Annotated in this window: 85 protein-coding genes (1 of these 85 running past the window's edge); 51 read left to right on the top strand and 34 right to left on the bottom strand. The window is 42.9% G+C overall.

What is annotated here, in order from left to right; translation table 11 throughout:
• From Q0688_RS09825 to rluF, 8 genes are all read left to right on the top strand, one after another.
• A protein-coding gene (locus Q0688_RS09825; protein ID WP_299075361.1) for a glyceraldehyde-3-phosphate dehydrogenase crosses the window boundary here: on the top strand, nt 1–1,108 show its 3' portion. It extends 350 nt beyond the left edge of the window; 1,108 of the gene's 1,458 nt are visible here — the last part of the coding sequence; its start codon lies beyond the left edge, outside the window; the stop codon is at nt 1,106–1,108.
• 75 nt (nt 1,109–1,183) lie between these two features.
• Nucleotides 1,184–1,717: a redoxin family protein gene (locus Q0688_RS09820; RefSeq protein ID WP_299075358.1), complete on the top strand. Its 534-nt coding sequence runs from the start codon at nt 1,184–1,186 to the stop codon at nt 1,715–1,717.
• A gap of 72 nt (nt 1,718–1,789) precedes the next feature.
• Nucleotides 1,790–2,917 (top strand): M14-type cytosolic carboxypeptidase, encoded by a 1,128-nt coding sequence (locus Q0688_RS09815; protein ID WP_299075355.1) that lies wholly within the window; start codon nt 1,790–1,792, stop codon nt 2,915–2,917.
• Between the two features lie 62 nt (nt 2,918–2,979).
• Nucleotides 2,980–4,650, top strand: coding sequence for a sodium:alanine symporter family protein (locus Q0688_RS09810; RefSeq protein WP_299075352.1), 1,671 nt, complete (start codon nt 2,980–2,982; stop codon nt 4,648–4,650).
• A 71-nt stretch (nt 4,651–4,721) separates the two neighbouring features.
• The gene (locus Q0688_RS09805) at nt 4,722–5,048 is read left to right on the top strand and encodes a hypothetical protein (protein WP_299075349.1); all 327 of its coding nucleotides are present in this window, start codon (nt 4,722–4,724) and stop codon (nt 5,046–5,048) included.
• A gap of 2 nt (nt 5,049–5,050) precedes the next feature.
• Nucleotides 5,051–5,344 (top strand): DUF1315 family protein, encoded by a 294-nt coding sequence (locus tag Q0688_RS09800; RefSeq protein ID WP_299075345.1) that lies wholly within the window; start codon nt 5,051–5,053, stop codon nt 5,342–5,344.
• Entirely contained in the window at nt 5,334–8,144 is a 2,811-nt protein-coding gene (locus Q0688_RS09795; RefSeq protein ID WP_299075343.1) for a DUF349 domain-containing protein, read from the top strand. Before Q0688_RS09800 ends, Q0688_RS09795 begins: the two co-directional genes overlap by 11 nt.
• Before the next feature lie 3 nt (nt 8,145–8,147).
• Nucleotides 8,148–8,891: a 23S rRNA pseudouridine(2604) synthase RluF gene (rluF, locus tag Q0688_RS09790; RefSeq protein ID WP_299075340.1), complete on the top strand. Its 744-nt coding sequence runs from the start codon at nt 8,148–8,150 to the stop codon at nt 8,889–8,891.
• A 304-nt stretch (nt 8,892–9,195) separates the two neighbouring features.
• On the opposite strand, the gene Q0688_RS09785 is transcribed toward rluF, so the two are convergent.
• Genes Q0688_RS09785 through Q0688_RS09760 form a run of 6 tightly spaced genes read right to left on the bottom strand, consistent with a single transcriptional unit; the run spans nt 9,196 to nt 19,424 of the window.
• Complete coding sequence (locus Q0688_RS09785) at nt 9,196–11,430, bottom strand: GH92 family glycosyl hydrolase (RefSeq protein WP_299075337.1); 2,235 nt, start codon at nt 11,428–11,430, stop codon at nt 9,196–9,198.
• Nucleotides 11,427–13,655, bottom strand: a complete 2,229-nt coding sequence (locus Q0688_RS09780) for a GH92 family glycosyl hydrolase (protein ID WP_299075334.1) — start codon at nt 13,653–13,655, stop codon at nt 11,427–11,429. The genes Q0688_RS09785 and Q0688_RS09780 overlap by 4 nt, the downstream gene beginning before the upstream one ends.
• A gap of 4 nt (nt 13,656–13,659) precedes the next feature.
• Nucleotides 13,660–14,832, bottom strand: a complete 1,173-nt coding sequence (locus Q0688_RS09775) for an AGE family epimerase/isomerase (protein WP_299075331.1) — start codon at nt 14,830–14,832, stop codon at nt 13,660–13,662.
• A gap of 10 nt (nt 14,833–14,842) precedes the next feature.
• Nucleotides 14,843–15,826: a carbohydrate kinase gene (locus Q0688_RS09770; RefSeq protein ID WP_299075329.1), complete on the bottom strand. Its 984-nt coding sequence runs from the start codon at nt 15,824–15,826 to the stop codon at nt 14,843–14,845.
• Nucleotides 15,823–17,088, bottom strand: a complete 1,266-nt coding sequence (locus Q0688_RS09765) for a sugar MFS transporter (protein ID WP_299075326.1) — start codon at nt 17,086–17,088, stop codon at nt 15,823–15,825. Before Q0688_RS09765 ends, Q0688_RS09770 begins: the two co-directional genes overlap by 4 nt.
• Entirely contained in the window at nt 17,088–19,424 is a 2,337-nt protein-coding gene (locus Q0688_RS09760) for a GH92 family glycosyl hydrolase (RefSeq protein WP_299075324.1), read from the bottom strand. Before Q0688_RS09760 ends, Q0688_RS09765 begins: the two co-directional genes overlap by 1 nt.
• A 359-nt stretch (nt 19,425–19,783) precedes the next feature.
• Here Q0688_RS09760 and Q0688_RS09755 point away from each other — a divergent pair, with 359 nt between their 5' ends.
• The 15 genes from Q0688_RS09755 (at nt 19,784) to Q0688_RS09685 (ending at nt 46,058) form a co-directional block, all read left to right on the top strand.
• Nucleotides 19,784–20,797: a LacI family DNA-binding transcriptional regulator gene (locus Q0688_RS09755; RefSeq protein ID WP_299075322.1), complete on the top strand. Its 1,014-nt coding sequence runs from the start codon at nt 19,784–19,786 to the stop codon at nt 20,795–20,797.
• A 348-nt stretch (nt 20,798–21,145) separates the two neighbouring features.
• Complete coding sequence (locus tag Q0688_RS09750; RefSeq protein WP_299075320.1) at nt 21,146–24,067, top strand: TonB-dependent receptor; 2,922 nt, start codon at nt 21,146–21,148, stop codon at nt 24,065–24,067.
• Between the two features lie 66 nt (nt 24,068–24,133).
• The gene (locus Q0688_RS09745; RefSeq protein ID WP_299075317.1) at nt 24,134–27,040 is read left to right on the top strand and encodes a discoidin domain-containing protein; all 2,907 of its coding nucleotides are present in this window, start codon (nt 24,134–24,136) and stop codon (nt 27,038–27,040) included.
• A gap of 119 nt (nt 27,041–27,159) precedes the next feature.
• Nucleotides 27,160–28,902 carry an endo-beta-N-acetylglucosaminidase gene (locus Q0688_RS09740; RefSeq protein ID WP_299075315.1) on the top strand — a complete coding sequence of 581 codons (1,743 nt, stop codon included), beginning with the start codon at nt 27,160–27,162 and terminating at the stop codon, nt 28,900–28,902.
• Entirely contained in the window at nt 28,902–29,624 is a 723-nt protein-coding gene (locus tag Q0688_RS09735; protein ID WP_299075310.1) for a copper homeostasis protein CutC, read from the top strand. The genes Q0688_RS09740 and Q0688_RS09735 overlap by 1 nt, the downstream gene beginning before the upstream one ends.
• Entirely contained in the window at nt 29,614–32,172 is a 2,559-nt protein-coding gene (locus tag Q0688_RS09730) for a glycoside hydrolase family 2 protein (RefSeq protein WP_299075307.1), read from the top strand. Before Q0688_RS09735 ends, Q0688_RS09730 begins: the two co-directional genes overlap by 11 nt.
• Before the next feature lie 21 nt (nt 32,173–32,193).
• Nucleotides 32,194–33,984: a sodium:solute symporter family protein gene (locus tag Q0688_RS09725; protein WP_299075304.1), complete on the top strand. Its 1,791-nt coding sequence runs from the start codon at nt 32,194–32,196 to the stop codon at nt 33,982–33,984.
• A 42-nt stretch (nt 33,985–34,026) separates the two neighbouring features.
• Nucleotides 34,027–36,270: a GH92 family glycosyl hydrolase gene (locus Q0688_RS09720; RefSeq protein ID WP_299075301.1), complete on the top strand. Its 2,244-nt coding sequence runs from the start codon at nt 34,027–34,029 to the stop codon at nt 36,268–36,270.
• Nucleotides 36,271–36,343: 73 nt separating this feature from the next.
• On the top strand, nt 36,344–37,264 hold the full coding sequence (locus tag Q0688_RS09715; RefSeq protein ID WP_299075415.1) for an isoaspartyl peptidase/L-asparaginase family protein: 921 nt from the start codon (nt 36,344–36,346) through the stop codon (nt 37,262–37,264).
• Nucleotides 37,265–37,268: 4 nt separating this feature from the next.
• On the top strand, nt 37,269–39,833 hold the full coding sequence (locus tag Q0688_RS09710) for a glycoside hydrolase family 97 catalytic domain-containing protein (RefSeq protein ID WP_299075298.1): 2,565 nt from the start codon (nt 37,269–37,271) through the stop codon (nt 39,831–39,833).
• An 18-nt stretch (nt 39,834–39,851) separates the two neighbouring features.
• A complete protein-coding gene (locus Q0688_RS09705; protein WP_299075295.1) occupies nt 39,852–41,045 on the top strand; it encodes a PNGase F N-terminal domain-containing protein in 1,194 nt (397 codons plus the stop codon).
• 16 nt (nt 41,046–41,061) lie between these two features.
• A complete protein-coding gene (locus tag Q0688_RS09700) occupies nt 41,062–42,639 on the top strand; it encodes a CotH kinase family protein (RefSeq protein WP_299075292.1) in 1,578 nt (525 codons plus the stop codon).
• A 78-nt stretch (nt 42,640–42,717) separates the two neighbouring features.
• Nucleotides 42,718–43,608, top strand: coding sequence for a BadF/BadG/BcrA/BcrD ATPase family protein (locus Q0688_RS09695; protein ID WP_299075289.1), 891 nt, complete (start codon nt 42,718–42,720; stop codon nt 43,606–43,608).
• Between the two features lie 2 nt (nt 43,609–43,610).
• Entirely contained in the window at nt 43,611–45,686 is a 2,076-nt protein-coding gene (locus Q0688_RS09690; protein WP_299075286.1) for a hypothetical protein, read from the top strand.
• 123 nt (nt 45,687–45,809) lie between these two features.
• Nucleotides 45,810–46,058: a DUF3297 family protein gene (locus tag Q0688_RS09685; RefSeq protein WP_299075283.1), complete on the top strand. Its 249-nt coding sequence runs from the start codon at nt 45,810–45,812 to the stop codon at nt 46,056–46,058.
• A gap of 39 nt (nt 46,059–46,097) precedes the next feature.
• Here Q0688_RS09685 and Q0688_RS09680 read toward each other — a convergent pair whose 3' ends face one another.
• From Q0688_RS09680 to putP, 6 genes are all read right to left on the bottom strand, one after another.
• Entirely contained in the window at nt 46,098–47,825 is a 1,728-nt protein-coding gene (locus Q0688_RS09680; RefSeq protein WP_299075280.1) for an SLC13 family permease, read from the bottom strand.
• A 31-nt stretch (nt 47,826–47,856) separates the two neighbouring features.
• Entirely contained in the window at nt 47,857–49,263 is a 1,407-nt protein-coding gene (cysN, locus tag Q0688_RS09675) for a sulfate adenylyltransferase subunit CysN (protein WP_299075277.1), read from the bottom strand.
• A gap of 2 nt (nt 49,264–49,265) precedes the next feature.
• The gene (cysQ, locus tag Q0688_RS09670; protein ID WP_299075274.1) at nt 49,266–50,054 is read right to left on the bottom strand and encodes a 3'(2'),5'-bisphosphate nucleotidase CysQ; all 789 of its coding nucleotides are present in this window, start codon (nt 50,052–50,054) and stop codon (nt 49,266–49,268) included.
• Nucleotides 50,054–50,650, bottom strand: coding sequence for an adenylyl-sulfate kinase (gene cysC, locus Q0688_RS09665; protein ID WP_299075270.1), 597 nt, complete (start codon nt 50,648–50,650; stop codon nt 50,054–50,056). The genes cysQ and cysC overlap by 1 nt, the downstream gene beginning before the upstream one ends.
• Nucleotides 50,650–51,564, bottom strand: a complete 915-nt coding sequence (cysD, locus tag Q0688_RS09660; RefSeq protein ID WP_299075265.1) for a sulfate adenylyltransferase subunit CysD — start codon at nt 51,562–51,564, stop codon at nt 50,650–50,652. Before cysD ends, cysC begins: the two co-directional genes overlap by 1 nt.
• Nucleotides 51,565–51,714: 150 nt before the next feature.
• On the bottom strand, nt 51,715–53,229 hold the full coding sequence (gene putP / locus Q0688_RS09655; RefSeq protein ID WP_299075263.1) for a sodium/proline symporter PutP: 1,515 nt from the start codon (nt 53,227–53,229) through the stop codon (nt 51,715–51,717).
• Between the two features lie 65 nt (nt 53,230–53,294).
• Here putP and Q0688_RS09650 point away from each other — a divergent pair, with 65 nt between their 5' ends.
• Nucleotides 53,295–53,765 (top strand): GNAT family N-acetyltransferase, encoded by a 471-nt coding sequence (locus Q0688_RS09650; protein ID WP_299075261.1) that lies wholly within the window; start codon nt 53,295–53,297, stop codon nt 53,763–53,765.
• A gap of 46 nt (nt 53,766–53,811) precedes the next feature.
• On the opposite strand, the gene Q0688_RS09645 is transcribed toward Q0688_RS09650, so the two are convergent.
• From Q0688_RS09645 to Q0688_RS09610, 8 genes are all read right to left on the bottom strand, one after another.
• Nucleotides 53,812–54,519, bottom strand: coding sequence for a DUF3379 domain-containing protein (locus tag Q0688_RS09645; protein ID WP_299075259.1), 708 nt, complete (start codon nt 54,517–54,519; stop codon nt 53,812–53,814).
• Nucleotides 54,512–55,069 (bottom strand): sigma-70 family RNA polymerase sigma factor, encoded by a 558-nt coding sequence (locus tag Q0688_RS09640; protein WP_299075257.1) that lies wholly within the window; start codon nt 55,067–55,069, stop codon nt 54,512–54,514. The genes Q0688_RS09645 and Q0688_RS09640 overlap by 8 nt, the downstream gene beginning before the upstream one ends.
• 109 nt (nt 55,070–55,178) lie before the next feature.
• Nucleotides 55,179–56,885 carry a BatD family protein gene (locus Q0688_RS09635; protein WP_299075255.1) on the bottom strand — a complete coding sequence of 569 codons (1,707 nt, stop codon included), beginning with the start codon at nt 56,883–56,885 and terminating at the stop codon, nt 55,179–55,181.
• 8 nt (nt 56,886–56,893) lie between these two features.
• Entirely contained in the window at nt 56,894–58,759 is a 1,866-nt protein-coding gene (locus Q0688_RS09630; protein ID WP_299075254.1) for a VWA domain-containing protein, read from the bottom strand.
• Nucleotides 58,752–59,753 carry a VWA domain-containing protein gene (locus tag Q0688_RS09625; protein ID WP_299075253.1) on the bottom strand — a complete coding sequence of 334 codons (1,002 nt, stop codon included), beginning with the start codon at nt 59,751–59,753 and terminating at the stop codon, nt 58,752–58,754. The genes Q0688_RS09630 and Q0688_RS09625 overlap by 8 nt, the downstream gene beginning before the upstream one ends.
• The gene (locus tag Q0688_RS09620) at nt 59,746–60,249 is read right to left on the bottom strand and encodes a DUF4381 domain-containing protein (RefSeq protein WP_299075252.1); all 504 of its coding nucleotides are present in this window, start codon (nt 60,247–60,249) and stop codon (nt 59,746–59,748) included. The genes Q0688_RS09625 and Q0688_RS09620 overlap by 8 nt, the downstream gene beginning before the upstream one ends.
• Entirely contained in the window at nt 60,246–61,211 is a 966-nt protein-coding gene (locus Q0688_RS09615; protein WP_299075251.1) for a DUF58 domain-containing protein, read from the bottom strand. Before Q0688_RS09615 ends, Q0688_RS09620 begins: the two co-directional genes overlap by 4 nt.
• Before the next feature lie 23 nt (nt 61,212–61,234).
• On the bottom strand, nt 61,235–62,191 hold the full coding sequence (locus Q0688_RS09610) for a MoxR family ATPase (RefSeq protein WP_299075250.1): 957 nt from the start codon (nt 62,189–62,191) through the stop codon (nt 61,235–61,237).
• Nucleotides 62,192–62,582: 391 nt separating this feature from the next.
• Here Q0688_RS09610 and fadI point away from each other — a divergent pair, with 391 nt between their 5' ends.
• Entirely contained in the window at nt 62,583–63,893 is a 1,311-nt protein-coding gene (gene fadI, locus Q0688_RS09605) for an acetyl-CoA C-acyltransferase FadI (RefSeq protein WP_299075245.1), read from the top strand.
• A 10-nt stretch (nt 63,894–63,903) separates the two neighbouring features.
• Entirely contained in the window at nt 63,904–66,060 is a 2,157-nt protein-coding gene (gene fadJ, locus Q0688_RS09600) for a fatty acid oxidation complex subunit alpha FadJ (RefSeq protein ID WP_299075242.1), read from the top strand.
• 364 nt (nt 66,061–66,424) lie between these two features.
• Here fadJ and Q0688_RS09595 read toward each other — a convergent pair whose 3' ends face one another.
• The 3 genes from Q0688_RS09595 to Q0688_RS09585 form a co-directional block, all read right to left on the bottom strand.
• Entirely contained in the window at nt 66,425–66,583 is a 159-nt protein-coding gene (locus Q0688_RS09595; protein ID WP_299075239.1) for a hypothetical protein, read from the bottom strand.
• A 257-nt stretch (nt 66,584–66,840) separates the two neighbouring features.
• A complete protein-coding gene (locus tag Q0688_RS09590; protein ID WP_299075236.1) occupies nt 66,841–71,313 on the bottom strand; it encodes an EAL domain-containing protein in 4,473 nt (1,490 codons plus the stop codon).
• Between the two features lie 231 nt (nt 71,314–71,544).
• Nucleotides 71,545–74,307, bottom strand: a complete 2,763-nt coding sequence (locus tag Q0688_RS09585) for an insulinase family protein (protein ID WP_299075233.1) — start codon at nt 74,305–74,307, stop codon at nt 71,545–71,547.
• Between the two features lie 133 nt (nt 74,308–74,440).
• Here Q0688_RS09585 and sixA point away from each other — a divergent pair, with 133 nt between their 5' ends.
• The gene (gene sixA / locus Q0688_RS09580) at nt 74,441–74,917 is read left to right on the top strand and encodes a phosphohistidine phosphatase SixA (protein ID WP_299075230.1); all 477 of its coding nucleotides are present in this window, start codon (nt 74,441–74,443) and stop codon (nt 74,915–74,917) included.
• Between the two features lie 238 nt (nt 74,918–75,155).
• Here sixA and Q0688_RS09575 read toward each other — a convergent pair whose 3' ends face one another.
• Complete coding sequence (locus Q0688_RS09575; protein ID WP_299075228.1) at nt 75,156–76,445, bottom strand: HlyC/CorC family transporter; 1,290 nt, start codon at nt 76,443–76,445, stop codon at nt 75,156–75,158.
• A 57-nt stretch (nt 76,446–76,502) separates the two neighbouring features.
• Nucleotides 76,503–77,300, bottom strand: coding sequence for an inner membrane protein YpjD (locus Q0688_RS09570; RefSeq protein WP_299075224.1), 798 nt, complete (start codon nt 77,298–77,300; stop codon nt 76,503–76,505).
• A gap of 254 nt (nt 77,301–77,554) precedes the next feature.
• Between Q0688_RS09570 and ffh the strand changes: the two genes are divergently transcribed.
• Nucleotides 77,555–78,931, top strand: a complete 1,377-nt coding sequence (ffh, locus tag Q0688_RS09565; protein ID WP_299075221.1) for a signal recognition particle protein — start codon at nt 77,555–77,557, stop codon at nt 78,929–78,931.
• A gap of 84 nt (nt 78,932–79,015) precedes the next feature.
• On the opposite strand, the gene Q0688_RS09560 is transcribed toward ffh, so the two are convergent.
• A complete protein-coding gene (locus Q0688_RS09560; RefSeq protein ID WP_299075218.1) occupies nt 79,016–79,219 on the bottom strand; it encodes a hypothetical protein in 204 nt (67 codons plus the stop codon).
• Between the two features lie 23 nt (nt 79,220–79,242).
• Complete coding sequence (locus Q0688_RS09555; protein ID WP_299075215.1) at nt 79,243–80,403, bottom strand: iron-containing alcohol dehydrogenase; 1,161 nt, start codon at nt 80,401–80,403, stop codon at nt 79,243–79,245.
• Nucleotides 80,404–80,619: 216 nt separating this feature from the next.
• Between Q0688_RS09555 and Q0688_RS09550 the strand changes: the two genes are divergently transcribed.
• The 11 genes from Q0688_RS09550 (at nt 80,620) to Q0688_RS09500 (ending at nt 94,712) form a co-directional block, all read left to right on the top strand.
• Nucleotides 80,620–81,384: an ABC transporter ATP-binding protein gene (locus Q0688_RS09550; protein ID WP_299075212.1), complete on the top strand. Its 765-nt coding sequence runs from the start codon at nt 80,620–80,622 to the stop codon at nt 81,382–81,384.
• Nucleotides 81,377–82,090 (top strand): ABC transporter permease subunit, encoded by a 714-nt coding sequence (locus Q0688_RS09545; RefSeq protein WP_299075209.1) that lies wholly within the window; start codon nt 81,377–81,379, stop codon nt 82,088–82,090. Before Q0688_RS09550 ends, Q0688_RS09545 begins: the two co-directional genes overlap by 8 nt.
• A complete protein-coding gene (locus Q0688_RS09540) occupies nt 82,087–83,718 on the top strand; it encodes a GldG family protein (RefSeq protein WP_299075206.1) in 1,632 nt (543 codons plus the stop codon). The genes Q0688_RS09545 and Q0688_RS09540 overlap by 4 nt, the downstream gene beginning before the upstream one ends.
• 133 nt (nt 83,719–83,851) lie before the next feature.
• Nucleotides 83,852–84,787, top strand: coding sequence for a diguanylate cyclase (locus tag Q0688_RS09535; RefSeq protein ID WP_299075203.1), 936 nt, complete (start codon nt 83,852–83,854; stop codon nt 84,785–84,787).
• 67 nt (nt 84,788–84,854) lie between these two features.
• Nucleotides 84,855–88,412: an ATP-binding protein gene (locus Q0688_RS09530; protein WP_299075200.1), complete on the top strand. Its 3,558-nt coding sequence runs from the start codon at nt 84,855–84,857 to the stop codon at nt 88,410–88,412.
• A 60-nt stretch (nt 88,413–88,472) separates the two neighbouring features.
• Nucleotides 88,473–89,642, top strand: coding sequence for an iron-containing alcohol dehydrogenase (locus tag Q0688_RS09525; RefSeq protein ID WP_299075197.1), 1,170 nt, complete (start codon nt 88,473–88,475; stop codon nt 89,640–89,642).
• Nucleotides 89,643–90,074: a thioesterase family protein gene (locus Q0688_RS09520; protein WP_299075194.1), complete on the top strand. Its 432-nt coding sequence runs from the start codon at nt 89,643–89,645 to the stop codon at nt 90,072–90,074. It begins immediately after the preceding gene.
• A gap of 362 nt (nt 90,075–90,436) precedes the next feature.
• Nucleotides 90,437–91,237, top strand: coding sequence for a PEP-CTERM sorting domain-containing protein (locus Q0688_RS09515; protein ID WP_299075191.1), 801 nt, complete (start codon nt 90,437–90,439; stop codon nt 91,235–91,237).
• A 191-nt stretch (nt 91,238–91,428) separates the two neighbouring features.
• Nucleotides 91,429–92,259, top strand: coding sequence for a mechanosensitive ion channel family protein (locus tag Q0688_RS09510; protein ID WP_299075188.1), 831 nt, complete (start codon nt 91,429–91,431; stop codon nt 92,257–92,259).
• 28 nt (nt 92,260–92,287) lie between these two features.
• The gene (locus Q0688_RS09505; protein ID WP_299075185.1) at nt 92,288–93,037 is read left to right on the top strand and encodes a dienelactone hydrolase family protein; all 750 of its coding nucleotides are present in this window, start codon (nt 92,288–92,290) and stop codon (nt 93,035–93,037) included.
• Between the two features lie 139 nt (nt 93,038–93,176).
• A complete protein-coding gene (locus Q0688_RS09500; RefSeq protein WP_299075182.1) occupies nt 93,177–94,712 on the top strand; it encodes a cytochrome c peroxidase in 1,536 nt (511 codons plus the stop codon).
• 69 nt (nt 94,713–94,781) lie between these two features.
• Here Q0688_RS09500 and Q0688_RS09495 read toward each other — a convergent pair whose 3' ends face one another.
• Nucleotides 94,782–95,678, bottom strand: a complete 897-nt coding sequence (locus Q0688_RS09495; RefSeq protein ID WP_299075179.1) for a DapH/DapD/GlmU-related protein — start codon at nt 95,676–95,678, stop codon at nt 94,782–94,784.
• Nucleotides 95,679–95,870: 192 nt separating this feature from the next.
• Here Q0688_RS09495 and Q0688_RS09490 point away from each other — a divergent pair, with 192 nt between their 5' ends.
• Nucleotides 95,871–97,394 carry a VCBS repeat-containing protein gene (locus tag Q0688_RS09490; RefSeq protein WP_299075175.1) on the top strand — a complete coding sequence of 508 codons (1,524 nt, stop codon included), beginning with the start codon at nt 95,871–95,873 and terminating at the stop codon, nt 97,392–97,394.
• Between the two features lie 25 nt (nt 97,395–97,419).
• Here the strand turns inward: Q0688_RS09490 and Q0688_RS09485 are convergent, their stop codons facing one another.
• Entirely contained in the window at nt 97,420–98,736 is a 1,317-nt protein-coding gene (locus Q0688_RS09485) for a hypothetical protein (RefSeq protein ID WP_299075172.1), read from the bottom strand.
• A 233-nt stretch (nt 98,737–98,969) separates the two neighbouring features.
• Here Q0688_RS09485 and Q0688_RS09480 point away from each other — a divergent pair, with 233 nt between their 5' ends.
• Nucleotides 98,970–99,827: a PA4780 family RIO1-like protein kinase gene (locus tag Q0688_RS09480; protein ID WP_299075169.1), complete on the top strand. Its 858-nt coding sequence runs from the start codon at nt 98,970–98,972 to the stop codon at nt 99,825–99,827.
• Nucleotide 99,828: 1 nt separating this feature from the next.
• Here Q0688_RS09480 and Q0688_RS09475 read toward each other — a convergent pair whose 3' ends face one another.
• Genes Q0688_RS09475 through Q0688_RS09465 form a run of 3 tightly spaced genes read right to left on the bottom strand, consistent with a single transcriptional unit; the run spans nt 99,829 to nt 102,159 of the window.
• Nucleotides 99,829–100,980 carry a TIGR02281 family clan AA aspartic protease gene (locus tag Q0688_RS09475; RefSeq protein WP_299075166.1) on the bottom strand — a complete coding sequence of 384 codons (1,152 nt, stop codon included), beginning with the start codon at nt 100,978–100,980 and terminating at the stop codon, nt 99,829–99,831.
• Entirely contained in the window at nt 100,977–101,456 is a 480-nt protein-coding gene (locus tag Q0688_RS09470; RefSeq protein WP_299075163.1) for a thioesterase family protein, read from the bottom strand. The genes Q0688_RS09475 and Q0688_RS09470 overlap by 4 nt, the downstream gene beginning before the upstream one ends.
• Before the next feature lie 7 nt (nt 101,457–101,463).
• Nucleotides 101,464–102,159 carry a hypothetical protein gene (locus Q0688_RS09465; protein ID WP_299075160.1) on the bottom strand — a complete coding sequence of 232 codons (696 nt, stop codon included), beginning with the start codon at nt 102,157–102,159 and terminating at the stop codon, nt 101,464–101,466.
• 244 nt (nt 102,160–102,403) lie between these two features.
• On the opposite strand from Q0688_RS09465, the gene Q0688_RS09460 reads away from it, so the two are divergent.
• Genes Q0688_RS09460 through Q0688_RS09450 form a run of 3 tightly spaced genes read left to right on the top strand, consistent with a single transcriptional unit; the run spans nt 102,404 to nt 104,377 of the window.
• Nucleotides 102,404–102,934 (top strand): elongation factor P hydroxylase, encoded by a 531-nt coding sequence (locus Q0688_RS09460; protein ID WP_299075413.1) that lies wholly within the window; start codon nt 102,404–102,406, stop codon nt 102,932–102,934.
• A complete protein-coding gene (locus Q0688_RS09455; protein WP_299075158.1) occupies nt 102,921–104,072 on the top strand; it encodes an ATP-NAD kinase family protein in 1,152 nt (383 codons plus the stop codon). The genes Q0688_RS09460 and Q0688_RS09455 overlap by 14 nt, the downstream gene beginning before the upstream one ends.
• 11 nt (nt 104,073–104,083) lie before the next feature.
• On the top strand, nt 104,084–104,377 hold the full coding sequence (locus Q0688_RS09450) for a YfcL family protein (protein WP_299075155.1): 294 nt from the start codon (nt 104,084–104,086) through the stop codon (nt 104,375–104,377).
• Between the two features lie 138 nt (nt 104,378–104,515).
• Here the strand turns inward: Q0688_RS09450 and mnmC are convergent, their stop codons facing one another.
• Entirely contained in the window at nt 104,516–106,510 is a 1,995-nt protein-coding gene (gene mnmC / locus Q0688_RS09445; RefSeq protein ID WP_299075410.1) for a bifunctional tRNA (5-methylaminomethyl-2-thiouridine)(34)-methyltransferase MnmD/FAD-dependent 5-carboxymethylaminomethyl-2-thiouridine(34) oxidoreductase MnmC, read from the bottom strand.
• 202 nt (nt 106,511–106,712) lie between these two features.
• Here mnmC and fabB point away from each other — a divergent pair, with 202 nt between their 5' ends.
• Both fabB and Q0688_RS09435 read left to right on the top strand, forming a co-directional pair.
• Nucleotides 106,713–107,927 (top strand): beta-ketoacyl-ACP synthase I, encoded by a 1,215-nt coding sequence (fabB, locus tag Q0688_RS09440; RefSeq protein WP_299075152.1) that lies wholly within the window; start codon nt 106,713–106,715, stop codon nt 107,925–107,927.
• 88 nt (nt 107,928–108,015) lie between these two features.
• On the top strand, nt 108,016–108,207 hold the full coding sequence (locus Q0688_RS09435; RefSeq protein WP_299075149.1) for a DUF2970 domain-containing protein: 192 nt from the start codon (nt 108,016–108,018) through the stop codon (nt 108,205–108,207).
• Nucleotides 108,208–108,266: 59 nt separating this feature from the next.
• Here the strand turns inward: Q0688_RS09435 and Q0688_RS09430 are convergent, their stop codons facing one another.
• Entirely contained in the window at nt 108,267–108,953 is a 687-nt protein-coding gene (locus tag Q0688_RS09430; RefSeq protein ID WP_299075146.1) for a Crp/Fnr family transcriptional regulator, read from the bottom strand.
• Between the two features lie 91 nt (nt 108,954–109,044).
• Here Q0688_RS09430 and Q0688_RS09425 point away from each other — a divergent pair, with 91 nt between their 5' ends.
• The 5 genes from Q0688_RS09425 to Q0688_RS09405 form a co-directional block, all read left to right on the top strand.
• A complete protein-coding gene (locus tag Q0688_RS09425; protein ID WP_299075144.1) occupies nt 109,045–109,800 on the top strand; it encodes a class II aldolase/adducin family protein in 756 nt (251 codons plus the stop codon).
• 2 nt (nt 109,801–109,802) lie between these two features.
• Nucleotides 109,803–110,693: an alpha/beta hydrolase gene (locus tag Q0688_RS09420; protein WP_299075141.1), complete on the top strand. Its 891-nt coding sequence runs from the start codon at nt 109,803–109,805 to the stop codon at nt 110,691–110,693.
• Between the two features lie 91 nt (nt 110,694–110,784).
• Entirely contained in the window at nt 110,785–111,942 is a 1,158-nt protein-coding gene (locus tag Q0688_RS09415) for a 4-phosphoerythronate dehydrogenase (protein ID WP_299075139.1), read from the top strand.
• A gap of 57 nt (nt 111,943–111,999) precedes the next feature.
• On the top strand, nt 112,000–113,016 hold the full coding sequence (locus Q0688_RS09410) for an aspartate-semialdehyde dehydrogenase (protein WP_299075136.1): 1,017 nt from the start codon (nt 112,000–112,002) through the stop codon (nt 113,014–113,016).
• 363 nt (nt 113,017–113,379) lie between these two features.
• A partial coding sequence (locus Q0688_RS09405) for a FimV/HubP family polar landmark protein (protein WP_299075134.1) occupies nt 113,380–115,343 on the top strand: 1,964 nt, incomplete at its 3' end.

The following is a 115,343-nucleotide window of genomic DNA, read 5'->3' as shown; positions in this document are numbered from 1 at the left end:
ATTAAAAGACATAGTCAATGTGCGAGACCAGCAACAACCCCAAGATGTGGTGTTGTATGGATTTGGTCGAATAGGGCGATTGCTAGCCAGATTGTTAATTGAACGACAAGGCACCAACAACAAACTACGCCTAAAAGCCATAGTGGTGCGCGGTGGTAAAGAAGGCGACTTAGAAAAACGCGCCAGCCTGCTAAGACGTGATTCGGTACATGGGCCGTTTAATGGCAGTATCACCATAGATGAAGAGCGTAATGCCATTAAAGCCAATGGCTCTTATATTCAAGTGATTTATGCCAATGGCCCAACCGAAGTCGACTATACCCAATACGGGATTAAAGATGCGGTTGTGGTGGACAACACTGGCATGTGGCGTGACGAAGCTGGCTTAGGCCAACATTTACAATCTAAAGGCGTGAAAAAAGTATTATTAACGGCGCCCGGCAAAGGCAATATAAAAAATATTGTGTATGGCGTAAATGATCAAGATATCGCCTCAACCGATACCATTTTATCTGCCGCCAGCTGTACTACCAACGCCATTACACCCGTGCTGAAAGCATTGGATGAAAAATACGCGATTGAAAGTGGCCACGTTGAAACCGTGCATTCATACACTAATGATCAAAATCTCATTGATAATTTTCATAAAGGTGACCGCCGTGGTCGCAGTGCGCCACTGAATATGGTGATCACCGAAACCGGAGCTGCAACAGCTGTGGCCAAAGCCTATCCTATTTTGGAAGGTAAACTAACAGGTAGCTCTATTCGTGTACCTACCCCGAATGTATCTTTAGCGATCTTGAATTTACATCTAGGCGAGTCGACTGATAAAGCCGCGGTAAATGAATATTTGCGAGACATCGCGTTATTTTCGCCTTTGCAACAGCAAATTAATTTTACCGCATCGAAAGAGATAGTATCGACTGATTTAGTCGGCACCAGAGCGCCGTCGGTTGTAGACTCTCAGGCCACTATTGTGTCTGGTAGCCGAGCCACTTTGTATGTGTGGTACGACAATGAATTTGGTTACAGTTGCCAAGTCATGAAAGTATTGCAACATATGGCCGATTTGGTTTACCCAAGTTTGCCAATGGATATGCCTAAATAGGTGATAACATTGGGTCATTAACCAAAAAACTGATTTAAATTCCCGCTTAGGCGGGTTTTTATTGGAAGCAAACCAGTGAGTGAATTTCTATCTAGCATAGCTAACAAAATTAGGCCGCTTAAATGGCGTATTTTGCTTAGGGATGTGGTGCTAATCTGCGGCGTGTTTTTTGCCATTGATGCATGGCAATCTCGTAATTTACTTGCTTTGAACAGCCACGTTTTGGTGAAACAACAAAGACTGGTGGCACTAGATGGTGAAACTAAGCCATTATTAACACCAGGCAAACCTACGCTGATTTATTTTTTTGCCCCTTGGTGCACTGTCTGCTCCTTAAGTATCGGAAATTTAGAGTATTTAGATCCAGAAAAAGTCAATGTTGTGCGGGTGGCGCTGGATTATGCAGATGTACAAGCGGTACAAAGTTTTGCGGATAAACATAATATTACGAGCCAAGTTTTGTTAGGACATGCAGGATTAAAGCAGCAATTTAATATTCAAGGGTACCCCACTTATTACATTTTGGATGGTAATCATAAAGTGCTGGCCAAATCTTACGGTTATTCCACGGCCTTGGGTTTAAAACTAAGGCAGGTTTTTTCAGGATAAGTATTGCTACATAGTCCTTTTTTATTAGGACTATGGTAAATTACTCCGGTCAAATTTCCTTAGGAACAAAAAGTGAGAATCAGTAGCAATTTTGATAGCGGAAATATTCAAGTTATCCGTGCAGAAGATCCATTAAATATCCAACTTAGTATCCGTCATGACAACCAATCTGAGTTTTATCAGTGGTTTCATTTTAAGTTAGAAACTCAGTGTTTCATCTCCCATAAGATCACCATTGTCGATCTCAAAAAGTCCGCTTATCCAGCAGGGTGGGAGAATTATCAAGCGGTGGCCTCATATGACAGACAAGAGTGGTTTAGGGTCGATTGTGAGTTTGACGGTGATACCTTAACCATTGAGCATACGCCAGAATTCGAACATATTTATTACGCTTATTTTGCGCCTTATAGTTATGAGCGGCACTTAGACTTACTTAGTTGGGCACAAACCTCGGATGAATGCCGTCAAGAGTACTTGGGCAGCACCTTAGACGGCCGTGATATGTCTTTGTTGGTAATTGGGCAACCAGAAGTAGGTAAAAAGGCTATTTGGGTCACTGCCCGTCAGCATCCCGGCGAGACGATGGCCGAGTGGTTGATCGAAGGATTCCTAGAACGCTTGCTGGATGAAGACGATGGCCTATCTCGGTTGTTATTAAGCAAAGCGGTATTTTACGTGGTACCTAACATGAACCCTGATGGTTCGGTGCGTGGTCATTTACGTACCAATGCTAAAGGCGTGAATTTAAACCGCGAATGGCAATCTCCTAGCATGGAAAATAGCCCAGAAGTCTTTTTGGTTAAACAAAAAATGCAAGCTGTGGGTGTAGACATGTTGTTAGATGTACACGGTGATGAAGCCTTACCCTATAACTTTGTAGCCGGTTGTGAAGGCAACCCCAATTACGATGCCAGATTAAAAAATCTTGAAGATTCCTTTAAAACGGCATTACTAGCGGCCACACCAGAATTTCAAGACGAGTTTGGTTACGACAAAGATGAGCCCGGTAAAGGCAATCTAACAGTGGCGGCTAACGCCGTAGGCCATGAGTTTGATTGTTTGTCATATACGCTGGAAATGCCATTTAAAGATAATATCGAACTGCCAGACAGCGCTTATGGTTGGTCGCCGGCTCGATGTAAACAGCTTGGTGAAGATGTAATGATTGCGATGCGCGCCGTTGTTGATATGCTTCGTTAGAAAATTGACTATTAAAACAATAATAAACATTAAAAACACAATAATAATTAAGGGGAAAACCGTTGGAAGCTTTTCATAATTTACTAAAATCGATGGACGGCATGTTAGGGGGCGCTTGGTGGTTCCCTTATGTGTTGTTAGGGACAGGTTTGTTTTTCACTATTTACTTAAAATTTCCACAGGTACGTTATTTCAAACACGCCTGGAAAGTAGTAACAGGTAAGTACGATAAAGCCAATGCACCGGGCGATACCACACATTTTAGAGCCTTAACCACAGCACTATCAGGCACTGTGGGAACAGGTAATATTGGCGGTGTGGCATTTGCGCTATTTTTAGGTGGACCCGCAGCCTTGTTTTGGATGTGGGCTACGGCTTTCTTTGGCATGACCACAAAATTTGTGGAAGTCACACTGTCACACAAATATCGTGATAAAACCCCAGATGGCACTATGGCGGGGGGGCCCATGTATTACATGGACAAACGTTTAAATATGAAATGGTTAGCCGTAGCTTTTGCTGTGGCCACTGTTATTAGTTCTTTTGGTACAGGTAATTTGCCTCAAAGCAACAGTATCGCAACCAGTGTTGAAGCCACTTTTGGTTTCGACCCACTAGTAGTCGGAAGTGTACTGGGGGTGTTTTTAGCCTTGGTTATTTTAGGAGGCATTACACGTATTGCAGCAGTGACCTCGAAAGTGGTACCACTTATGGCATTAGTATACATAGTGGGTGCCTTTGCGGTTATTTTTGCGAATATTGAAAATGTTGGCCCTGCTTTTGTTTCTGTGTTGTCCGACGTATTTACCGGCTCAGCTGCCACAGGCGGATTTTTGGGTGCAACTATCGCCTATGCTTTTAACCGTGGTGTTAACCGTGGTTTATTCTCGAATGAAGCGGGGCAGGGGTCTGCTCCTATAGCTCACGCAGCGGCTAAAACGGATGAACCAGTATCTGAAGGTATGGTGTCTATTCTTGAGCCATTTATCGACACTATTATCATTTGTACTATTACTGGACTAGTGATCTTGTCTTCAGGAGTATGGAAAGAGAAACATTTAAATACCTTTGACCGCACCGATATGTATATTTTGGCAGGCGATTATGTCGAGACTAATGCTGCTGATAAACAAACTATGTATGCCTTCATCAATAATATTGAAGGCCATGGCGTCACAGAGTTTAGTGGTGAAATACAAGTAGTAGATGGCAAGGCCGTCAGTAAAGGTTTCACTATTTTTAACGCCCGTTCATTTGCTGAAAATGTGGTGTTCTCATTGGGCGACCCTGACGATAATTATACTGGTACCTTAAAAGTGGTTGATGGCAATTTAGTCAAAAACAATATTATCGTCAGAGGTGAGTCATTAATTCACTCTGCCAGCTTAACGGCCTTGGCGTTTACTAAAGGTTTCTTTGGTGAATCGGGTAAGTATATTGTTTCGGTTGGATTATTATTGTTTGCATTTTCAACTGCGATTGCATGGTCTTATTACGGCGACAGAGCCATGACCTATTTGTTTGGGCCACGTTCCGTTATGCCTTACCGAGTAGTATATGTAGCGGGGTTTGTTTGGGCAGCGGTATCTGATACCACACTAGTGTGGACTTTGTCTGCGGTGGCGATAGTGGTAATGACCTTACCCAACTTGTTTGGTATTTTTATGCTACGCAAGGAAATGAAAGACTCAGTGGCCGAGTACTGGGAAAAGTTTAATAAAGAACATAAATAAACTTTATGTAGGTTAAGTGTTTTAAGCGCGGCTTTTTGCCGCGCTTTTGTATGTCAGTTTGGAGTAAAAATATGGCGTTGATCGATTGTCCGTCTTGTAATAAAAAAATATCCGATAAGGCACAAAACTGCCAGCATTGTGGTTTTACCTTAGGGACAGCCAGTGCTGAGGATCTCGCCCGTAAGAAGAGCCTGAATTTGTATCTGAAAAATCAAAAGATTCAAACCCAATCCATGATTGCTATGTTGCTATTTGTGGCAGGTTTTGGCTTTATGTATTGGGGCGGCGCTTTGCCGGGTGATTTGCAACATAGCCTAGCGATAGGCGTAGCCATTATTGGGTTTGTTTGGTACATCATTAACCGCGTGCGCTTGATTATGTTAAAAAGGTCAAATTAACAATGGATAATACCGCGCTATTAAGTGCAATGACCGAGCCCGTCTATCAAAAATTACTGCAAGCCGTTGAAACCGGAAAGTGGCTTGATGGCTCACCCCTAAGCGAGCAGCAACGAGAAACCTCTATGCAAGCCGTGATGTATTATCAGGCAAAATTCCTGGACTCTGACCAGCATATGACTGTAGGTGCAGACGGTGAAATAGTGCATAGAAGTCGTCAATCATTGCAACAAGAGCTGAAGCAAGAATCTCATAACACTCAAACAATAGCGCGGTTTAAACAGGATGATATTTAAACATTTTTTTCGTTCTAAGCATCAAAACCCTGATCCTCAAGTTCGTCTTCAGGCAATCAAGAATCTAGATAAGCAAGATCCTCAGCACAAAACACTGTTGCATGAACTGGCTTTTAACGACGGCGATACCAATGTCAATTTAGCGGCTTTGCAAAGGCTGGATAGTTTTGCGCTGTGGTATAAAATGTCGCAGATTGGTAAAAACGAAAGAGTGCAAAAAAAGTCACTGCAGTTTGTTGAAAGCGCCTTATTGGATGCCAAAAACCAAGTGCTATCTGAACAACAAAAACGTGAGTTTATTTCAGAAACTGGTGATAAACCGCTTATTGAAAAATTACTGAGCCAAGCTTGGATCCAGCAAGATACTGAGCTGACCATGAGTTTGCTGCAAAAAGCAGACAAGCCACAACTGCAAGAAAAACTGCTACTAGACACTCAAAATGAGAGCTTACAAGTAGCCATAATCGCCACCTTAACCGACAGCGCACCTGCCCGTAAACTGTTGAATAAAATACTTAAAAAAACGTCATCAAGTACCTTAAAATCTTTGGCCGATAAAACCCTGCAAGCATGGTTGGTGGCGCAACAAGCGCCTATTGAAGTTGAGCAGCAAGTGACTATGGTGTTGTCTCGTATGCTAGCGTTGAAAGACCGCAGCGACTTTCCTCATATGCAACAACAGCAAATAGCCTTAAACGCTGAGTATGCCCAAATTACCGAACGTTTTTTATGCCTAACAGAGCAAAAACGTGCCGAAATAGAACAAAAATATACTGATATTTCTGCACGCATTGAGACATTAATCAAGTCTCTCAAACCCCAGTGGCAAGCACAGCAGGCTGAGCGGGCTTTAAGTCTCAGTATACAAACCTTAGTGGCAGACATTAAGCAAAGCTTAGCTCAGCAAGCTACACAACTTACCACCCAACTGAGTGACATCACCCCAGCCGAAGTACAACATTTTGCACAAGAGCTCACACAACACTTAGAAAAATTGCACAGTTTAACTAAACAGCTGCCCGCCACTGAACACACCGCCCATAAGACTTTAGAGCACGCTAACAATCAGTTGCAGACGCGCTTACATTCGCTCGAGCATATTCCAGAATTACAACAGGCTATTCAATTAGGGCAGGGGCTGGTGGAAAATTTTTCAAGCCTTGCACTGCCAAATGATGCCAGCCAAGTTGAGGCAGCAGAAGAATATTTTAAAGAGCAACAGCAAGAGTGGCGTAATATCACGGCTAGTCATCAAGCCCATATTCCTACTAGCCTAACCAAGCAGTGGGAGCAACAGGTAAAGGTGTGGCGTCAGGCCATTAAGTCTTTAAGAAGCCAAATAAACAGCGAAGTGTCTCGTTGTAGAAACAAAATAAAAGCGGTTGAAAGCCTGATCAGTCAAGGTAAATATAAAGCGGCCTTGCAGTTGTATCAGAAGGTGCAAAATTGGTTTAATGCCTTGCCAGAGAAACAACAAGGACAACTTGAGCGGCACTTTAATACAGCTAAAGAAAAAATAGAAAACCTAAAGGACTGGCAAGACTATATTGCCGCGCCTCGTAAACCAGCGTTACTGGCAGAAGCAGAGGCGTTAGTGGCACAGCCATTAGAGATTAACGCGCAATCTTCAGCTATCAAGTCGTTACGCAGCCAATGGAATAGCATGGGTAAAACAGATACCGAGTCTGACCAAGCATTAAACGAGGCATTTGAAACAGCTATTGAGAAAGCTTTTGCACCATGCCGCGAATATTACGATCAACAACAGCAACAGCGCGAACAAAACATGCTGGCTAAACAGCAGCTGTTGAGTGAAATCAAGGCACTAGATGAGCCAGACTGTGGCGGTGCTGAATTGGCTAAGAGGTTAAGAGCAATACAACAAAAATGGAAAAATATTGGCGAGGTTGACTACAAGCAGCGCCACGCCTTATTTGAAAGTTACCAGCAGTTACTTAACCCGCTCAGAGATAAAGTCAGCGCTTTTTATACAGACAATGCCGAGCAAAAACAGGCACTTTTAGGTAAGGCCGAGAAGTTACTAGAATTGGACGGGATAGATGAAGCCATAGAGCAAGCCAAAAAATTACAACAGACATGGAAAACCATCGAACATGCCGGCAAAAAAGCAGAAGCGAAGTTATGGCCTGCATTTAGGAAAGTAAACGACACTCTGTTTGCTAAAAAAGCCGCAACCCATCAACAGCAACAAGCACAGCTTAAACAGCAGGTCACAGCAGTTAAAGAACAAGTACTACAGCTCGAGTCCTTGATTGCTAACGCCAGTGATAAAACCAGCGTACAAAATGCCTTGCAAGATAAACAAAAGGTTATGGATGATATCTCAAGCTTACCTATGACCGAGCGCCGCACCCTAGAAAATCGTGTACAGAAAACGGTGGAGCTACAACAGGTGAAACTAACAGAGCTTGAAAAGTCCGCCCAAGGTCAAGTCTATATAGATTTGTTTGATGCTTTAAAAACGTGGCAAACAAATGGCGACATGCCCCAAGCTATCACCCAGTTAAGCAAGCCGTGGCAACAATGTTTTCGTGAGCCGATGGATAATGTAGATCGCCATGCACTCACCATTAAAATGGAAATTACCGCGCAGCAAGACTCGCCCAAAAAAGACGCAGAAAAACGAAAAACCATTCAGATGCAGCTTATGGCGCAGAAATTACAGTCTGGAGATAGCTTAGACTTACAAGCACTTCTCAAAGACTGGATTAAAGGTGGCCCTATAACAAAAGCCGATCTCACCTTACTTAAGCGCGTAGCGCCTTTGTTTCTAGGGTGATATATGCAAGATAAAGCCAGCTTAATTCGTTTAAACAAGTTTATCAGCGACTCAGGCTTCAGCTCTAGACGTGAAGCCGACAAACTGATTGAACAACAAAGAGTCAGAATAAACGGCGATATCCCCGAACTCGGCACTAAAGTCGCCCTAGGTGACGTAGTAACCATTGACGGCCAAGCTATTCACGCCAGCGCCACGGATAAAACAGACAGAGTCTATATTGCCTATCACAAGCCGGTTGGCATCACCTGCACCACGGAGCGACACATAAAAGGCAATATTGTTGATGCCATTGGTCACAAGCAAAGAATATTCCCCATTGGTCGCTTAGATAAGCCCTCTGAAGGTTTGATATTCTTAACCAGTGATGGCGATATAGTGAACAAAATTCTGCGGGCCGAAAACGCTCATGACAAAGAATATGTGGTAACAGTCAATCGCCCATTAACAGAACATTTCATAAAGAAAATGAGCAAAGGTATTCCTATCCTAGACACCATCACTAAGCCATGCCAAGTGACCATGCAAAGCAAGATGGTGTTTCGTATTGTATTAACGCAAGGTTTAAACCGGCAAATTCGCCGTATGTGTGAGTACTTGGGCTATGAAGTGGTCAAGCTCAAACGCACCCGCATTATGTCAGTACGCTTGGCTGGGTTAAAACCCGGACAATGGCGAGATTTGAGCGCTGCAGAGATGGTAGAAATCAATACTGCCGTAGCAGGGTCTAGCAAAACGGCTGTGTAGATGCTTGTTTATGCTCTTTATTCAGTTATTAGAGAGTTTTACGCAAGAAAACTAACAGCTTTAAAGCAACGGCTTCGCTACAAAGTGTGCTTTCAGTGGTCTTGACACCGCTGTTAATTTTCCCCTGTGAATTTCGTTAAAAGCTAAAAGGCATTTGATTTCCGATTAAAACATCTCCGGAACGATTGGGTTAGAGGGGAGCAATGTGTCATTCCCGAATGTTGTTATCGGGTATCTAGTGACTTACCCAGCCAAATTGGCTTGGATTAAAAGTCTAATTTCCTTTAGTCAGAGTTCTCCGTGGTCAGTATTCTTTTTGATAATCTTGACTGCTTAGGTGACCGCCTTTCGTCAATTTTTGATGACGAATGAATGGACGTTCGAGTGCTTGTCCATTAAAAGATGAGGGCTGATTGGACCTTTCAATGGTTAGTGTCTTTCCAGAATAATACTTTTCACTGAGTTTAATTGATATTTTGTCAAAGGTGGGGGTAAATAGGGCATAGTCCATATCGCCCGGTGCTACTGGGTAGATCCCCATCATCGCAAATAATAACCATGCCGATAGAGTGCCTGCATCGTCGTTACCGGGTATGCCATGAGGCGCATTAACATAGTGTTGGGCGATAAGTTGCTGCACTTTTTCTCCGGTACGCCATTCTTGTCCTTTGACATAATTAAACAAGAATGGATAGGTAATATCGGGCTCGTTTGCCATATCAAAATTATCGGTAGCAAAGCAGGCTATTAGCTGCTCTAAAAAGGCTTCTTCACCGCCTAATTGCTCGATTAAACCGGGCATATCATGGGGCACATAAAAGCGATAATTCCATGCATTGCCTTCAACATAGCCCGGTGCTGGTTCGAAGTTGCGGCCAAGTTCTGGATCATAAGGTGTCAGCCATTGGCCATTGGCAAATTTAGGGCGCAGCATGCCGGTGCTGGCGTCAAACAGCTTCTTGTAATTGGACGCTCGTTGGGAAAATAATTCTGCATCTTTTGTGTGACCTAGTGTGCTGGCAAGCTGGCTTAAATTCCAATCGGCAATATAATATTCGAGGCTAGTGGATACGCTGCCACCCCAGGTATCTTCTTTATCTACCGGTACATAGCCGTGCTCAATGTACTGGTGATTGTCTGGGCGTAGGAGATTATTCTCGGTCTGCAAGGCGGCTTTCTTGGCGGCGGTGTAGGCACTATTGATGTCAAAGTCTATGATCCCGCGCAAGTATGTATCGGCAATCACCACTGAGCCTGGATCGCCCACCATCACTTGGGTTTCCATGCCTAGGAGTTCCCATTTCGGCAGCCAGCCGCTTTCTTTGGCCATCTCGGTCATGGTATTAACCATTTGTGATTGTAACTCGGGGTAAACGAGGCTTAAGAATGGGTGTAAATTGCGGCTGGTATCCCACAGTGAGAATACCGAATAACGATTTTTGCCTTGAGTATTGCCTACACCATGGGAGCCCATTAAAGGATAATCGCCATTGCTGTCTTGAATAATATTGGGGTGAATGAGCACATGGTAAAGGGCCGAATAGAAGATAGATTTTTGCTGTTGTTTGCCTTCGACTTGAATGCGGCTGAGTAGGTCATTCCATTTTTGTTTAGCGTCGCTTTTAACCTGTTCAAAATTGAATGCTGGCTGCTCTGCCATTAAGTTTTCGCGGGCGTTTTCAATACTCACATAAGAAATGCCAACCTTAACTTCAATTTGTTGAGGTTTGTCTAAATCATAACTGAAATAGGCACCGATATTATCGCCTGCCATAGGCAAGGTATAACTAGGGTAGGGTTTGTAGCTGTTGTTGTATTTTACCCAATCGGCTTCTACGCCTTGGTATGTTGGCATCTTCTTCCAGCTTCCAAAGGTGTTAGCGGGTTTACTGAATTTCGCCACAAAATAAACCGGACGCACATCTTCAGGGTGATAACAAAAAGTGCCTATGGTTTTAAAGCCTTCTACTTCATCATTAGCCACAACCTTAAGCATGCTACCGCTTTCGTTGGTGAGTCCCAAGCCAAGGTTTAATAAAATATTGGCTTTGCCAGCGGGGAAGGTATAACGGCTAATGCCAGTGCGTAAGGTGCTGCCCAGCTCTGCTTGAATATTGTATTTTTGCAAGATGGAGCTGTAATAACCCGGTGTGGCCACTTCATCTCGGTAAGTACTGCCATATTGTTCGGGGTCGAGTTCTAAGTCGCCGCTGGTGGGCATCAGCAATATGCTGCCTAAGTCGGGGCAGCCTACACCGCTTAAATTGACATGGCTGTAACCCGTTAAGAACTTATTGTCGTGTACATAAGGCCGAGAATGCCAGCTGGCGTCTTTCTCGAAAGGGTTTTCCTCGCCTTGCTTAAAGGCCACATTAAATGGCACCACAGATGCCATACCATGAGGATATTGAGCGCCGGGATGGGTGGCGCCAAAATTCGAGGTGCCAATAAAGGGGTTCACCCAATCTACAGGCTGTTTTTTAACGCTTGCTTGTAGTGCAAAACTCGCCAAAAAAGTAACAGCTACAATAATTTTCATTTTGGACTCTCTGACATAGTAAATACTAGCTGGCCACCCTGCATGATTTCCTGATGGGTAATAGTGTATCGATTAAGTGGTTTGCCATTAAGGCTTACGGATTTTACGTAGACATTCTTAGGCGACTGATTATTAGCTATCACTGAAAATACCTTGCCATTGTCTAGTGTGATTTGCGCAGAATCCACTTCTGGACTGCCCAATACATAATCACCGGATGCCGGATTAACCGGATAAAAACCTAAGGCACTAAACATATACCAAGCCGACATTTGGCCGGCATCTTCATTGCCGCATAAACCGTTGGGTGTGGTGTTATATAGCTGATCCATGATTTGCCGCACGCGGGCTTGAGTCTTGTGGGGAGCGCCAGAAAATTGATACAAATAGGGCACATGGTGGGCAGGCTCATTGCCGTGCACATATTGGCCGATATAGCCGGAAATCCACTCCGGTAATTCATCTTCCCCTTGTAGGGTGCTAAACATCTTATCGAGTTTGGCATTGAACGGGTGATTTCCCCCCATTAAGCCAATCAGTCCATCGACATCATGGGGAACAAAGAAGTTATATTGCCAAGCATTGGCTTCGCAGTAATCTTCGCTATCGTAGGCTAGAGGATCAAAATGGGGCTTAAAATTACCATCACTTTGGCGAGCGCGCATAAATTGAGACGCTTTATCAAAGTGCTGTCGGTAATTTTGCGAACGTCCAAGAAAATACTGATAATCATCTTCTTTGCCAAGAGATTTGGCCATTTGGGCAATGGCCCAATCATCGAAGGCATATTCTAAGGTTTTGGATACATTCCACTTACCCGATTCGACCGGTACATAGCCAAGCTGCTTGTAGTCATCGATACTAAATGCATCCTGCATGGCACTTTTTTTCATAGCCTGATACAAGTATTCGGGATCGGCATCGGTTAATCCTTTGAAATAAGCATCTGCCAGTACAGGCACCGCATGGTAACCCATCATCATATCGGTCTCATTACCTTGGAAATTCCACACCGGCAACAAACCATATTCTTTATAGTGAGCCAAAAGGGATTGCATCATCTGTTTGCTGGCTTGTGGCTCGGTGATGGTTTTCCACGGATGCAGGGCGCGAAACGTATCCCACAACGAGAAGAATGAGTATCGGGGCATGCCCTGTGATTGATGAATATTGCCGTCTGGCCCTTTGTACTGACCATTGGCATCGGAAAATACTCTAGGGGCTAAAAATGAATGATAGAGGGCTGTATAAAATTGGGTCTTATTATCTTCACTGGCGCTAACTTGAACTTTGCCAAGGGCTTGTTGCCATGCGGTTGAGGCTTGTTGACGGATTTGTTCAAAGGATAAACTGGGATCATCATGGGCAAAGTTTTGCTTGGCATTGTCGATGCTGACCGAGCTAATGGCGGTTCTAACTTCTACGGTTTTATTTTCATCTAGCTCAAAAAAGAACAGTGATGCGATATCGGTACCGCTGGCCTGTTTGTGTGTGTTTTGCGCGCCCGATTGAGTGATTTTATGGGTGGCAAAGGGCTGTGAGAATTCAGTATAAAAATACACTCTTTGATCTTTAGCCCAGCCGGTGGATTTACGGTAACCGGCGATGCTGTGATCATCAATAATTTGGATATGACTATCTAAGGTTTTATCCCAATTGCGGGCATAGCCTAAGTCTAGTTTGACACGACCTTGGGTTGTGTTTGGCGAAAACTGGTAGCGTTGTAAACCTGTCCTTAATGCTGCGGTAAGTTCGACATTGATATCATAACTTTCTAAAAACACCTGATAATAACCGGGTGAGGCAGCTTCATTATCATGGCTAAAAGTAGAGTAGGTCGTGGCGGTTGTTTTTACGTCATCCAGTTTTTTGCTTTGCGGCTTACCTACAAGGGGCATAAAAGAAATATCATACAGATCGCCGGCGCCGGTGCCAGACAAGTGAGTGTGGCTGAATCCAGCAATCACATCATCGGGGTAAAAGTAGCCTGAGATCCAGTCCCAGCCATTACGCCCATTGTCTGGGCTTAATTGCACCATGCCGTAGGGTAGAGTAGCACCGGGATAGGTTTTGCCTTTGCCGTCGGTGCCGATAAAAGGATCGACATATTGGGTTACGTCTTTGCTCTGGGCGGAGGGGGCGGTACTTGTCTGTTGTCCAGCGCAGCCGATCAGTGTAAACAGCATGACACAGCCGAGCGCCGCTTTTAACAATCTGTTGTTCATTGATTTAGCCTAGTACTCGTAATACTTCAAAGCAGGCACCAAGATTATGATAATCACACTTGGCACCGGCGGCACTTTTTTGATTAGACAAAGCGTTATTTTGTCTGCCTAACACTCTAAACCATGCACCATGTTGATGGTCGACTAAATGCTCCCAGCAGTAGTGCCAGAGTTGTTGATATTGGGTCATATATTTTTGATCTTGGGTGACCTCAAACAACATGGCGGCCGCGGCAAATGATTCGGCTTGCACCCAGAAATATTTGTCGTCATCGCACCACTTGCCTTGTGGATCGAAGCCATAAATCAAACCGCCGTGTTCGCTGTCCCAAGCCGCTTCGAAGGCTCGGTCAAATAAGCTCTTGGCGGTATCGACCAACCATTGCGCTTTATTATGACGATAGATCATCAACAATAACTTAGTCCACTCGGTCTGATGTCCCGGTTGAAAGCCCCAAGGACGATATAAGTTTTTAGGATCGTCCTTGTTATATTCCCAATCGGGTTCAAAGTCGGTGGTGTAATGTTCCCAAACCAGACCATCGGTCATTGTGGCCTGACGCTGGGTAATATTTTTGGCAATAGTCATGGCGCGGTCGAGAAATTTGCTGTCGGCAGTGGCTTCATAAGCGGCAATCATGGCTTCGCATAAATGCATATTGGCATTTTGACCACGATAATCCGATAACACACCATCTGCACTAATCTCATCGGCATATAAACCGTGTTCTGCCTGCCAGAAACGTTGTTCTAACAGTGAATAAGTGTGCTGGATGATATCATCTGACTCAATCACACCGGTCTTTTTGCAAATAGAATAGGCCAATAACACAAAGGCATACCCATAGGCTTGCTGAGTCATATCATCGGGTTGATGATTGTTTAGGGTCCAAGCATAGGATTGACTTTCAGCTTGCCAATGATGGCTTTCAATATAATCGAGGCCATGCAGTGCCATTTTATGGTATTGCGGATTTTTTAATACCTTGCCCGCCATTGCATAATTGACCACAATCCTGGTGCTGCTAACTAATTGCCTAAATTCTGGCTCAAACAGCTCGCCATTATCTAAATAGTTTTGGAAAAAGCCGCCACTTGTGTCGACCACTCTAGGATCGTAAAAACCCATAATGCTTTGTGCGTGCTGTTGTAAAAATTCTGTGCTGTAAAAATTCATGTGGTTTCTCTTAATTTGTTTGTGTTGGCAATGCCATGTTTGCTGGCCACTGCTGTGCCACTTCATCAAATACAGGCAATGCGGGAAAAGCACCTAGCCGAGTAACGGCTAAGGCGCCACAGTGGGAAGCAAATTGAATCAACTGGCCTAAGGCTTGCTCATTTTGAATAATGCTATCTTGATTAACACTTAATCCAAACAACAGCGCACCGATAAAAGCATCGCCACCGGCTGTGGTATCAACTGCATGTACTGTGGGCGGGGTAACGGTGAATTGCCCTTGCTGGGTATGCACAAAAATATCCCCTTGGGCATCGGTGACTATGGCCAGCTTGACCCCAGAGGCTAAACATTGCTGCAAATATTGTTGCTGGTTATCCTCGGCTAAATAGGCCAATTCATCTTTAGAAAATTTAACGATATCTGATGCCATCACCAATTGATTGACTAAGGCAATATCGGCAGCGCCCGATGACCACAAATTATGCCGCAAGTTAACATCGAAACTGACCAAGGCATCGTTCTGCTTGGCTCGTTTCACCAGTGCAAGGGTGCAGTCTGCAATAGCACTTTCGGTTAAGGTATTACTACAAAAATGCACTATGGCCTGATGAGCAAACCAGCTGTTGTCAATCTGACTCTGAGCAAAGAGTAAGTCAGCGGTGTTCTGCCTAAAAAAGTTAAAGCTGCGATCGCCGCTTTCATCCAGCATCACAAAAGCCAGTGCCGTATTAGCAGTGGCGTGGCGGAGAAGCAAACTCGTATCTACGCCATATTGTTGTAAGGCATCTTCTAGAAAATCGCCAAAGCTATCGCTACCTACTTGCCCAGCAAACTGAGCCTTACCGCCCAATTTGGCTACGGCAACTGCGGCATTAGCCGGTGCGCCACCGGGATATTGGCGGAACTCTTTAAGCGTTAACAGACCATCTTGACTGTTATTGAAATTTAAAAAATCAATTAACGCTTCGCCAAAACAAATAACCGGCCTCATGGTGCTAAATCTGCCGTGTCTGCATCGTCTACGGATTTTTCTTTAGAGCCAACTAAGGCGTACCAACTTATATAAATGTAAGCAAAAGCCGGCACCATAAAGCTCATTTGTACTGAAGTCATATCGGCCACTACACCTTGCAATAAAGGCAATAGTGCGCCGCCAACTATGCCTTGCACCAATAGTCCCGAACCACGACTGGTGAGGCTACCAAGCCCGGTGATAGCCATAGCAAAAATGGTGGGAAACATAATAGAGTTAAATAAACCAACAGCCAAAATAGTCCACATAGCCATGGGTCCTTCGCTGAAGATAGATAGAAATATACAGCCTATGGCCAACGCGCCATTCACGGCAAGAATAATGTTCGGACGCACAAAGTAGGTTAACGCGGCCCCTAAAAAGCGGCCGATTAGAGCTGCGCCCCAGTAATAAGACACCATTTTTCCGGCTTCATAATTGTTCATGGCCATAATATGTGACTCGGCGAAGTAGTTAACCAAAAAGCTACCAACCGAGACTTCGGCACCCACATACATAAATATGGCGACTGCCCCTAATACCAAACGTTTATGTTTCCAGATAGAGTCTTGCGAAGACGCTGACTCTGCTTGACTGTGACTATGCTCTAAAGCGGGTAATTTTAAAAAGCCAAAACACCCCGCTGTCACTAAAGCCACGCCTACTAAGATCAAGTAAGGTAACTGCACGGCTTGAGCACTTACTGCTGTGGCTGCACCGCTAAATATCAGCATAGTGCCGAACATAGGGCCAACTGTATGCCCCAATGAATTAATGGCTTGAGCTAAGTTTAGACGGCTGGCGGCGGTGCGTTCTTCGCCTAAAACCACCACATAAGGATTGGCCGAGACTTGTAATACGGTGATCCCTGAAGCGAGTACAAATAAGGCGAATAAGAAAACACCATACACTTCAAGTTCAGCAGCTGGGTAAAAAATACCGCAACCACAAGCAATACCAAGTAATCCTATGATAATGCCTTTTTTATAGCCTGTTTTTTCAATAAGTCGACCAGCGAAAGGGGAGACAACAAAGTAAGCACCAAAGAAACAAAACTGCACTAAGGCCGCTTGAAAATAAGACAAGTCGAAGGCTGCTTTTAGATGAGGGATCAAAATATCATTTAGGGCGGTAATAAACCCCCAGATAAAAAATAATGAAGTCATAGCCACAAAAGCGAACTTGGAATTCATTTCGCCCTTTAACGCTACAGGTGGTTGAGTTGAAATATTGCCAGCCATTAGTTCACCTTGCTAGTTATGTTGTTGTAAGTCGACATTGAAAAAGGTCTTGCGTCTTTTGCCGTTGCCCAGTTCAAGTTTGGTTTGTTGTCCATTTTGAATAATAAAGTTCCACCCGCTTGTATTGCTTTGTGATCAATCCAAGACTTTTCATAAGTGGCACTGTTAAGTGCGGCGTGTTGAATGTAGGGTGTGTTGCTTGAATTCCCCTGAGCCTCAATCACAAATTTCTTGCCGTCTTCCATAGTCATAGTGATTTTTTCAAACAAAGGGCTCCCAAACACGTATTGAGTTGTACCCGGTGTGACCGGATAAAAGCCTAGCGCGCTAAATACATACCAAGCTGATGTTTGGCCGTTATCTTCATCACCACAGTAACCATCGGGTGTGGCGGAATAAAGCTTATCCATCACATTTCTTAATTTCTGTTGGGCTTTCCAAGACTGGCCGGCATGGTTATACAAGTAAATCATATGTTGGACGGGCTGATTACCGTGAGCATAGTTGCCCATATTCACTATCTGCATTTCACGAATTTCATGGATAGTGAAACCATAATAGGAATCATCGAATAAAGGCGGCATATCGAATACCGAGTCTAATTTATCGATAAAAGCTTGTTCACCACCCATTAGATTTTTTAGACCATCAATATCTTGAAACACTGACCATGAATAATGCAAGCTGTTACCTTCGGTGAAGGCATCACCCCATTTTAAAGGGTTAAACGGGGTTTGGAAGCTACCATCTTTATTTCTACCCCGCATCCATTTTGTTTCTGGATCGAGTAGATGTTGATAGTTGTAGGCTTTGTTAGCATATTTGGCGGCATCTTTGGTTTTACCCAGTTGGCTGGCAAGTTGCGCAATATTAAAGTCTGCAAAGGCATATTCGAGACTACGGGCAGCATTTTCGTGTATGCCTACATCGTATGGCACATAACCGAGTTTGTTATAATAATCGACCCCTTCGCGACCCACAGAGCTCACCGGCCGCCCTTCATTTACTGTGGCATTTTTAATTACCGCTTGGTATAAAGTATCGATATCGAAGCCGCGAATGCCCTTAATATAAGCATCGGCGATATTGATAGCGGAATTGGAGCCAATCATTACGCCTCTGTGTCCGGGGCTGGCCCATTCCGGCAACCAACCAGACTCTTTATATGTATTGGCCAAACCTTGCATAATTTGGGCATCAAGGCTGGGATACATCAAAGTGAAGAAAGGAAAAACTGCCCGAAAAGTGTCCCAAAATCCATTGTCAGTAAACATATAGCCCGGTAACACTTTGCCGTTATAGGGACTGTAATGCACCACTTCGTTGTCGGCGTTGTATTCATAGAACTTACGGGGGAATAATAAAACGCGGTATAAAGAGGAATAAAAGGTACGCACATTATCGATATTACTGTCTTCGATGCGTAAGCGACTTAATTCCTGCTGCCAAGCCCCGTGGGCTTTGGTGCGAGTTTGCTCGAAGCTATCTTTGCCAATTTCCCTGTCTAGATTTAACTGTGCTTGCTGGTGACTGATAAAAGAGGACGCCACTCGGACATTCACCTGTTCGCCCCGCTTGGTTTTAAAGCTGATGATCGCGCCAACATGATCGCCTTCGCTTTGAGTGGTGTTTTTAGATAGCTTCCACTCATCATGCCAAGTGTGAGTGAACTCAAAATCTTTGTCGAACTCAGCCACAAAATAATTATGGAAGTTGTCGGGCACGCCACCATGATTATTGCGTACATAGCCAATAATCTTACGTTGTTTGGGCAGGATTTTTACCATCGAACCTTTATCGAAGGCATCTATAATAATGTGTGCCGAGTTGGTTTCAGGGAAACTAAAACGAAAATGCGCGGCGCGCTCGGTTGGCGTGACTTCGGCAGTCACATCATAGTCGGCTAAATACACGCTGTAATAGTCAGGACTGGCTTGCTCGGCTTTATGGGAAAACCACGATGCACGTTCATCTTCTTTGTATTTTAATTCGCCGGTCACGGCCATCAAAGAAAACGCAGCATAGTCATTTAACCAAGGGCTGGGTTGATGGGTTTGTTTAATGCCACGGATCTTGTTTTCGTTATATTTGTAAGTCCAGCCGTCACCCATTTTCGAGGTCATCGGTGTCCAAAAATTCATCGCCCAAGGCGTGGCAATGGCGGGGTAAGTGTTGCCGTTGGACAGGCTAAACTTAGAATCGGTGCCCATCAGTGGGTTTACATATTGGACTAAGTCGTGTTCTACCAAGTTTACTGAACTTGTTGATTGAGGCGGTGCCGCCATACATGACAATGATAGAACACAAGAAAGAGCGATGTTTTTTATATATTTCATTTTATATTCAATAGTTTAAGTCCAAATTAAGCTGCTAAATCCATGCTTGGGAGCATTGTTTTTAATTAGATTTGGAGTGTTGTAATCGATTACATTTAGTCATAGTATAGTAAGGGTAAGAATTATTCAATATCTAAATTACTTTCGAGCTATTGCTATAAGATGTTGAATTGTAAGGTTATTTTGTTTTTTGTTGATGATGAAAGAAGAAGAAGCCTTTCGAGGGGGGTTAGTTATTGGATAGCTAATCAGAAAGTATTCTAGAAACTTGTTGTTTGCCATGTGGTGCATTACTTTTATCAGGATTTATGGCTATTTACCTATTTTTAACAATATAAGTATTTGGAAGTGATTTTACGATGACTACGATCAAAACAGTATGCAAATTGGCCGGAGTGTCGACCGCCACTGTGTCGCGGACATTAAAAAATCCTGAACAGGTGACCGCCAAGACCAAAGAGCGGGTTTTTAAAGCCATTGAGCAAGCAGGATATCGTCCGAACTCTTTGGCATCTAGTATTAAAACAGGTAAGTCTAATGCGTTAATGGTGTTAGTACCGAACTTAGTGAACCCGTTCTTTTTAAAGATTATTCAAGGCATAGAAATTGCGGCGCAAGAGCAAGGATATTCTGTGTTATTGGGAGATACTCAAGGTGATATCAAGCGCGAAAATGAATATGCCGCTATGGTGCTTTCAAACCGTGCTGACGGCTTAATTCATCTTGACCATTCTTTTCCTTTTTCCAAAAATGACGCTTATCTAGCTGAGCAAGTTGCTATGGTTAGTGTGTGTGAAAGGATAAAAAGCGAGCATGATTATCCCTTTATTGAATTGGATAATCATGCCGCAACCCGTGCCATTACAAATCATTTGGTTGGTTATGGGCACTCTCATTTTGGCGTGATAACAGGGCAAATTGAGAGTCGAATATATCAAGATCGTCTAGCAGGAATAAGAAGTGTATTGTCAGAAGAAGGTATCCCGTTAGATGACAATATGATCGTTGGGGGCGAGTACTCTATTGAGTTTGGGCAACAAGGGATTAGACAGTTGCTTGCACAAAACAACCCCCTCACGGCAGTCATTTGTTTTAACGATGATATTGCTATCGGTGCTATTCATGAGCTAAAAAAACATGGTTTACGGGTCCCGCAAGATATCTCAGTGGTAGGTTTCGATAACATAAAAGTATCGGCTTTTATTGATCCGCCGCTAACCACTATTGACCAGCCAACTTTGGAAATGGGTAAAAAGGCTGTTGAGGTAGTGATGCAACAAATTAAAGGTATACCCATGAGTCGAAATCGCTTCATTTTGCCTTATTCATTGCTTGAGCGAGACAGTAGTGGGCCAGTACGTTTACAAAACTAAAACTGTTACTAATTTGTTATAATATTATAAATACAAGTTGACAGAAAAATTGCACCCTACTAAGATTACCTTCTTGTAATCGATTACAAATGGCATTTTTTGTAGTTAATTTTATACTGATTTAGAGAGTTTTTATCAGTTTTTGTTTTGAATGGATGTAATCGATTACATTTGTGGTTGTACCTAACGAACAGTTTACCGTAACGGTTGTGATTGAATTATCTATTAAAGGATGATGACCGTATTGCTAAGGAATAGCCGCATTAAGTTTCAATAAATAGGGACGTTAAGAAAGTATAAAAATAAACATTCATTTACTTATAAGAAAAGGTTAGTAGAGGAAATATCATGAAAGCACGCACCATGGGTAAATCGGCGTTTTCGCCAACCTCGGCGGTCTTTAAACGATCGTTGCTCTGTATTGCGATTTTCTCGGCCATGGGTTCAGCCCATGCTCAAGAACAACAGCAAACAGCAGATAAGGAACAAGAAGAAGCAGAAGTCATTGAAGTTAGAGGGATCCGCGCCAGTGCCGCAGAAAACCTTGCGATGAAGAGATTGTCTAACTCAGTATTAGATGCGATTAACGCAGAAGATATTGGTAAATTCCCCGATAAAAACGTTGCCGATTCATTGCAGCGTATACCTGGTGTTGTTATCCAGCGAAGTGGTGGTGAAGGCTCTTCGGTGAGTATTCGTGGCCTTTCTTCGGATCTAACTTTTACTCAGCTTAATGGCAACTTTATTGCCTCATCACCTGGTGCGCCTTCCCGCTCATTTTCATACGAACTATTGCCGTCTAACTTAGTTGGGCGTGTTGAAGTCTACAAGTCTTCTGAAGCGCGCTTAGATGAGGGCGGCGTAGGTGGTACTGTTATAGTGCATAGTCGCAAACCATTGGATATGGAAAGTGGTTCGGGTGCAGTGAACTTAGAATATACCTATGCCGATGTAACCGATAAGTACGAGCCACAATTTAGTGGTATTTATTCTTGGAAAAATGAAGACGAAAATTTCGGTATGTTGGTCGGTTATACCCAACAGGATAGAACCAATCGAACTCAAACTTCTGCCATTAATATCATGAACCAGAATTACGAGTATTCTGAAATGAAAGATGGTCAATTGGTTGAAGGTGGAGCCGTCGGTTTTGCACCACAGAGTTTCCGTCAATTAGTGCTTGAAGAAGATCGTGAGCGTACTGGTGTTCAGTTTACTGCTCAATGGGCACCGACTGAAAACTTCGAAATGGGTATCAACTATTTCCGCTTTACCTTGGGTTTGAACTCAATCTTGCACCAGCTCGAATACCCAGAGTGGCACAACAATAGAAATTATTGGACCGACGTCAGAGTCGACGAAGCGGCAGAATTTGTTACCGGCATCGATTACTCTGTGGGTGCCAATGGTGCTGAAGCCATAGCCCAAATTCCTCGTATAAACGGCGAATTCGTTATCGAAGAATCCACCTCTGATACCTTCGATATTTTCGCTAAATATGAAGGTGATTCATATAGTCTCGATTTTGTTGCAGGCCATACTGAGTCTGAAGGTGGCCCCACCGAAAAATACCGTTCTGCCTACTATTCAGGTTCAAATAGTCAAGCCGTCAATGGTTCTGATTTTTGGGGTTGGGATTTTAGCGGCCAACAGTTGGAAACTTATATGGATCCAGCTATGTTCACAAATTTACAAAATGGCATCGGTGGTGAGCCAGATATAGGCGCAACAGATTCTAGTTTTGTAGGTGGTACTCAAGAAGAAGATTACGCCCAGTTAGACTTGGAATATCTTCCCGATTGGGATGGCGTGGATGCATTACGTTTTGGGGTTAAATACCGCAACGGCAGTATTCGCCGTGATACACGAAATACCTTCTACTTAGCAAAAGACTTTGATGTCGCCGCAGGCGAGGCCGCTCCTGGTGGCATCACTTTAGAGGATGATTACTCTCGTAACGATGGTATTCCTTTGATTACCGATGTATTGGCCGATGCGCCTTTAGGTAATTTATCTGATGTGATTAATACCAATCTTTTCCCCGCAGTAGACTGGCATAAATATCAAGCGAACCTTAACGCTAACTTCAAACCTTATACCCGCTTTGAACCGGATTATGTATATGAAGTGGAAGAGAAAATCTATGCCGCTTATGCCCAAGCAGATTATAGCTGGAACAAAGTACGTGGTAACTTTGGTGTACGTGTAGTGCAGACTACCACAACCAGTACGGCCAGCGACCGTTTTGAGTATCGCTTAGATAGAACTGACGACAATGGCGTCGATATTCCAAATGATACAGCGGTGCAAAAAGAAATTGTCATAGTACCAAAAGAGAGCAAAGACACTGAAGTGTTACCTAGCTTCAATATCGCGTGGGACATTAATGAAGATTGGGTGTTACGTGGTGCAGCGGCTAAATTAATTTCCAGACCAGGTTACAGTGATTTGGGGCAGTTCCAAACATTAACCTATCGTTCTGCGGAGTGGGCGTCTGATTCCAGTGCTCGTGATGATTTTAATCCTGAAAGAGATGGCGAAGGTTGGACCGGAAGTGGCGGTAACTCTACTCTCGAACCATTTAAATCGACTCAAATGGATATCTCTCTAGAATATTATTATGGCGAAGGCTCAGGTATCAGCTTAGCCGTATTCCATAAGAATATTGATAACTTTGTGGTGCCTTTGATCTTAGAAGTTGATCGCAATGTTCCAAGTAGGAACTTCACATTACCTAATGGGCAAGATGTATCACTAGGTGGTGATGTTGTAGTAAGGAATTTCTCTACTTCAGGAAATGGTTCTAATGCTATTTCCAAAGGTATGGAACTGGCTGCGCAGCACTTTTTCGACAATGGTTTTGGTATTTACGGTAACTTTACTCGTAACTTAACCAATGTTGCAGATGTTGAAGTGGATGGTACTAAAGTGGGTGAATCACCTCTTGCCGGAAGCTCTAAGTATCAAGGTAACTTCTCAGTTTTTTATGAAAATGACTTGTTTAGTGCACGGATCTCATACAATCAGCGTGGGCCAACAATAGGTGGCCTGAATTTGTCTTGGGAGAAAAACTATTACACCGACACCTATGAACAAATTGACATCAACGGTAGCTACAACATCACTGAAAATCTCACTCTGTCCGCCTCCGTTATTAACTTAACTGAATCAGACAATTACACCCATTTAGGAAACGACACTAAGAATCGTTTTATTTCAAATAGTTATAGCGGACGTCGTTTATATGCTGGGGTTAACTACAGATTTTAAGTATCTCCCAGAATATGAATGTATTTAAACAGATGACGTTAAACAGATTGAATAGAGGAAAAATGAATGAACAAGCTCTATAAAACATTTAAGCCTGCTGCCATTATTATTGCAATGGGCTCACTTTATGGATGTGGTAGCGGTAATGATCCCGTCGCCACAGATTTGCCCGCTCGAGCAGCGGTTAACACCATGACATCGGCAGATGTAATGGGGTCGGCGGTAAAAGGGACGTTAAGCGGTGCTAAAGTCGCGATTACTCAACTTAATGGTGCTGATATTGTTATCTCTTCTGGCAGCCAAACGGATAGCCATGGTGAGATTAATTTGCAGCTCGAAGCGAATCCAGGTTTTGGTATCGACAGCGCTGTTGTTGTAACTGTAACAGCTGATAGCGCAACCACTATGATGTGTGATGCTATCACTTGCGCCGGTGTCGATATGGGTATGGAACTCAGTGGTGCGCCGTTGACTGGCTCAACCTTAAAATCCTTGGCCTATGTTTCTGTGCCCTACGCAAGTAGTGCAGATGGGTCAGCTGATGCCAGTTTTGTGGCTAACTCTTTGACCACAATTGCATCCGATTTACTCGAAAACGCCGCAGCTGCCGGTAAGAATATTTCAGTTAGGCCTTTGTTTGAACTGGCTATGAGTGAGTTTTCTACCATTACTTTAAAAGCATTAGGCGTGTTTTCTCCCGGTAGCAATGTTTTTGACCTACCTTTGATCAGCGCTGAGTCTTACGATAACTTCGTTGTAGGTCAAGACTGTGAAACGCTACAAGCCGTGGATGAAAATGGCGACCCACTATTTGAAGAAAATGGTGATGCAACACCAGGTGAAGAAGTTTGTAGTGATGTGTTAGCTAACGCCAATGTTATCAAGTTGTCTCTAGTGAATGCAGCTTTTGCTCACATCAATGAGCTTGAGCAATTTAATACCTTGCTTGATGAAACCGTTTCATTGACCGAATTGGCCATGGGTGGCGAACCTTCGGTGTTGGCACCTATTCGTGAACGTTTATTAGCTTCTGTTAGTGCCGTACCTTTCTTGGCAGAACTCGGTATGACAGCCGACCAAGTTATCGATGTGGAATTACCTTTCCTCGATGACACGCCAAGCAGTGGCCCGGTACAGGAAGTGACTAACGACGTGAATTTGGCCAGCGCCATAATCACAGCTCGTAATCGCATCGGTGATGGAGAAGCTGAATCCTTTGCCTTTGATGGCAGTGCGGAAACTAAATGGTTGGATCACAATGACTGGAGTGGAGCGCCTAGCGTTGAAGATCCTTCATGGGTTCAAGTGCAGTTTGCCGAAGCTCAGGCGGTCAGCAGCTTGTTTATGACCAGTGCCAATGATGCACCGGGCCGTGATCCTGAGAACTTTACTTTAGTTGCCTCAAACGATGGCACCAATTGGGTGGCGTTGGCCAGTTTCATTGGCGAAACCTTTGATGAACGCTTTGAACGTAAAGAATTCAGATTCAGTAATGGACTCGAATACACTCATTACCGCTTGAACATTACCAAAAACAAGGGTGATGACACCTTAATGCAAGTGGCTGAAATTGAATTTGTAGGACCCATTCATGCAAGCGTCGATCATACCGACCCGGTAGGAACTGGGGTTATTACTGCTAGAAACCGTATCGGTGACGGTGAAGCAGAGTCTTTCGCTTTCGATAATAATGCTGAAACTAAATGGCTCGATCACAATGACTGGAGCGGCGCTCCAACTGTTGATAATCCGTCATGGGTTCAGGTTGATTTTCCGCAAGCAGTGGCCGTTGATGTATTAGGTATTACTAGTGCCAATGATGCGCCGGGCCGTGATCCTGAAAACTTCACTTTAGTGGGCTCCAATGACGGCGGCACAACTTGGGTGACTTTAGGTGAGTGGATTGGTGAGGCGTTCGATGAGCGTTTCGAGCGTAAGTTATTGCGGGTCGATAATGTACTGGCGTTCGAGACTTATCGCCTGAATATCACTAAAAACAAAGGTGATGATACCTTGATGCAGGTCGCTGAGTTTGAGCTGATTGGTCCAAAAGTCGCAGGCCTTAATCATGGTCAATCTGCAGGCGTGGTGATCACCGGTCGTAATCGCATCGGCGATGGCGAAGCGGAAATATTTGCCTTTGATGGCGATGCCAATACTAAATGGTTAGATCACAATGACTGGTCAGGTGCACCAACGGATGAAGATCCATCTTGGATACAAATTCAAACCCTTGATGCCGTGGCGGTTAATAAGTTGGCGCTTACCAGTGCTAATGATGCACCGGGGCGCGATCCTGAAAACTTCAATATTGCAGGTTCAATGGATGGTACTAACTGGATTGTCTTAGGCAGCTGGATAGGCGAGTCCTTTGATGACCGTTTTGAGCGTAAACAGTTTAGCTTCGGAAACGACTTGGCATTCACTTACTATCGCTTGAATATCACCAAGAACAAAGGTGATGACACGCTAATGCAAGTGGCTGAAATCGAGATGCTAGGGCCGCAATATGCAGCCGTTGACCATTCGTCTGCCGCCGATGCAGTATATACCGCTAGAAATCGCATAGGAGATGGTGAAGCCGAACAGTTTGTATTCGATGATAATGTCGAAACCAAATGGCTCGATCACAATGACTGGAGCGGCGCTCCTACGGTTGAAAATCCATCTTGGGTACAAGTAGACTTCGATACCGCCCGTATTGTAAGCAGTATAGCTATCACTAGTGCTAATGATGCCCCAGGCCGCGATCCAGAAAACTTCACCTTAGTTGGCTCTAACGATGGTGGGGTTACATGGACGCCAGTGGCGAGTTGGATTGGTGAATCATTCGATAATCGTTTCGAGCGTAAGTTGTTTGAAATGGGGAATGGTTTTGCCTATAGCAGTTATCGTTTGAATATTACCAAAAACAAAGGTGATGACACCTTAATGCAAGTGGCTGAAATTGAACTAATAGGTCCTGAACTTTAAGTTTTAATAAGCATATAAGTAATATCTCGTTGCGCCACGAATAAGGTGCAGCGAGAGTTATTATCGTATTTTAGGTCTTCATCCGTTTCTCGGATGATTGCTTTGTGGAATTCAACTTTATGAAACTATCCTTGTATGTCTTGAGCTTACTGGCGTTAACCTGTGCCTCTGGCCAAGCCGAGATTAACCAAGATCAGGTGCCTTTTTCCTTAACCTTAGATCAATTACAACAGTGGTCACCTCAGTCAAAACTTGCTGACAAACGCAATGTGTCTACTCAACCACTGGCTTCTCGATTCGTCGCTCCTCTACAAGGCAATAAAGACAGCAAGGTTAAAGTGTTAATAGCCCCCGATGGCATGAATAATTTTGCCAATTATCTTGAACCACAACAAAAATTTAATTTATATAATTTTACCCATTGGTCACAAATCGATGTGCTCAATTGGTTCGCTGGCACGGCCACCCAAACCATAAATATTCCCGCACGGCCTTGGGTAGAGGCTGCCCATAAAAACGGGGTCAAAGTCATTGGCTCGGTATTTTTGGGCATTGCTCGTTTTGGTGGTAGTGCCGATACTGTGGCGCAACTGCTACAACGGGATAAATCCGGTGGATTTCCTGCTGCCCATAAGCTAGTCGACATCGCTGAATTTTATGGTTTTGATGGCTGGTTAATGAATCAAGAAACCGATTTAACCAGAGTAAAAGACGAAAACAATGAGCTGCGTTTTTTTGCTCGTGATTATGACCGAGCGGCGAAGCTGGCTGCTGAGATGCAAGTTTTTATGGCTTACCTGACCAGTCTTGCCCCGCCCGAAATGGAGATCCATTGGTACGACTCCATGATTATGGATGGTCGGGTCAAATGGCAAAATGCGTTAAATGATAAGAATCAAGTGCTATTTCAGCAAGGGATTGGGGCCAAAGGCCGTGTTTCTGACGCTATCTTTTTAAATTATTGGTGGGATGAAGAAATGCTCAAAGCCACCAATCATAAAGCTACTTCATTGCAGCGTTCACCCTACGAGGTTTATTCTGGAATAGATTTATGGCCAGAGCGTAAAGCCCAAAGTATGTTTGTTGAAACCGATTGGCTAACCGATATTTTTCCGGGGCAAGGGGACAAAGCGCTTAGCTCGATTGCGCTATTTGCAAATAATGTAAACTTTAATTTTGATGGTAATGATAAATTGCCAATCCTCAGTGGTTATAGAACCGACAAGAATGATCATCGTAGATTTTATGCGGCCGAAACCCGTTTTTTTGCCGGTGATGACTTAAACCTTGCTATTGATGATGCCAATTGGCCAGGTCTAGGGCGCTATGTGCCAGCGAAGTCGAGTCTAACCAGCTTACCCTTCCTGACCCATTTCAATACCGGCCACGGGTTAATGCGTGCCGAAAAAGGCCAAGTTGAGGATGGTGAATGGCATAACATGGCTGAGCAGGACATATTGCCCACCTGGCAATTTGCAGTGGAAGGAAACGATAAAGTCTCAGTGTATTACAATTTTAACCAAGCCTATAACGGCGGCAGCTCATTAGCCATAGAAGCCGATTTACGCGCTGGGAATGCAATTATTCCACTGTACCAGACCCATTTCGAGATTCGCCCGCAAAGCCAATTAACCTTAGTAACCCAAACCGACTTGCCCGATGGCGTATTAAGCTTGTGGATGCAGACTAAGAGTGGGCAAGAGTTCAAATTCGATATTCCCAGCCAGCCTAAGCAATGGCAGAAATTTTCTCAAAGCTTAGAAAAATTGGCCGGTCAACAAGTCATAAGGATCGGGCTGAAACTGGCCCAAACTGATGTTGCCCAGTCAACCAGTCATATTGGCTTGATAGGAATACACTGATGCGCCCTGTTGAAGTCTGTATGTCCACCGATGATCTGCACTTGCTAGCCGATAATGTGCAGGTTGCCATCCAAGGTGGCGCCCAGCGGATAGAGCTATGCAGTGAGATGCATTTGGGCGGATTAACCCCAAGTATCGAAGCGGTTCAGTTGGCCTGTAAAACGGCGGCTAACAAGCTGGATGTGATGGTGATGCTAAGACCTCATAATCGAGACTTTCACTATAGCGCCGTCGAATTAGAACAAATGCAACAACAGATTGATTTTATAGCCGAGGCGGGGGCTAATGGCATTGTTTTTGGTGCGCTAGACCTATCTGGCTCACATATCGATCTTGATGCAACGGCGCAGGTTTTGGCTATTTGTCAGCGTGTTGGGATGTCTATGACCTTCCACCGTGCCATCGATATGTTGAGTTCTCGTGGCGATGCCATACAGCAATTGGTCGATCTCGGTATCGGTCGGGTGCTAACCAGTGGCACGCCTTGGCTCAGTAACCTTGGTGCTGACAAAGGTTTACCAGAATTAGTGCAAGTGGTTGAAAAGGCAAACAATCAACTCGAAGTTGTGATTGCGGGTAATGTCTCCCATCATAACGCGGACTTACTACTGGAAGCGGTCAATGGGCAGCACAACAACATCTCTTTGCACGCTTTCTCCGGGGTGCACACAGGTCAATTAACCGATTTAATGAAGTTGAAGGCGTTGGTATATGGACAATAATTTGGCTTCAACGAATGGAAAAATGATGTTGAATACTCGAACAGATAAAGCGGCCGAGCCGAGCCGCCAAAGCCTAAATGGCAAATGGCAGTTTCGGCAGGTGGGCACTCAGGAGTGGCTGCCAGCCACTGTTCCTGGCTGTAATTTTACCGATTTACTGGCCAATGAGTTGATTGCTGACCCCTTTTACCGCTGCGAAGAAAATAACCTCCAGTGGATTGAGCAGCAAGACTGGGAATATAAACTTGAATTTAATGTGGAAGCCGAATTAATTGGGCAGCCACAAGTTGATTTAATCATGGATGGTTTAGATACCTATTGCGATGTCATGCTCAACGACAATGTGATTTTATCCAGCAGCAATATGTTCGTTGGTCATAGGGTGGATTGTAAACAACAGCTCAAGGCCGGTAATAATCAGTTGTTAGTTAGATTTAGATCGCCCATCAAAGAAGTGTATTCACAATATCTGGCCAATGGTTTTACCTATCCAGCTGAGAATGACAAGTCCGAGGAAAGGCTTAGTGTATATACCCGCAAGGCACCTTATCACTATGGTTGGGATTGGGGCCCGCGTTTTGTCACTAGTGGCATCTGGCGCGATATCTATATACAGGCCAGCGCTGATTGCCGTATTCAAGATGTGGCCTATCAGCAACTGGAGTTGAATGATAATCAAGCCAAACTGATATTAAATGTGAAACTTAATCAGGCCAGTGAATCTAATAGCCGTTTATCTATCCAGTGTGCACAGCTTCCCGAGTTAAATGTTGTTAGCTATTTTCAAACGGCGAGCAACAGAATTCAGGTAGCAATAGATATCGATAATCCACAACGCTGGTGGCCTAATGGCCTAGGTCAGGCTTTTTTATATCAATTTTCTGTGACCTTAATAACTGACAATGTTCAACGGGATCAAGCTGAGTTAGAAATTGGCTTAAGAAGCATAGAAGTGGTTAATCAGCCCGATGAAGAGGGTGAATGCTTTTATATTAAGGTCAATGGCCACCCTGTATTTATGAAGGGCGCCAATTATATCCCTTCCGATAGTTTTTTAAATCGAGTCGATAATAATAAATATCGCCAGATCTTCGAAGATGCCGTCGCCGCTAATATGAATATGTTACGAGTATGGGGCGGTGGTGTGTATGAAAGCGATGAATTTTATCGCTTAGCCGATGAATATGGCATATTAATCTGGCAAGATTTTATGTTTGCCTGCACTTTGTATCCCGCCGATGAGAGCTTTTTACAAGACGTGCAAGCCGAGGCAAAATATAATATTAAACGCCTGCGTAATCATCCCTGTATTGCCCTTTGGTGTGGCAATAATGAGGTTGAAATGGGCATTCAAGATTGGCAATGGCCAGAGAAGTTTGCTTATTCCGATGAATTGTATGAAAGATTAAAGCAAGACTATGCAGAACTGTTTAATACACTATTGCCAAGCATGGTAGCAACCTACGATCCTGATCGTTTCTATTTCCCCTCTTCACCTATTGGTTTCTGGGAGGATCCGCAAGACGATAAACGCGGTGATAACCATTATTGGGGGGTGTGGCATGGTGAGGAGCCCTTCGAAGAGTTTAGGCATAGGGTGCCGCGCTTTATGAGCGAATATGGCTTTCAGTCTTTCCCCATCATGGAGTCAGTGAAACAATATTCGGTTGAGCAGGATTGGCATATTGAATCCGATGTTATGGGCGTTCATCAAAAACATGGTCGCGGCAATCAACTGATTAAGCAGTATATGTTGCAAGAATATCGCCAGCCCAAAGACTTCGAGAGCTTCTTGTATATGAGCCAAGTCGTGCAGGCACAAGGCATGAAAATTGCCTTTGAATCCCATAGATTGGCCATGCCATTTTGTATGGGCACCTTGTACTGGCAATTTAATGATTGCTGGCCGGTGGCGTCATGGTCAAGTATCGACTATTTTGGCCGCTGGAAAGCTATGCATTATCAGGCCAAGCGTTCATTCGAGCATAAGGCCGTGTTTATCGAACAAAAACAGCAGGATCTTATTGTGAGTTTGGTGAGTGATGCACCTAGCGCAGATGAGTTGGACTTAGAATTAAAATTAATTAACTTTGCTGGCGATATTTTATGGGGCGATACAATGTCCGTGGGATCTGTGCCAAATAGCTGCATGCTTTTGTCTCATTTGAAGATAAATGATTTATTACAGCAATATGATCAGCAGCAAGTGGTACTGGTGGCCAACCTAAGAAGTAAAGATGCAGCGTTGCTGAGCCAAGCCTTACATTATTTTGATCAGACCAAGGCACTTAAACTTAAACCGGCCAAGATTGCTATCGCTAGCCGGATCCTGGCAGGCAAAATTGAACTGAAACTAAGCAGCGATACGTTGGTTAGGCAGTTATATTTGTCGATTGAAGGCGTTGTCGGAAATTTCAGCGATAATTTCTTCGATTTGCTGCCAATGACTGATAAAACGATTTCGATGCCATTGCCAGTTGGGGTTGAATTGACCGAAGATACGCTTCGACAAAAACTCACTCAGATGTCCATTGTGGACACCTACTAAAATACTAATAAAGGTGTGAGAATGACATTAGCGCATATTGATATTGCCATTATTGCCATCTATTTGGTGGCCACTATCGGCATAGGGTTTTACCTTTCAAAGCAGGCTTCCAAAGACTTAAATTCCTATTTTTTGGGCGGTAAAAAAATTCCATGGTGGGCCTTGGGCGTGTCTAATGCCTCGGGCATGTTCGATATCACCGGCACCATGTGGCTGGTGTCGATGTTATTCGTCTATGGATTAAAAAGCGCCTGGCTACCGTGGATCTGGCCCATATTCAACCAAGTGTTTTTGATGATTTATCTGTCGGCTTGGTTGCGCCGATCTAATGTGCTTACCGGTGCCGAGTGGCTTAAAACTCGTTTCGGCACTGGCCGCGGCGCTGAGTTGTCACACATGATAGTGGTGATATTCGCCTTGGTTAGCGCCATTGGGTTTATTGCCTATGCGTTTAAAGGTATTGGCAAATTTGCGGTGATCTTCTTCCCTTGGGAATTCTCAGCCGATACTTACGCCATAGTGATTTTTGCTATTACAACTTTATATGTTGTTAAAGGTGGCATGTTCAGTGTGGTCTTTACCGAGTTGTTGCAGTTTGTGATTATGGCCATTGCCTCTTTGGCGGTGGGTATCATTGCAATCAATATGGTCAGTCCCGAGGCGCTGAATGCGGTGATCCCACAAGGTTGGAAGTCATTGTGGTTTGGCTGGGAATTAGATTTGAACTGGAGCGGTGTTATCGACTCGGTTAACCTTAAAATGCAGCAAGATGATTTCTCGTTGTTTGGCCTGTTTTTTATGATGATGCTGTTTAAGGGCGTGCTGTTTAGCATGGCCGGGCCGGTGCCAAACTACGATATGCAGCGTATTCTCGCCACTCGCAATGCCAAAGAAGCGGCCAAGATGAGTGGCATAGTATCACTGGTGATGTTTTTCCCACGCTTTATGTTGGTGGCCGGCTTAACCGTTTTGGCCTTAGTGTATATGGGCCCTAAAATCCAAGCGAGTGGCCAGGCATTTGATTTCGAACAAATATTACCTTACGCCATTCAAAATTTTATGCCGGTAGGTTTAACCGGCTTGCTTATTGCCGGTCTATTGGCAGCCTTTATGTCGACCTATGCGGCGACAGTGAACGCGGCACCGGCCTATTTTGTTAACGATCTGTATAAGCGTTATATCAACCCTAATGCCCCGCAAAAGACCTATATTAAGATGAGTTATCTGGTGTCAGTGTTGCTAGTGGTGGTGGGTGTCGGCCTAGGTTTTGTGATCACTAGCATTAATGACATTATGCAGTGGATCTTTGGCGCCTTGTTTGGCGGTTATGCGGCGGCCAACCTACTGAAATGGCACTGGTGGCGCTTTAATGCTTATGGTTATTTCTGGGGCATGTTGTCGGGGCTGCTGGCTTCTTTGTTATTGCCATTGATTGCACCGGACATTCAACCTTTGTTTGCTTTCCCTTATTTATTATTAGCCGGTTTGCTCGGTAGCATTATCGGCACCTTATTGACTCCCGCCGAAGATGACAAAGTGCTGATGGACTTTTATCAAAATGTAAGGCCTTGGGGTGTATGGGGGCCTATTCGCGCTAAAGTCAAAGTACAGCATCCAGAGTTTGAACCCAACAGTCACTTTTCCCGCGATATGTTGAATGTGGGCGTTGGCATGATTTGGCAAATTTCCTTGGTGGTGATCCCGATTTATCTGGTGATCCAAGAGTTTGTGCCTATGCTGGCGGGGATCGGCATCATGCTTTTAACCTCCTACATTTTGAAGAAAAATTGGTATGACAAGCTGGAAGATTAGGCTTGTATAAATGCTCAACATGAATAATTACGGATATAAAAAATGAAAATACTTGGCTATTCCTTAGTCCTACCCATACTCTTAGCCGCGTGCAGCAGTTCTCAGCAGCCAGCGCAAACGACAGTAGCGGCAGCGCATACCCTTTCAACCACAGACAAGGCGTTGTTGCAATATGTTGACCCCTTAATTGGTACCGGTGGCCATGGGCATACCTTTCCGGGCGCCACAGTACCTTTTGGTATGGTGCAGCTAAGTCCTGATAATCCATCTAAAGGCTGGGACTGGACCTCAGGCTACAACTATTCTGACAATCAATTATTCGGCTTTAGCCATACCCATTTATCGGGCACCGGCGTGGGTGATCTACTCGATATTTTAGTGATGCCCTTTCGCGGAGACTATACACAACGGCTGGATAATGAATTAAACAGGGTGGTGACTACTTACAGTCACGATAATGAGCAAGCCCGTGCCGGCTATTACTCGCTGGAGCTTACAGATGAAAAAGTCACAGCCGAGCTTAGCGTGACCGAGCGCACTGGCGTACATCGTTATAGCTTTGCCGGCGAGGAATCGGCCAAGCTGTTGATCGACTTAGGTTATGCCCAGAACTACGATAAGCCGGTGGCGACCTTTATGCGCGTGGTTGATGACCGCACTGTGCAGGGATACAGGATTTCCACAGGTTGGACAGAGTATCAGCCGGTGTATTTTGTGGTGGAATTTAACCAACCTTTTAATCATCAGTTTTATGTAGAAGGCAAGGCCTTCGATGAAACCATCGCGCTAAAAGGCGATGTGATCAATACCGAAAAAAGTGAAGTGGTATTAGATTTTGGTGATATTGACGGTCAGCCTTTAGTGGCCAAGCTAGGCATGTCTTATACCAGCATCAATAATGCTAAACAGAATCTAGCGGCAGAAGTAAATGGCTTTGATTTTGAGCAAGTCAAACAGTCGGCCGCCAATAAATGGGCGGCGCAGTTAAGTAAGTTTAATGTTGAAGATGGCGATGAAGAGGCCAAAACCGTGTTCTACACCGCCCTGTATCATTCATTCTTAGCGCCTCAATTATTTAATGACCAAAACGGCAGCTATTTTGGTGCCGATGGCGCGACTCATCAAACCCAAGATTTTAACCGTTACACCTTATTTTCGCTGTGGGATACCTTCCGTGCCTTGCACCCGCTGTTAACCATCAGCGATGGTGACAAAATCAATGATATGGTCGAGTCTATGCTGGCCTTTTATGATGAAACGGGACTATTACCCACTTGGGATCTGATGTCGAATGAAACCGATGTGATGATTGGTTATCATGCGGTACCCGTGCTCGTCGATGCGTATTTTAAAGGGCTGACTAAGGTGGATCCTGAGCGTTTATATGCGGCCATTAAAGCCTCGGCCATGCAAGATCAGTTTGGTATCGACTTATACAAAAAACACGGTTATATCCCCTCAGAATTAGAACTCGAAGCGGTGTCCAAAACCTTAGAATATGCTTTCGATGACTGGGCCATCGCCCGCATGGCCAAGGCCTTAGGCAAAAGCGACGACGCCGCATATTTTAGTCAACGGGCCAACTCTTTTAAGACCTTATTCGATACATCCGTCGGCTTTATGCGCGGCAAAGATGCACAAGGCCAATGGGTCAAAGAGTTTAGCCCGACCCATGTGGATCATCGGGTAACCGATTATACCGAAGCCAATGCGTGGCAATACTCGTGGTTTGTACCTCATGATGTGCCCGCACTAATCGAACTATTTGGCGGTGAGTCGCCGTTCGTATCGAAATTAGATCAATTGTTTAGCGTCAGCTCGCATATGGAAGGCGATGTGTCGCCGGATATTTCCGGTCTGATTGGCCAGTACGCCCATGGTAACGAGCCGTGCCATCATATTCCTTATTTGTATGCCTTTACCCAGCAAAAGTGGAAAGGTGAACAGCAAATTCGCCAAATTCGCCAAACGATGTACCGCAATGGGCCCGATGGCTTGGCCGGCAATGATGATGTGGGCCAGATGTCGGCTTGGTATGTATTTAGTGCTCTTGGCTTTTATCCGGTAAATCCGGCCAGCGGTGAATATGTGTTTGGTACCCCATTGTTTGACCACGTCAGCATTAATGTGGGTAAGGGTAAGTTTCTTAAAGTCAGTCAAAGTGGCGACAAGCAAGGTTTTGTCAAACAGGTGCTGCTGAATGGCGAAGTGTTAACCGTGAATCATATTACGCATCAACAACTAAGTGCCGGTGGTGAGCTGCACTTTATTCTTGAAAATCGTTAGAAAAGATAAGGAATTTAAGGTGATCAATAAAAGACAGTTTCTTAAATTAGTGGCGGGCCTTGGCATGTCTTCGATGCTGCCCGGCGCGCAGGCCAAACAATCTTCGCAAGCAGAGCCTAGGTCAGTTAAAAAGCCTATTGTGGTATCCACGTGGGAGCATGGTATTCCAGCCAATAAAGCCGCTTGGAAAATACTAACAAACAAAGGCACTGCCCTCGATGCAGTTGAGCAAGGTGTCCGTGTACCAGAAGCCGATCCTGAAGTGACCACGGTTGGTTATGGTGGTTTTCCCGACCGCGAAGGTAAAGTTACGCTCGATGCCTGCATCATGGATCACAATCAGGATTGCGGCTCGGTAGCCTTTTTACAAAATATAAAACACCCCATATCTGTGGCACGCCAAGTGATGGAACAAACCCCCCATGTGATGTTGGTCGGTGAAGGAGCCGAGCAATTTGCGCTGAAACAAGGCTTTATACAAGAAAACCTATTAACCCCTAAAGCCAAGTCAGCTTGGCAACAGTGGCTTAAAAAGTCCAAGTATGCGCCGGTGATCAATGTGGAAAATCACGACACCATTGGCATGCTGGCCCTCGATGACCAGGGTAATTTGTCGGGTGCTTGTACCACTAGCGGCGCCGCATTTAAAATGTCGGGGCGAGTTGGCGATTCGCCGTTAATTGGGGCGGGGTTGTATGTCGATAACGAAGTGGGCGCGGCCACCGCTACCGGCATGGGTGAGTTGATGATTAAAACTGTCGGTTGTCACCTTGTTGTAGAGTTGATGCGTCAGGGGCGATCGCCAGAGCAGGCCTGCAAGGAAGCGGTTGAACGGATCGCCAAAAAGTTGGGTGATTATAAGCAATTCCAAGTGGGTTTCTTGGCCTTATCTAACACAGGTGAATACGGTTCTTATTGTATTCAGCCGGGATTTAACTATGCGGTCACCGATGCGAGTGGTAGTCGCATGATCGATGCGAACAGTTGGTTATAAACGGATGTTGAAGTGGCTGTGTTTGGCGGGCGGGTTATTGTGCTTAAGTGTGGCGCTGTCGGCCCATGCAAGCGTACAGGTAACCTTAGGCTCACCAGATAGCCGCGTTGAGTTACAAGTTAAAATAATTGATGGCATTGCTAAATATCAACTGAGTAAAGATAAACAGTTAATCATTGACGATTCGGCAATAGACTTTACCTTTAAACAGCAACCGGCATTAGGGTCTAACTTAGCTGTAATTGAGCAGGTCATCACCGAGGTCAATGCGCCTTGGCAACGACCTTGGGGCCAGACTAAACAGCTTGAAAACCACTACCGGCAGTTAGTCCTTACACTCAAAGAAAGCACCAAATTAGAAAGAACATTTCAGCTAATTTTCAGGGTATTTAATGATGGGATTGGGTTTCGCACGGTGTTGCCTAAACAGCCCAATTTAAATCGGTTTGAGATGACTGCAGAAAATACCGAGTTTGCGGTTGTAGGTAATCCTACGAGTTGGTGGATCCCCCAAGATTTCGATAGTTACGAAGCCGAATATCGGCATACACCCTATGCCGATGTCACTGCGGTGAATACGCCAATCACCTTCCAATCGCAGCAAGGCACCTTGCTCAGTATTCATGAGGCTGCCTTAACCGATTATGCCGGCATGACCTTAGTTAAACGAGGTAAAAAGTTAGTCAGTGAGTTGGTGCCATGGCCGGATGGGATCAAAGTACGGGGAGCAACGCCATTTAAAACCCCATGGCGAACGATTCAACTTGCCGATAATGCAGGTGAGCTGTTGATTTCAGATCTAATTGAAAATCTAAATGAACCCAATGTGTTAACCGATACCTCGTGGCTCCAGCCAATGAAATATGTGGGCATTTGGTGGGGTATGCATATGCGTGAGCATACATGGACGGCTGGCCCCAAACATGGTGCCACTACCGAGCGCACGAAAGCCTATATCGACTTTGCCGCCGCCAATGATTTCGGCGGTGTTTTAGTAGAAGGCTGGAATCAAGGCTGGGAAACTTGGCATACGGGCCATAATATCCAAGATTATACTCAGGCCTATGCCGATTTCGATTTAGCCGATATTGCCAAATATGCCGCGCAAAAGGGCGTGACTTTGATTGGCCACCATGAAACCGGTGGCAATATTCCGATGTATGAGCAACAAGCCGAACAAGCCTTCGCGCTCTATGCCAAATATGGGGTGCGCGCGGTAAAAACCGGTTATGCGGGCAAAATGACGCCAGCGGGTTCGTTTCATCATGGCCAGCAAATGGTTAATCATTATCGGCGTATTGTGGAGTTGGCCGCTAAATATAAGATCATGCTCAATGTCCATGAGCCGATTAAGGCCACAGGGATTCGCCGGACTTACCCGAATATGATGACCCGAGAAGGCGGGCGCGGGATGGAATGGAATGGTTGGAGTGAGGGCAATCCACCACAGCATACGCTAGTTCTGCCTTTTACTCGCCTGCTCGGTGGGCCGATGGACTACACCCCCGGTATATTTGATTTAAAGTTTGATCCGCAATCTCAGTACCGAGTGCATACTACCTTGGCTCGCCAGTTAGCCCATTACGTGACTTTGTATAGCCCGATGCAGATGGCCGCCGATATGATCAAAAATTATCGGCAACAACTGGCTTTTGAATTTATTCGACAGGTGCCTGTTGATTGGGATGAGACCCATGTTATCGAAGCAGACATTGGCCACCATCTGACCATGGCTCGTCGACATAAACAGCAGTGGTTTTTAGCCAGTATCACTGATGCAACACCACGGCAAATCGATATTCCATTGGATTTTCTTGCCCCCGAGACCCAATACCAATTAACCCTATTTGCCGACGGACCTGAATTAGATTTTGTCGATAACCCTACAGCCATCGAAATCAGCTGTTTTATGGTCAACAGTCAAACTCGTTTACCGGCAGTGTTGGCCAGCGGGGGCGGAATGGCGGCCATTATTACGCCGGTCAATCAACCAAAATCACAGTGTCCAAATATAGAGAGTTACCGGCAACAACTGGTTGGGCGGCTAGCCCAATTCCAACAGGGCAATCAGTATGGAAAAATCAAACGGGTTACCCATTTGGCCAAGAACCAATCAATAAAGCTAATTCATCAGCCTGACGCGAGTTATATGGCCGCTGGGCCTAACGCATTGGTGGATGGGGTGCGGGGCGGCGCCGATTATAAGCAGGGTTGGCAAGGTTTTAGGCAACAAGATCTTGATGCGGTGATTGATTTAGGTACGGCCCAATCGGCCAGCCGAATTGAGGTGGGATTTTTACAAAGTATTTTGCATTCCATTTTATTGCCGACAAAGATCGAATTTTCTGTTTCACGAGATGGGGTGCAATTTACTCAGGTGGGTCAAGCCCAATACCACACCCGTGAAGGTGAGCCCGATTATCAGCGTAAAGATTTTGCGGTCTCATTTAAGCCACAAAACGTGCGTTTTATTCGGGTGCAGGCGACAACACCGAAGACCTTGCCTGACTGGCATACTCGGCCGGGCCAAGAGGCCTTTATTTTTGCCGACGAAATTCAACTTCATTAATTTATTATGAGATATAAGATGAAATTTATTGTTTGTTTATTGTGCTGTGTCACCTTGTTGTCATGCCAAGTTAAATTGCCATCCCAAGGTAATAAGTCGTTGGTGGTGTTTGACGATACCCAGTTGTATTTCGATATGCAGTTAAAATCAGCGCCGCAAGACGGCACCATCATTCGGCTCGATGCGGGTCGGGTGTTGTTGAAAAAAGTGAGGTTACCGCGCTACGCAATTCAACCTAAGGTTAAGGTTTCGATGACGCTGAAATCTAATGGTGACCCTTGGGATAAATCCGGTTCGTTATTCGTTATTCCTAAAAGCAAAGGGGCAAATTTATTGGATTTTGAGCAAGGCCGTTTTGGTCTTAAAAGCTTAAATCAGCCTTACCCCGCAGTGAAAGCATCAGCCACAGCCGAATTTAACTATCTGCCCAATGTCGAATTATTACGCTTTATGACACCTTTTGGCGTGGGCTTTTTTAATCAACACGAGCGCACTCAAGATCGCAAGCCGCCGTATATTCCTGCTTGGAAAGATGAGGTCAGTTGGACCCAAGATATCAGCCAGTTATTGCCTTTATTGGAAGATGAAGTGTATATCGGGGTGTATATCGATACGTGGGACAACAAAGGTTATCGATTGTCAGTCAAGTTAGATTTCAACGAAAGCCGGTATCTACAACAAGAAAAGCGCACAACCAAGGTATTGCCCTTGGTCAACACGGTTAAATATGCCTCAGATCAACGCTTGTTCGATGGCTTTGCCCAAGGTGAATTAACCGCCAATTTTGAGCTACCCCAAGGGGCAAGCAATGCTATCTTGCACTACATCACTACCGGCCATGGTGGCCATGCCAGTGGCGATGAATTTACTAAAAAAGAAAATATCATCAGTTTGGATAGTGAAGTGTTAAAGCGGTTTATTCCTTGGCGCGATGATTGCGCCAGTTTTAGGCGGTTTAATCCCAGTTCTGGCACGTGGAAAGCCAAAGACGTATTCCTAGATTCCAGCTCCGACGAGCGTATTGCATCATCGGATTTGTCCCGCTCTAATTGGTGTCCCGGCAGTGATGTGACGCCACAAATAATTGAACTTGGCAATATCGGCTCAGGCGAACATCAGTTAAGTATCGCCATACCGCAAGCACAAGTGGCCAAAGATAATGAGCACAATTATTGGATGGTTTCGGCTTATCTTACCTATGAAATTAACTAAATTTAAGGATTTATCCATGAAGTATTGGCTTCCCCTATCGGTCATCTTTATTGCAGCTTGTTCCGGTGGAGATTCGGGCTCAAGCAGTGGTCCAACGACGCCAGCACCCACCGCAGATACCACTGCTCCTGTGATTACGTTAAATGGCGCTGGCAGTGTCGTTATCGTAGCTGGCGAGGTTTATCAAGATGCCGGTGCCACTGCAACCGATAACGTCGATGGTGAAATGGGTAGTCAAATCGTGGTTACTGGCAATGTCGATAACAATTTGCCAGGTGAATATAAACTGTTATTCAATGTGTCAGATCAAGCCGGTAATTCGGCAACAACCATGGAACGGCTAATAACAGTGCAGCCCAACCCAGTAATACAAGTCGATATTCAAACCCATGGTGTGGCGATTGTCGATGAGCCGAAGATAATGGCAAGCATGCTGATGACGGATAAAGATGAAATCTTGTATCAGGGAAATATCGGCATCGAATATCGCGGCTCTACGTCTCAGACCTTTGATAAAAAGTCTTATGGCTTTGAGACTTGGGATCAACATGGCGAAGACATGAAGGTTGAGTTAGCCGGGTTTCCCGAAGAAGAAGATTGGATCTTTTACGGCCCCTATAGCGATAAGTCGCTATTACGCAATGTGCTGATTTTTGATTTATCCAATCAAATGGGTCGCTACGCGGTAAGAACCCAGTTTGTTGAAGTGACGGTTAATGATGATTACAACGGCCTGTATGTGTTAATGGAGAAAATCAAACGCGACAGCGAGCGGGTGGATATCAGTAAACTTAAATCCGATGATATTAGCGGTGGCTATATCCTTAAAATTGACAAAACCACAGGGGAAGACTTTAGCCTCGATTTTTCATTTTCTTCGCAGTTTGATGGTTTTGGTGATGCTAATGGCAGTCAGAAGATCAAGTTCTTGTATGAATACCCTAAACCCAAAGATATTGAGCCGGCAGAGAAAGCCTATATCCAAGATTATATGGCAGATTTCGAACAGGCCTTAATGTCAGATGATTTTACCGACCCAGATTTGGGCTATCGGCAATATATTGATGTAGACAGCTTTATCGACTTTTTTATCCTTAATGAATTGACCCGCAATGTGGATGCATTTCGATTAAGCACTTTTATGCATAAAGATAAAGGCGAAAAATTGAATATGGGTCCGATTTGGGACTTTAATATTGCCTTTGGCAATGCCGATTATTGCCAAGGCGAGTCTACCGTCGATTGGGCCTATAAATTTAATCAGTACTGCCCTGATGATCCTTCTCGAGTGCCATTTTGGTGGGGTAAATTATTGCAAGATCCTCAGTTTGTGGCCCAACTTAAGGCGCGTTGGTCTGGCTTACGAACGGATATACTTAGTGAACAAAATATTGCCAAGGTGATCCAAGCTAAAGTGACCCGTCTTAAGCAAGGCGGCGTGATTAAAGCTAACTTCGAGCGTTATAACGTTTTGGGTGTGCATGTGTGGCCTAATTTCTATGTTGGCGCTAATTACGACGAAGAAGTGACCTACCTTAAACAATGGATCTCAGATCGTCTTAATTGGATGGACAGTGGTATCCAAGCACTTTAAAAAAGGACAGCTGACAATATCGTCAGTCACATTGGATAGGGCAGCTAAGTTAAATTTAATGATACAGAGAGACAGTAAGTGAAAAGGCAGCAGTATTTTATTGGGGTAGACGGCGGCGGTACTAAATGTAAGGCCAGAGTAGAGTCTGCCGATGGTCAAGTCATAGGTGAGGGCTTGTCAGGGCCAGCCAATCCAGTGCAAGGATTACAACCCGCCCTAGATTCTATTTTAGATGCGAGCCAACAGGCTATAGCCAATGCCGGATTAGCGGCTGATAGCATCGCTCTATGCCATGGAGTTTTGGGGTTAGCTGGGGTTAACTTGCCCTTTTACCGTCAACAGGTGCAACAATGGGCCCACCCTTTTGCCAGCTGTCATGTGACCACCGATTTATATATTGCATCTATGGGCGCCCATAACGGGCAGGATGGTGCCATCATCATCGCCGGTACAGGATTTAATGCTGGCATGATAAAGCAGCAACAATATATGGGGATAGGCGGTCATGGCTTTATCTTGGGCGATAATGGCAGTGGTGCAAGAATAGGGGTTGAGGCAATCCGTTCTACCTTGGAATATTTAGACGGTATTCGACAGGAAAGCCCCTTGTTGCTAGATATTATGGCTAAACTAAAGGCAAAGAATGCTAACGCTATTGTTGAACAAGCAATCGACCAATCACCGGGCTATTATGCCCAATTTGCACCTTTAGTGTTCGAACATGCCAAGGGGAACGACCCTGCGGCCTTGCAGATTATCACCGCAGTGGCACATTTTATTAGCCGAATTGTAAAGCGACTACAACAAGATGAACCCGCGCGTTGTGCCATGATTGGCGGCATTGCCGAACCGCTTTACCCATGGTTAGATAAGCAAACTCAGTCCTATTTATCTCAGCCTTTATATGGGCCTGAAATGGGCGCAGTGATACACGCACGGCAATTATTTGCTCATAAAACACCGGTTTAGTCATGGGTAAACTAAAAAGTTATCTGTGTCTTTTTCTAAGTCTAATCAGCATTTCGTTTGTTAGTGCAATTTATGCAAAAACTCTCGAACTTAAGCAAGTGGAACATGCCGTTGCTGAATTGAATTTCCAGATAACTGAAGGCCAAAACCTTAATCATTTCTACCGTCAAGGCAAAGTGGCCGCCCATAGCTTACTAACCTCGGGTTTGAGCCCCAGAATGATTTTTGCTTTCCCTGCGGGTAATAGTGGCGTGAGTTTATGGTTTGAAAAAACAGCTAAGGTGGTTGAGTGGTCGGCAATACAAAATCTACAGGGGATCTCACAACAAAACGATAAAGGCCAGTGGTTGTACGGAGTAGAAGGTGTCACTCAAGTCATGGCTGATGAGTTGGTGGTGAAAGACGCCATTTTAAGTAGTGTGCGGGTGTTAAGAGACTACATACATAGCCAATCACCTCGGGATGGCGTCGTTAATAAACAAAAAATAGAAAACAATAAGATAAGCTGGTTTCGTCAACGAGCTGACAATAAAAGTAGTTACAAATTAAGCGTTGAAGTGGTGCAAGGGCAATTAGTGGCAAACCTTGATGAGGCCGTCAAGTTTACGAGCATAGATGGTCAACCCATTAAGTTAAAATTTAAGGCATTAACAGGCGACAAGCCGCTAACGCCGATGCTACTAGAAAAAGTGTTTAAAACGCCACCTACCACTGCTTCGCTGGAAGCGAATATTTTGGCCTATTTAAGCTATGAGGAAAAGCTACTGGCTGGATCATGGCGCTTTAATACTTATTTTGGTCGCGATACCTTGATGTCTCTGCGTCTATTGATGCCCACGCTCTCTCCCTTGATGATTGAATCCGCCTTGGCCTCTGTGATTGAACGCATCAATCAAAAGGGTGAAGTGGCACACGAAGAGGACATTGGCGAGTTTGCAGTTTTCCGCCAGCAGGGTGATGGCAAGCCGACCAGCGACAAGCCGATTTACGATTATAAGATGATCGATGACAACTATATGTTAGCACCCGTGATTGCGTATTATTGGTTAGAGCAACTTTCTCAAGGGCAAGAGGTTGGCCAACAACGGATATCCCAATTCTTGCATAGAAAGACAGCCAATGGTCGGCGTTATGCTGAGGTTTTATTGGCTAATTTTGAGCATGTTGTTGATTCTGCTCTGCCTTATGCGCGCCAGCCTATTGCGCAAAATCTTATTCACCTAAAACCCAATCATCAGGTGGGGCAATGGCGAGATAGTTCAGAAGGCTTAGGGATGGGCAAAGTGCCCTATGATGTTAATGCAGTATTAGTGCCTGCGGCCCTAGGTGCTATTAGGCAAATGCTGGATAGTGGTATCTTTGAAAAAGAATTAAACAGTAAACCGTTTATGCAGCTAGCGCCAATCATTAGTGCATGGCAAAAAACGTCGAAGTATTTTGTGGTGTCACTGCCTATACAGCAGGCAGCGCGCCAGCAACAAAGGTATACCCAAAAATTGGGTTTACCCGGAGTCAGTCAAGCAGGACTCACTGGGGATCAGGATATCAGCTTTATAGCAGTGGCATTAGATCAAGACTATCAGCCGGTGCCAGTCATGCATTCAGATATTGGCTATCGATTGTTATTTGCAGATCCAGAGCCTGCCGAATTAGATCGATTGTTATGGCCGGTGTTACTGCCGTTTCCCCAAGGACTTGTGAGCCCTGTTGGCGTACTCGTCACTAACCCGATTTATGCCTCGGATGAGCTACAAAATAAATTAACTCAGCACAGTTATCACGGCACAGTAGTGTGGTCATGGCACCAGGCTCTATTAGTAGCTGGTTTACAGCGACAATCGCAACGTTTGGCGTTGCCATTGGTGATGCGAGATAAACTTAAAAGTGCCGAAAAGCGGCTATGGCCAATTATTAATCGCACCACTTTGCAGAGCACTGCGGAACTGTGGTCTTGGGCGATTAAAAATGGTGAATATCAATTAACCCCTTTTGGCCAACAAGCCGATGATAAAACAGAGTCTAATGCCGCTCAGTTATGGAGTACGGTGTATTTATCCACTCGTCTTAGCGCTCTATAGGGGCGATTGGTATAATTTGCTTCTCGAAATCAGTCACTTATCAAGTTTGGTATAAAAGCAGATGTTGAGCGCAAATTTTATTTTGTCTACAATAGCGCACTTTTATTTTATTAGGTTAGTGACATGAGTGATACTCAAACTTTACCCCCATTGCCCGATCGTCTTTCTCAAGACTCTCGTAGTCCGTTTCATGTGGCAGAAGTGTTTAATTATGATATTGGCATTCGTTTGAATGGCAAAGAGCGTATTAACGTGCAGGAATATTGTATCAGTGAAGGCTGGATCAAAATTTTGTCGCCTAAAGCGTTAGATCGTCGTGGTAACCCTATGCTGATCAAGCAAAAAGGTGTGGTTGAAGCTTTTTACAGCTAAGTGTTTGCCCTGCAAAGGGCTTATTATCCATCTCTGCTATTACAAGCCGTAAGAGTACTTCAGCAAGATCAACACTATGCTTGAGTAGCATAGTGATATGGGCAGCCCAAATTTAATAAAGTGTTTAAACCTATAGTTACTGGCGCTGAAGACTAGTAAGTTGGTTTGATAGCCGTAGGGCGATATAAAACTGGCACTGGCTGCAAAGGCTACGGCTAGTGCAAAGGGCATAATAGGCGCGTTTAATGTTTGCACTAGCCCGTAAGCCAAGGGAAACATCAACGCGGCGGCGGCGTTATTGGTGACAAGCTCGGTGAGTACTAAGGTGAGCAGGTAAACCATAATTAATGCCCAAATTGGACTGACGCTGCTAGCCCAAGGACCAATCAACAGCATGATCTGAGCAATCACCCCTGATTTTTCTAGAGCTGTGGCAAGGCTTAGTGCGCCTACTATCACCACTATTAAATTAATGGGAAGATTACGTTTAATTTCATTGCTACTGGTTACACCGGCGATAACCAGGGTGGCGATAAAAAATAATAAACCCGTGGCTAAGTTAATAACTGAGGTTGCCGCTAAAGCAACGGTAAGTAAAAAACCGCCTATGGTGATATAGTCTTGATAGCCACGCAGTTTGGTTTCTACCTTTTTTTCTGACAGGATAAAAAAGTTTTTAGCAAGATTATGTCTTTGCATAAAGTCAGGACCGGTGGCGAGTAATAAAAAGTCACCGGATTGTAATTTGATTTCGCCTAATTTACCCGATAATGGTTCACCGTCTCGCCTTATGGCGACTACGGCGGCGTCAAATAGTGCTCTAAATCCCAGGGCTTTTAAAGTTTGGCCGATTATTTGCGCGCGATTGGAGATGATCACTTCGGTAAGGTTTTCACGCAGTAGTCCCTTGGACTCAGCAAATAGTTTTAACCCTTTGATATGGTTTAAGTTGCCCACCTGTTTAATATTGCCTGAGAAGATTAACTTATCATTGGCTTGGATCACCATATCTGGGGTGACGGGTGAGATCAGCTTGCCGTTTCGAGCTATTTCAATTAAAAATAGCTCGGGTAAGTTTCTGAGGTGATTTTCTTCTACCGTTTTACCAATTAATTCACAATCTTGATCAACATCGGCTTCAAGAAAATAGCTGTTGTACTGCTTATTTTTATTGGCGATCTCTGGCAAAAAAGGAGTCATTAAAAACATTAAAAGGCCACAGCTTAATCCAGCAACTAAACCATACAAGGTAAAGTCCCAAAAATTAAAGCCTGGGTGGCCATGTTCGATTAAAAAACTGTCGACAATTAGGTTAGTAGAGGTACCTATTAGGGTCACTGTACCGCCCAAAATAGCGGAGTAAGACAGGGGAATAAGTAGTCGCGACGCGTGATGATACTGGTTTTGTTTTACCGGACCTATCAAGCTAGCTACTATAGCTGTGTTGTTTAAAAGAGCCGAGCTGAAAAATGTTAAGCCAAATAGGCGCCAATAACTACGGTTAAAATTTGCCGTGACTAAGGTTCGACCAAAGCGTTTTATCAATGAGGTTTTATCAATCGCTGAACTAACCAAAAGCAATAAAATTAGGGTAATTAACCCTTGATTGGTGAAGTTATTTATTACATCACCCATCACCAATTGTTGACAGGCAATCAAAGCTAAAAGCGCAGTAGAAAATATCAGGGAAGGGCGCTGATTAGTCGTAACAAGCGCCAATATAGTACAGGCAAAAATGGCTATTACCAAATACTGATTTATATCCATAGTGTCTATTTCTTAATGATTTAGCTAAGGATCATAGCTTACTAATATCCGTGGCATTCCAATGGGGAAAATGTTTTCTGACTAATTCATTAAATTCTAATTCGAATTCAGAAAACTGACCAGCACTGACATCTTCTGCAACATCGATGATCATACCTGCACCTACCGTACCATTAGTGACTCTATCTATGATAATAAAAGCCCCTGTGGTGCGATTTTTGGTATAAGGATCACAAGCCACAGGTTGGGTGAGTTTAATTTTACCTACGGCAATTTCATTTAATGCTAGACGTACAGCGTCTTTGTGCTCCATCGAATTTACATCAATTTGATATTCAACGTCTGTCACACTCCCAGATACAAATTTAGTGGCAAATTTAAACCCATATTGCTTATTAGGCATCATAGGCTCTTCATCCATCCACACTAAATTAGTTCTGTAGCTGTTGCTGTGCAGCGGCAAATTGTCCCGTTTGACTATCATATCGCCACGAGAAATATCAATTTCATCTTCTAAGGTGATAGTGGTAGTAAGCGGGGCATGGGCAAGCTGTTGTTCGCCTTCAAAGTTAACTAGGGCTTTTACCTTTGATTGTTTACCCGAGGGCAGGGCGGTGATCTTGTCGCCGGGCTTAATTTGCCCCGACACAACTGTGCCGGCAAAACCACGAAAGTTTAAGTTAGGTCGGTTGACATATTGCACCGGAAAACGAAAATCAGCGCTGTTGATTGCGTCATTAATTTCGACTTTTTCAAGCATAGACATCAAGGTATCACCTTTATACCACGGGGTATTGGCACTGGGATTAACCACGTTGTCGCCATCTAAGGCAGACAAAGGGATAAACTGGATATCAGGAATGTCGAGTTCTTTTGAGAAGTCTAAATAGTCTGCTTTAATCTCTTCATATACGCTTTCGCTGTAGTCTTTTAAGTCCATCTTGTTGACGGCCACAATCACGTGTTTGATGCCCAGCAAAGACACTAAAAACGAATGGCGACGGGTTTGGGTTTTAACGCCTGCTCTAGCATCGATTAAAATAATCGCCAAGTCACAGTTTGAGGCACCTGTGACCATATTACGGGTGTATTGCTCGTGTCCTGGGGTATCGGCAATTATAAACTTGCGTTTATCTGTTGAATAATAACGATAGGCCACGTCTATGGTAATGCCTTGTTCACGCTCAGACTGTAAACCATCTACCAATAAGGCTAAGTCGACTTTATCCCCTGTGGTGCCGACTTTTTTACTGTCTTGGGTGATGGCGGCCAACTGATCTTCAAAAATCATTTTCGAGTCGTGTAACAAACGCCCAATTAAGGTGCTTTTTCCGTCATCGACACTGCCGCAGGTTAAAAAGCGCAACATGTCTTTCTTTTCGTGTTGATCTAAGTAGCCCAAGATATCGGACTGTAATAATGTATTTTCGCTATTCATATTTAGCAACTCACCAAAAAATAAGGATTTAAGACGGACTCTTTTTGATTATATCTAAGGGGTTTGGCATCGTCTTTTAAGACATCTGTGGCGTCCTCTATAACAGTGACTTTGCCCCCTGCGGCTTCAACCACAGCTTGTGCGGCGCCGGTATCCCATTCGCAGGTTGGGCCTATCCGTGGGTAAAGGTGGGCCGCACCTTCTGCCACTAGGCATAACTTCAATGAACTCCCCATGGCGAGCAATTCAGTTTCGCCTTTTAGGGTATCTAGCAATGTTTGTATTTCGGGACTTTGGTGCGAGCGGCTGCCGACTATTTTCCAGATGTCGCCTTGGTCCCACGGTTTTGGCGATATCTGGGTTTTCACTCCGTCAGATATTTTAAAGGCCCCTTGGCCTAATTCGCCCACATAGGTATGTTTTAACACCGGCGCATACACCACGCCAAAAATCGGTACGCCGTTTTTGATTAGGGCAATATTAACGGTAAACTCACCATTTTTTTTGATAAATTCTTTGGTGCCATCGAGAGGGTCCACTAACCAGTAGCTATCCCAACTGCTGCGCTCTTGCCAACTAATATCGGCCGACTCTTCAGACAAAATGGGCAAATCTGATACTTGGCTTAAACCGGCCACAATACAGTGATGAGCCGCTAAGTCGGCCTCGGTGAGCGGGCTTTCATCGGCCTTTTCGTAAATAGCAAAATCTTTTTGGTAGATATCCATGATCTTGTCACCGGCTTGGTGACAGATATCCACAATACTTTGAATAAACTGTTCCGTTAACATTAAGCCACAATTCCTTTTTGTCTTAATAACTCAAAAAGTTGCTCGGCAGATTGTTCTGCTGTTTGCCCAGAGTAGGTCAAGGTGATCTCTGGGTTTTCAGGTGCTTCATAAGGTGAGTCTATACCAGTAAAGTCTTTAATATCTCCTTGCCGAGCTTTTTGATACAAGCCTTTAGTATCACGTTTTTCGCATTCTTCTATGGGGGTATCAACAAATATTTCCACAAATTCGCCATCGGCTAATAACTTACGGCAAAAGTCTCGTTCGGTTTTAAAAGGGGAGATAAAAGCAGTTAACACAATAGTGCCAGCGTCCACAAATAATTTGGATACTTCAGCTATGCGGCGGATATTTTCGACTCTGTCTTTATCGCTAAAGGTTAAGTCACCACATAAACCGTGGCGTACATTATCGCCATCTAACAAATAGGTATGTTTACCGTGCTCGGCGAGTTTTCTTTCTAATAAATTGGCGATAGTGGATTTACCCGAACCGCTCAACCCTGTTAGCCATAACACGCAAGGTTTCTGCTTTTTAGCTTGTGATCTGCGTGCTTTGTCTACGTCATGCTCATGCCACACTATATTATTTGTCATTAGAAATATCCTTCCATTTTTTTCTTCTCCATTGAACCTGAAGAATCATGATCAATCACGCGGCCTTGGCGCTCAGAGGTTTTGGTGAGTAGCATTTCTTGGATCACCTCGGGTAAGGTAGCGGCAGTGGATTCCACTGCGCCTGTGAGTGGATAACAACCTAAGGTTCTAAAGCGTACTGAACGCATTTCAGGTGTTTCACCTGCTTCAAGTGGCATACGCTCGTCGTCTACCATAAAATAAATGCCATCGCGTTTGACTACAGGGCGAGGTTTAGCCAGATACAGTGACGGAATTTCAATATTTTCCATATAAATGTATTGCCAGATATCCAGCTCAGTCCAGTTTGACATAGGGAATACCCTGATGCTCTCACCTTTGTTGATCTGTGAGTTATACATATTCCACAGCTCTGGACGTTGGTTTTTAGGATCCCAGCTGTGATTTTCGTCGCGGAATGAATATACCCGCTCTTTAGCCCGAGATTTTTCTTCATCGCGCCTCGCGCCCCCAAAAGCCGCATCGAATTTATAATGATTCAACGCTTGCTTTAAGCCTTGGGTTTTCATGATATCGGTATGCTTTGAACTACCATGGCTAAATGGGCCCACATTCATTTTTATGCCGTCTGGATTTATATGCACCAGCAGATTGAGATCATGTTTTTTGGCCATCTCATCACGAAACTTAATCATTTCTTGGAATTTCCAAGTGGTATCCACATGCAACAAAGGAAAGGGAATTTTACCTGGGGCAAAGGCTTTACGGGCTAAATGTAATAACACCGATGAGTCCTTGCCTACCGAATATAACATCACAGGATTGTCGAATTCAGCCGCCACTTCACGGAAGATATGTATACTTTCCGCTTCGAGTTGTTTTAAATGGGTAACAGTAGGGATCGAATCAGACATGGGGCTCTCACGCAAAGTTGTTTATATTAAATAGTTCTATTAATAGAACGATATCAAACTTTCATCTCAAAATGTATTCTTATTTGTACTATCACAGCACTAATTAAACTGACTTTAGAGGAGTTATTAGTGCTGTGATAGTTTCGATTTTTAAGTGAGCTGATCGAGGGTATGCGTGACTTTATCGAAGGTATCCGCTACTAATTGATCATCCTGTTTACCTAATAAACTAAATAGGATGATGGTTAGACTACAAACAATAAACCCAGGTACAATTTCATAAAGCCAGCTGCTTAAAGATTGTCCATTGATTGTGAGTGGTGCATAGATCCAAATTAAAACAGTAACCGCTCCTGACAACATGCCCAAAATGGCCGATATTCGAGTCATTTTTTTCCAAAATAAGCTAAATAACACAACTGGGCCAAAGGCGGCCCCGAAGCCTGCCCAAGCATTGCTGACTAAATCGAGAATGGTACTTTCACGATCATAGGCCAGATAAATAGCCACTGACGCAACCAGTGCAACCGAGATCCGGCCTGCTGTGACTAACTCTTTTTGGCTGGCATCTTTTCGTAGAAACGCTTGATAAAAATCTCCCGTTAGTGAGCTGGATGTCACCAACAATTGTGAAGAAATAGTACTCATTATCGCTGCCAGTATGGCACCTAATAAAAAGCCACTGATGAGTGGATGAAAAAGTATTTGAGAAAGGTAAATGAAGATTGTTTCAGGATCCTTTAAATCACCTTGGGTTTTGGTGACATAGGCCAATCCTAATATGCCGGTTGCCAAAGAACCCACTATAGATACCACCATCCAGCTAATACCAATTCTACGGGCAGTTTTAATATCTTTCACCGAATGAATTGCCATAAAACGCACAATGATATGAGGTTGGCCGAAGTAGCCGAGCCCCCAAGACAAGAGCGATATGATGCCTATAGCCGTCATGGCTTGGCCGGTAGAGGCGTTGATAAATAAATCTAAGAAATCGGCATCATAAGTAGAGAGTTGGCTGGCAGCACCGCTAAAACCTCCAAGGTCAAACAAGACTACAACAGGTACTAATACCAAAGAAAGAAACATGATACAGCCTTGTACAAAATCGGTAATACTCACGGCCATAAAGCCGCCTAATAAGGTGTAGGCAACCACCACACCAGCAGTGACATACAAGCCCATTTCGTAACTTAATCCAAAGGAGGACTCAAATAATTTGCCTCCGGCGACCACACCTGATGAGGTATATAAGGTGAAAAAAATCACGATAACAACTGAAGAAATAAGCCTTAAGCTATGACTGGTATCATTAAATCGGTTGGCAAAATAATCAGGAATTGTCAGGGCGTTTTTAGCCAGTTCTGTATACACTCTTAGCCGTGGGGCTATCCATAAATAATTTAGGTAGGCACCGATAATTAAACCTACCGCTATCCATCCGCTGGAAATACCAGATACATACATGGCACCAGGTAAACCCATCAACATCCAACCACTCATATCCGAGGCGCCAGCGGATAATGCAGTGACTTTGGGACTTAAACTACGCCCGCCTAACATATATCCTTCTACGTCTGTACTAGATTGCTTAAACGAATACAAACCAATCCCAAGCATGGCTAAAAAATATAGGCCAAGGGAAAAAAAAGTGAAGGGATCCATTGAGGTTTCCTTAATGCTGTGGGGATATGAATGTGGCTTTTTATGTTATCATATGCATACCATGTATGACCAATTCACTACTAATATCAAGTGCTTGTATGTACCGAAAATCCTTTGAAGAACTGACTAAAGCAGAAGTTTACGCTGTGGCGAAGCTGCGGCAGCAGGTGTTTATTGTGGAACAAAATAGTATTTATTCTGATCTAGATGACCATGACCAAAGTTCAACACATTATTTGGATGTTGATCAAACGGGTCAATTAAAGGTTTATGGGCGATTCCGGCACACTCAGAGTCAAAGTGAAGTCAAAATCGAACGAGTGGTGTTGGATAAAAGTGCTAGAGGTAAAGGTTTGGGTAAACAATTGATGAAACGTATGCTAAAAGACATTCTAGCTGAGTTTCCTAAGAATAAAATTGTTTTGTCAGCACAACTAGAGGTGCGTGAATTTTATGCTTCATTGGGTTTTATTGCACAGGGCACGCCTTACGATGATGGGGGGATTGATCATATACAGATGTTTTATCAGGGCTAAATGCCTTCAATATGAAAGCATTTTTTGATAGTTAAAGCCTTAGAGCTTAGGCTGAGAATTGCATTTTTTCAGATATTTGTTGTTTCATCTTACTGACATTTTCTCCTTTTTCTCCCACTACAATAATACTTGCACGTTTCAAGTCTATTGCTTGGCTGTTGTATTTTTCATCATGGGACGAACCTTTAGGCATATAGGCGCTATTATGGGGGACGACAAACACCGATATTTTGCCTTTTTCACCCGCCACTACCATATGTAAACTTCTTACATTTTCGAAATCACAGAAATTAGCGTAATAAACACGTCCAATATCGTCAGATAACTCACCACCATACTGGGCTAATTTGGCATTGACCTGTTGCAGGGAAATATTCTCTTGAGCACCAAGGGCGTAGTCGCCTTCTTGACGAACGTGTGCAATTGCCTGTTTCGATAAATCTAATAAGTTATTTTGTTGCCACAGGGTAAAACTCACACCCACTACAAAAGCAAGAGATGCCGCCATGGCTAGATGTAATCGCTGGCGCTGCTTGTTGGACTTATGTGATGCCATGGTTTGCCGTAAAATCAACTTGTGCACTAAATCATCGGGAACCTGAACTTGGCTGGCTTGATCCATACTTTTATCGAGTTGTTTGATTTCATTATAAAATGCTCGCTTTTTGGGATCACCCGCAATAGCTGCTTTTATATCGTCATCTGAACAATGAGGATCGGCATACAATTTACGACGAAATTCTAAATCATCCATTTTGGATCCCCCGTTTGATATTAGCTTTTTCTAAGGTTTCTTTGACTTGATTACGGGCTCTGAATAATCGCGTCATGACGGTATTTTTATTTAAATTGAGCTGCTGGGCAATTTCATCACCGCTAAAGCCAAATACTATTTGTAACATTAAAGGTTCTCGGTACTCGTCACTTAATGACGCCATAATGGTGCGTAATTCTCTATGTTCAATTGCCACTTCATTGCTTAATTGCTCGTCTATCACCGAGACGTCGTCAATATCCACTAAATCAAACTGCTTACGTTCGAAACGTCTGGCATTTTCGCGCCTTAGAATGGTGATTAACCAAGATTTGGCTGCTTTTTCATCTTTGAGTGAGTCCAAGGATTTCCAAGCGCGAAGAAAGGTTTCTTGCACAATATCTTCGGCCACCGTTTTATCTTTCACCAGCCAATAGGCATAACGGAATATGTCACCATGAAGGGCTAACACTAACACTTCATAACGCTTTTGCTTATTTGTCATGTCATTAGTGACCGAAGTTTGACTACTTTGCTTTCGCGACAACATGTTTAATTCCAGCTGAGCCTTGGCTAATGTTTCAGTAATTTAGAGATATCTTTTTACAAAGCTAAGATTACCCTAGAATGACAAAACCTGTCGACCTTGTCAGGTTAGTTTATGAAGTAGGATACATAGACCGCAAGTGATGCTCTGGAGATCCTTCAATCCTGCCGTTTTTGCGTAATCCTCGCAATATTTTCTGTAACTTTGAACTGTTCCAATCATATTGGTTTTTGCCATAACGCGATGCTAAAAGTGATTCAACCTCTTCTGTTAATGCAAGTTCATCAATCACTTTCAAACTGTGAGCTAAACTCGCCTGATTGTTTTGAGTATAGTGACCTAACCACAAAGGCAGATACTTTTGAATATCTACTAGGTTGTTTTTATGGAAGGATTTCTCCAAGGATTGCCACAACTGCTGCTCTTGTTGCGTGGTTCGTACTAATGAGTTGTTAGCTTTTTTAGCGGCGGATTTTAACAACGAAACCTGCTTCCACCAAAGTAGTAAGGTCAAAAGCCACAAAATAACTAAACCAAAGGTTAACCAGAGCCAATATTGCGGTAATGCTTGTTTCGAGCTGTTACTACTTGCGGGGAGAGGCGCAATTTCTTCTGCACTTTGCTGGGTTTCAACCCTTGGTGGTAACGGAATTGCACTGGGTAAGGTCGTTGTCGCTGGCACAATGCTTAATGTTTGTTCAGGCAATACGGCATATTCCGTTTTTTGAGTTAAGGTATTAAACCAAGGGATCCTAACTTCGGGCACAACTAACTGGCCTGCTTCGCTAGGTATAATAGCAATGCTTTCTTTACGTTGGGCGATTAAGGTTGCATCTTTTTCAACTGTGGCGGTTTCTGCTTGATCTGGGTATGTTTTTACCGAATCTGGATAGTGACTGATGATTTCTGGCAATTGTTCTTCGACTACGCCTACCGCAGTTAAGGTAATAGTGCGGGTGATTGGCTCGCCAGCAACGTATTCAGCTGAGTTGCCTTGCCATTCATCGTCTAATTGCACAAAGTCACTAGGTAACCAATGTTGGCTATAGTTACTTGGAATAGGTAATACAGTAATACTTTGGCTGGGGCCAACTCGATTAACGGTCTTACCGCGATTAAACAGGCCAAAACTTTGCCGAGAATTATCGATCACTTCGCCTTCAAACAAGGGACCCTCTATGGTGAAGGTACCACTTTGTTGAGCAATAATAGCAAATGAACGTTCAATAATACGGTAACGACGTCCTTCAACTATGTCGTTATATTCCTTATCTTTACCTATTTGCCTGATGTCGGCATTTGCTAATGTGGGGCTAGATAAACTGCCTCTTTGCAAATCCTTACCTAAGTGTAATTTCACTGTGTAACGAATTTGTTGTTGTAAATAGGCTTTTTCCACATCGACATGAGTGGTAATAAATAAATCGCGCCCGCCAGTGGCAGCGCTACTGGATGCGGGGATCACTAATACTTCTAGGGATTGGGTCTTGGCTCCGTCCACGTCGAAGGCTGGAATAGTAAAACGTCCCTTTTTCTGGGGGATTAACACAGTTGACCAAGTGGTGGTACGGGTAGTGTCAAAATTGACCATTTTTGTTTGTGAGCTTATCGAAGTACGGCCCACCACAAAGTCTTTCATTAAAAATGAAGGATCAAATGCATCTCTGGCAACGTCACCATTGGCGCTAACGGTTAGAATAAAAGACTCATCCACCATCACCGGATTTTTATCAACTGAGGCACTCACTTCTAGGGCCTGAGCCATATTTGTGAACACCAGCAAGGCGATGTAAATAAGTATTGCCGGTATATTATTCATATTCACTACTACCAGTTCCCCTGTCTATTTATTGGTAATCTTTCTCTTTTACGTTTTTGTGCTTCAATTTGCATTTTTCGTTTGAGCAAAAAGGCCGGATCATCTGGTACCCGATTAAGCAATTTTTGCATACGTTGCATCATCTCTTTCTGTTCATCGGTTAGTTCAGCTTCGCCTGCCGGTTGAGCTTGAGCAGGTTTTTCTGGCTCGGATTGTTGTCCATCTTCAGATGCTTGCTGTTGCTGCGCTTCTTCTTGCTGTTGTTTATCTTGTTCCCTTTGTTGATCAGTCTCTTGGGAGTCTGAGTCACTTTGTGGTGATTGCTCCCCTTGCTGGGGATCTTGAGAGGGTTCACCCTGTTGCTGTTGATCGTTTTGCTGGCCATCTTGCTGTTGTTGCTCGTTGTCTTGTTCGCCATTTTCTTGATCTTCTGAAGAGTCCCCCGACTGATCTTGTTGTTGCTGCTGTTGATTTTGGAGTTTTTCGAGTATGGCTTTGTTGGCTTGCGCAGCTTGATGATCGGGTTGTTGTGCTAATACCTTGTCGTAGGCGGCTATTGCTTGCTCAATTTCGCCTAGTTGTGCCAGTGCATTACCTGCATTGTAAGTGGCGTCAGTGTAGTTTTGGTCGGTCGCTTTCACCTTTGAAAATGACTCAAGGGCAGCTTGATAATCTTCATTTTTATACTGTGCGGAGCCTTGCCATAAGGGATCCTCAAAGGTATCGGCTGCTTGGGCATAGTCTTTCTGATTAAAGGCTTGTTGTCCCTGTTGATCCGGTGTTTTCCACATATCTTGCCACCAGTCTGCTTGTGCTGGGGGAGTATATGTGGGTAATAAAATCCCAATAAATAGCGTGGTGACTATACCTCGCCTAAAGCTATATGCCGCAAAAGGTAAAATAAGTAACAGTAAGTAAGGGCCCATCTCTTGCCATTTATCGCCAAAGTTTTCTGGCTGTTCTTGCTCATTTTTATCTGAGTCTTGTTCTATTAAGGTTTGGGCAATTAAATAATCAATATCACTGTCGTCTGTCTGCATAGGCGCATAGCGACCACCACTGCTGTGGCTAAGAGATGTCAAATTATTCACCGTTAGCTTAGGCACCACAATGGCACCGCGGCTGTCTTTTAGCAATTCGCCGTTTATCAGTTGAATTGGTGCACCTTGTTCTGTGCCCACACTTAAAACAGATAAACGAAAACTTGAATTATTGAGTATGTCACTGATCTCTTTCATCTGTTGTTGGGCGATGCCGTCTGTTATCCAAAAAATTTCACCTTGTTGATAACCGGCATGACTGAGTAAGTCGATAGCGGCTTGTATTCCAAGAGCAGGGTCGCTGCCTGCAACGGGCATAATTTCTGGGGTGAGACTAGGAATAAGGGTGGTCAGGTTTTGCGCATCTGAACTTAGGGGGCTAATAGTAAATGCATCACCCGCATAGGCCACTAATCCGGTTTCGCCTTCGGTAATAGCGTTCACTAAGTCTATGGCTTTGTACTTGGCGCGGGTAAGCCTGTTGGGTTTAACATCGGTGGCGCGCATCGATAACGACATATCAATGAGTACTACTTTACCGGTATTTAATTGATAAACAGGTTGCGGTAATCTTTCCCAAGTAGGTCCAGCTAGGGCAATAGTGGCAATAACCCAACATAGCCCTAATAAAAATAGAGATGGCCGGTTGTTTTTAGTGCCTGCAGTGGTGATCAGATGGTGATACAAGTGGCTGGCGAGCACCGATTGCCAGCCGGATTGTTGTTTGTGTACATAACGTATCAATGCCACTGTGATTAACAATGGAATACTGGCCCATAACCAAAGAGGGCGGATAAAATGAAACTCACTAAAGGCAGCTACAGACTCAAGCATGGTTTGGCCCCTTTTTCCAAAATTGTTTAATCAGTCCAAATGATCCCATTAAAAAAGTAATGAGTAACGCCAAAGCCAGAGGGTAGAAGTATAAGGCTTGCAGTGGCCGCATTTGTTTACTTTCTCTGGCTATGGGCTCGAGTTCATCGAGTGTGGCGTATATTTGTTTTAATGACTCAGCATCCCTTGCCCGAAAATAGCGACCGCCTGTTGAGGTGGCGATTTCGGTTAACATATCTTCGTCTAAGTCTTGAGAGGGATTCACTTGTCGATTACCAAAGAAACTTTGTACCAACATTTTGTCAGCACCTACGCCTATAGTATAAACTGTGACGCCGTTGTTGATGGCCAACTCATTGGCCTGTTTTGGGGTAATGTTACCTGCAGTATTTTGACCATCGGTTAACAACACTAGTACTTTATTGGACTCTTTACGGGCTTCAAAGCGTTTAATGGCTAGCCCAATCGCATCGCCAATGGCGGTTTGTTCACCCACTAAACCAATTAGTGATTCGTTTAGCAGCTGCTCTACCGTTTCTCTATCGTAGGTCAAGGGAGCTTGTAAATAAGCTGTATCGGCGAATAATATTAATCCTAATCTGTCGCCCACTCGACGTTTAATAAAATCGCTGAGCACAAACTTAATCATTTTAAGCCTATCGACTTGGCGGCCATTCACCTGCATGTCATCAATTTTCATGCTGCCTGATAGATCAACCGCTATCATTAAGTCCCGTCCTTCAGCGGGAATACTCACTGGTTCGCCTAACCATTGAGGTCTAGCGGTAGCGAGGACTAACGCAATCCATGCAAGTATGGCTAACAATACACGTATTTTGTTGCTGCCTTTATTTTGGCTGGTTGCTTCAATACCAGTAGTGAGGCTTGGAACCCGTAATGCTGCTTCTTGGCCTTGCTTCTTACTGGGGAGCAACCAAGCCAGCAACGGCAATGGCAATAAAAATAGTACCCATATCCATTCAAATTCAAGCATAGTCTTGCTCCAATCGGGCAAGGGTTTTCTTGCTTGGGGGCAGGGCGTGTTTAATCCATAATTCAGCAGACTGACGGTAACTAGGATAGTCTACACTTTCTAACTTTTGTGGTTGATATAGGGCCTGTTGCATTGACTCAAAGGACTGGAGTAAACCATCGTTTTTGTTTTTGGGAAGGGTATCAATCAAAAAGTTTGCCCATTGTTGGCCATGTATTTGTTGCACTCTTTGAGCCGGAAAATAAGCCATGGCTACACGCTTTAGCAACTGGTTGAGTTGTGACAAGGAGTCTGGACGTGAAGCATCAATTTTTTGCAGCGCAGCTAACCCTTGGCGTTTAGCGAGTCTTAATTTGCGTCTTTTAACTAGCCATGTTGTGAGGATGCATACCGCAATTATGGTGATAATCGCGACTAACCACCAACCATAAGCAGGAGGCCAATTTTCTATAGCCGCTGGAGTGTGGATATCTTGTAAATTTTGCAATGGATTCATGGTTTTTTGCCTCCCGAAAAACGCTCTAACTGTTTTTCTAAGGGCTGCCCAGCATCGATTGGCAGCACTTGGGCTTTGCACTGTTTTAAAGTGTGATGAATAGTGTTGAAGTAGTCTAGATGTTGTTGGCTGTACTGCTGCTCGGTGTCTTTTTCGCCCAAGACAATTTGTTGTCTATTGGTGCCATCACTCAAGCTTACTCTTTGACTCATAGACACTTTGGGTAACTGATGTTCAAACGGATCGCTAATAGGGTAGGCAATCACTTCGCAATGTTTACTGAGCTGGGCAATATGCTGCTGGGCGAGGTCGTCTAACTGACTAAAGTCACTCAATATAAAAATTAGACTACCGGGGTGAGCCAGTCTGCGTAACCTTGCACAGGCATTGCCGAGGGTGACTTGCTCTTGCCCGTTACCTTGGTTTTGAGAATGCGCCCCTTGTTGCACTTTTAACATGCTGTTTAATAGCGACAACACCGCTTTTTGACGGGTAAATGGTTTACATTCAATATGTTGATGTTGATTAAATATCAAGCCTCCAATGCGATCGCCGCGTTTTCTGGCCGCCCAAGCAATCAGCGCACTTAAATGCGCCGCTTGCACCGATTTAAACAAAAACTGGGTGCCAAACTGCATACTTGAAGATAAGTCGGTGAGCACAAATACCGGCCGCTCTTTTTCTTCACGGTATAGTTTTGTATGGGTTTTACCGGTGCGGGCGGTAACGCGCCAGTCAATGGCGCGAATATCATCACCTGCTTGATAATGCCGAGCTTCGTCAAACTCCATACCGCGGCCTTTGGTTTTCGCCAAATACGCGCCAGCTAACTTAGCTTGTACGGTTTTGCGCGGGGATAAATTTAACAAGGATGTTTTACCTTGATAATGAATAAGCTCTTTTATTCTTAGGTTAACGCCGTCGCTTTGGTATTTAGTTAACCATTTTGTACTGTCTTGCATACTGTTTCTTTAACCTTGTTAGTCTAAGGAACAGGCACAAGCTGCATGATTTTATCCAACACTTTATTCCCATTGACCCCTTCGGCCTCGGCTTCATAGCTGAGTAATAATCTGTGGCGTAATACGTTATGAAATACCGCTTGAATATTGTCTGGCCCCACAAAATCTCTGCCCATTAACCATGCATGGGCGCGAGCGCACTTATCTAATGCGATGGTGGCGCGAGGGCTGGCACCAAACTCAATCCAATTCGCCAGATCTGGGTCGTAGCGTTCGGGTTGGCGCGTGGCAATGATTAGCTGCACTATGTATTGTTCTAAGGCGTCATCTAAGTGAATTTTTAATACGTCTTGACGGGCGTTAAAAATATCGTCTTGGGTTAAATTTGGAGGGCTTACCGCCGCTGCATGCATGGCTTCGTTGCGGGTGAGGCGTAAGATATCTAATTCTGTATCAGCGCCAGGATAATCAATTTCCAAATGCATTAAGAAACGGTCGAGTTGCGCTTCGGGTAATGGATAAGTCCCTTCTTGCTCGATGGGGTTTTGGGTGGCCATCACTAAAAATAGCTCGGGTAGGGCATAGGTGGTGTTACCCACTGTGATCTGCCTTTCTGCCATGGCTTCAAGCAGCGCCGATTGCACTTTAGCTGGGGCGCGGTTGATTTCATCGGCCAATACTAAATTATGAAACAGCGGGCCTTTTTGAAATTCAAAACTGCCGTTTTCTGGGCGGTAAATATCGGTACCGGTGAGATCGGCAGGCAGTAAATCTGGGGTAAACTGCACCCGATGAAAATCGCCCTCTAAACCATTTGCCAAGGCATTCACCGCTCGGGTTTTTGCCAAGCCGGGCGGACCTTCAACCAACAAATGTCCATCGGCCAAAAGCGCCACTAAAATGTTCTGTGTCAGCGTTTGTTGACCCACTACTTGGCTGTCTAAATAGGCTTGTAATTGTGTAAATTGTGCGGCTGCCATAGTGCTAATTGCTTCCTTCTTATGTACCAATGGGTAAGACTGATTAAAAATACAAGTGGCGGTAGAGCGATCTAGAAACGATAGATTAGCTACCCCGACTACTGACTATGCTACTCGATATAAGGTTCCCCTATAGAAAAACAATGTTACAAAGCTTTAATAAGTAAAAATTTCTATTTTGCATTGGAATTCAGGGGATTTTATTAAAATCCACACTGTAAGGTGCTAAATTGAAGTTAGCCATCTACACTGTGAAGCCACTGAAAATGAGAGATATTGAAGCAGTGATGTAGCAAATGACGGGCACCTTGAAGTCATAATGGTAACTAGGTACAATTCGGTACATTTTACAGGTCAGACCACTAAGTTTGAATATTCATAAGGGTATTACATGACAGCTAAGCAGATAGTCAAAACAAGAGAAGGCGATAGGATCGCTATAGTTGCAGGTTTAAGAACACCATTCGCCAAAATGGCCACGTATTTTCACGGCGTGCCAGCTGTTGATCTCGGCAAAATGGTAGTCAACGAAATGTTAGTGCGAAATAACGTTGACCCGATGATTATTGAGCAATTAGTGTATGGCCAAGTAGTGCAAATGCCAGAAGCGCCAAACATTGCCCGTGAAATAGTGTTAGGTACTGGCATGAATGTACACACCGATGCCTATAGTGTCTCCAGAGCCTGTGCCACCAGTTTTCAATCGACTGTGAATATTGCTGAGTCAATGATGGCTGGTAATATCAGTGTGGGTGTGGCAGGGGGAGCAGACTCCACGTCAGTATCACCTATAGGGGTTTCCAAAAAACTAGCCAGAGCCTTAACGGATTTAACAAAAACCAAAACGGCCGGGCAAAAGTGGCAAGTGCTAAAAAAATTAGGTATTAAAGATTTAATGCCGGTACCGCCAGCAGTCGCCGAATATTCTACCGGCTTGTCTATGGGGCAAACAGCCGAACAAATGGCGAAAACCCATAATATCAGCCGCGCCGATCAAGACGCCTTAGCCCATCGCTCTCATACCTTAGCAGCGCAAAGCTGGAATGACGGTAAGTTAGCCAATGAGGTCATGACCGCCTACGCCGAACCTTTTAAAGGGGCATTAGAAAAAGACAATAACGTACGTTTTGATTCAACCCTTGAAGGGTATGCTAAACCGCGCCCCGTATTTGATAAAAAACACGGCACAGTGACCGCTGCCAATGCCACGCCACTTACCGATGGTGGCTCTGCAATATTAATGATGACCGAAAGCCGCGCCAAAGAATTAGGCTATACCCCGCTTGGATACATAAAAAGCTATGCTTGGGCAGCCATAGACGTATGGCAAGATATGTTAATGGGGCCTTCTTACGCCACACCTATGGCACTCGATAGAGCTGGCATGACGCTTAACGATCTGACATTGATTGAAATGCATGAGGCATTCGCAGCACAAACTTTAGCCAATATGAAGATGTTTGCCAGTGACAAATTCGCCCAAGAAAAACTAGGCCGTAGTCAGGCAACGGGCGAGATTGATATGCAAAAATTTAATGTGATGGGCAGCTCTTTGGCTTATGGCCATCCATTTGCCGCAACGGGTACACGTATGATCACTCAGATGCTAAACGAATTAAATCGTCGCGGTGGTGGTGCTGGCTTACTTACGGCTTGCGCCGCAGGTGGACTTGCCGCAGCCATGATAGTAGAAACAGAGTAGGGTACAGAAGATGACAACCGATAATCAAACAACAGATATGCAAACTCGAACACCAAGCGCTTTTACTCTAGAGAAACGTGAAGACGGCATCGCCATTTTAACTATGGACGTACCTGGCGAAAGCATGAACACCCTTAAAGTGGAGTTTGCTGAACAGATCGACGCCGTGCTTGAGCAAATAAAAGCAGATAACAGCATTAAAGGTGTAGTAGTCATAAGCGGTAAAGACAATTCGTTTGTGGCCGGTGCCGATATTAGCATGTTGGCCGCCTGTGAAAGTGCCCAAGGCGCCACCGAAATTGCCGCTGGTGGTCAGAATATGTTTCAGCGCATCGAAGATATGCCAGTAACCGTTGTGGCGGCTATCCATGGCCCTGCGTTAGGCGGTGGATTAGAGCTGGCGTTGGCCTGTCATTATCGGGTTTGTAGCGACGATGCTAAAACCCAAGTAGGTTTGCCTGAAGTACAGCTTGGTTTATTACCGGGTAGTGGCGGCACTCAGCGTTTACCTAAACTGATCAGCGTGCAACAAGCCATGAAAATGATGCTTACCGGTGCATCGGTACGAGCCAAACAAGCCAAAAAATACGGCATTGTTGATGAAATGGTGCCGCAATCTATCTTGCTCGATGTGGCTATAGAGATGGCGAAGAAACCTAAGCCTAAACGTCACGGGCCAAAATTAGACTTAATGGGCAAGTTTTTAGAAAAAACACCTGTAGGTCGCAACCTGATGTTTAGCCAAGCGCGCAAACAAACGGCGAGCAAAACCCAAGGCAACTATCCGTCACCTGCACTTATCATTGACTGTATCGAGACAGGCCTAAGCAAAGGCTTTAAAAAGGGGCTAGAAGTAGAAGCCAAACATTTTGGTAACTTAGTGATGAGTTCTGAATCAGCCGCCCTTAGAAGTCTATTTTTTGCCACCACAGACATGAAAAAAGAAACCGGTGTTGAAGGTGTGCAACCTGCGCCCCTTAAAAAAATAGGGGTATTAGGCGGTGGTTTGATGGGCGGTGGTATTGCCTTTGTTACCGCGACTAAAGCGGGGTTGCCAGCACGTATTAAAGATATTCGCTCTGAAGGTATCGCCAACGCTATTAAGTACAGCTTTGATATTTTAAATAAAAAAGTTAAACGCCGTTTTATGCAAAAATCAAAGATGCAGCAACAATTGGCGCTACTAACAGGCTCAGTCGATTATTCAGGTTTTAGTGATGCAGATGTCGTAATTGAAGCGGTCTTTGAAGATTTAGGGCTAAAACAAAAGATGGTGGCAGACATTGAAGAAAACTGCGGTGAACATACTATATTCGCCTCTAATACCTCTTCCATTCCCATTACCCAGATTGCCGAAAAAGCTAAACGCCCCGAGCAAGTGATAGGTCTGCATTATTTTTCTCCTGTGGACAAAATGCCTTTGGCTGAGGTGATTGCACACGACAAGACCTCTGATTTGACCATTTCAACCACGGTTGAGTTGGCCAAGAAGCAAGGTAAAACCCCTATAGTGGTGAAAGACGGCGCTGGGTTTTATGTGAACCGTATTTTAGCGCCTTACATGAATGAAGCTGCAGAAGTGCTACTAAGCGGCGAGCCTATTGATCATATTGATAAATCTTTAGTGAAATTTGGTTTCCCTGTGGGGCCCGTTAAGTTATTAGACGAAGTAGGCATTGATGTGGGCACTAAGATTGGGCCTTTTTTGCAGGCGCAATTTGGTGAACGTTTTGCCTCTAACCCAGGTTTCGAGAAAATTTTGGCGGATGATCGTAAAGGCAAGAAAAACAAACGTGGATTTTATGATTACTCGGGTAAAAAACCGGGTAAAGAAGTCGACCAGTCTATCTATACCTTATTGGGCATTAAACCAGCCAGTAAAATGAGTCATGAACAAATATCAGAGCGTTGTGTGTTATTAATGCTTAACGAAGCTGCTATGTGTTTAGATGAAGGTGTAGTGCGTAATGCCCGTGATGGTGATATTGGCGCCATCTTTGGTATAGGTTTCCCGCCGTTTTTGGGGGGACCCTTCCGTTATATGCACACCTTAGGTGTGGCTCATGTTGTTGCTAGGTTAGAGCATTATCAAAACTTGCTTGGTGATAAGTTTACCCCAGCAGCCAGCTTGAAAAAGATGGCTGAAGAAGGTCGCTCTTTTTATTAATTCAGTACTTGGTCTAACTTCTATGCTTTAACGTTAGGCCATTTTCTGATTCTTCCCAATTTTAGATGAGAGAATATTTCCGTTGTTGATGTTTTTTATTAGTTCGTTGTTATTTAGTGTTATTTATTATGTACAGTCTTTTAAAACCGGTCTTACAGCCAAAAAGTGGGCTTTGGCTGGATTACTTTTTGGCCCTGCTATTTATCCATTATTCAAATCCAGACAAAGGATAAAACTACTCAGAGATCGCGGCCTAGGTAGTACTTTATTTTGGGCATAAAAAAAGAGAGGTCCCTCTCCTTTTAATGTCAATCTCAGTAAGAAAATTACTGAACTAGATGCTTTATCCTAAAGCAAAGGCAAATTACCAGTGTTTGCCAGTTTTCACACCTTTCTTACTAGTCTCTGAAGTCTTTGTCGTTGCCGCTTGGCTTTTAGCCGGAGCTTGTACACTTTCTTCAGTTTTAACGGCTACCGGAGTAGATGTGGCTAGTACTAGTGCTACTGCATAAGATTTTAACATCTTGATTTCCTCGTTGTTTTATTGACGTTTATGCCGGCATTTTTATGTCGGTCATAATACTCAAAGCGAGAACCGTGCCAATAATGCCAAATCACATAATTAAAGAGCCCCAGCCAATTTTGCCCAAGACGTCTCTATGCAGCAATGGTCTTTCTCTTTCAAATAGAGACAACCCAATGCAATCTGCCTATAGGGTAAAATTAATGATCCTATAGTTGTTGCGTTGTAGGGATCCTAGAAAACAGCTAGCAATGAAATTATATGTTTGAACTTTGAATGGTTTTTTGAAGTGCGTGATTTTCTTGCAACAAGCGTTCAAACCTTGCCGCACTTAGTGGCTTACTATAGAGGTAGCCCTGCAACATTTCGCACTGGTAGCGGCGTAAAATTGACAGTTGATTTTCGTACTCAACCCCTTCAGCTACCACTTTTAGACCTAGATTATGGGCAATGGTAATAATGGCCTTAGCCATATGCCTGTCTTCGGCGCTGGTCGCTATGTCGTCAATAAAGGCTTTATCAATTTTTAAGGTATTAATAGGGAATTGTTTTAAGTACGCTAGCGATGAGTAGCCGGTACCAAAGTCATCTAAAGCCAAATGTATGCCACGCTCTCGCAAACGCTGCATCATTCTAAGGGCATTTTCTGGACTCTGCATTAAGGTGCCTTCGGTTATCTCACATTCTAAATGTAATGCCGACAGCCCTGATTTTTGCAAGATATTCATAATGCGCTCATCTAAATCTGGGATCTCAAACTGTCTGGCTGCAATATTAACGGCAACACGGCCAGTGAAAAGCCCTGCATCTACCCAACGTTTTGTGTCTTCACAGGCTTTTTTGAGTACCACTTCACCTATATCTACAATTTGCCCGGTTTGTTCCGCTAAAGGTATAAACTGAGCAGGACTCACTAAACCTTTTTCGGGATGCTCGTAGCGTACTAGTGCTTCCATACTGACTAACTTGCCACTGGCAATATCCACTTTAGGTTGGTAAAAAACCGAAAATAAATCTTCCTTTAAACCATGCCTAATGAGGTTTTCTATCTGTAGCTGGCGCACTGCATTTTGGTTCATTTCACCGCTAAAGAATTGGTACTTATTACCGCCAGCATTTTTTGCAAAGTACATAGCTGTGTCGGCATTTTTAAGTAATTCCTGTGAATTGCTTCCATCTTCAGGGTAAAAGGCAATCCCTAGGCTGGCGCCTAATACAAACTCCTGTTTGTTGATTATAAAAGGCCGAGCCATATTGTCTAAAATTGTCTGTGCGAAGTGTGTGATGTGATGAATATCAGTGGAGTTATCAATAAGAATACTAAACTCATCACCTCCTAACCTATAACAAGTCGCCTTAGTACCCGCCATTTTCTTGAGGCGTTTGGCTATTTGTTTGATTAAAATATCACCTGTTTGATGGCCTAGAGAGTCATTTATCTTTTTGAAATTATCCATATCCATGCACAGCAGAGCATGTTGGGTATTTCTACGCACTATATTGTCATGGTTTGCTTGGAAGAATGAACGGTTAGGCAAGTCTGTTAACGGATCTGTGTTAGATAGCTTCAGCAGTTCTTTTTCTGTGGTCTTACGAGATGTAATATCCGAAAACACTCCAACGTAATGGCTTATTTTGCCATCCTCATCGGTGATGGCGTCAATGTTTAACTCCATCTCAAATTTTTCTCCTCCCGCCCGCCGAGATTCCACCTCTCCATTCCAATTGCCTTTCTGTTGTAACGATTTTTTGACTTCTTCGGTAAAGGCACCTGGATATTGATGAAAGGTTAAATAACTGGCTAACGCTTGCTCACGTGTTTCACCTGTATATTTACAGTGAGAATTATTCACAGAGATAAACTTAAAAGAGGTATCGGTAATAAATACGCCGTCAGATATGGTTTCAATAGAACGCTTAAATAGTTTGAGCTGTTCATCGGCTTCTTTCAAATGACTAATATTCTTTAAGGTTCCCGTCATTCTCTGAGGTTGATGGTTTATGTCTCGCGCTACTATTTTGCCGCGGTCGAGTACCCATATCCAGTCACCCTTATACGTTTTGGCACGGTAGGTGATTTCGTAATGTTCAGTTTTCTCACTTAGGTGATCATTTAGGGTCTGTTGTACACGTTGAATATCATTAGGATGAATGTTGGCTTCGTAAGAGCTATTAACTCTAATATCATCTTGAGGAAAGTCTAAGGTTCCCCAAGTATTAGATCGAAAAACTTGTCCCTTATAAATATCCCAATCCCATAGTTCATCACCACTACTCCATAGTGTTAATTTTAAGCGCTCTTCGTTTTCCTGGATTGATTGGTTAATCGCATTTTTAGCACGCAGCTGTTTTATCCAGAAGATCAAAATCAAAATACCCAGTAGGGCATATAAAATAAGGGCATTTCTGGCTAACCAAAATGGCGGTGCAATATTGATTTTAAGAGTTGTTGGCTCCGACCAGCTAGATGTAGGGTTTTTACTCTGAACAATAAATTCATAGCTTCCAAAATCTAGGTACGAAAACTCAGCGCGTCTCGACGACTCTGCATCAGTTTCAATCCATTTGTCAGATAAACCTAACAGCCGGTATCGATACTTAACGGCAACGGGGTTGACAGGGTTAAGTTGCGCAAATTTTACACTTAACATTGTCGACTTATTGGGTAAATCAATACTAGTTGATAAGTTTATAGGTTTGATTAGAGGACTTTTGTCCGAATGCACGGATATGGGTAAATTGAATAAACGAAGTTGAGTAATAGTAGGAGCTTTACTTTTTCGTTTTTGATTTTCTTTGTTTTTGTTGTTGGTGGCTTTAACTGACAAATCTTCTGGCGAGAATATTAAAATGCCATCGGTGCCACCAAATAATAGCCGTGCTGATTTTGACAACATGCCGGAGTCTTCGTTTAACTCATTATATCCCAGTCGACTAGGTGCAATGTTTTGCAAAACCTTGCCTGACTCAATGGATATTTCGTCAATACCGCCACTTACATGAGATACCCAAAGGCTATCTTTAAACCTAAGCGTTTTTAGTATGGTGTTACTGGCCAATCCATTTTCATCACTAAGCTGCTTAATAATACGAAACGATGACTTATCGAGCTTGACCATACCTTGACTTAATGAGGATAACCAATAGCCATTACTGACTTCAATCACAGAACTAAAGTGTCTTACAGATGAGTCTAATTCAATCATCAGTTGTTTAACCATGGCGGTGTCTAGATTGTATAACACCATGCCTAAGTTGGTGTCTAACCAGAGATTGCTGTCTGAGTCTACGTAAAGGGGCTTAATGTAATTAATTTTATTATCAGCTAGATCTATACTGTGAACTTCTAACGACAGCGGATCTATCCACTTTACAATACCATCTTGTGTGAGCAACCACATACGATCATAAAAATGCGACAGGTTAATAATATCTTTTCCTGAAAAAAGCGTATCTATTAAGGTTAACTCCGTATCACTTGATTGCTTATAGATAAACAATCCGCCCGAGCTGGCGATCCAAATTTTATTGAATTCGTCGACTTTTAGAGCCCAGATATTATGCTCAAATGTACGCAAAAAATGGTCAAATACTAAGCTGTCAAGATCAAAGCGGTTGAGTCCGTTAGATTGAGTGGCCACCCAAATTTTTCCGTTTGTATCCTCGGATAATCCCCAAATTATGTTTCCAGATAAGCCTACTTCCTTAGAGGGGGACTTTCTAAAAAGCATGATTTCAGAGCTGTCTGCATTGTATCTATATAGTCCGCCTGAATAGGTGCCTAACCAAATGGAATTATTTGAGTCTCGAAATAGACTTAAAATATGTGCACTTTCTAAGCCTAATCTCTTGTTATTCTCTGAATCGAGAGAGAACAAAAGTTTATTGTTGCTATCCAAAATACTGATACCTGTTGAAGTGCCTAACCAGATATTGCCGTTATGATTTTGTAAAATACTCAGTACGTCATCACCTATAATAGCTGGAGCACTCTGAGTATTTAGTAATCGTACTGAGCTAAGGTTGGCATCGATCAAATAAGCACCATTTTCGGTAGCAAGCCAATAAGTGTCATTGATTTTTTTGAAGTCAGACAGATAGTTAGCACGTATTTGGAGATCCCAAGGATTAGCTTTTTGCAAACTAAACAAGGTATTAGAGTCATGTTCTAGAATGAAAATGCCATTGGCTAAACTACCTAACCAGGTTTTATCTTGTTCACTAAAAATAACTTTTATATCGGCGGGTAATTTTTCTCCTTTGACGGTAAAGGGTAAAAAGGAGTCTGCTATTTCATCATAAAGGTAAAGATTTTCTGCAGTAGAAACCAATAAATTTCCATCGTTGTTTAGGGCGATAGTAAAAATTTCATTGCTACTTAATTCGCTATTATCGGTATTATAATTTTTAAAATTATCTTTTAAGGGGTTATATTTGGCTAAACCATTTTTAGTCGCTACCCAAAGATTGCCTGAAGAGTCCAGTAATAATTTTACGGTTAGATTATTAGGTAATGAATAAGGATCTTTATTGGAATGTCTATAATTTTTGAATTCGTAACCATCAAAACGGCTTAAACCTTCATATGTAGAAAACCACATAAATCCGTGGTGATCTTCCAGACTATTAGTGACAGTATTTTGTACTAAACCTTCAGACTTAGAGTACTTAACAAAAACATTGTTAGATGCCTGTGCATACTGAATAAACAGTCCTAATAGAAGACACAAGAAGAGTCTGCGAAATGTTAATAAAGAGCTAATTTTTACATCTCACTTAATGGTAGTGAACTACCTTATTATTATTGGAACGAAACAGGCAGAGTTTTTTATTCTCCAAATGTTAAATATGCCTAATTTATAAGTCTGCATCAAGTAATAATGTGTTTAAACGAATGAAGGGAGGGATAAAAGTGTGTGATTGCTGCTTTTTTGAGTGGACTGTCTGCATTCATATACGTTTTAAAGGTACTGGCTGGTAGATTTAAAATTTTGAATATTTTCAATTGGGTTAACATTGAATGCGCTTTGGGTTTGTTGTTTACCACTGCACAATATAACTTCGCCAAAACCTTGTCGCGTTACCAGTGAGGATAAATATTCGCTAAGATCACTGAATTTGATATCTAAGATGGTTTGCTTCATGCGTTCACTATAGGTAAAGGACGTATCATGATTACCAATTGCCATCCATAATCTCTGGCTCTTCATACTTAAGTTGGTATCTTTTTCTACTAGTTGTTTCATTACACCATTTTTAAGGGCAGGCCAGATATCACTATACAGTTGAATATTTTCAACCATGTTTTTTAAAAAAACGTGAATAGCGTCAATTAGGTATTCTGCTGAGTGTTGCGGTGATTGAATATAAAAGCCAATTCCAGGGTGCTGGTTGTAAGGAATGTAACCACTTCCCACAAGATACCCTAGTTGTTGTTTGGTGCGTATTTGATTGAAAAATGGGGTGGCTAACAATTGTTCTGCCAAAATCGTTAAGGCAATTGTTTTAAGGTCTGAGCTAGGAGCTTGAAAGTATATGACAACAGCTGGGTCGTTATGCTGGCATTCAACATGATAAAAAACAGCTTGACTGTGCCTCACATCAATAACGCCTCTTTGCAATTTATCACAGCTCCCATGCATCATTCTGAACTGTTTGATATCGGCACTGACGTTATAGGCCTCTGAAGTCGTCCAATCACCATACATCAGCCCTTCTAAATGAAACTGGCTTAAGAGTTTTTTCTTGGTTAACAATATATCTTCTAAGGTTAGGTCTTGCATAATCACAGCCATATCTGATGGGGCATGATTTTGTTGTTGCATAAGCACCGATAGTTTTGAGAATAGACGGTTAATGGGTTTATTCAGCAAGGCGTTGGATAGCCCTTGGATTTGCTTCGCTTTGACCTGATTAAAATTATCAGAGAAGTCGTTGTTAACCACTATTTGGGTCAATAAATTTGTACAGTATTTTAATTGATTGGTGCTAAAGCCATTGGTTTGTAAAGAAAACCCTCCTTGGTGAGGGTAAAAGTGGAAATGCATGCCGGCCAAATTTGCTTGATAATATTGTTGATTGAGCTTTTCATTTAACAGGGCTATCCACAAACGTTTTGCGGTTGAAATGTGAATGCCTTCATTGACTGCCTGACAATCAAAACTTAAAAAACAGTCTCCTTTAGGTTGATCAAATTTATCATCTTGCCCATACCATATCTCTAGCCCTTTCTCAGTGATGATTTGCTTGGGCAAAACATAATCAGCAGCGATAGGTTTAACAGGTTTAACGGGGTGTCGATTGGGTAAGTATTGATTCGCTTTGGGAAGTGCAAAGTGCGCACGCCATTTTCCACTAAGAAAGGCCTCTATGCGGCTAGGCTCAATGAATTCTATGCTATAAGGGGTATGGTACCAATTGGCTTTATGAGTCGTTTTAACATTGGGGTTTACTGTTTTTATACGCATATTTTTAGGGCAAAAATACCCTATCATTCGCAATACTAAATCTGCAGCAGGCTTGTCTAAAATAAAGTCACCAGCGATGAGATGCTCAGGGGGGTATTCGAACATTGCCTGACTATAGTGTGAAGCGTCGTCAATCGCCTTTGCTTGGTCGGGAAAATCCCACATAAGTTGATTTAGGGTGGCGGTTTCCTCAATCCTCCACTGATCTATTCCGTTTTCTTTAATCATGGCAATATAGGAAAAAAGTGCAGTTATGATATCGTCAGCACTTTGAATACCAAGGTCCGTCAATTGCAGGTTAATATTAAAATCTCTAAAAGTACTGCCTTCTATTCCGCCTCCGGCACTTAGGCCTGTCGCCCAGTTTTTGGCTTTATAAAAATGTAATAACCCGCCTTCACCTTCATCTCCCAGAATATGACTTAAAACATGTAAAGGTTTACTTCTATAGTGGGATTGTTGTTCTGGAAGTGCAAAAGTTAAGATCATCCTACGAGCTTTTTGTAGAGGCAATATATTGATTTGTACCCCAAGGTGGCGTTCTAAATAAAGTGTTGGAAGCTGTTTAGTGGGTATTTCACTGTTTGAAGTCCACTGCCCAAACTGCTGCACCACAGCCTGTTCACTTAAGGCCAAAGGTTGTTGACTCACAAAACACAAACAGGCATTTTGTGGTTGATAATAACGCTCAAACATTCGCGTTATTTTCTGCTTTAGTTGCAAAGGACTGAAAGCGTTGAATGTTTGGTGGTTGCCTACCGAAAATTGACTGAAAGGATGGGCGGGGTTGCATGTTTCTTTATGGACTTGATAAAGTCGCCTTAAATCGTCTTTTTGTTTTAATAAAAACTCGGCGTCAATAGCATTTATTTCTTTTTCGATTAGCGCCTCACAAAATAAAGGCGTTGTGAGCATTGCGTATAAATGAGTTAATGATTGGGTTTCATGATCAGCTGCAACCTCGTAATAATAACTGCTGTATTCGGTGCCTGTTAACGCATTAATACTGCCCCCATGAGTCGCAATAAAATCATTAAAAGAATTGGGCTCTGGAAACGGTTTGTTACCCAAAAATAGCATATGCTCTAATAAGTGACTGATGCCTAGACAGTCTTTATCATCATCAAAATGGCCTACGTTAAAAGTGATAGAACAGGCACTTTTTGCGCAGTTAGGATCTTGCACTAATAAAATCCGTAGGCCGTTGGCTAATTCAATAAAGTTATATTGACAGTTGTCGTAGGCACTTTTAAGCAAAATTCTGTTTCCCCTAAGTTGGCAGGCTTTTCTAGCATAAACTAATTTATCAAAGGTACAGATTTTTAGTGATATTTTTTGCTATATTAAGGGTATTCACCTTAATGTTTCAAATACAAATTTCGCGAGTATTATGAAGTTAATCATCATGCGTCATGGGGAAGCTGAAAGGTTTCGAGTGCCAGATAAGACGCGAAGCTTAACTAGCCAAGGTGAAAAACAAGCGGGAACTGCTGGCATGTGGTTGAATCATTGCTTAGGAGTGGATACGCCGATTGATATCGCACTGGTTAGTAGTTATGTTCGTGCACAGCAAACATTTGCAAAACTTAATGAGCAAATTGTTGTTAAACAGAAACACCTATGTGATGACGTCATTCCCGAAGGCGACCCAAAGGTTGCCCATGACTATATAAGGGTTTTGTTTGAGGATGAGTCGCAACCAAATGTTATTTTGATTGTTAGCCATATGCCCTTTGTCAGTTATTTTTTAGAAGAAGTGAACATTGCAAAACAGTCAATGTTGTTTGACACTTCTAGTTTAGTCATTGTCGAATACGATGTAGCCATTGGTGCCGGAAAAATTGACAGTATTTATCACCCAGTTTAAGTAAAAAGCGAAAATATTAACCTTTAGAAAAACTATGTTTGAACCGATATCTTAAATATGCTCAATAAAAGTTTGCCCGCGGTCTTACAACAAACGTTGGAATACCATGTAGATGAATCGCAACTGACTCACGATGATGAGCTTCAGGGGATTTATGATCGCTTAACAAACTTGAATGAAAAAGTGGAATTTCTCAAAAACAAAATCAAAACCAATCGCGAAAAGAAACAAGCCTGATCTACTCTGGCGTATTGACTGCCTCTTCTCGGTAAAACTCTGGGATCACCCTAACTGTTTTGACCATATTGTCGTTCATTTCGATTATTTCGATGGGGTAACCAGCTAAGCGCAAACTAATGTTGGCCTCTGGAATATCTTCTAAATATTCTAAAATTAACCCATTTAACGTTTTTGGTCCTTCAGTGGGAAATTGCCAATCCAATTCTTTATTTAACTCACGGATATTGGCACTGCCATCTAATAAAACGCTTCCATCTTGTTGCACATTGGCTTCTTTACTATGATCTGGCAAGAAACTGGTGGTGAAGTCGCCTATGATTTCTTCCAATATGTCTTCTAAGGTCACTAATCCTTGAATGTCACCATATTCGTCAACTACTAACCCTATGCGCTCTTTTGCAGCCTGAAATTTGTACATTAGGGTATGAAGCGGCGTCGACTCCGGCGTGAAATAAATTTCCCGAACCGCTCGAAGTAAACTGTCTTTAGTAAATTGGTCTTTTGATAATAACCTTAGGGCATCTCGTACATGGACAAATCCCACTGCATCATCAACGCTGTCTCGGTATAACAACACTCTGGTATGCTGTGCATTCACCAGTTGTTTCTGAATGTCTTTCCACTCATCGTTAATGTCTATGGCAACAATATCACTACGTGGCACCATAATGTCTTCAGCAGTTACCTTTTCTAAGTCTAAAATGCCCACCAACATGTCTTGGTGTTTTTTGGGGATCATATTGCCCGCTTCGTAAACCACAGTACGTAATTCTTCCTGACTGAGGGTGTCGCCATCAATATTCTTAGGGTTGATTTTAAACAACGCCAATATGCCATTGGTAATCCAATTTAGAGCAATAACAACGGGCATAAAAACAAAAAGCAAGGGAGCGAGAATAAATGAACTAGGAAAGGAAATCTTTTCTGGGTGAAGCGCCGCTAGTGTTTTAGGTGTGACTTCTGCAAAAATGAGTAAAATAATGGTGAGGGCTACGCCTGCTATTGCTACTCCTAAATCTCCAAATATCCGCACACATATCTGAGCTGCAATAATGGAAGCAAAGACGTTTACTAAATTATTACCAATCAGGATCAAGCCAATCAGGCGATCGGGACGTTGCAGTAATTTTTGAACACGTTGTGCTCCCGAGTGCCCCTCATTTTCAAGATGTTTAAGGCGATATCGATTGATTGACATCATGCCTGTTTCTGAGCTTGAGAAGTATGCAGAGAGTAAAATCAAAACACCGAGAATTACGAATAAACTACTAAGGGCGAAGTCTTCCAACTATGGAAATCCTTTACAAAAAATGAACCCGCACTTTAAGTGCAATTTCAATGCTATTCAAGCGTTAAGTATGACTTCTCGTACAAAGCGACTGCCAAAATATCCTAAAGTGAGTAATGCCCCCCCAACTATGGTTGACCAAATAACCGGTTTGCCGCGCCATCCAAATCTAAAATGCCCCATCATTATGACGCAGTACAGCCCCCATGCTAACAGTGACAACACCGTTTTATGTGCTTGTTCTTTAGCAAACATATTATCCAGAAACATAAAGCCACTGATTAACGATAAGGTCAGTAACACTGTGCCTACCAGCAACAATTTAAATAAAATTTTCTCAACGGCCATTAATGGGGGTAACGAAGAGTGCAGTAGTGATGGAGTTTTGTGCTTGAGTCGAAAGCTAATATAAGACAATTGCACCGCATATAAAGATGCAATCGCTAAACATGCATAGGCAAATAAGGCTAATCCAATATGGATTAATAAACTAGGTTGTACGCCAATTTGCATCACATGAGCGCTGGGTAATAATCCACTGAGCAGCACTATTAGACCAGTAAACCCATAAACCACAGGCAACAAAATGGTGTTAGGTAATTTAAATGATGCCACTAACATAGTGACACTAATTAGCCAGCCCACTAAAGAAGCGACATTTAACATACTCATGTTTTGACCCTGATTGGGCTCGATAAATATACCGCTTCTTAAAATTAAAACATGCAATCCCATGGCAATAACAACACAGGTTATAGCTGCAAGTTTATTGGGGCCTTTTTCTTGAAACATACCTGCAACAATGATGCATGAAGCCAGCATATAAAAAATAAAACAGATAACATCCATCAACATAATAGGGCTCTTAAAACGATACGGAGAAGACTCGGGTTAGACATTTAAGGGCTAACGACCCATAAACCAAGTAACAACATGATTAAGCTTAAAAATAACACTAATTACTAGCAGATTACATAGCTCCAACAAGGTTCACCGTTAAAAATGCTAATTTAACGACCTTGGCCGTTGAGACACGTGCACTTTGATTTGGCTTGGGTATAATAACCCTATTACAACAACCCCCACGAAAATAGTAGGCGATACAGTTCATGTTTGAAAATCTTAGCGAACGCTTAGGCAAAACCCTTAAAAATATCAGCGGTAAGGGACGACTTACCGAAGATAACGTTAAAGATACCTTACGGGAAGTGCGTATGGCTTTGCTTGAAGCTGATGTTGCGCTTCCGGTTGTAAAAGATTTTATTGCCCAAGTAAAAGAGCGTGCGGTAGGCACTGAAGTCAGTAAAAGCCTAAATCCAGGCCAAGTATTTATTAAAATAGTCCAATCCGAATTAGAGTCGGTAATGGGGCAGGTTAACGAAACGCTAAATTTAGCCGCAAAACCTCCTGCAGTAGTATTGATGGCGGGTTTGCAAGGGGCAGGTAAAACCACAAGTGTGGGTAAATTGGCATCACTTTTAAAGCAACGCGAGAATAAAAAAGTTTTAGTTGTCAGTGTGGATGTATATCGTCCAGCAGCCATTAAACAACTTGAAACCCTTGCTAAAGAAGTGGATGTGGAGTTTTTTGAGTCGAACATTGAGCAAAAGCCTATAGATATTGCCAATGCAGCCATCGATTTTGCCCGTAAACAGTTTTTCGACGTAGTACTAGTTGATACCGCAGGTCGCTTACATGTTGATGGCGACATGATGCAAGAAATCCAAACCTTACACGCATCTATTAATCCTGTTGAAACCTTGTTTGTGGTTGATGCAATGACGGGGCAAGATGCGGCTAATACAGCCAAAGCATTTAATGATGCATTGCCTCTTACCGGTGTAATTTTGACCAAAGCCGATGGTGACGCGCGAGGTGGGGCGGCATTGTCTGTCAGGCAGATTACCGGCAAACCAATTAAATTTATTGGTATGGGTGAAAAACTCGATGCATTAGAGGCGTTCCATCCAGAGCGTATCGCTTCTCGCATATTAGGTATGGGTGACGTGCTTAGTCTTATCGAGGAAGTTGAGCGAAAAGTTGATAAAAATAAAGCACAAAAGTTAGCTAAAAAAGTTCAAAAAGGTAAGGGGTTTGATCTTCAGGATTTCAAAGAACAACTAGAACAAATGCGTAATATGGGCGGCATGACCTCTATGATGGACAAAATGCCGAGCATGGGTAATATGTCGGCTCAAATTAAAGAAAAAGCAAACGATAAATCTTTTGTGCAAATGGAATCTATTATTAACTCCATGACCCCAGGCGAACGTGCTCGCCCTGATGTAATAAAAGGTGGACGGAAACGTCGTATCGCTGCAGGCTCAGGTACGCAAATTCAGGACGTAAATCGGTTGCTCAAGCAATTTACTCAGATGCAAAAAATGATGAAAAAAATGTCCGGTGGCGGCATGAAGAAAATGATGCGCAATATGAAAGGCATGATGCCGCCGGGTGGAATGGGGGGAATGTTCCCGCCCCGTTAAACTACTTTTATCCACCATTTGGGTTAGTTAGAAAGAGGCGGCGCACTTCAAATATTGATACCACTTACGCCTCTTTGCATTAAATCAATATTTACAAGGTTTTTTGTTTTTTTGGGGCTGGTTTTTAGTTCTGACTTCATAGTCGCTGCCGTGATAGTCGGCAATATCATAATACTGAACCCCAATTTCTAACTGGGGTTCATCAGTAAACTGAATTTCCTGATCTTGTTGCTTAAAAAATGACACTTGATTGAGATCACTGTGATAACCGTTTTCCTGTGGCCTCACATAATATGATCTTTTTTAGGGAATTATTGCCAGACTTTTTTATATAAATCAATGATTTCGGCCAAACTAGGAATTTGCGGGTTATTACTTGGTGAGCCAGAAGCCAAGGCCTGTTTTGCCATGTTTTCTAGTAAACCGAGGTATTCTGATTCTGCCACACCAAAGTCTGCGAGTGTGGGCACTTTTAGTATTTGGTTTATCTGTTGAAGTTCTTTAATGAGTATCTTGTGGGCCAAAGTTACATCCTTTAAATCGGTAACCAACTCCATATGAAAAGCACATTCAGCATATTTGAGCGGTGCGCCAGGTATCGAATATTCTGTAATAGTGGGTAATAACATCGCATTACTCATGCCATGGGGCACATGAAAGTGCACGCCTAAGGGGCGACTCATACCATGGACTAAGCCAACAGATGCATTTGAAAATGCCATACCAGCTAAAGTGGCTCCTAACATCATGGCTTCTTTAGCCACGCGATTATTTGGCTCAAGGCAAGCTTTTTTTAGATTGGGCGCAATCAATTTCATTGCGGCTATGGCTTGCTGATCACTAAACAAATTGGCTTTACGGCTGACATAGGCTTCAATGGCGTGTGTCAGGGCATCTATTCCTGTATCAGCGGCAATTCTACTAGGTAAGCTAAGAGTCAATTCATAATCAATAATCGCCGCTGCAGGGATCAATCCGGTACCCATACATAACATTTTTTCGTCTGTTGCCGAGTCAGATATAACCGTTACTTGAGTGGTTTCAGATCCTGTGCCAGCAGTCGTGGGAATGGCGATAACAGGTATGCTGATTTCCGTGACTTGATAGGGCACCTTATAGTCGCTCATTTTTCCACCGTGAGAGGCTAACAAAGCTATTGCTTTGGCGCTATCAATGGCACTGCCACCACCTAACGCAATAAGGCAATCATACTGCTTAGACTTAAGCATCTCCACAGCGGCAATGATTGAAGTGTCGTTTGGTTCAGGCATAGTGTCAGCAAACAGTCCAAATTTGATATTTTGTTGATTTAATAAACGCTCGACTTTTGCCACATACCCTAGATTAACCATAGTTTGATCTGTGATAATGAACGGAAAACCACAACCTAAACTTGAAACTGTTTCTGACAACATTTTTAATGCGCCAGCGCCTATTTGCATAATTTTGGGAAGTACAATGCTATTAACCATTTTGGCTTATTCTTAAGAAGTATTAATGCTAATAATCCTTGCATGGTCATAAAAGTCAATCTCTGTTTTTCATTAGGGGGGTTGCAATATTGGTGACTAACGCAAGTAATATATGGGTTTTCAATAGATAACAGTAACCTCCCATAATTCTGCTAGTATCTTGATTACGAATTTAGCAGTATGATTATTTGTACACATTTTGGAGCAACACTTTCGATGTTGAAAGTTGAACAAGTTAGTCAACATTTTGGTTCATTTCGGGCATTAGATGAGATTTCTTTTGAAATGAATAAAGGAGAAATTGTAGGGCTCTTAGGCAAAAATGGGGCAGGTAAAACTACCTTGATGCGTATTTTGACCACTTTTGCTGCGCCATCATCAGGATTGGTCTTAATGAACGGTGAGAATATCGCAAAGCATTCATTAAATATCCGTAAAAAATTGGGTTACTTGCCTGAAAATCCTCCTCTATATACAGATATGACTGTGCAGTCTTATTTAAAGTTTGCAGCTGAAATCAAAGACGTGGCAAAAAACAAACAGCAGTCCCAGTTGGCCAAAGTGTTGCACGAGTGTGACTTGGAAAAGGTGAAACACAAAACAATTGCCACTCTATCTAAAGGATATAAACAAAGAGTAGGGATAGCTCAAGCGATTATTCACGAGCCTCAGTTATTGATACTAGACGAGCCCACTAGCGGGCTCGACCCAATACAAATTCAACAAGTGTTAACCTTAATTAAACAGCAGCGCGAACAGCGAACTTTACTGTTAAGTACTCACAATTTATCCGAGATTGAGCAGGTGGCGCAGCGTGTTATCTTGATTAAATCGGGAAAAATAGTACTAGATAAGGCATTAGATACGCTATTAAGCGCAAATCAGCCTTCGCCATTAACTTTGGAACAAGTATTCTTTAGTTATCATCAAGCGCCTTCTCAGTTATCAGACCAAGCAAGGGAGCGGCGGCCGCATGAATAAGATTTTGGCTTTAACCAAAAAGGAACTTTATAGCTACTTTACGTCGCCCATCGCTTATATTGTTTTAGTAGTGATTTTGTCGTTGTTTAATGGGTTCTTTTTTTTGATTATCGATCAAAATCGGGAGGTGTCACTACGAGATGTGTTTCAACTTATGGAATTTATGTTGATATTTTTCATACCCTTGTTGACCATGCGCTTATTCTCTGAAGAAAAGTCCAATGGAACCATGGAGTTTTTACTCACCGCACCTTTACCGCTTAGCACTGTGGTGCTGGGAAAATATTTGAGTATGTTGCTTTTTTATTCACTGTTGATTGCCATGACAGGTGTTTATTACGTTATTCTGGAATATTTTGGTGACCCTGACTCACTGAGCATATTATCGGGATATTTAGGTATTTGGTTAGAAGGTGCATTTTTTATTGCCATTGGAATGTTAGTCTCGTCTTGGACCTCAAATCAAATTATTGCGGCAGTATTGTCGTATGTGGTGTTATTTATTCTCTATTTTGCAACCAGCTTTATGCAATATGTTGGCGGCTCGGCTGAAGATTTTCTGATTCAATTAAGCACTCATACTCATTTAGAAAATTTTGCTATCGGTATCATCACCCCTAGCGATCTGGTTTATTATTTAGGTGGCATAGTATTGTGTTTATTATTAACCCGCCTAAGTATTGACAACAGGTTATGGCAATCATGAGACACTCATCGCTAATGCCAGTGTTATGCGGTGTTTCGCTGCTATGCCTGATGCTTGGAGGCGCGCATTTTTATGTGCAACAACAACTCGATTATGTGACAAGTGCACTTTGTATAATTGGCGGTATTACCTTGCTGGTACTGCTAATAGTTATAAACAAACCAGGCTCTGCTCGTAACACACCAGCCATTTTAGGTAGTGCCTTTACGGTAAAATCTTGGATTAAAATAGCTATGGTGTTTAGTGCCATATTAGGCAGTGTTATCTTTATTAGCGCTAGCCACTATTTGGCGACTAACTCCAATGTAAGATGGGACATCACTCAAGATAAGCAGCACACATTATCTAGCTATTCCATGGAATACCTCGGTAGCTTAACTAATGAGGTACGGGTAACAGCCTTACATGTAGGTATACCACCAAAGTATCTGATTGACCTTTTTAATGAATATGAAAGAGTGTCTGGTGGCATCATTACCACAGAAATTGTTGATCCTATTGAGCAAATCGCCTATGCCGCAAAATTTGGCGCTGCCATTAAGGGGAACGAAAACAAGGTAATAGTGCAATCGGGTAATAATCGAAAAGATGTTGATTTTACCCTTGCTGCTTTATCAGAAGAAAAACTCACCCACGCCATTGCCGCTGTTAACCGGCCCCCTCGCACTGTCTATTTTCTTACGGGACATAATGAATATTCAATTGACAGTACAGAAAATAATGGCCTTGCTAAATTTAAACAACTGCTAGCAGACAATAATATTCGCAGTGAAAATTTGATGTTAGGCATCAATCCAAGCATACCGGCTGATTGTGATGTACTGATTATTGCAGGCCCTAGAAGCGCACTAAGCTCACATGAAGAAACGCTGGTTGTCGACTATTTGCATGGAGGTGGTGATGCCTTGATATTAATCGAGCATACATTGGTTACTACACCCGACAAGCCGTTAAGCGCGGCACAATTAGCGCAAAATCCTAGCCTAAATACTATTTTGAATCGGTGGGGATTAGATGTTCAAGCCGACATAGTAGTGGATTTTAGTAACCACGTGGGAGGGGATGTTGGTAGTCCAGCTACTAAAAACTACCAGCCCCACAAGGCCTTAACTGAGGGGTTGGATTATACATTTTATGTGCGTCCGCGCTCAATAACTGTGTTGCCTGAGCGCCGCGAGACTATTAAACATGCGATAATCGCCTCTACTACTTCGTCAGAAAATAGCTGGGCTGAAAGCAACCGAATGTTAGATATACAGTTCGACCCCAGCACAGATACCTTAGGCCCAGTGCCATTTTCGTATGTCGTTATTGAACCAAAAAGTGAAGCAAAAGGCATGGCTCATAAAAAGTTAAAACCAAGCGACACAAGGCTCATCGTATTCACCGACGCTGACTTTTTAAGCAATGTCTATATTGAACAATTCAGCAACGCCCAAATGGGGCTCAATCTTGTCAACTGGTTAGCTGAATTGGACTACCATACCTTTGTTCCTACCAAAGATATAAAGGTGGAGCGTTTAGATCTAACTAGCAAACAACTGCGCCAAGTGTTAGTCATTTTGTTTTTCATGCCTTTTTTATGTGTGGTTGTTGGCCTAGTTCTGTGGTTGAGCAAAAATAAGTAGTCGAATGTGCTCTGCTTTTAGGTCAAAGTGATAGTTAAGTAGGCGCGAAATTGGGTGTTTCTATTAGTTTTACGCTATAGATTTGATACAGTGTATATTGATATAAGTAGTTTGGATTATAAGGAGTACAGTAATGCAAGACGTTACTGAGCAAAAGCAATCATTAACCGAATCAGTAATATTAATTGTTGAAGATGATCCTATTAATGCTTTGGTTATTGAGGACTTATTGCGGGGGTTATACCAAACTAAGATGGTAGATTCAGGCGAAAAAGCCTTAAGTGTATGTGAATCTGAGCCACCAGACTTGATTTTACTGGATGTAATGATGGATGGTATCTCTGGTTTAGAAACCTGCAAAGTGCTAAAGAGTAATAATTTTACTCAGCATATCCCCATTATTTTTATTACCTCTATGCACGATCAAGACGACCAAAACCGTTGTTGGGAAGCGGGATGTGTTGACTTTGTATCTAAACCAGTCAATGGCGTAACCCTACGTAATCGAATTAAGGCTCACCTAACCCTTAAATTACAAACAGACTTACTCCGTAGAATGTCCTTCGTTGATGGTTTAACAGGATTGTACAATCGCCACTTGCTTGAAGAGGTGATGGTAAAGTTTACCTCTCAAGTCAATCGCACCAATCAACCTCTAAGCATTATGATGATTGATGTAGACTGGTTCAAAGGGTATAACGACACCTATGGACATTTAGTCGGAGATGAATGTTTAAAAAGTGTGGCCAATGTAGTTAAAAGTTGCTTGCAGCGGCCAACAGATATGGCTATTCGTTATGGTGGTGAAGAGTTTTTGTGTTTACTACCAGATACCAATGAGAAGGGCGTTGAGCACATTGCAAACATTATGCTTAAATCGGTACAAAATTTAGGTATTGCACACAAGTTGTCGGAATATAAAGTAGTGACAATCAGTATTGGGGTTCACACTGTATGTAGCAGTGAAAACGCCGCTTTAGTTCAAACATTAGCCAAAGCAGATGAGGCTCTATTTACTGCTAAACAAATGGGGCGCAATCGTTTTTCAATATATACATCGAATAATTAGGTAAAATGCGGTTTTAGCCTTGATATAATATGTGTTGCTTAACTCTCATTTCATAGGGTCCAGTTTGATGTCTCGATTAGATTCCATTTCTCTTCATCTTAAAATTAAAATTCAGCAGAATTTGTTGATCTTGACGCTGATATTGACCTTTATCGTCTTATCGATGTCGATCTTGGTATTTGAGTCTCGCCTAACAGAATCGGTGATGAGTGAGATAAAAGCGTCCCTTGAAGATACAGGTATGCAGCTTGAGACTCAGGTGCAGACTAGCTTATCTGAATATCGCAATGACTTACGGTTTTTGCATGGCACGCCACCTGTATCTGGTTTACCTAGAGCACTAAACAATGGCGGCATCGATCCACAGGATCAAACGCCATATCATGAATGGAAAGCACGCTTAGAAACTATCTTTGTGGCATTTCTACAAAACAATAACGAATATCAGCAATTACGTATTATTGATACTACTAAGCGTGGCATGGAATTAGTCAGAGTTGATAGAATAGGCGGTCAGATAAAAGTTATTGAAGACAAAAACCTTCAAAGTAAAAGTGATCGTGACTATTTTATTGCCAGCGCAGATCTGGCTGATGGTGAAATCTATATGTCGAGTATTTCTCTCAATAGAGAATTTGGAAAAATAGAATATCCTTACCGGCCGATGTTGCGATTTTCTTTGCCCATTTTTGATGAGTTAGGCCAAAGGTTTGCTCTTTTGGTTGTCAATATTCAGGCAGAGCAATTGCTCGATTCCTTAAAAAGCTTGGTAATCCCTCCTAGCGAACTAGTGGTCACTGATCCTAATGGGTATTTCTTAATTACGCCCAACCAACAGCATCAATTCAGTAAAGATCTAGCCCCGTCAGAGACTTGGGATAGTAATTTTCAAGTCTTAAAGCAAATTTCAAAAGGCTTTTATAAGGTAAATGCTATCGAAGATAACAAAGACAGCTACTTTTCTTTTCAGCACAAAATAGTTGTGGCCGGCGGGGTTAACCAGAGGTACGCTTTGGCTAGAATTCTCACCCCCCAAAGCTATGTATCTAATCTGAAGATGGATCGCAGAACTACAGCCTATGCATTTTTTGCGGCTGTCACCGTTATGTTGTTATTTACCTTGTTAGTGTTTTACCGAAGCATGCGAAAAAACCAACAGTTATCTGTAGCCAAAGCACAATCTGCAGCTATAGTCGGGGGGTCTCAAGATGCTATCTTGAGTATCAATAACGGCGCGGTAGTCACCAGTTGGAACGCAGCAGCAGAATCCTTTTTTGGTTATGATGAAAATACTGCAAAAGGCAAAACTGTGGCTGAACTTGGGATATTTCAAGATATTGCACTGCCAGATATTATCGAGCAATTGGCTCAAGGAAATAATCAACAAAATGCCGAAATATCTATTACAAAAAATGCCCAACCCAGATATTACTATTGTTCTTTTTCCGCGATTAAAGGCCATGCGACTGATGTAAATGGTGTTGCGATTATTGTTCGTGACGTCACTATAGAACATCTCGCAGATGTTAAAATTAAGCAAGTTAACGCAGAGCTAGAAGAAAAAGTGGCCAGCAGAACCAAAGAGCTACAAAAATCCAGTCATCTTAAAAGTGCGTTTATTTCGAGTATCAGCCACGAAATGCGAACCCCGTTAAACGGTATTATTGGCACATTAAAACTCGTTAAAAATGAAAGTTTATCAGACAATCAAAAACGCTACTTAGAGATGACGGAAGTGAGTGTGAGTAACTTGTCAGCTCTAATCAATGATGTTTTAGACTTATCAAAAATTGAAGCGGGTAAATTGGATATCGATTTTAAGCCATTTAATCCCATTATACTTATCGAAAAGCTAAGCTGTAATATGGCCATTAAAGCTCAAGAAAACGGCTTAGAGTTTATTGTGGATATGGTGGACTTACATTGCCACTCTATCGTGAGTGATGCTCATCGTTTCTCACAAATTCTTAGTAACTTAGTCAGTAACGCAATTAAGTTTACCGAGTCGGGCTTTATTAAAGTGTCTGCTTCAAGCCAACTTAATCAAGATGGACAAGTAATCATACAGTGTTCAGTGAGCGACTCTGGTGTGGGGATTGCCGAGCAAAATCAAGATAAACTCTTTACCGCTTTTACCCAAGAATATACGGCTGTGGCCTCTAAATATGGCGGCACTGGTTTGGGGTTAGCTATTTGCAGGCAGCTGGTCACGTTACTTAATGGCAAAATAGACTTTGTTTCTGAAAAAGACCAAGGCAGCACCTTTAGTTTTTCTATTGCGGTACCTCAAGTGGACTGCAAACAACTGTTTGTAGAGCCGATCTTGCAGGGTAAATCGTGCCTGATTTTAGTTCCGAACCCTGAGTCTTATCAACATATTCAACGTATGCTGCAGTCATCTGCGGCCACCATTTTAGAGCCTAAACTTTATGACGAATGGTTAACGTCTGAGACTATACAGCCTCCCGAGGTCGTTCCTCATCTTATTATCATTGACCAACAATATTCTAATATCACATTTTTAGACAAAAAGTGGAGCCAGCTAACCCATGGTTTGAATGACACGCCTAAAGTGTTGATACTCAAAAATAGTGGTGACACTGTATTACCATTGAAACATCTAGTTGCCGAATCACTTAGTAAACCTATTTTGCAATCAGATGTAATGGATAAGGTTATCACCTCTAGCTCAGTAGACTCTTTCACCGATAAAAATAACGGGCAGAAGCAACAGGAAACGGAAGTCGCCTTCAAAGGAACGGCCGATGATTTTGCAACAGTCGCCGGGGCTCGAGTGTTAATAGTCGATGACAATCTGATTAATGTTGAAGTCGCTAAAGGAATGTTATCTTGTTTACCTATTGAGTTAGTGCAGGCAATGGACGGACAGCAAGCCTTAGATATATTACAAGGGTCTATCGAACAAAATACGCCAATCCATTGTATTTTAATGGACTGTCAAATGCCTATTCTAAATGGCTATGATGCCAGTCGTAAAATTCGTCAAGGTACAGTGAATAAACAGTACAAAACCATTCCTATTATTGCTATGACCGCAAATGCTATGTTGGGTGAAAAGGAAAAGTGTTTTGAAGCCGGTATGAGTGATTACACCACTAAACCTATAGATGCAGATTTGCTGGTTTCCAAAGTGATCCAGTGGACTCTCACTGTTTATCAAGCACCAGATGCACTCAAACAAGAGGTTGAGATTAAATCCGATAAGCAGGGGCAAGGTCCTGAATCTGATGCACAACAATCCGACACTGTGGAATGGGATAAACACTCAGCATTAACACGATTGATGAACAATGAAACATTGTTGGCCAAGATATGCCAGATGTTTATCGAGTCGTCACCCAGTAAGATTGAGGCTTTAGGTCAAAGCATTAAGAATAAAAACTACCAAGAAATTGGTAAGCTTGCCCATTCGTTAAAAGGCTCGGCAGGTGATTTAGGGGCGGTTTATTTGCATCAGTTATTTTCATCTATGGAGCAGCTTGCAAAAATTCCAGAAATAGAAAAGCTCGAGCAGCAATATCAAATTGTGATTTCGCGCTATGCATCCTTTATTGCCATTCTCAACAAAGAGTTTACATATGAAGCCAAGTCAGAACAGACTTAGGCGGGTAATTGTGACTGTTTGTAACTATCCCAAAAATCATTGGTATATAAGTAGGTAACCATGACCCCTTTTGTTTTTTCCACCACTAAATCTATTGTGAGTGAAATAGGCGTAATTAATCGCATTGCCGACATAAGTGCAGACCTTAAGATAACAAGGCCCTTAGTCGTCACTGATCAAGGTATTGTGCAGGTAGGTTTATTACAACCTCTGGACCGCGCTTTTAAGCAACAGGGTATGGAGTATTCTTGTTTCGATCGCGTAGTCGCCGATCCACCTGAGCATATAGTGCTATCTGCGGTTGCTTATGCAAAGCAGCATAATGTGGATGGCGTGATTGGCTTGGGAGGTGGTAGCTCATTAGACACGGCAAAGTTAGTGGCGCTGTTAGCCAATTCAGGTGAGCAACTCGCCGATATTTATGGAGTAGATGCCATCCGAGGCAAACGCCTACCGTTGATATTAATTCCCACGACGGGCGGTACTGGCTCTGAAGTCACGCCTATTGCCATAGTCACTACCGGCGATACAACTAAAGCTGGAATTGTTTCACCAGAACTTTTACCCGATATCGCCTTATTGGATGCCAGCTTAACTGTGGGATTACCGCCTCAGGTTACTGCTGCAACTGGTATTGATGCTATGGTGCATGCCATCGAAGCCTACACCAGCGCCATTAAGAAAAACCCGTATTCTGATCTGTTAGCTAAACAAGCGCTGACGTTATTGTCTAATAACATAATCGAGGCAACGTTTAACGGTACTAATTTGGCCGCCCGTCAAGCCATGTTGCTGGGTGCTTGTTTAGCTGGCCAAGCCTTTGCTAATTCGCCTGTAGCAGCAGTTCATGCCTTGGCTTACCCATTGGGTGGACATTTTCATATTCCCCATGGATTAAGTAATGCTTTAGTATTGACTCAGGTGATGCAATTTAACCTGAGCCACTGTGGCGAACTATATGCACAGCTTGCACCTAGTATCAGTGACTCTATTGATCTAGATGGCAGCAATGAGCAAATTGCACAAGCGGTGATCGATTTCATAGCCCGCCTAATCAAGCAGCTTAAATTGCCGGAAAATTTAGCTCAAATGGGGGTGGCTGATAGCGATATTGTTACCTTAGCTAATGACGCCATGTTACAAACCCGTTTATTAATTAATAATCCAAAACCTGTGTCTTTAGACGATGTAAAACAAATCTACCGTCAAGCTCATCAAGGGATTGTATAAATGAAACAGCAATTCAAAAGGGATTTTCTATTTTTCTTTCCGATCACTACTAGGTGGATGGATAACGACATGTTTGGTCATGTGAATAACGTCAATTATTATTCGTACTTCGATACCGTTATCAATCAGTTTTTAATTACTCATGCTGATTTTGCGCCTATGAGCAGTGCTAATATTGGTTTTATAGTGAAATCCAATTGCACTTATATTCGTTCAGTTTCTTATCCCGAGGAACTGATTGGCGCATTTAGAGTAGACCGCATAGGGACAAGCTCAGTCGATTATTCGGTAGGCATTTTCAAGCAAGGCGAAAACACCGCTTCAGCCGTAGGCTGTTTAACCCATGTATTTGTTAACCGCGAGACTCAACAGCCAACCCCCATTCAAGGTAAAATGCGCGAGGCAATGTTGGGCGCGATGATAAAATCATAGGGAACCCATTTTTAATTGAAGCTCCCCAAGAAGCAACTCAATCCAAGGTTATACCAATCGCCATAAGTAATTCTGAGTGGGTGATTACTTATGGCGATTGGTATTAGAGCGGTTTATTAAAAAGCATGCTTAATCGACCCTAAAGCTATTTGCTCTAAAATAAAACTATATGGGTGTCGGACATTTTTACACTGTTAACAAATATATAGTTCACGTTATTTCACAAAAAAAATAAGTAATTGATTTAAAAGTATAATATTGATCATGGCTCAAAAGTTGCTGGTTTTTCTGCCGCTCTATTGAGCAGTTAATAGGATGGAGCTTTTTTAAATACCACTAACTATATATAGGATGGAATTCTGATGAGAAAGATAGTAAACAGTTTAGGTCACACTGCATTGAATACATTAGTGAGTTTAAGCCTTTTAGTCATAGCCGCGCCTACTTATGCAGGTTTTGAATACTTTGAAATTCGCAATACACCCACTATTATCGACCATGGGTCTAGCATTGAATTTATTATTGAAGGAGGTGGCGATAAAGCTGGACTTGGCTCTAACGATATTAATGGCTCGACCCTAGGAGATATTACAAGTCTGCATATCGATCGCCTCGATGATATAACGAGATTTACCCCTGGAAGTGGTCCTTATGTCGCTCCTTATCTTAACTTTTGGATTACTGATGGTGTAGGGAATTTTGCGGTAGTTGCAAATGAACCGTCTAACGGTGCATTTCAAGGTCTGTATAATAATGGCTACGACTTAAGCTTTGCCGATTTAAGCGATAAAGTGGTAAAAGTATATGAAAATACGGATAAGTCTTGGCTCCCCAATAATGGTGTGGACTTAACCTTTGCAGACATTGCAAACTTTGAAATAGCCGTTCCCACTATTGCAGAGCTTACGGCAGGCTGGGCTGGACTAGGAACTGGCGCACCAAGAGAGCTAAATACTAATAAGGCATATGGTGTAAATTGGGTGTTTGGTGATACTTTGAGCAACTATGTTTCTGGAGATGATGGATATATTGTTGCAAACGCTAGAGTCGCTGCTGATGTACCAGAACCCGTAACAATCGCGTTGTTTGCCTTTGGTCTCATAGCTATATTTGCAGCCAATCGCCGACAGAACACGCTATTTCAGGGAACCCATTTTTCATAAAATTAGTCAAAGCCGGATGGTAGATGTGTAACATCACCATCCATTTTTATGTGGTTTGGTATAATGCCTCATCGCAGATTGATTCCCATCTAATACCTAGATACCCTTACAAGCCGAACTATTTCTAGTAGTACATCAATACAGATACATCTTAGTAAGTGACCACTTTACCCCATAAGGAACAGCTCAATATGAATGAAGAACTCGAACAGTTACAAGTGGTTTCTGACGCTGTATCTCAGTATCTGCTTGATAACGGCGTGCAAATCGTTATCACCTTAGTCATTTTAGCGATGGGTTATATGATTGCCAAAAAGCTGGGGAGGGCGGTTGAAGGTTTGATGATTGGCAAAAATATCGATGTAACGTTAAGCCGTTTTGTAGGTAATTCTGCCCATCTGGTTATTCTGGTTTTGGTTATTTTGATGGTGTTGGGCAGGTTAGGTGTCAGTGTCACGCCTTTAATCGCAATAGTGGGCGCCTTGTCTTTGGGGGCGGGGTTAGCCTTACAAGGCATGCTCTCAAATTATGCCGCAGGCTTTACTATTATTCTTACTAGGCCCTTTGTCGTTGGTGATACATTAAGTGTTCAAGGGCAGACGGGATTGGTAGAAAGTGTGCATCTGGCCTACACCATATTGATAGACGAAGATGATGTGCGTATTCAAATTCCCAATCGACTGGTTGTGGGTGAAATCATGCACAATTCAAAAGAACAGAAACTAGTAGAGTTGTGTGTGGGCGTAGCCTATAAATCTGATCCTCATCAGGTAATTACAGTTGTGGCTCAAGCCCTTAAAACTATTGATGGTATCAACATTGCTCATGGCCCCTTGATAGGCATAGATGAGTTTGCCGATAGCAGTATTAATATAGGTATTAGATTTTTCGCACCAACCTATAGATATTTTGAGTTTAAGTATAGGGCCAATCTTGCCATTTATGATGCCTTTAAAGGTAATGGGATCGAAATTCCCTTTCCGCAACGCGAAGTTAGCCTTATTAACACTGTCTCTAAGTAGGCAGCCAAAATATAAGTACTGAACTAAGATGAAAGATTACAAAAAAAGCATATTTACTGCCAAATTGCACAGTGGCACAGACATTGAACACAATGTTTATACTAAGGGCGCAGGCCCAGTGGTATTGATCGTGCAAGAGTTGCCGGGTATAGGGCCAGAAACATTAAGACTGGCAGACAACTTTGTTAGCCAAGGATTTACAGTCGTCCTTCCGCACTTGTTTGGCCCTATTGGCAAAGTCAATACTTTTGGTAATACACTGCGGGTTATGTGCATGCGTAAAGAGTTTAGAATATTTGAACAGGGTAAAACCAGCCCTATTGTGGCTTGGCTAAGAGCCTTATGCCATGATTTAAAAGCGCAGCACCAAGTGCCAGGTGTGGCGGTAATTGGCATGTGTTTAACCGGCAACTTTGCCATCTCATTAATGGCCGATGATGCGGTATTAGCGGGTGTGGCATCACAACCTTCGTTACCTGTTAATCATCACGCCGATTTACATATGTCACAACAAGATATTCAACAAATACGCTCTCGCTTGGATAATCAGGAGCCAATGTTGGCATTTAGGTTTGCCGAAGATACTTTTTGTCAGGGTGCAAGGTTTGAAAAATTAGACCAAGCATTTAACGACGATCGTCAAAGGATCAAGCTACAGGTTTTGCCCGGAAAGGGGCACGCCGTACTGACTCGGGATTTTGTAGATGAACTAGGACACCCCACAAAGCAAGCGCTTGAGCAAGTTGTTGCTTATTTTCGCCGTGCACTTACCCCATGAACTTTCAAGCTACACACAACATAGCCTTGATAAAACTCTTGCTATATTTTGATTACGTAGTATTTTATTTCGCCAATTAAAATTTTATGGGTTAATTAGTACAAAATTAACTGTAAAGTCGTTTTTATAGGTAACACACATGTACACTGAGCAATCACTCAACACTCCTTTTGATTACTTTCCTTTTGTTAAACGCTCGTTATTCATAATTCTTACAGTATTGTTCGCTGCTTGTGGTAGTGACAATGATGATGAATCGAATCTGGATGACGAGCTTCGCGGGATTATCACAGCACAAAACCTAACGGGCGACCCTAGTACTGACAGAGCCCTTCCCGATATTGAAGATCCAAAAGCCCAACTGGGTATGAAACTATTTTTTAGCAAGAGTTTAGGTGGAGATCTCGATGCTGCATGCGTGAGCTGTCATCACCCAATGTTAGGCGGAGGCGACGCACTTGCTTTGCCTATTGGTGTCGATGCTGAGGTAGAAGATTTGTTAGGGCCAGGGCGATTGCATAAAACCAGTGGCGAGCATTTTGATGGTGGCCCTACTGTACCAAGAAATTCACCTACTACCTTTAATATTGCATTATGGGATAGTGTTTTATTTCATGATGGCCGTGTTGAGAGTCTAGGAAAAACCCCTAAAATGATTGGAAATGATGGCTTAGGTATACGTACTCCGGATGTGGCTTTTGGCGAAGTTGATACCCAAGCAGGGCAAGATTTAGTGGAAGCTCAAGCGAGGTTCCCCGTAACTTCGAATGAAGAAATGAAAAACTTTAGTAATTTTGAAGGAACAGATAACACTCAAGTTAGGCAAAATTTACAGCAGCGTTTGGGAAATTACGGAGCACCTTTAGGTGGCTCATTAGCGATGAATCACTGGTTAGCTGAATTTAGAGCAGGTTTTTCAGCCCCTGATGGCACCGCAGAAGAATTAATTACTTTTGGTAATATCACCCAAGCCATTGCCGCCTATGAAAGCTCTCAAGTATTTGTAGACACCCCTTGGAAAGCCTATGTAGAAGGCGATGACGCCGCAATCAGTGATGATGCTAAACGAGGCGCAAAATTATTCTTTGATTCAACAGATAATGGTGGCGCCAACTGTAGTGCTTGTCATTCGGGAGACTTTTTTACCGATGAAAAATTTCATGTCATTGCTATGGCACAAGTGGGTCGTGGCAAAGGTGATGGCGAGCATGGCACTGAAGATTTTGGACGATACCGCGAAACGCATGATGAAACAGACAAGTATGCCTTTAGAACGCCGTCTTTGTTGAATGTCACAGTTACCGGCCCTTGGGGGCATGCAGGTGGATCTAGCACACTTGAACAAGCCATACGTACTCATCTTGATCCTCAAGCTGCACTTGATCATTATGACTTCTCTGAGCTCGATCCTAGTATCCAAACTACCGATATGGTAATCAACACCCAAAATGCTATAGATAAGTTGCAGGCAAATAGAGCTGCGGGCATGGCCAGCATGCCAGAACTCAGTTTAACCGATACACAAGTGACAGAATTGTTAGCCTTTATTGATACCCTTACGGATCCTTGTGTAACAGATTTAGCCTGTATGAGTCAGTGGGTGCCTAGTGCAGATGATTCTGATCCTGACGGATTACGTATTCATGCTATAGATGGCAATGGTAAGCATTTATAACTGCGGAGTTTATTGAGGATAAACAAGCCCCCAAACGATATTCTTTGGGGGCTTTTTTTTAGACATCGCTTAATCGTTACTGTGCAAGCTGGCGTTTAAACCGCCCCATTTAGACGAGTCTGCTACTACAGCTTCCACTTTTCCGGTTTGACTGTTGCGGCGAAATAATAAACCGTTTAAGCCTGAGAGCTCTCTGGCGGCTACCACATCGCCATCTGGCGTAGTGACTTTAGTCCCTGCTGTAATGTACAAGCCTGCTTCAACGATGCAATCATCGCCCAAAGAAATACCAATTCCGGCGTTGGCGCCCAGCATACTGTTTTTGCCAATGGCGTTAATAAACTTACCACCACCAGACAAAGTCCCCATAGTCGATGCGCCGCCGCCTATATCAGAGCCGTCGCCTACCACCACTCCTTGAGAAATACGTCCTTCAACCATAGAGCTGCCTAAGGTGCCGGCATTAAAGTTAACAAAACCTTCGTGCATCACTGTGCTACCTGATGCTAGGTGTGCACCAAGGCGGACACGATCCGCATCACCAATACGCACGCCTTCAGGGATAACGTAGTCGACCATTCTTGGGAATTTGTCGATGGATGTTAGGATCAGATGATGATTCTCATTGGCGATTAATTCCTTGAGTTCTTCTACTTTGCTAGGCAACACCGGACCCGCAGAAGTCCAGGCTACATTGGTTAATAACCCAAATACCCCTTCAAGATTAATAGCGTTAGGTTGCACGGCACATTCAGATAATAAGTGTAAGCGCAAATAGGCATCTTCAGCTGAGATGGGAGGCTCAGCTACTTCAATACTAATTTCGACATTTTGCCCTTGAATTATCCCAACTTTACTCGCAAGGCAATTGCGTTGAATGGGTTTATTGCTGCGGGGAAACCATACGTCTAGGGTTTTACCACTTTCAATATCAAAATATCGGTGGCCATTTCGGGTTATTGTCATTCAGTTGTCCTTATTAGGGTAGGTGGCGATAAGCTGATTATCTCGCTATTTGACTTTAATCACAGCCAATTTTTATTTATAGGTTATACCAAATTAAATCCCTTGCTTTGTAAAAACAAAGCGGGTGATTTTTTCGGCCCGATACCATAAGGTAGGTTTATGAATGCAATCATGTAGGAAAATCACTTGCTAATGTTTACTTATGTTCGTGACTGGTTGGTATTAAGCGGATTTTTTCTATTCTCTTTTTCAACTCAGGCTAAATACACTGAGATTTTTAACCAATATGAAATTGAACTGGAGTTTAATGTCAGTCAAGCAGTGCTAACGGCCAATATTTTAGATACACCAGGTCAGGAGCTAGTGGTAGTAGGGGTGGATGCCAAACAACAGCGTATTCTGGCTATTTATGCTTTTGACCTCGCCAGTAATAGATTCATGCAACGTGACAAACTTAAAATTGCCAATGGTGTATTTGCATTCGATGTGGGAGAGCCGCAATCGAATGGTTTACAGCATTTGTACTATTTAAATAAAACAAAGGTTTATCGTTATGTACCTGCTCATCTAGGTCATAAATCAAATTGGCAGCAAGCGCAGCAGGTGTCATCCATATACTTAGGTGATTATTCAGACACACTAAAGCAAATGGATTTTATTCAAGATATTAACAATGATGGCCTTGACGACATTATTTTGCCCCATTTTGAACAGCTCAATTTATGGTTAAGCGATTGCTGTGGGGCACGACACTATCAAGAAATAGCTATCGCTGCGCGGATCGAAATGAATCAAAACAGTGTTAGTTACGACACTCAACCATTATATTTTCAAGATATGGACCAAGATGGAAAAACAGACTTAATGACAGTAGAGCAAGGCTACCTAAATGTCTTTAGTCAAAATAAAAATATGCAGTTTTCATTAAAGCCTAACCAAATAGCCATTGAGCCTTCAATTTATCCAGTAGAATGGTGGAAAATGAAAGATGCAAATGGTCAGGAAATGGATCAAAGCAATATTCAACACCGTAGTGTCAAAAAAATTGATGACTTTAACGGTGATGGCATTCCTGACTTGGCGGTGCAGTTCACTAAAAGTTCAGGTGTGTTAGACAAAAGCATCGATTTCGAATTCTTTTATGGCGCAGTTGTAGAAGGCAAATTGGAATATCCCGAGCAAGCCAATAGCAGAGTGGCCTCCGAGGACACGTTATCGGGGATCGCTTTTTTTGATCGGGAAATGGACGGCAAACAAGAGGTGGCCGTTTCGTCTTTTGATATCGGAATATCGCAAATAGTAGGGGCCTTATTGTCTGGCAGTATCGATCAAGATGTGCTGATTTTTGCAATGGATGAAAACCATCAATTCGGTAGCAAACCAATGGTGACCCAAGAAGTGGAAATTACCTTTAGTTTAAGGTCTGGTACACGAGGTCAGCCTTTGGTTAAAATGCTTGATATCAATGGTGACAAAGTCAAAGACATAGTGTATTCAGATGGTGATAATGTGTTAAGAACATTACTTGCCACGCCAAATCAAAATAGACTCTACGCCAAAGGCTCATTGCGACAAAAACTGCCGCTGCCAAAAAATCCATTTAATGCCGCCACCGAAGATATTAATGGTGACGGCAAATCCGATTTAGTGTTACATCATGGCCCAGCAGACAGTCCAAAATCATTAAGTAAAGTGCTAGTGTTACTAGCAAACTAGCGACTTTTTCTAATAAAGTAAGAGTCTATTCTGTCATATCTGATGCAGTAGATAGCTCGGTCAAAAGTCGTTCAAAGGCCTGCCATTTTTGTGCTTCATTTTTACTTTGTTTATTAACATAATTGCGAACAATTTCTTTGCCTAAATTGTAATTCAACACATAGGCTCGATATTGCTCACTAAATCGCACGCTTTGTTCGGCGCGCTCTTTTGATACCAATGAATATTTGCGGGTCATTTCAATGGCCTGTTTGCGGCTCATTTCACCATTTAGGTATTGCTGAGTGATGGCATTGCGGGAATGGGATAATTGCCCTGTCAGTTTAGTGAGCTTGTCTAAAGCTTCGGTTTTAGCTGGGTCTAGTCCTGCCAATGGAAATAACACATCAGATTCGTAAACTATTTTTTGTTTATCGGGAAAGCTCAATTCAACGCCAAAGTTGGCGCTACCTTCGGCAATCAACGCATATGGACTAAAAAGTGGGAAAATCGAATATTCAATCCAGCCATTTTTATTCAATAGGTTATTTTCTATGAGCACATTCCAGACATGGTGTCCGGGATAACCTTCGTGGCAACCTAAAGTAATGGCACGGTCGATTTGCATGGGAAAGTCTTGATTAATTTGCATCAAACTTTTGTTATCACCTTGATACCAGTTGTAGCCAGACCAATTTTTATCCGTTACGTACTGCAATTCAAAACGTTCGTTTGCAGGCAGTGAAATATATTGGCTAGAGCGCTTGCTACATTCAGAAATCGCTTGATCAACCACCTCACTGACCTTGTCGTTGGCGACTTCAAACTGTTTTCTAAAGGTAGCGACTCTCTGGGCTAAATCACCTTTGCCTGGCACTAGTTTGTCTATCTCTGCTAAGGCTTGGTCAAACGTCCTATAGTCATAGCTCGGAATGTCTACGTCATAAATTAAACGGGCTTCTTCAGCAAAACTAAAGGTTTCGCCATTAACCATACGGGCACGCACGTCCATGGCGCGCACATTACGATAAAGTGCCTTGTGACGTAATTTTTGCTGCTTGCCATTGACTTCAAAGTTTTTCAAAGATTCAAAAAGTAGTTTGATATCAGCGGCTAACTGCTGTTTCGAGCGCAAATTATGCTTTGCATGGGTTTTCCACTGGTCAGGACCAAGGTAGGCATCCACATAATCCTTATCGTATTGCCCTAACTCCAATCCGAGTTTTACATACTGCTCTGCTATTGGATCTAGTGTAATAGAAGTCAAGTTAGGAGCGTGATTGTGCTTGGCGCAGCCAGCGAGCAAGGCAGCCAAGCTAACGCATAGCGCGACTGAAAAATGTTGCAGTGTTTTTGTATTCACCAGTGAGTTCACTTTGTTATTTACTGTGAATAAACTTTACACGATTTACTGGTGGCTATGCTGGCTAAATTTATATTGCAGAATATAAATTTGTTACTAGCTCTTAGCATTTTGTATCATTGTGGTAATCAAACTTGATATCATACTCGGCGTTTTTTACTGGTTTCAGATCAAATTGATTTGAGTCACAACATAATTGCTGCAGCAAAATTAGCGGATAACCTTAGGTTTTAATGAAAATACCAAAAAGATTACAACCACTTGTAGAAGATGGCTTGATAGATGAAGTACTCTATCAACTGATGAGTGGTAAAGAAGCCACTGTATATGCGGTGCAATGTGGCCAAGAGGTGCGCTGCGCTAAAGTATACAAAGAGGCCATGAAACGCAGCTTTAAAAAAGCCGCGCAATATCAAGAAGGCCGCAAAGTACGTAATACCCGCCGCGCTCGTGCCATGGAAAAAGGCTCTAAGTTTGGTCGTAAACAACAAGAAGATGCTTGGCAAAACACCGAAGTCGACGCCTTATTTAAACTGGCCAAAGCTGGAGTCCGTGTGCCAGAGCCTTATGGCTGTTATGAAGGCGTGTTATTGATGGAATTAGTCTGTGATGATGAAGGCGACGTGGCGCCACGGCTTAACGATGTGTCTATGTCACCAGAGCAAGCTATTGAAGATCATGCACTGGTCATGGTCTATGTGATGCGTATGTTATGTGCGGGTCTCGTTCACGGAGATTTATCAGAGTTTAATGTATTAGTTGATGACTACGGTCCAGTGATCATTGATTTACCTCAAGTAGTAGATGCCGCCGCCAATAATAATGCTTTTAGTATGTTGCAACGCGATGTGCGCAATATGAGTGAATATTATGGACAATATGCCCCTGAGCTGATGCAAAGCTTTTATGCCGAAGAAATGTGGGCCTTGTTTGAAGCGGGTGAACTCACTCCAGATACCCAACTAACCGGTCATTATACCCAGCCTGAAGATGACGCTGATGTTGACTCAGTACTCGAAGAAATCAAAGCGGCCTTCGCAGAAGAACAGGCACGGCAAGAAAGGATCAATGAAGCAAATGAGCCGATTTAAATTACTCTATATAAATCAATGATTTATTCTGGTCTATTTTAAAGTCAAATTCTCTCAAAAAATTCATACCTAATAACCCATCAGCATTTTCCATGTTTTCCATGGGTAATATCACCACAGGTAGATTTTTTACAGTGACGTGCCCAATGGCTAATTCTCTAAATTGATACATGCGCGCCATAATTCTACCGGCGGCGGTATTCATGTTAAAACTGCCCATATAGTTGATTTTGTATCTGTTACTTAAGTTTTCAAAGTAATGGGTTGAAATAGCGGTAACAGATGCCCCTGTATCAATCAATAATGACACTGGGTTGCTACTCAAGTTGGCATCTATCACATATTGGTCGCCATACTTTTTGAGTTGAATGGGGCGACCAATATTGCTCGCTAGTTCGCTTGTTTCTTGGGGGGCGTCTTCATTGTTATCTGGTGAACTTTGCTGGGCCAGTATGATTTTTCTGATGCTCTGAGCATCGGGATCATTCGCCTCTAAAGCGCCTAATATATTTTCCACTAATCCGGGGTGAAAAAGTTCGGCGTAAGCTTGGGCTAAAGATAATATATACAGCCTGTTGTTAGGCTCTAGTTGCAGCAGGGGCTCAACAAATTGCGCTAAGATATCCCACGAATAGCTGCGCCTTAACTGTTCGATAGTGGTTTGGCTTAGTTGTTGAATTTGCAATTGAATTTCGCCTTGCTGCGCCGCTGTCATAGGGGCTCTTAACAAGTCGTAATAGTGTGCGATGGCATCACTCAATAAGCCGGTTTCTACTTTTAATTTGGCTTCTAGGAGTAAAAAATCCATATCTTGAGGATGCTGCTGTAAATATTCTTGTAAAAATGCGCCTAAACGGATGAAATTTTTATGCTGTAACCAAAGCTCTGCCTGCGAGAGTAATGTTAGGCGGTTGTCCTGAGTTTGACCCACTTGACTACTTGTTAATACTTGCGGTGTTTGAAGCGTCTTATCTTCTGTTTGGTTGGTGTTACGGCTTTTAAGAGGTGCAAACACTTGATTTTGCAATGCTGATTCACTGTCATCAAAAACACTGGATAACAGTGGTTGATTATTTGGGTTGAACAATAAAAATACGTTAAGTGTTAAAGACGCACTAAGCACTAACCATAATAAAAAAGTTGGCCGTTTCATACTTGTTCTATCACTTTGGTTTGTGTTTCGGTGCTTGTAGCAAGGCAGGTTAACGCGGCAGGTCCATATATCTGTGTAAAGGCTTGAGGCATACGTTTAGGTTTGCCAGTTGATAGGGCGATGCACACAAATTCGGTGCGAGCCCTTAGCAGTGTTTGTTGATCGCTGCGGCGTATAAATTGAAATTGCCGCGCTAATTTGAGCTTATTATCACACTCTACTATCCAGGTGGCGCAATCAATGATGTCATTTACATGGGCTGCGGCTAAATAATCTATTTGGTGGCGACTAATGGCCATGCCTCTATCTAAGGCCTGATACTGTTCAATGGTTAACCCTAAATGATTGGAGTGCGCCCAAGAGGTGACTTCTAATTGACTCACATAAGCCACATTATTAGCATGTTGATAGTGGTCAATTTGCTCGGGCATAACCCGCCACGTGTTTATAAAGGGATTGGGAAGCTGCCAAGACATAAAATAACTAAACGTCCGGTAATGGATTTGGCGAATTTGGATCGGCGAGTTGCAGCATGATGATCCGCTCTTTTTCGACAATAGGGAGAATAAAATCCTGTACATTACCCAGGTTTTTAAAGGCCTTAAAACCTTTTTCAAGAAATTCATGCAGAGCCAATACCCCTGCAATTTTTGCCGGTTTTCGTGAGATAAATAGTAAACTGGCAATACCTTTCATCTTGACCACATCTGCTAAGTCGCTTCCTAAAGTGTGAATATAATCGATTTGTTGTTGCCTAGTGGCTAGGTTGTCGCAGTCGACATAGGCCTTAGCGTAGCTTGCTCGATTGATCTCTGAGCCGGCTAGCTGCCTGGCTAAATCAAAATCCAGTTCAAAAGATAAGGTATTGAGATGTAACGCCGAGGCAAGAGATTGCAGTGCTTTCTCAGGTAGAAATTTCGACATTTTAGGCACAATACGCGCAATATCTTGATCTCGCTGACTAAAGTCATTGGGGCCATATAGTTCGTCAATAAAAAACTCTACTGCTGGCTTAAAGCGTTTTTGTTGGTACATCTGCTGATGACTGGCGAGCAAACGTTTACATTGCCATGTTTGTACAGCTTTGATTGTATCCACTAAATTGGATTTTTCTGCAATTTCTTGCATGGTGATCATGCCATGTAAGTGGCGGATGATTTGTTTAGTGCTTTCACTCATCCCAAAACACCATTAGTAACAATTGTCCTTAACAAATTAATGCTTTCCATTTGTGACTCATAAAGTGTTTATAGCTTGGCGTAAACTTTGACCGAAAACAATAGTTGAAACGCAACACCTAAGATTAATTGTTGGAGTTATTGGTATTAGGTCTCATTATGTATAAAATGCCGCCCCTATGAATATCAACACCGCTCAAATATCTGCAATCAAACCTAGCTCGTTGAGTTCAGCAGAGTCAATGCTGCATATCTATCAAGATTTGATTAGACTTTTTAACCGGACTTTTAAAGAGGTAGAAAATACCCAACTGGTAAAAGGTGGGCACGAGCCTATATATCTTCCCGCTAAAAATACTCAGCAACATCATCAAATAGTCTTTGCCCATGGGTACTTTGCTAGCGCCCTTCATGAAGTGGCTCATTGGTGTATTGCGGGTAAACAAAGGCGCTTGTTAGAAGATTATGGTTATTGGTATAGCCCAGATGGACGTGATGCTAAGCAACAATCCGAATTTGAACAGGTAGAAATTAAGCCCCAAGCTATTGAATGGGCGTTTTCTTGCGCCTGTGGTAAACCCTTTAAGGTGAGCATTGATAATTTAAATGGCGAAGCAGGCGACTCGCAGATTTTCAAAAATGCGGTGAAACAACAAGTACTAGATTACCTTGAACTTGGCTTCCCTCCTAGGGCGGCTACTTTTATTCGGGTTTTACAAAATTTTTATCAAAGTGGCAAGCTCACCAAGGAGATGTTTTGTCTTGAGTCAATTTAATGAAAGCAGAGTATTTAAACTTGGTTTATTGATCAATCCTTTTGCGGGTTTAGGTGGTGCACTGGCGCTTAAAGGCAGTGACGGCAGTGACATTCGCGAAGAAGCCTTAGCTATGGGTGCTGAAAAAAAAGCGCTAGATAAAACTCGGCTCGCTTTAGAATCTATTGTTTCTATAAAGGACCAAGTGCAGCTGTACCTAGCAGCAGGGGATATGGGCGAAAATGTGGCAAGAGACATGGGCTTTAGCTATGAAGTGGTGTTTCGACCTAAGAATGAGCAAACCGAATCTCAGGACTCTGTTGCCACGGCACAAACTCTACTATCGAAAAAAGTGGATTTAATCCTGTTTGCAGGAGGCGATGGTACTGCTCGTGATCTTTGTAGAGTAATTGGTAATTCAGTGCCAGTGCTGGGTGTGCCATCGGGCTGTAAAATTCATTCGGCCGTTTATGCGATTACCCCAGCCGCTGCGGGGCGAGTATTAAAACAAGTGATTGACGGTGAAATTGTCAGTGTAAGCGACGCCGAAGTGATGGACATAGATGAAGCCTTGTTTCGTCAGGGTAGGGTCAACGCCCGCCAATATGGCGAGATGCAGGTGCCTACAGAATTACGCTATATTCAAGCCGTTAAAATGGGCGGTAAGGAATCTGATGAGCTAGTGTTAGCCGATATTGCCGCTCATGTTATTGAAATTATCGAACAGCACCCCGACTGTCTATTTGTAATGGGGTCGGGCTCTACCGTTGAGTTTATTATGCAAGAGCTGGGTATACCCAATACTTTGCTCGGTGTAGATGTAATCAAAAACAGCCAATTAGTAGCCAGTGATGTTACCGCTGATGAATTATTAAGCCTAACCGCGCAGCAGAGTTGTAAACTGGTGTTGACCCTAATTGGTGGGCAAGGGCATATTATTGGTCGTGGTAATCAACAACTCAGCGCCAAATTTTTAACCCAATTAGGTAAAGATAATATGTTGCTGGTCGCCACAAAAAACAAAATTTCGAATTTATCGGGCCGCCCCTTGATTGTCGATTCAGGGGTGTTTGCCTTAGATCAGCAATTATCAGGATTAATCAGCATAATTACGGGCTATCACGACCAAGTGCTTTATCCAGTTGCCAATGCAATATAAAAGGAACAGGTTTGACATTATCAGCCCCACATTTACTCGATATCTTTATACAAAATACCGAAACCTACTTAGATCAAGTTGTAGAACATGGCAATGATCAAGAGTTATTTATCGCCAGCTATCTACAAGGTCATTTTGCAGTCGCCGCAGGGCAAAGCCAAGTGCAAAACATGACTCAAGTAGCAGAGTTGTCAGAACTTATGCAACACAGTTTACACCAAGCCTTTGAAAATAAAGAGCTGATTGATGAAGACCAGCAACAAGTGCAAAGCTTGTGGCAAACCTTGCTGGCAGCTGAAAAATAGCGTTTCCATTGTCATTCTTTTGCTTTTAAAAGCGTATTCACCACAGAGATCACGGAGCGCTGCGCTTCACAGAGGAAAAGAAGGTTAATATAAAAATTGCTTTTCTCTGTGTCCTCAGTGGTTCAAGATTCTTTGTTTTTAGTGTCCTTGCTTTCGTATCAGTGCTCTTACAAGAAAACGATTGGGGTTTAGGGCGTCGAGTAAGTCGCTGGATAGGGGCATAGGTTCTTTTAGTATTTGGCTAACCAGCACTTCAGCACACAAAGGCGCAGTGGTTAAGCCTCTTGAGCCTAAGCCGCAAAGCATAAATAAATTCGGATGATTGCTAGGTTGCGGGTAATGTTTAGGGGGTAAGGCTTTGTATAAGTTGTGATATTGCTCGGTTTGCTCATCGATATTTGGCACCGCTCCTACCATAGGTAAATGATCAGGGGTACTGCATCTAATCGCTGCGCGGCCGCTTAATGTTGGTTGTACATCTTGTATCCAGTCACATTTTGCTAAGGCTTGTTGATGCATGCTTAGATTGGTTTGTTGTTCGCTCAATCGATAGTCGCAATTTTTATCATCTTTAATATAGGTTGAGCCTAAGGCATGAGTGCCTTGCCATGCTGGGGTGATGTAACCTTTATGACATAATACTGTGGATAACTGCGCTAAGGCATGACAACTTTTAATGGCTTCTACTTGACCTCTGACTAAGCGAAATGGCAACTGTGACATCTGCTGACAATCAGCGCTGTCGCTGCCGGTGGCCATGATCACAATGTCGGCTGTTGTTTGACTGCCATCACGCCAATTCAGCTGCCAATTGTGTTGGCTGCGCGCTAACGACAGTAACTGTGAATTGACAGTTTGAGTAGCCCCCGCCGCTTTAACTAATCCCGCTACCAAGTCTGGTAGATTTATCCAACCACCTTGGGGAATAAATAGCCCAGAGTAGGGGATATCGAGATTCGCTAGTTGAGTCGCTAGTGCGGGGGAAACTTGATGTATTAGTGACTCTGGCCAAGTTTTATTTGCAATCATTTTGTTTTGACGTGCCGAGACCTTGTCATTAAAAGCCAGTTGTAATGTGCCGCACCATTGATGCTCAAAAAATATACCTTGCTTAAGTATTTGACGATAGGTGGTATTGGCATAATTGAAACATAGCGCGTGAATTTGACTGGCGTGACCTGCTTGGGCATTGAGCTGCGGATAAAAGCCCCCTTGAGCATTCCCCGAAGCTCCTTGGGCCAAGGCTTGATCTTGACAATAAATAGTAGAATCTAAGCCTCTTTTACTCAGGGCATAGGCACAATTTGCTGCCGCTAATCCGCCACCAATAATGGCAATTTTAGGCGACTGGCTAATCTTTGCAGCTTCGCGGACGTAATAGGGTGATCGACTTGGGTTATCGTCTGGCTTATTTATTACCCCTGCTAACATGTCACGTTTGCGGCCATGGCCCCGTTGTTTTTGTACCTCGAAGCCCGCTTCTCTAAGACCTCGTTTCACATGACCCGCTGCGGTAAAGGTTGCAAAGTGGCATTGGTCTTTGGCCAGCAAAGCCATGTTTTCAAATAATGACGGGGTCCACATCTCAGGATTTTTGCTGGGCGCAAAACCATCTAAAAACCAAGTATCAACTAACCCTTGGGGCTTATTTTCAATCTTGGGTAATACTTGATGCACATCTCCTAACCATAAATCTAGGGTGACTTGCCCGTTAAAAAACGTTAAGCGGTGGCAACCCGCTACGGCAATGGGATATTGTTCCAGTAAAGGCTTTGAATACTGAGCTAATTGCGGATACAGCAACAAGGCGTTGGTTAAATCGCCTTGGCTAATAGGAAATTTTTCAATAGAAATAAAATGTAGATTAAATTTGGGGGCATTGCTTTGCTGCATCAATTTGTCAAAATGCAGCATAGTTACTAACAGGTTTAAGCCGGTACCAAAACCAGTTTCGGCTATGACAAATTGCGATTGCTGCCATTTCCCCCAGCGCTGTAATAAGTGATTATTTTTAATAAATACATGGGTGGTTTCTTCAAGACCTTGGGCATCAGAAAAGTACAAGTCTTCAAACTGGGTGGCGTACGGGGTACCATTCTCATTGAACTGGATTTTGGCGTTGGCTATAGTCAAATTTGCTGTGCTCTGTGTTTCAATAAGCGAATTATACCGATAAGGTTTGAGTGGTTGCATATTAATTACGAAATTTTGTCAGCATCAATATTAATCCGAAAATTGTTATTATATAATTAAGCTCACACGTGTACGCTGAAAGCAGACCAGTTAACGCATTAAAATCATTAGAATGTGGCAAATTTTTCCTGAAGGGTAAATCATGAGAAGAGCGGTAATTACGGGGCTAGGTATAGTCTCTAGTATTGGTAACAATAAAGATGAAGTCACGGATTCTCTTAGAGAAGGGCGTTCGGGTATCACCTATTCCGAAGAATTTGAGCAAGCGGGTTTACGCAGTCAAATTTGGGGTAAAGTAGACTTAGATATAAAAGACCACATTGACCGCAAGACATTACGTTTTATGGGCGATGCGGCGGGTTATGCCTATATAGCTATGCAGCAGGCCATTGAAGATTCGGGGTTAACTGAAGATTTAGTTTCAAACGTTAGAACAGGTATTATTGCTGGCTCTGGCGGGGCATCTTCCAAAAACCAAGTTGAAGCCATCGATATTCTGCGTGAGAAAGGCGTAAAACGTATAGGGCCATACATGGTAACGCGCTGTATGGGGAGCACTGTTTCGGCTTGTTTAGCCACACCTTTCAAAATAAAAGGCGTGAACTACTCCATTAGTTCTGCTTGTTCAACCAGCGCTCACTGTATTGGTAATGCCTTAGAGCAAATTCAATTAGGCAAACAAGACATAATATTTGCAGGTGGTGGTGAAGAGTTACACTTTACACTTTCAGCTGAATTTGATGCTATGGGTGCCATGTCGACTAAGTACAACGACACACCAACTAAAGCATCTCGCACCTACGACGCCGATCGCGATGGTTTTGTAGGCGCTGGTGGTGGCGGCATGGTAGTAGTTGAAGAGCTTGAACACGCCCTGGCTCGCGGCGCTAAAATTTATGCCGAGATTGTTGGTTATGGTGCGACATCTGATGGAGCCGATATGGTGGCGCCATCTGGTGAAGGTGCCATGCGCTGTATGCAACAAGCCATGCAAGGTTTAGATAAGCCTATCGATTACATTAATACTCACGGTACTTCTACGCCCGTTGGCGATGTAAAAGAGTTGTGGGCAATTCGCGAAGTATTTGGTGAATCAACACCGCCACTTAGTGCCACAAAAGCCATGACGGGTCATGCATTAGGTGCTGCTGGGGTAAACGAAGCTATTTACAGCATTTTAATGATGGAGAACGACTTTATTGCGCCATCCATTAATGTGGAAACCTTAGATGAAAATGCTCAAGGCATGGACGTGGTAACCGAAACTCGCGAAGGTCCACTCACTACAGTGATGTCAAATAGCTTTGGTTTTGGAGGCACTAACGCCACCTTAGTAATGCAGAAATATCAGAGCTAAATTTACTTTTTAGCTAGCAAAATATTTAAAGCCAGCTTAAGCTGGCTTTTTTACAAATGGCATAACGAATAACGGGAAATTACTGCAAATGAAAAAACCAAAAACCAATTTATGGAATGTTTTCAAGAGCGTAGCAGCCAGTGCATTAGGTGTACAAAGTGACGCTAATTACAAAGAAGACTTCGAACAACCCTCATTTGTTCCCTTTGCAGTCGTAGGTGTTATATTTGTATTAGGACTCATTGGCATACTTATACTTCTGGTCAATTTAGCCCTCTAAAATCAATGGGGTCAGAGCATTTGATTTAATCAAATGCTCTGACCCCATTGATTTTTGTTTTATATCTGTCCTAGTTCAGCAAGCCTTATTTTGTTTAACACCATTATTTTACCGTAGCGCAGTGCAATAACTTTGTCTGTTTGCAATCCTTGTAGAATTTTATTAACTGTTTGCCTTGAACTATGAATAAGTTGCGCCAGTGCGTCTTGAGAAATGGTGAGCTCCATACAAGGTGACTGTTGTTCTTCTAACCCTTGGTGCATCAGGCTGAGTCTTTTACAGAGTTGTCCTTTTAGAGATAAGCAACCGGTTTCGTCGATTAGGCTGAATGTGGCACGTACTCTTTGACAAAGCAGGCGCATAATATGTTGTGACCATTCTGAGTGTTTAATGAATAATTGCTCAAAAGTGGACTTTGATATTTTAAATAGTCGAGTCGTCTGCTGGGCGTGGGCATAGTGGGTGCGTGGTTGATTATCTAGCAATGATATTTCACCAAACCAATTACCGGGCTGGATCCAGGTTAAAACCAGCTCTTTGCCTTCCATAGTAAAATTGCTAATACGTATTTTTCCACTTAGTACGCAGTAAAATCCATCGGCTGGATCATTTTTTTGATGTAGCACTTGTCTATCTTCTAAAACTTTTATTTTGCCTTTTTCTAGTAAGAGAGCCGCCAAATTTTGTGGCAGTGAGGCAAACCATGAATTTTGCGAAACAATATGATGAATGTCATCTATAGGCATTAAAATGTCTCAATTGTCAACTTGGCGACAGTGTGTGTGATGTGGGATAGCTTATCGTAAGGTGATTAATAATCAACTAACGAGTGATAAAATGACAGGGTCAGTAAAACAGCAAGTCAGTGAACAAGAATGGCAAGCACGGGTTGATTTAGCGGCAAGTTACCGCGCCGTGGCTATGCATGGTTGGGATGATCTAGTCTTTACCCATATATCTGCACGGGTGCCCGGGCCTGAACATCATTTTTTAATTAACCCTTATGGTTTGATGTTTGAAGAAGTCACGGCCTCAAGTTTGGTTAAAGTCGACTTGCAAGGCAATAAGGTGATGGACTCAGAATACGACATTAACCCAGCAGGTTTTACTATTCATAGTGCCGTTCACGAAGCCCGTGAAGACGCCAAGTGCGTAATGCATTTGCATACCGCTGCGGGGATTGCGGTGTCTGCAAGTAAACAAGGGTTATTGCCTCTTAGTCAGCAATCTTTATTTGCGCTTTCGTCTTTGTCTTATCATGATTATGAGGGGGTGGCCCTTAATCCTGACGAAAAAACGCGCCTAGTGGCTGATTTAGGGGAAACTAATTTTATGATCTTGCGCAATCATGGGCTGTTAACCTGCGCCGATTCTATTGCCGATGCTTTTTTGTTTATGTATCTGCTTGAAGTATCTTGTCAGATTCAGCTTAAAGCCCAAGCTAGTGGACAAGAACTTATCCAAATTCCATCCCAAATTTTACTGGGTATTCAAGCGCAAGCGAAACAAGTTACCCGTTCTGCTGGCGGCGCCTTGGCATGGCCGGGAATATTGCGGAAATTAGACCGAATTAATCCAGGATACGATCAATAACTTTGCCAACACTTAACTTCAAAAATTATCAAAAACAGGCGAATTTTAGTGAGCTTTGTGGTCATCGCATCGCTCATTGGCAGTCGCTAAATTTTCAAGAAGACATTGATAAAGAAACCATTTTGTTTATTCATGGCTTCCCCAGTGCTTCTTGGGATTGGCATTTCCATTGGAAACACTTAGCTGGGCAATATCGGTTACTCAGTTTAGATTTACTAGGTTTTGGTTTGTCTGCTAAACCTAAAAATCATCAATACAGTTTGTTAGAGCAAGCGGATATTGTGCTGGCATTGCTAAAAGAGCAGGGGGTTGAGAAATACCATATTCTGGCACACGACTACGGTGATTCAGTGGCTCAAGAGTTGTTGAGTCGCCAGGATGATACTCATCATATCGCTAAAATTTCATCTATTTGTTTTTTAAACGGCGGATTATTTGCGTCGCAGCATCGACCGCTATTTGCTCAGAAGTTATTAAAAAGTGGGCTCGGCAGTATCGCCAGTTATTTTATGAGTAAGGGCAGCTTTAAGAAAAGTTTTAATAAAATATTCGCGACCAATAGCCAGCCTACAGCCCATGAAATCAATACCTTATGGCAATTACTTGAACATAATAACGGCAAAAGGGTGTTGCCTAAGTTATTAAGCTACTTAGATGACAGAAAGGAACATGGCGAGCGTTGGTTAACAAGCATGATCAGAACAACAATTCCTTTGTATTTTATCAATGGTGTGCACGATCCTATTTCGGGACAACATATGCTTGATCATTATCGAGATGTCATTCCTAATCCGCGCACCACAGCGTTAGATGTAGGGCACTATCCGCAGCTAGAAGCACCCGAACAAGTGTTAACTGCATATCGCGCCTTTTTAGCACAGATAATCAGCTGACTAATCAAGGCTAAACGCCATAATCATCTTTAAAACCATCAGCAAAGTGGCATAATACCGCCACTTCCAGCTTTTTCCTTAAGTCACAGTCATGAAAATTTATTATGAAGACAGCATGCCTTATGCCGCTGAGTTTTTTGCTGAACTAGGCGATTGTCAGGTGTTTTCTCATAAAACCCTCAATGCCGATATGTTAGTCGATGCCGATGTGTTGTTGGTGCGCTCTACCACTAAGGTTAATCAACAGTTGCTTGAGAAAAACAAACATGTGCAATTTGTGGGTACAGCCACAGCGGGTACTGATCATATCGATAAAGGTTTTCTTGCCAGTCAGAACATTCCATTTACTTCAGCTGGTGGTTGCAATGCGGTTGCTGTGGCTGAGTATGTGTTAAGTGCCATGGTGGTAATGGGCCAAAGGTTTAACTGGGATTTAGCCGGCAAAACCCTGGGCATTGTTGGGGCAGGGCATGTGGGCTCGGCGCTGGCTCGCCTATTAACTGTGCTAGGTATTCAGTATAAATTGTGCGATCCGCCTTTAGAGCATGCTGGGGATAGCCGCACTTTTGTGAGTATGCACGAGATCATGAGCTGTGACGTGATTTCGCTGCATGTACCTTGGGTCAAAGATGGCCCTTATGCCACACAACATTTATTTGATAAAACCCGATTAAAGGCGTTAACAAGCGATCAGCTGTTGATCAATGCGTGCCGTGGCGAAGTGATTGACAATCAGGCCGCTCTTGAGTTGTTTGCACAAGGCCAACCACTCAATTTAGTGTTAGACGTGTGGGAAAACGAGCCAAGCATTAATCTTAATCTTATTCCGCATATTGCTTTAGCAACTGCGCATATTGCTGGTCACACCATCGAAGGTAAGGCCCGTGGCACCGAAATGCTGTACTTTGCCTTGTGTCGCCATTTGGGGATACCAGCAAATAAAAAGTTATCTGATTATTTACCTCAGGCCGCGCCAAGCACTATTCAGATTCAAAACAAGCAAGGTTTTTGGCCATTAGTACAAGCCTTGGTGTTAGATGTATATAATATTGAAATCGATGATCAGCATTTTAGAGCCAATATGCCTCATGCTGGTATGCAAAGTGTTGAAACGCAAACCGCCGAGCAGTTTAGATATATCCGAAAACACTATCCTATAAGAAGAGAGTTCTCGGCAATCACCCTAAACACTGGAAATTTTGCCGATTCGAAGGCAATCTATGACCTTGGATTTTTGCCCCTAGATTAAGGGGATGAAACTTCACTTTTTAACCGATTAAATTCACTTTTTAGGAGTAATAAAACCATGTCTCGGGCCTTTGATGTTGCTGTGTTGGGCGCTACTGGATTAGTAGGACAACAGATGATCGAAATTCTTGAAGAAAGAGGTTTCCCCATCAATAAACTTTACCCATTGGCCAGTGCACGCTCTGCTGGTGGCAAAGTGACTTTCAAGGGAGAAGAAATCAGCGTATTAGATGCCGATGAGTTTGATTGGAGTCAAGTACAGCTTGGCTTCTTCTCAGCAGGCGGCAGTGTGTCTGAAAAGTTTGCCCCTATTGCGGCAGAAGCCGGATGTGTAGTGATCGATAATACTTCACATTACCGTTACGAAGCGGATATTCCTTTAGTGGTGCCAGAAGTTAATCCTCAGGCTTTAGCCGAGTTTCGTAATCGAAATATTATTGCTAATCCCAATTGTTCTACAATCCAAATGATGGTGGCCTTAAAACCTATTCATGACGCAGTGGGCATTGAACGCATTAATGTGGCAACTTATCAGTCGGTGTCGGGGGGCGGTAAATCTTCAATCGACGAACTAGCCCATCAAACGGCAGCTTTGTTAAGTGGCAAAGAAGTGAAAACCAAAGCTTTTAGTCGCCAAATTGCCTTTAATGTTATCCCGCAAATTGATGAATTTATGGATAACGATTACACCAAAGAAGAAATGAAAATGGTGTGGGAAACCAAAAAAATCATGGGTGACGATACTATTTTGGTGAATGCTACAGCAGTGCGGGTGCCTGTATTTTATGGCCACGGTGAAGCTATTCACTTAGAAACCCGAGCTCCAATAGATGCCGAAGAAGTCAAAGAGCTATTGGCTAACGCCCCGGGAATAGTGCTGCACCGGGAAAGAGAAGAGTTTCCTACTCAAGTCAGTAGTGCCAGTGGCAATGACCATACTCATGTTGGCCGCGTTAGAAACGATATCTCTCATCCAAATGGCATTAATTTATGGGTAGTGTCGGATAATGTGCGTAAAGGTGCAGCGACCAATAGTGTTCAAATTGCAGAAGTGCTGATCCGCGACTATATGTAGTTTGTTACAACACCCATAAAATCGATGAGTCACAGTCTACTTGTGGCTCATTAATTCCCTGCAATTGCCGATATTAGCTACAGTGACTTCCTTTACTTTCTCGCTGACACTCACATTTGAGATAAGATGGTGTTTAAGTGGCAATGTTTTGTCATTCTAGAACAAAGCTTCCTTGTAGTTTATAGTGAGGTAAAGATTCTTAGGTGATGCTAAAACATGGAATACGAATTGCTACACCAAATGCATTGCATAAATCTGTGAATAAAATAGTCATATAAATGACAATAATAGCAAAGACTTAGTTAGCAACACAGAGCCACACTTATAGTGATAAAAGTTGATTTTTTGGGGAAAAGAAAACATATGAATGTGCGAAAGATAGCAGTACAGCTTTTTATTACGCTAATTTTTGTTACTGCTGTTGATGCTGCTGACTTTCAACAAGTTCAGCTTAAAGGTCCTAAAAATGCCACAGAGCAATTTTCTGGCACAGTCTACGGCCCAATAGAATCTTCTGATACTTTGTGGCAAATATCACTGCGCTACAGGCAGAACAAAGCCTTGTCTATCTATCAAGTGATGCAAGCCATTTTTGAGCTAAATCCCGATGCTTTCGAACAACAAAACCTTAATTTACTAAAAGATGGCTCAATCCTAAAGTTACCTTCTGAGCGCTATATCGCCAGAGTCAACTTGCAGCAAGCCACAGAAAAAGCCGAGCGCGATTCAAAAAACTGGCAGCCCAATGACGATAGTGCGGCTGGGGCAAATCTAAAAAATACTAACAGCAACCAACAGAACACAAACAAAACAGCCACTCTTGGTCAGACTAATGAGCTTATTGAACAAAAATTAGGAGCCTTTGACGAGGCACAAACTCGCCAATTTATGGCAATGCGGAAGCAATTTGCCGAATCTATTAGCACTGTTCAGAGCATACTTGATGAGAATAAGAAGCTATTTGAACGACTCGACAAAGTAACATCTGATATTGACGAAATGCGCAGCGACGAGGAAGAAAAAACGCTGCAAATGAATCAAATGGGCGAAAGCATTGATGAACTATTAGAAAAGTCTCGTCAAAATGAAGCTCAAAAAAATGCACAAATGTCTGAAAAAAGTCAGTCATGGACTGATGAGCCTATTACCCTTGTTTTGTTATTCACCTTACCTGTTCTACTCATTTTGGCGATTTTTGCTTTTTGGATGATTAAACGTAAGAGTCCTGCCAAAGTCGAACCGCAACAGGAAGAGGATGATATCGACGATCTTTCTTTGGATCCTGTAGCGGCTGAAATGGATGATTTATCAGACGCGCTCAGTGCTGAATTATCGGGTGAAAGCTCAGATGAATTAAATGATAAAGACTTGTTTGGAGATGAAGAAGTATTTGATGATGTTTTATCTGAAGAGCTAGAAGAATCTTTAGATGAAGTACTCGACAGCACAATAGAAGAATCTCCCCTTGATGAAGCCGAAATATTTGATGAGCTTGATGAAGATGATGTGCTTGAAGAAGCACTTGAGTCTGTACCTGATAATGCGGAGCAAGATGACTTAGATAATTTATTTGAAGAGGAGGATTTATTAGCAGAAGTACAAGAGGCTAATGACAACTCAGATCTTGATGAGATGTTAATCGAAGGCGATGACCTTGAAACTCAAGTGGTTGAAGATCAAGTATCAGAGGAAGAAGCTTCACTACTTGCCCCTGTTGCGTCGGATGACGAAATGCCCACTGAATCAGTGGTAGACGAGGAAGAGCAGCCAGAGATCAGTATTGATGAGTTGTTAGATGAAACTGTTGATGAAGCTTTCGATAATCCAGTCATTAAGGATTCAGAAGACATTAACGAGGATGTATTGAAGAACCTCGATAAAGAAATCGAATCTCAGAATGAAGAACTGGACACTGTTACAGGCAACTTACTTGATGAACTTGATCAAATAGAACAAATGCGTTCGATGATGCCTGATGAAGACCTAACTGCCACTGAAGAGCCTCAGATGGACATACAGAAACTTGATGATCTTGCAGAAGAAATAGACCAAGATTTATTGAGTGACGGGGATATTAAAACCACAATTGAGACTGATGACTTATTAGAAGTTGAACTACCCGATGCAGTGGATGAAATCGTTACAGAAGAGCCGACCCTTGAGTTGGAGTCCAGCACAGATGTAGATAATTTGGTTGATGAAATGGATTTAGATGTTGACACTGATCCTGAAGTCCCTTCAGATGATTTACCAGAGCCAGAGCCAGAGCCAGAGCCAGAGCCAGAGCCAGAGCCAGAGCCAGAGCCAGAGCCAGAGCCAGAGCCAGA

This window comes from uncultured Paraglaciecola sp., from assembly GCF_937123705.1.
In the GTDB taxonomy this organism is placed as follows: Bacteria; Pseudomonadota; Gammaproteobacteria; order Enterobacterales; family Alteromonadaceae; genus Paraglaciecola.
The sequence above is the reverse complement of the archived record's forward strand: the minus strand, read 5'-3'. Positions and strand labels throughout refer to the sequence as shown.

What these genes read in the sequence shown, in the direction of transcription:
- Q0688_RS09730 (WP_299075307.1), top strand. Translation starts at nt 29,614, where the DNA reads ATGGACAATAATTTGGCTTCAACGAATGGAAAAATGATGTTGAATACT.
- Q0688_RS09710 (WP_299075298.1), top strand. Translation starts at nt 37,269, where the DNA reads ATGTTGAAGTGGCTGTGTTTGGCGGGCGGGTTATTGTGCTTAAGTGTG.
- Q0688_RS09510 (WP_299075188.1), top strand. Translation starts at nt 91,429, where the DNA reads ATGAATGAAGAACTCGAACAGTTACAAGTGGTTTCTGACGCTGTATCT.
- Q0688_RS09715 (WP_299075415.1), top strand. Translation starts at nt 36,344, where the DNA reads ATGCTGCCCGGCGCGCAGGCCAAACAATCTTCGCAAGCAGAGCCTAGG.
- Q0688_RS09495 (WP_299075179.1), bottom strand. Translation starts at nt 95,678, where the DNA reads ATGACAATAACCCGAAATGGCCACCGATATTTTGATATTGAAAGTGGT.
- Q0688_RS09415 (WP_299075139.1), top strand. Translation starts at nt 110,785, where the DNA reads ATGAAAATTTATTATGAAGACAGCATGCCTTATGCCGCTGAGTTTTTT.
- Q0688_RS09610 (WP_299075250.1), bottom strand. Translation starts at nt 62,191, where the DNA reads ATGGCAGCCGCACAATTTACACAATTACAAGCCTATTTAGACAGCCAA.
- Q0688_RS09795 (WP_299075343.1), top strand. Translation starts at nt 5,334, where the DNA reads ATGATATTTAAACATTTTTTTCGTTCTAAGCATCAAAACCCTGATCCT.
- Q0688_RS09570 (WP_299075224.1), bottom strand. Translation starts at nt 77,300, where the DNA reads ATGTTGATGGATGTTATCTGTTTTATTTTTTATATGCTGGCTTCATGC.
- Q0688_RS09620 (WP_299075252.1), bottom strand. Translation starts at nt 60,249, where the DNA reads ATGAATCCATTGCAAAATTTACAAGATATCCACACTCCAGCGGCTATA.
- Q0688_RS09430 (WP_299075146.1), bottom strand. Translation starts at nt 108,953, where the DNA reads ATGCCTATAGATGACATTCATCATATTGTTTCGCAAAATTCATGGTTT.
- Q0688_RS09550 (WP_299075212.1), top strand. Translation starts at nt 80,620, where the DNA reads ATGTTGAAAGTTGAACAAGTTAGTCAACATTTTGGTTCATTTCGGGCA.
- Q0688_RS09640 (WP_299075257.1), bottom strand. Translation starts at nt 55,069, where the DNA reads ATGTTGTCGCGAAAGCAAAGTAGTCAAACTTCGGTCACTAATGACATG.
- fabB (WP_299075152.1), top strand. Translation starts at nt 106,713, where the DNA reads ATGAGAAGAGCGGTAATTACGGGGCTAGGTATAGTCTCTAGTATTGGT.
- Q0688_RS09720 (WP_299075301.1), top strand. Translation starts at nt 34,027, where the DNA reads ATGAAAATACTTGGCTATTCCTTAGTCCTACCCATACTCTTAGCCGCG.
- ffh (WP_299075221.1), top strand. Translation starts at nt 77,555, where the DNA reads ATGTTTGAAAATCTTAGCGAACGCTTAGGCAAAACCCTTAAAAATATC.
- Q0688_RS09645 (WP_299075259.1), bottom strand. Translation starts at nt 54,519, where the DNA reads ATGGATGATTTAGAATTTCGTCGTAAATTGTATGCCGATCCTCATTGT.
- cysC (WP_299075270.1), bottom strand. Translation starts at nt 50,650, where the DNA reads ATGACAAATAATATAGTGTGGCATGAGCATGACGTAGACAAAGCACGC.
- Q0688_RS09425 (WP_299075144.1), top strand. Translation starts at nt 109,045, where the DNA reads ATGACAGGGTCAGTAAAACAGCAAGTCAGTGAACAAGAATGGCAAGCA.
- Q0688_RS09685 (WP_299075283.1), top strand. Translation starts at nt 45,810, where the DNA reads ATGAGTGATACTCAAACTTTACCCCCATTGCCCGATCGTCTTTCTCAA.
- Q0688_RS09555 (WP_299075215.1), bottom strand. Translation starts at nt 80,403, where the DNA reads ATGGTTAATAGCATTGTACTTCCCAAAATTATGCAAATAGGCGCTGGC.
- cysQ (WP_299075274.1), bottom strand. Translation starts at nt 50,054, where the DNA reads ATGTTAACGGAACAGTTTATTCAAAGTATTGTGGATATCTGTCACCAA.
- cysD (WP_299075265.1), bottom strand. Translation starts at nt 51,564, where the DNA reads ATGTCTGATTCGATCCCTACTGTTACCCATTTAAAACAACTCGAAGCG.
- Q0688_RS09650 (WP_299075261.1), top strand. Translation starts at nt 53,295, where the DNA reads ATGACCAATTCACTACTAATATCAAGTGCTTGTATGTACCGAAAATCC.
- Q0688_RS09515 (WP_299075191.1), top strand. Translation starts at nt 90,437, where the DNA reads ATGAGAAAGATAGTAAACAGTTTAGGTCACACTGCATTGAATACATTA.
- Q0688_RS09625 (WP_299075253.1), bottom strand. Translation starts at nt 59,753, where the DNA reads ATGCTTGAATTTGAATGGATATGGGTACTATTTTTATTGCCATTGCCG.
- Q0688_RS09755 (WP_299075322.1), top strand. Translation starts at nt 19,784, where the DNA reads ATGACTACGATCAAAACAGTATGCAAATTGGCCGGAGTGTCGACCGCC.
- Q0688_RS09410 (WP_299075136.1), top strand. Translation starts at nt 112,000, where the DNA reads ATGTCTCGGGCCTTTGATGTTGCTGTGTTGGGCGCTACTGGATTAGTA.
- fadI (WP_299075245.1), top strand. Translation starts at nt 62,583, where the DNA reads ATGACAGCTAAGCAGATAGTCAAAACAAGAGAAGGCGATAGGATCGCT.
- Q0688_RS09615 (WP_299075251.1), bottom strand. Translation starts at nt 61,211, where the DNA reads ATGCAAGACAGTACAAAATGGTTAACTAAATACCAAAGCGACGGCGTT.
- Q0688_RS09735 (WP_299075310.1), top strand. Translation starts at nt 28,902, where the DNA reads ATGCGCCCTGTTGAAGTCTGTATGTCCACCGATGATCTGCACTTGCTA.
- Q0688_RS09705 (WP_299075295.1), top strand. Translation starts at nt 39,852, where the DNA reads ATGAAATTTATTGTTTGTTTATTGTGCTGTGTCACCTTGTTGTCATGC.
- cysN (WP_299075277.1), bottom strand. Translation starts at nt 49,263, where the DNA reads ATGAATAGCGAAAATACATTATTACAGTCCGATATCTTGGGCTACTTA.
- Q0688_RS09690 (WP_299075286.1), top strand. Translation starts at nt 43,611, where the DNA reads ATGGGTAAACTAAAAAGTTATCTGTGTCTTTTTCTAAGTCTAATCAGC.
- Q0688_RS09680 (WP_299075280.1), bottom strand. Translation starts at nt 47,825, where the DNA reads ATGGATATAAATCAGTATTTGGTAATAGCCATTTTTGCCTGTACTATA.
- Q0688_RS09475 (WP_299075166.1), bottom strand. Translation starts at nt 100,980, where the DNA reads ATGAAACGGCCAACTTTTTTATTATGGTTAGTGCTTAGTGCGTCTTTA.
- Q0688_RS09530 (WP_299075200.1), top strand. Translation starts at nt 84,855, where the DNA reads ATGTCTCGATTAGATTCCATTTCTCTTCATCTTAAAATTAAAATTCAG.
- Q0688_RS09780 (WP_299075334.1), bottom strand. Translation starts at nt 13,655, where the DNA reads ATGAACAACAGATTGTTAAAAGCGGCGCTCGGCTGTGTCATGCTGTTT.
- Q0688_RS09545 (WP_299075209.1), top strand. Translation starts at nt 81,377, where the DNA reads ATGAATAAGATTTTGGCTTTAACCAAAAAGGAACTTTATAGCTACTTT.
- Q0688_RS09770 (WP_299075329.1), bottom strand. Translation starts at nt 15,826, where the DNA reads ATGAGGCCGGTTATTTGTTTTGGCGAAGCGTTAATTGATTTTTTAAAT.
- Q0688_RS09470 (WP_299075163.1), bottom strand. Translation starts at nt 101,456, where the DNA reads ATGTCTTGGCAGCTTCCCAATCCCTTTATAAACACGTGGCGGGTTATG.
- Q0688_RS09805 (WP_299075349.1), top strand. Translation starts at nt 4,722, where the DNA reads ATGGCGTTGATCGATTGTCCGTCTTGTAATAAAAAAATATCCGATAAG.
- Q0688_RS09630 (WP_299075254.1), bottom strand. Translation starts at nt 58,759, where the DNA reads ATGCTTGAGTCTGTAGCTGCCTTTAGTGAGTTTCATTTTATCCGCCCT.
- Q0688_RS09775 (WP_299075331.1), bottom strand. Translation starts at nt 14,832, where the DNA reads ATGAATTTTTACAGCACAGAATTTTTACAACAGCACGCACAAAGCATT.
- Q0688_RS09745 (WP_299075317.1), top strand. Translation starts at nt 24,134, where the DNA reads ATGAACAAGCTCTATAAAACATTTAAGCCTGCTGCCATTATTATTGCA.
- Q0688_RS09535 (WP_299075203.1), top strand. Translation starts at nt 83,852, where the DNA reads ATGCAAGACGTTACTGAGCAAAAGCAATCATTAACCGAATCAGTAATA.
- Q0688_RS09500 (WP_299075182.1), top strand. Translation starts at nt 93,177, where the DNA reads ATGTACACTGAGCAATCACTCAACACTCCTTTTGATTACTTTCCTTTT.
- Q0688_RS09480 (WP_299075169.1), top strand. Translation starts at nt 98,970, where the DNA reads ATGAAAATACCAAAAAGATTACAACCACTTGTAGAAGATGGCTTGATA.
- Q0688_RS09595 (WP_299075239.1), bottom strand. Translation starts at nt 66,583, where the DNA reads ATGTTAAAATCTTATGCAGTAGCACTAGTACTAGCCACATCTACTCCG.
- Q0688_RS09725 (WP_299075304.1), top strand. Translation starts at nt 32,194, where the DNA reads ATGACATTAGCGCATATTGATATTGCCATTATTGCCATCTATTTGGTG.
- Q0688_RS09785 (WP_299075337.1), bottom strand. Translation starts at nt 11,430, where the DNA reads ATGAAAATTATTGTAGCTGTTACTTTTTTGGCGAGTTTTGCACTACAA.
- fadJ (WP_299075242.1), top strand. Translation starts at nt 63,904, where the DNA reads ATGACAACCGATAATCAAACAACAGATATGCAAACTCGAACACCAAGC.
- Q0688_RS09740 (WP_299075315.1), top strand. Translation starts at nt 27,160, where the DNA reads ATGAAACTATCCTTGTATGTCTTGAGCTTACTGGCGTTAACCTGTGCC.
- Q0688_RS09700 (WP_299075292.1), top strand. Translation starts at nt 41,062, where the DNA reads ATGAAGTATTGGCTTCCCCTATCGGTCATCTTTATTGCAGCTTGTTCC.
- putP (WP_299075263.1), bottom strand. Translation starts at nt 53,229, where the DNA reads ATGGATCCCTTCACTTTTTTTTCCCTTGGCCTATATTTTTTAGCCATG.
- Q0688_RS09760 (WP_299075324.1), bottom strand. Translation starts at nt 19,424, where the DNA reads ATGAAATATATAAAAAACATCGCTCTTTCTTGTGTTCTATCATTGTCA.
- Q0688_RS09435 (WP_299075149.1), top strand. Translation starts at nt 108,016, where the DNA reads ATGAAAAAACCAAAAACCAATTTATGGAATGTTTTCAAGAGCGTAGCA.
- Q0688_RS09525 (WP_299075197.1), top strand. Translation starts at nt 88,473, where the DNA reads ATGACCCCTTTTGTTTTTTCCACCACTAAATCTATTGTGAGTGAAATA.
- Q0688_RS09765 (WP_299075326.1), bottom strand. Translation starts at nt 17,088, where the DNA reads ATGGCTGGCAATATTTCAACTCAACCACCTGTAGCGTTAAAGGGCGAA.
- Q0688_RS09750 (WP_299075320.1), top strand. Translation starts at nt 21,146, where the DNA reads ATGAAAGCACGCACCATGGGTAAATCGGCGTTTTCGCCAACCTCGGCG.
- sixA (WP_299075230.1), top strand. Translation starts at nt 74,441, where the DNA reads ATGAAGTTAATCATCATGCGTCATGGGGAAGCTGAAAGGTTTCGAGTG.
- Q0688_RS09505 (WP_299075185.1), top strand. Translation starts at nt 92,288, where the DNA reads ATGAAAGATTACAAAAAAAGCATATTTACTGCCAAATTGCACAGTGGC.
- Q0688_RS09635 (WP_299075255.1), bottom strand. Translation starts at nt 56,885, where the DNA reads ATGAATAATATACCGGCAATACTTATTTACATCGCCTTGCTGGTGTTC.
- Q0688_RS09540 (WP_299075206.1), top strand. Translation starts at nt 82,087, where the DNA reads ATGAGACACTCATCGCTAATGCCAGTGTTATGCGGTGTTTCGCTGCTA.
- Q0688_RS09520 (WP_299075194.1), top strand. Translation starts at nt 89,643, where the DNA reads ATGAAACAGCAATTCAAAAGGGATTTTCTATTTTTCTTTCCGATCACT.
- Q0688_RS09800 (WP_299075345.1), top strand. Translation starts at nt 5,051, where the DNA reads ATGGATAATACCGCGCTATTAAGTGCAATGACCGAGCCCGTCTATCAA.
- Q0688_RS09490 (WP_299075175.1), top strand. Translation starts at nt 95,871, where the DNA reads ATGTTTACTTATGTTCGTGACTGGTTGGTATTAAGCGGATTTTTTCTA.
- Q0688_RS09465 (WP_299075160.1), bottom strand. Translation starts at nt 102,159, where the DNA reads ATGAGTGAAAGCACTAAACAAATCATCCGCCACTTACATGGCATGATC.
- rluF (WP_299075340.1), top strand. Translation starts at nt 8,148, where the DNA reads ATGCAAGATAAAGCCAGCTTAATTCGTTTAAACAAGTTTATCAGCGAC.